This window comes from Paenibacillus herberti (genome assembly GCF_002233675.1).
GTDB lineage: Bacteria > Bacillota > Bacilli > Paenibacillales > Paenibacillaceae > Paenibacillus_O > Paenibacillus_O herberti.
Genome location: NZ_NMUQ01000001.1, coordinates 1,129,212 through 1,244,554, shown reverse-complemented (window position 1 = coordinate 1,244,554; position 115,343 = coordinate 1,129,212). Strand labels below are relative to the sequence as shown.

The following is a 115,343-nucleotide window of genomic DNA, read 5'->3' as shown; positions in this document are numbered from 1 at the left end:
TATAATTACCATCAAGTTGATGGTCAAACCGCATCTAGAAGCAACTTTTCGTCCTATTCGCCATTATAATCTTAAGAGCGTCGCAACTCCGATTCCCGGGAGTTACGACGCTTTTTTCATCCTCACAAAAAAGCAGCGGTTTCGATTCAGACTAATGATCAAGTCCGAATCGAAAGCGCTGTTTATCGTCAATCAATGTTTGAATGATCTTCCGATGCATTCCTGCAAAAATCATTCGTCTTCGCTTGCCCCTTCGTCCCTGAATGCGCCAATCGAGCCTTCCAGCTCCAGTTGCGCCTCCACCATCAGCTTCGCTTCAAAGCGGCCGCCAAGGCCCGGCTCTACGCCTTCCGCAGCTAACAAAGCAAGCTGCAGCTCTCCAAGCTCACCTGGCAAGCTGATGCGCCGCTCGCTGTTAATAACACGATGCCAGGGAAGTCCTTGCGATTCGCCCATGCTATGCAGCACGCGAACGACTTGGCGGGCCGCCCGCCGATTGCCGGCCATCTCCGCAACAGAGCCGTAGGTCATCAAGCGACCTTCCGGTATGGAACGCACAGCATCAACAATTCGCGCCGTAAATGGCTGCACGCAGCTTCCTCCTTTTGCTTACGAAGAGGGATTAAAAGGATTCGGGTTCAACTAACTAAGGAATGCCTTACTTCTTGTCCGATTCCGCAACATGTGCACTGCAGAACGCCGCGAACTCGGCCAACTCTTCCTCTTCCAGCTCAAAATCAAGTACCTTATCTGTGCCACGCTCGCGGATTTCATGCGTAACGATGCGGCTATCGCTGCCTTCTGCTGCCGCAGCGTATACAACGCGGACATACAGTCCACTCGGTGTGAACAGCTCGTCCTCCTCGTCGACCTCAACATTCAGTAAAAACTCGTAACGCTGACCGCTCAAAATGCCAAACGGATCCTTAATTTTGTCTACCTTAAATTCTTTAATTTCCATGTTTAATTCGTCCCCTTCAACGTTCCTTCTGGTATGACTGCCAGTACAGCTTCCTTAACAGCCGACTCTCCCAAACGATCGGACAGGAGTACAATTTCTCCCCGATCCTCCCGTGTGCGGATAAGCCGGCCTATTCCTTGACGCAGCCGTAATTGCATGAACGGCTTCTCAACTTCCTCGAACGGGGCCGCCGATTCCAAGCGGCGCGCGTTGTAGACGGGATCAAACGGCGGCCAAGGCAGCTCCCAGACGATGACGAGCGATAGAGATGGCCCCGGAATATCAAGCCCTTCCCACAAAGTCGTCGCACACAAGATGCTCTCTTCGTCGTTCTGAAAAGCGCTGATTAGATGGCTGATCTCCGCCTCTCCCTCGTAGCGCGTTCGATAGCCGTCCAGACTGCCGCTGCCAACGGCCCAGCTGCGAAACTGTTGGAGCTGAACCCTGTCAGGGAACAACAACAGTGCTCTTCCACCACTGCGGCGAAGCGCCTCCAGTGCAGCAGCCTGCTTGTCCTCGATGGCAGTAGTTTCCAGCATTATAACCTGCATTTGCTCCGCATAATCATACGGACTTGGCGTGCTGAAGCTCAAAAAATTCTGAATGCCCAGCGTATCGGCCATATATTCGAAAGTGCCTCCTGCTGAAAGCGTAGCGGAAGAGAAGATAATCGGCATTTGCCGCGAGAATACCCGCTCCTTCAGCACTTCCTTAACAAGCCTTGGCATAATAACAAGCGCCAGGCTGCCATTTTCGGGAGCTAACCAAGTAATTAGACCTTCAGGGCGCTCGAACAGAGCAAGCGCAACCCCAATCATATCCAATTGTTCCTCAACGATTGTCAGGTAATAGGCATCCAGTGTAAATAGCCCGCTCTCGAACACGAGTTGTTCCTCAATTTCTTCTAACAGCAAGCGGAAAGCTCGAAGCTCCCTGAGCAGCTCCGGAGTTAAACTGATTTCCAGCCGTTCCGAGCCGATTGCCGGACGACTGCTCCCCCGCAGATGACGGAATAACTCCTCACTGCGCGTAATGGCATCTTCGATCGCATAGGCCAGCTTCTCGCGGATATCGTTTTGCAGCAGACGGCTAATAATTGACTCAAACATATTATGCTCAAGCTTGTAGGTGAGCGCATTCTGTGCAGCTGTCTCCAGTAGATGCCCTTCGTCGAAAACGACCGAGCTATGCTCTGGTAACAGCGGCAGCTGACCTTCCCGTTTCCGTGCCTCTGCAGTCCAGACATGTTCCATATAGAAATCATGGGAGCAGATGAGCAGATCAGGAGCTTTACGGTAGTGATCTCGGGAAAGCGTCATGCCGCAGCGGTGGCGTTGCGGGCAGATCAGACAATCCTGGAACACATCCCAGCCGATGCGAGACCACTCTGCATCGCTGAGCTCCGAGTAATCTTTGCGGCTGCCATAGGGATGAAAGGATTGCATCGTGCCATGCTGATGAACAAAACCAGGCAGTCCTTCATGAATTGCATCGTAAACCTCACCACTATCAACATCAGAGCGCACCGCATCCAGCTTGTTCAAACAAAGATACTGGCTTTGCGACTTAGCGACGCGAGCATCGATGGTAAGCTCAAGGTAACGCGCGATTTTGGCCAAATCGCCCTCCGGCTTAGTCAACTGCTCGATCAGTGACTCGTCGGCGCAGGCGATAATCGCCGGTTTCTGGGTATAACGTGCATAAGCAGCGGCGTATAGCAAATACACCAGTGTTTTGCCCGTTCCGACGCCGGCTTCGGCGAACAGCGTTCTTTTGTCCTGGAAAGCACGCTCCAGTTGAAATGCCATATAAATCTGCTCATCCCGTACCTCGAAACCAGCCTCGGGAAGAATCTCATAAAACACATCGGCGATCCAGTCGCTAGCCTGACTGATGAACGGCAAGGAGGGATCATACGTAAAGGGAAAGCGGGTCTGAGTCAAACTATGTGCAGCCTCCGATAATTAGAGAATCTTAGTATCTATGTTGTTCATCGTTCATGTCATGCCCGAACCTTCATCATAATCCGCTGAATAACGCTTGTAAAGGCTTAACTGCTTCATCACGGCTCACTTGATCGGCTTCAGTCCCGCTGCTTCTACCGGAATTTGCTCCGATTCCAGTACGATCCCACCCCTTGACGCGCTCCGAGATGCGCCAAGCATAGCTGCGGCAACCGTAGCCGCCTGTATGGGGCGATAACGCGCTAGCGGTCCGACCATCAGTGCTTGCAGCGGCTTCATCAACCGGGCAGCCCATACTTCGCCAGGGCGGTTTTCCGCGCGGTTGCCGAGCAGCTGTGCCGGCCGGAGGATGACGAGATGACGCAAGCCGAGCTCTGTTAACCTCTGCTCTAGTTCGCCTTTAACCTTCAAATAAAAGTAACGAGAAGACGTCGAGGCACCTATGGACGACACAATCGCCAGAGAATCGGCTCCTTGCGTTGCCGCGCTGCGGGCGAGTCTCAGTGGCAGCTCGTAATCCACCTCGCGAAACTTTTGCTGTGAGCCTGCCCTTTTGATCGTCGTGCCCGTCGCTATGAACAAATCCGCTCCGCCCAAGCGTCCCTCAAGCACCGCTTCAGGCTGGGAATCATCCCAAATCAGCTCTTCCAGCTTGGGATGCGATACTCCCGTACTTCTGCGGCCGACGGCGATTACCACCCCATATTCCTGCTGCTGAAGCAGCAGCTGCAATAGCTCTCCGCCTACAAGTCCGGTCGCACCGGCGATAACCGCTGTTTTTTCCACTTCGTATAACTCCTTCCGCCTCATACAGCCCATTCTCTGCCAGAGTGTGCTTGCTTTCTTCATTATTTCATGATGGGACAAAAGAAGCTAGCACTACACGCCGCCTAGCAGTCGTAATCTACCCCCTATCATGCTGTAAATAGAAAATACCGGATCCGAGCGCTCGGATCCGGTTCAACAATAGCTATCCAATTATAAAAAATTGGGCCTGACGCGCTCCGCTAGTCTCCCAGAATTCGAAACGTTCCGCTTCCGAAGGCGCAAAGCTCTCCCTGCTCGTTTTTGGCGTACGCCTGAGTGCTGATCATTTTGCGGGATTGATGGACGATCTCAGCGCTGACAATCAGGCGTCCCTCCTTGATGGGAGACACATAGTTCAGGTTGAGATTGGTCGTCACAGCGGCATTTTCGGGCCGGGCGGCCATCGCCACCATTCCCATTGCGGAATCGATGAGCGTCGCGTAAACGCCGCCATGCAATATCCCGATTAAGTTCATATGATGTGGTTTTATGTCCAAATACACCTCGGTATAACCATCACGCAGCGTTTTGATCTCAGCTCCCAGGAAACCCCAAAAGGATTGATCTGCAGCCGCTGCCCATTTCTCAATCATTTCTTTGGCTTGCTCGGATGAATCCGCTCCCAAATTAATGTTCAATCCAACAACCTCCTTCCACGAAACATATCGAACCTGCTAGGCTAATCGGAACTGCCGGAACCTGTTACAACGCAGCGAAAGCTATTCCTAACCATTTTCCCCTGTTCCACCGTCGAATACTACTCCTTAGTCGCTTCCTCCGGCTTCGCTGGAGTCTGCTCCTTCTCCAGCTCTTCCTCCAGAAGCTTGCGGCGAAGCACCTTGCCAACTAACGTCTTAGGTAAGCTATCCCGGTACTCAAAAATTTTCGGCACCTTGTAGGCAGCCAGACGCTCCTTGCACCACTGCTTGAGAGCGAGCGGATCCTCCTGCGCACCGCTGCGCAGTACGATATACGCCTTCACCGTCTCGCCCCGGTACCGGTCGTTGATGCCCGCTACAATCGCTTCCTCAACGTCAGGATGCTCGAACAGTACTTCCTCGACTTCCCGAGGATAAATGTTGTAACCTCCCGCGATGATGAGATCCTTACGGCGGTCCAAAATATAAAAGAAGCCGTCGCTGTCCATACGTCCCAAGTCGCCGGTATACAACCAGCCATTTTTCATTGTCTGAGCGGTTTCATCTGGACGCTTCCAGTATCCCGCCATAACTTGCGGACCACGGACGACCACCTCGCCGATCTCGCCTATTGGCATCTCTTCACCTGAATCGGGGTGTACGATGCACGCTTCCGTATCCGGTAACGGAATTCCGACAGAGCCGCTCTTTCGCAATTCCCAGATATTGTTACCATGAACAATCGGGGAAGTCTCGGTTAGGCCATAACCCTCAATCAGTTTGCCGCCGGTTATTTTCTCGAACCTTTCCTGCACTTCAAGCGGTAGCGCGGCAGCTCCGCTGAAACATACCTCGATGGAGGAAAGATCGTATTTGCCGACATCAGGATGATTGATTATGGCGATATACATGGTCGGCGCTCCCGGGAATACCGTCGGTTTATGCTTATGAATCGCCTTCAGCACGGAATTAATCTCGAAACGAGGCATCAGATACAGCGTAGCCCCGAGCCGAATTCCCTGATTGAGCAACACCGTCATGCCGAATACGTGGAAAAAGGGCAAAGCTGCAAGATATTTTTCCTTGCTTCCTTTATTACGGTAGTTCCATAGCTGGCTCTGAACCGTATTGGCAACCAGATTGCGATGCGTCAGCATGACGCCTTTGGCAAAACCGGTCGTGCCGCCGGTATACTGGATTAGCGCGAGGTCGGTATGCGATTCAACAGGCATGCGGCAAGGATCGGACTGCGCCTCGCGAATCAGCTCCGAGAAGCGCATCATCCTCGCTTCGCTGTAATCCAACTTTGGCAGCGGAGTGCCATCCTTTTTCGCCTTCATTGGGTAAAGAAAATTTTTGGGAAAAGGCAAATAATCAGCGATCGACGTCACAATAATCTGCTCTAGAGGATTGTTCACCGTCGCTTGCTTGACGCGCGCCACGAGCAGATCAAGCACCACGATGAAGCGCGCTCCAGCATCGTTCATCTGATGTTCAAGCTCTCGCGGCATATACAGCGGGTTCGTCATGACCACAACGCCGCCGGCCAGCAACGTCCCATAATAAGAAATGACAGCCTGCGGACAGTTGGGAAGCATGACTGCAACCCGGTCTCCCTTACGGAGACCGAGGCCCAGCATAGCGTTAGCAAAACGATAAACGGAATCTAGCAGTGTTCTGTAGGAAATACGAGCACCCATGAATTCAAGCGCCGTATGATTCGGGTATTTTTCAGCTGTTTGCACCAGGAATTCCGCCAGGTTCTGGTCTGGGTAATCGTAAGTTGGCGGGACTTCGGCCGGGTAATGTCTGAGCCATGGTCTGTTCGACATACCGTCCACCCCATTCTGTTCTTATGGCACGTAACGTTCGGCCTCGATGACGCGGGAAGCGATGCGGCGCTTTAATTTGACCGTATCATTGATGCTGGACTTGGTCAGCTTCTTGAGCACGGACAGCTGCGTCTTGAGCGTGTCGCCCGTCTCCATCGCGGCCAGCGTTTCCTTCGCCAGCTCGGCGATGCGGCTGAACTCCTCCTGCACGAACACAACCGTCATGTCGACACCAAGCTGCGCCTTTGCTCCGCCTTGCAGCGTAATCCGCTTCTGCGTACGGAGAATTGCGCTTTCCATTGCGAATATCCCAATCATGATGTCGGCCATATTGCTCAGAACTTCCTGCTCCTGCTCCAGCTTCGCCCCGTATTTCTGTACTGCAGATGCGCCGGCCATCAGGAAAATCTTCTTGGCGTTGCCAAGCAGATGCAGCTCTTGCTCGAGCGGGTGCTCAAATTGCAGGTTGACCGAGCGCAGCTCCATCAACTCAGCTTGCAGTTTCATTGCCTTTTGCAGCAGCGGCAACTCCCCTTTCATAGCGCGCTTAACGAGCGTCCCCGGAATAAGCAGCCGGTTAATCTCATTTGTACCCTCGAAAATGCGATTAATGCGCGAGTCACGATAAATACGCTCGATACGGTACTCCTGAGTAAAGCCGTAACCGCCGTGGATTTGCACGCCTTCATCAGCGATAAAGTCCAACGCCTCCGATGCAAACACTTTATTGATCGAGCATTCCAGCTGATACTCGGCAATCGCTTTGGCCGACTGGTAACCGACATCTTCGGCGGAGTAGTCAACATCGGCAAGGCCGACATCGAACAACCCGGCAGTGCGGTACACCATGCTTTCCATGACGTAAGTGCGAATGTTCATCTCCGCCAGTTTTTTGCCAACGAGCGGGAAGCTGCTGATGGTGCGGCCGAATTGCGTACGCTCATTGGCGTACTTGGACGAGTACTCGATCGCATCTTTGGCGGAGCCGAGACAGCCAACAGCGAGTTTGTAGCGGCCGATGTTCAAAATATTGAAGGCTATAAGATGGCCTTTGCCGACTTCCCACAATAGATTTTCCACCGGAACCTTCACATCTTCCAGAATGAGCGGACAAGTGGATGAGCCCTTGATACCCATCTTTTTCTCTTCTGGACCGATGCTGACGCCTTCCATCGTGCGCTCGACGATGAAGGTGCTGAAGTCAGTTCCGTTCACCTTGGCATAAACGATGAAAATATCCGCGAAACCGGCGTTCGTAATGAACTGTTTCGTTCCGTTCAGCACATAATGGCTCTCATCCCCGCTAAGCACAGCTGTTGCTTTGGCGCCGAGTGCATCCGAGCCGGAGGATGGCTCCGTCAGGCAATAAGCAGCGATCAGCTCAGCGGTTGACAGTTTCGGCAAATATTTCTGCTTCTGCTGCTCATTGCCGAAATAAACGATCGGCAGCGTGCCGATACCGACATGCGCGCCGGCAGAAAGGGCAAATGCACTTGCTTTGGTCATTTTTTCGCTAATTAGCGATGAACTGACCTTATCTAAACCAAGACCACCGTAAGCTTCTGGAACATCCGCTCCCAGCAGGCCAAGCTCACCCGCCTTGCGCAGCTTCTCAACTGTCAGCTCGTAATTCAGCTTCTCTAGTGCCTCATCTACCGGTGCGATCTCGCCTTCAACGAAATCTGCCGTCGTTTGGGCAATCATGCGCTGCTCCTCAGTAATCTCCTCTGGGATGACAATGCTGTCCGCGTCAATATCCTCAATGATGAAGCTGCCGCCTAGAATTTTGTTTTTTGTTGTCATCGTCAGTCGCTCCTTTTGGATAGTCAAAATTAGAACAAGAAGAGTACAAACGGCTCCAGCCCCAGCAGCCGGCCTCGCTTTCCCGCTACCCCCCTCAGCCATCAAGCTTCAGGCCGGATGAACCTCGAACACGCCTGCTGCTCCCATCCCCCCGCCAATGCACATGCTGACGACACCATAACCGCCGCCGCGACGGCGAAGCTCATTGATCAGCGATACGCTGATTTTTGTCCCGGTACAGCCGAGCGGATGGCCGAGCGCAATCGCTCCGCCGTTTACATTCACCTTCTCCTCGTCTATGCCGAGTTCGCGGATAATATGGAGGCATTGGGAAGCGAATGCTTCATTGATTTCAAACAGGTCGACCTGCTCCTGCGTAATACCGGCGCGTTGCAACGCTTTTGGAATCGCCTTGACCGGACCAACTCCCATAATCTCCGGCTCCACGCCTGTGAGTGCGAACGAACGGAACGTCGCCAGCGGTTTCAGCCCCAGCTCATCGGCCTTCTCGCGGCTCATGATAACAACCGCCGCCGCACCGTCGCTTACCTGCGAGGAGTTGCCAGCCGTCACTGACCCGTTCAGCTTAAAAGCAGGGCGAAGCTTGCCAAGCGTCTCGACAGTTGTATCCGGCCGCACGCCTTCGTCCATCTTGAACGTGAACTTTTCCGTTTTCACCCGGCCGCTGTCATCCAGCGATTTCAACTCAGCGTCCACCGGCACGATCTCATCGTTGAACTTGCCAGCCGCTATTGCTGCCGCCGCCTTTTCATGTGAGCGAGACGCGAAGCGATCCTGATCCTCGCGCGATACGTCAAACTTCTCCGCGACCCGTTCAGCGGTATGCCCCATACCGATGTACACCTCCGGCATCTCCTCGACTATGCGCGGGTTGGGGGAAATTTTGAAGCCGGTCATCGGCACATGGCTCATACTCTCCACGCCGCCTGCGATCAGCACATCCGCGCCACCAGTCATGATTCGCTCTGCGGCGAAAGCAATCGACTGCAGCCCGGAGGAGCAGAACCGGTTGATCGTCAGCGCTGGCACCGTCACCGGAAAACCCGCATACAGCGACATGATCCTGGCGAAGTTGAGCCCCTGCTCCCCTTCCGGCATCGCGCAGCCGATGATGATATCCTCGACATCCCCCTTTTTCAGCCCCGGCGCGCGCTTGACTACTTCATCCAGCACGACTCGCCCGAGATCGTCGGCGCGGGTTTGCCGCAGGCTGCCCTTTTTGCCCCGGCCAATGGCCGTTCTTGCCATAGATACGATTACCGCTTCTCTCATCTTTGTTCACGCTCCCTCTTCGGTTCCTTGTGCCTTTGAAAAATCGATGAAAAAAATCGCTGTGCCAAAAGCTCGGCTGATTTTCAACAAAGCCCCTAGTTGCGCAGCGCTCTGCCTTTGGTGAGCATATGCTGCATGCGGGCTTGGGTTTTCGGCTCGCCGGTCAGGCTGAGGAACGCCTCGCGCTCCAGATCGAGCATATATTGATGGGTTACAAGCGTACCGGCAGGCAGATCGCCTCCGCTCAGTACATAGGCCAGCTTTTTGGCGATGAGCAGATCATGATCGCTGATGTAGCCGCCTTCGCGCATGCTCATGGCTGCAAGTTGCAACGCCGCTCTGCCCTCGGAGCCCGCGATGCGGATTTTCTCCTCTGCAGGCAGCACATAACCTTCGGCCGCCATTTGCAGCACCGCTTGTTTCGCCTCATAAATCAAATGATCCTGATTCGGCACGATACGGTCGACTCCGCGGAAGTAACCGAGACGCTTCGCGTCATGGCCGCTCGTGGACACCTTGGCCTGACCAACGGTCTCGAACACTTGGCCGAGATACGGCAGCAAGTCGGTATCCGGATGAGGCGCTTGCTGGCTCACGCGCAGCGCGAACTCTTTGCAGCCGCCGCCAGCGGGAATGAGGCCAACTCCAACTTCCACGAGCCCGTAGTACGTTTCTGCCGCAGCGACGATCTGGTCTGCTGGCATACATGCCTCCACCCCACCGCCAAGCGTCATCCGATGCGGCGCCGCGACAACTGGCTTTTCCAAGCGCTTAAGCTTATACATGCTCTGCTGGAACAAGCTGATAATCTCGTCGATTTCATCCCATTCCTCTTCCTGCGCTTCCATTAAGAGGATCATAATATTGGCGCCGACGCAGAAGTTGCGCCCCTGATTCGCTACGACGAGGCCATTCCAGTTGCGGCGAACTTCCTCCGTGCTCTGCTGGATCATAGAGAGGATGTCGTCGCCGATGGCATTGTTTGGAGAGTGGAACTCCAGGCAGGCAACACCGTCGCCAATATCGATCAGGCTCGCACCGCTATTAGACTTGATGACACGGTTTTGTTCTTTGAGAGCTTTCAGGTCGATCTCCGCTCGCGCTTCCTCTATTTGCCGGAATTCGCCGCTGCTTACATAGAAGCGTTTACCGTTTTCTTTGCGATAAAAGCTGGTGTTGCCCTCGGCAATCCATTCCTTGACCCAGTCCGGAACGGCCGTCCCCTCGCTCTCCATGCGCTGCACGGAACGCACAAGTCCTATCGCATCCCATGTTTCGAACGGGCCGAGCTCCCAGTTGAAGCCCCATTTCATCGCTTCGTCGATTTCTTGAATGGAGTCCGCAATCTCGCCGACTTTCTCGGCAGAGTAAACGAGCACCTGCTTCATCACATTCCAGGCTAGCTCGGAATAACGGTCGCCAGCGCCGAGCAGCGCTTTAGTCTTCTCTTTGGCGCCTTTGGCCAGCTTGGCTGCTTCTAGGGAGCCGGAACTCACCTTTTTCTGTGGGGTATATTGGAGCGTCTGGAGATCGATGGACAAAATCTCGCTTTTGCCACTTTCGCCTTTACGCTTTAAGTAGAAACCTTGCCCGCTCTTCTCGCCGAGCCAGCCGCGTTCGACCAACTGAGTCAGCGCTGTCGGCGGCGTGAATACGCGGCGCTCTGCCTCATTGTCAACATTCAACCGCACGTTGTCGGCCACATGGATGAAGGTATCGAGTCCAACAAGATCAAGCGTACGAAATGTAGCGCTCTTCGGACGACCCAATGCCGGGCCTGTCGCTGCGTCAACTTCTTCAACGCTGTAACCGCCGCGCTCCATCTCCTGCAAAGTCACAAGCAGACCGTAGGTGCCGATGCGGTTAGCGATAAAGTTCGGTGTATCCTTGGCAATTACAACTCCTTTGCCAAGCACCGTTTCGCCGAATTGCTTCATGTCTTGAACGAGCTGCGGGTCCGTGCCTTCCGCCGGAATAACTTCCAGTAGCTTCATATACCGAGGCGGATTGAAAAAATGAGTGCCCATAAAGCTGCTGCGGAACGCCTCGCTCCGTCCTTCAGCCATCGCATTGATGGAAATGCCGGAGGTGTTGGAGGTGACAATTATGCTTGGCTTCCACACGGTTTCGATGCGGTCCAGCAAGCTGCGCTTGGCATCCAGGTTTTCGACGATGACCTCGATAACCCAGTCCACACCAGCGATTTTGTCCAGATCATCCTCCAGATTGCCAGGCGTAATTCGGGAAGTGAATGCGTCATCGTACAGTGGAGATGGCTTCGTCTTCTTCAGCTTGGCGATTGCGGACGCCGCGAGCCGGCTGCGCACGGCGGGATGCTCTAGCGTCAGCCCCTTCTTCTCTTCTTCTGCGGACAGCTGCTTCGGAACGATGTCGAGTAGCAGTGTTGGAATGCCAACATTGGCCAGATGGGCGGCGATGCCGGAACCCATGATGCCGGAGCCGATAACGGCTGCTTTGCGGATCGTTATGCTCATCGTAGTGTTGCCTCCTTGAAAAAGGTTGTACCTGCGGCGTTACGACTGACGGTAGAGCGCTTCACGTCCCGCGTAGGATGTGGCAGGTTTGGGATGCTCCAATTCGTGATGCGCTGGAATCTAATATTGTTGGACTCTGGTTGTGTGCTGGATGTGTGCTGGATGTGTGGTGGGATGTATGCTGGATGTACCGGCGACCGGGAGCGCTAAGGCGCCCGGGCCATCCGGGTGGTTCGGCTTGCTGAGCTCATGCTAAACGGCCACCTCTTCCTTGTTCTGCGGCGGCGTTCCAGCCGGTCCGAATACAGCTAACTCAAGAATTTCCGCGATGTCACGCGCCTTCACGAGATCGTCCACTTCTTTAAGCTTTGTGCCATCCTCCAGCATCGTCAGACAGTACGGACAAGCGCTGCTGATGAGAGTCGGATTAACTTCAAGCGCCTGCTCGGTTCTAGCCAAATTGACTCGCTTACCGGATGTTTCCTCCATCCACATGAGACCGCCGCCCGCGCCACAGCACATGCCGTTTTCACGGGTACGGGCCATTTCCACCAGCTCGACGCCGGGAATCGCCTTCAAGACGTTGCGCGGCTCGTCGTACACATTGTTGTAACGACCCAGATAACAGGAGTCGTGGTAGGTGATGCGCTCTTCCACCCGATGAGTCGGCTTCAAGCGGCCTTTGGCAATCAATTCATCAAACAGCTGTGTATGATGCAGCACTTCCACGCCTTCCAGACCGAAGTCAGGGTATTCATTTTTGAGCGTATTAAATGTATGCGGGCAAGCAGTAACGATTTTTTTTACTCCATACTTCTGAAAAGTTTCGATGTTCTCCATGCACAACTGCTGGAATAACATTTCATTGCCGAGGCGGCGCGGCGTGTCGCCGGAGTTTTTCTCCTCATTGCCGAGAATCGCGAAGCTGACGCCGGACTCATTCATCAGCCGCGCCACGGCGCGGGTAATTTTGCGGCTGCGCAGATCGTAGGAGCCCATCGAGCCGACAAAAAACAGAATGTCGAAGTCCGGATTTTCTTTAACCGTTGGCACCGAGATGCCCTCAACATCGCCGGTCCATTTAACCCGGTCGCTGCGGCTGATACCCCAAGGATTGCCTTGACGCTCAATATTTTGCATGGCGCGCTGGCCTTCATGCGGCATGCTGCCCTGCATCAACACCAGATGGCGGCGCAAGTCGATAATTTTGTCCACATGCTCATTAGCAACCGGACATTGGTCCTCACAGTTGCGGCAAGTTGTGCAGGCCCAAATTTCGTCCTCGGTCATAACTTCGCCAATGAGCTCAACCTCTTGGGGCTTGCGCTCCTGCACGGTCCAGGAAGTCTTTTGCCAGTTCAGCGTTGGCCGGATGTCGGTAATCGCCAGCCCTGGATCGCTCCAAAACACTCCGACGCCGCCCTCTGCGGCTGCAGCAACTTCTTCCTTGCTTGCACCGCCGGCAAGATCAAGCAGGGATGGGCCGTGATCCAGACTACGCGGCTCGAACAGATGGGCTTTAGTAGGATCAGCCCCGCCAAAGGCAAACTCCGGAACCCATGGCGAGCGGCCCGTAACAGCCGTGCCCTTATCGATCAGATGGTCGCGCAGCTTCGTAATAAGATGCATTGGCGAGAGTGCCTTGCCGGTGCTCGAGGCCGGACATACATTCGTGCAGCGTCCACATTCAACGCAGGCGTAGAAATCGAGCATTTGCTTTTGCGAAAATTCCTCGATTTTGCCAACTCCGAACGATTCCGCCTCTTCATCCTCCAGATCCAGCTTGGATAAGCGACCAACCGGCGTCTGCCGGCGCAAATAGATATTGATAGGTGCAGTAATGATGTGAAAATGTTTGGATTGAGGCACATAAACGAGAAATGCGAGCAGGATGATCAGATGCGCCCACCAGGAGATGAGGAACAGTACATAGGACGGCGTCTCGGACAGGCCGGAGAAGGCTTCTGCCATTAATGAGGAAATCGGTGCATACCAGGAGAATTCCATGCCGAGCCATACCCTTTCGAACGCCAGGGAGAACAGCACGGAGAACATGAGCCCGAAGATGAAAAACACAACGATACTCGGTTTAAGGCCGCGCTTGAGCCGGACCAGCTTCTCGCCATAACGGCGATAGGCAGCGTAACCCATGGCGATCAGGATGAGCACAACCGTTATTTCTTGCATCAGACTGAATAGATTGTAACCGGGAACCGGTAGATGCCCACCGCCCGTCAGCCCTTTAATAATGAGATCAAGCGCACCAAGCTGGAGAATGACGAACCCGTAAAAAATGACGATATGCATGATTCCACTCTTCGGGTCCTTCAGTAGCTTCGTCTGACCGAACACTTGAGCTAGAAATTCTGGCCAGCGGTCCTTGCCATTGCTCGGCAGCTCGGCGGGTCGCCCTAGCTTCAAATATAAGTAGCGATGATAGACCGCCCGGTAGAACAAGTAGATTCCATAACCGGTTACAGCGAGAAACAGCAGGAATTGAATCAGCTGACCAATCATATAGATGTTCATCCCTTCCGCTTATGTCCTAGAAGTTATCATCTCTTCCATATTCCCTCATATTAAGCGCTTACATATGGAGAACAAAAAAATCTTAGTGGAATTGCCGCTTGTTCGGCGCACATCCTGACTGCTGTCGAATTCTGACGAAAATCCCTGCTTGGAGCCGGTTTTCTTTTCAGATAAAACGTTGACAATCGGTGTCATATCCCCTAAGATGTAGAAAATGAATGAGCATTCATTCACTATACGTAAATACTACCACCGAGGTGCAACCATGACAAGTAGGAAGCAGGAAAAATATTTTTTAATCCTCGACGCCGCACTGAAAGTTATTGCCGAAAACGGCTTCCACGGCTCCCAGGTGTCGAAGATTGCGAAAGAAGCAGGCGTCGCTGACGGTACGATTTATTTATATTTCAAGAAGAAGGAAGATATCCTCATCTCGCTGTTTCAGGAAAAACTCGGAGATCTTGTCGAGCGCTTCAACACTCGCATTCGTGAAACCGCTACCGCCGAGGAGGCGCTGCGAGCGGTTTGTGAGATCCACTTTTCCGCGCTGGAGAACGATGTCAATCTCGCTTATGTGACCCAGATCGAGCTGCGCCAAAGCTCGCTGGAGCTGCGCAAAGCAATTGGTCTGTCGGTGAAGCCTTATATTGAACTGATCGAGCATATTCTGGAAAAAGGGGTGAGAGAAGGTTCCTTCCGGCAGGATCTGGACATCAAACTTACGCGTCTGCTGATTTTTGGAGGAATGGATGAAGCCGTCACATCATGGCTGATTTCCGGTATGAAGTATTCGCTGACTGCTCAGGTTGACAAGAGCGTAGATTTCTTTCTTCGTGGCCTCAAATAAAATCGATCGTTTCATTCCAAAGGAGGAGCCCACTCATGAATATCTTTGTCCTGCTCAAGCAAACGTTTGATACCGAGGAAAAAATCGTCATTCAAAACGGGTCCGTATCGGATGACGGCGTGAAATACGTGATCAATCCTTACGATGAATATGCCGTAGAGGAGGCACTCCAACAGCGCGACAAACATGGCGGCAACGTAACCGTCGTTTCCGTTGGACCCGGCCGCGCGGCCGAAGCTCTTCGCCAAGCTCTGGCCATGGGTGCAGATGACGCGGTACTCATTTCCGATGTTCGGATCGGCTCTGATGAAGGTGCAGCAGCGGTCGTTCTGGAAAAATACTTATCCGGCCAATCATTCGATCTGCTGCTTGGCGGCAACTTCTCCGTAGACAGCGGCGGCGGCCAGGTGGCGATCCGGCTTGCTAACAAGCTCGGCATCCCTCATACCGCTTCCATCACCTCCCTTGAGATAAGCGGCTCGCAAGCGGTCGTTAAGCGGGACGCTGAAGGCGACACCGAAACGCTGGAGCTCTCACTCCCTGCCTTGTTCACCGCCCAGCAAGGGCTGAACGAGCCTCGTTACCCTTCCTTGCCGAATATCATGAAGGCAAAAAAGAAACCTTTTCAAACGCTGACGCTGGATGATCTCGGGCTTGGAGAAGCTGCTGCCCTTACCGAACGTGTATCAATTGCACTGCCGCCCGAACGCGGAACCGGCCAGCTGATCAAAGGTACTCCTGCCGAGCAGGCCGCCAAGCTCGTGGAATTGCTGCGCACGGAAGCCAAAGCCATCTGAATACAGTCCAATCCCAGTTCTCTATAGCCTAAGGAGGAATCAAGATGAGCCAACCGGTTCTCGTTATCGCTGAAGTACGTGCGGGGAAGATTCGTCAGGTTACATTGGAAGCGCTTCAGGGAGCTCGTCTCGCCGCAGGAGACAGTGCCGAGATCTCGGCCGTCATTATCGGCAGTGGCATTACGGGGCTCGCCGGTGAGCTTGCTTCTTATACGAGCGGCAAGGTGTACGCGGTTGATCATCCCGAGCTCGTCAGCTACAACGCTCCCGCTTATCTGCATGCAGTTAAAGGTATCGTAGAGGAACTTCAGCCATCGCGTGTATTCCTTGGCCATACGGCTGAGGGGCGCGACCTCGCTCCAGGGATCGCCGCCCTGATCGGCGCCGGACAGATTTCCGACGTCATCTCCATCGAGTCCGGTGAGCTCTACAAACGACCGATCTACGCTGGCAAAGCATTCGAGGAAAAACGCTTCCTCTCCAGCTCAGGCGTTGTTACCGTTCGTCCCAACAATATCCCCCCTGCTACCCTTGCGGAAACCGCTGGTGAAGTCGTTGATCGGAGCTATACCGCTCCTGTTGATCTGCGCTCCATCGTGCGTGATGTTGTGCGCAAAGCTGGCGGCAAAGTTGATTTGGCCGAAGCCAAAATCGTCATCTCCGGCGGGCGCGGCGTAAAAAGTGCCGATGGCTTCAAGCCGCTCGACGAGCTGGCGGATGTGCTCGGCGCCGCTGTAGGCGCTTCGCGTGGCGCCTGCGACGCTGGCTATTGCGACTATGCCCTGCAAATCGGCCAGACCGGCAAGGTCGTCACGCCAGAGGTTTACATCGCCTGCGGCATCAGCGGAGCGATCCAGCATCTGGCTGGGATGAGCCAATCGCGCGTCATTATCGCCATCAATAAGGATGCCGAGGCGCCGATTTTCAAGGTGGCGGATTACGGTATCGTCGGCGACTTGTTCGAGGTTGTGCCGCTTCTGACGGAGGAATTCCGCAAGGTATTAGCCTAAAGGAGGCGACTTTAGCATGACTACGCCAATGGGACCTTTCCGTGCTGACCTATTAAAGGACAAAACAGTGCTTGTCACCGGCGGAGCGACCGGACTTGGACGCGCGATGGCAGAAGGCTTTGCGGAGCTTGGCGCGCGCATCGCGCTCGCCGGTCGCCGCGAGGAGAAGCTGCGCGAGGCTGAAGCTGCACTGTCCGCCGCCGGCTGTGACGTTTACGTCCATAGCTGCGACGTCCGCGATCCAGATGCAATTTTCGCGCTGGCGGATGCGCTGGATAGTCGCTTCGGCGGCATTGACGTGCTCGTCAATAACGCCGCCGGCAACTTCATCAGCCCGACCGAGCGGCTCTCGCATCGGGCGGTTGACGCCGTGCTGAACATCGTCCTGCACGGTACCTTTTATACAACGCTTGAATTCGGCAAGCGTTGGATCGAAGCCGGCCGTTCCGGCACGATGCTGAACATCGTGACCACTTACGCCGAGAGCGGCTCAGCGTTCGTAGTGCCATCCGCCGCCGCCAAAGCCGGCGTGCTGGCGATGACACGCTCGCTTGCCGTGGAGTGGGCGCGCCATGGCATTCGCCAGGTCGCCATCGCTCCTGGCCCTTTCCCGACCGAGGGAGCCTGGTCGCGCATCGTCCCCACAGAGGAGCTCGCCCAAGGAATAATCGACCGCATTCCGCTAAAGCGGGTCGGGAACAAAGAAGAGCTGGCTCATCTGGCCGCTTTCCTCATCTCCGACTACGCTGGTTACTTGAACGGCGAGTGTGTCACCATCGATGGCGGCGAATGGCTGCAAGGCGCTGGGCAATTCAATAACCTGCTCGACGTTACTCAGGATCAATGGGATATGCTAGCGATGCTTACTAAACAATCGAAGAAGTAAAACTAGTGCTTTAATAGTTCCATCCAAACAGACAAACAGGCAAAAAGACAAACTGGACCTACGTCAATAAAATGGACAGTCGCTAACAGACAGAAACACATCTTTTACTCAAATTGAGCTGCAAAACGAGCAGGTGAAAGATAACCGAGCGATCCGTGGATTCGCTTCCGGTTGTAAAAAAATTCAATATAGCGGTAGATTTCCTGGTGAGCCTGTTTACGGGTAAGGAAGCGAGTACAGTAGATGAGTTCTTTCTTCAAGATGCTGTGAAAGGATTCCATGCTGGCGTTGTCATAACAGTTGCCTCTGCGACTCATGCTTCCTTCCATGTTGTACTGGAGGAGTTGATTCTGGTATTCGTGGGAAGCGTACTGCGTCCCACGATCGGAGTGGTGTAAGAGGCCAATTGGTGGTTGTTTGGCTTGATAAGCCATCGTTAGTGCTTGGCGAACGAGACTTGTCTTCATGTGAACATCCAGGCTCCAGCCTACAATTTCACGTGTACAGAGATCCATGACACTAGCCAGGTAAAGACGGCCTTCACGGCAAAGGAATATACGTAATGTCGGCCACCCATACTTGATTCGGTTTTTCGATATGAAAGTGCTGGTTCAACGTGTTAGGAGCGATGGGATCGTCATGATTGGAGTCAGTTGTTTTCACCTTGAACGTGCGGGAAACACAGGATTGAAGCCCGAGCTCAACCATATAGAGGCCTACCGTTCGCTTTGAAACCCTGTAGCCTTCCTCTTGAAGTAGAAACGCGATTTTCGGCGCTCCATACCGCTTGTTAACGTCGTGAAAGTGAAACAAAATCCGTTCCTGCAACTCGGCTTTGCGTTTAGCTTGAGGACTAATCACTGCGTTTTTCCAGTTGTAATAACCGCTCCGTGAAACCTCTAGAACGTCGCACATCTTCCGCACACAGAACACGGAGCAATTGTCGTAAATGAACTGAAATTTCAGTTCCGTGGTTTGCTGAAGATGTGCACCGCCTTTTTTACAATGGCTATTTCCTCCTCGAGGTCGGCCACTCGGCGGTCGCTTTCCTTGAGCTGTCGTTCCAATTCTCGGATCCGTTCCGAACTGTTTACCGGTTCGCTTTCGAATTCACGGTATAGGGACAGCCACTGATGAAGGGTACTTTTGGGGATGTTAAGGTCCTGAGCGATATCCGCAACCGATTTCGCCTGTTCTTGAATGAATTTTACGGTCTGTTTTTTGAAATCTTCATTGTAATGCTGCCGCTGCTCACCCATGTGAACACCTCCATATACGGTTATTATTAGCCGTCTGTTAACGGATGTCCACTTTTTATACTAGCATCATGAGTTCCGTTAGCATAACTTCGTTCCCTCTTGCGCTCGAAATCCAGTTAGTTGTAGTACATGGCCCAAAAGTTCCAAATTGAGTACTAGCCTAAACGCTCGGTTGGCCATGTTGAAGGCATGCTCAGGATGATTTCAGTCATCTTCTGAGCTCTCTTGGGTTCAACTGTAGTGGAATAGGAAGCTTTAATGTGCGACTTAAATAGGATTGTTTGTATCCAAGCCACTACCTACAATAATGAGTTTATATTGTTCCCAGTGTCACATAATCAGTGGTTTTTGCGTCATAAGAAATAGTCGATTAAGCGACTACTCCATGGTTATAGGTTGATGCTTCTAAAATCTAGATAAAGGAGCCAAACGATATGACTATAATAACCATATTGGGGATTGTATCTCTTGCTATATCCGGAATTTTAGTAGGAGCTTTTACTAGCGGTGACAGACAAAGAGCAAATTATCACTCTGAAGATGCAGATGAGAGAATATCAAAGAGGAAATGGGCTTGGTGGTTTTTACTTTTTGGTATCGGTATGCTGGCTATATCAGCAGCGATTCATCAATTATTTTAAGCAGCAACAAAATTTGAAAAAAGCTCCAGGTAAAACAGAGCCGCGAGTGAAGCCTCCCTGCGGCGCTCTTCATTTTCCCAGGCGCTTGGTATTATAAACTAGAACCATCTAGTCGTTTTATAATTTTACCCAAATGAAATGAGCTAAAGTTGAAAAGGATAATCATGTTCTGGTTCTCTTTAACTCTTCAATTTCCCTTTCGAGACGATCCATTTTACGGTATATCCGATATATTATCGGTGCATATAGAATGGCAATAACGATTAATATCCCCATAGCAAATCCCCCTTTACACTAAGCTCTTGTCACCTAAGTATAAACTGAAATTGGAAAATCTTATATCATAATCTCTCCGCTTAATAAACTTTGTCGGTGAATCATTCTACTCGTTAAAAATAGCTCGATAACGAAAAAGGCATCGTCTCCTCAAATTTTTTGAGGAACGATACCTTCTTATTTGTTGCCTATCCAGCGTGCTCGGATGGAAGCAGGGCAGCTTGTTGTTTCAGGCCTAAGCCTGCTTAGGATGCGCCTTCAGCCAATTCAGCATCTCATCCAGCGTGCGTACGGGAACGATGTTAAGCTCTTTTGATCCTTTACGAGCATCCGTCTCTTGCCCCGCTGGGACAAAAAACACATCCGCACCAGCGCGCGCAACTGTAAAAGCCTTCTGCTCAATACCGCCGATCGGACCGACCTTCCCTGCCGCATCAATCGTTCCGGTCCCAGCAACCCGATTGCCAAAGGCTACACCGCCTGGCGTCAGCTGATCCAGCACCGTGAGAGCAAGCATCGCTCCATGGGACGGGCCGCCTTGATAGACCAGATAGGATTTAAAATCCATCTGACGGGTCAAATCAGCCACTGTACGATCCTGTACTTGAATGCCTAGCACAGCTCGCTTGGGATCATCTGGACTCGGTTTCGTCTTGATTACCGAAACAGCTTTCCCACCGTCACGCTCGTAACCGACTTTGACATCGCTTCCCGGTGCAGCTTCACCCATCAGCTTCGCCAGCTCCGAGGTATCGCGGGCCGGCTGGCCGCCGATCGATAATAGCACATCTCCCGGCTTAAGCACGTCCTGGGACGGGCTGTCCTTCAGCAACGCGAGCACCTGAATGCCGAGTGGCACAACACCTTTGCCGAGACCGAGCTTTTGCAGTGCAACTGCTGTGCCAATCTCGTTGGCTCCCGCTCGCTGAATGAATACTTGCCGCTGAATTTCCGAGATCGGAATGCTCGTATCACGCTTTTCCATTACCATATGCGGGAGTAACGCAGCGTACAGCCAGTCGATTGGGAAGGCTGGACGTTCGATGACGAGCACGCCTTCTATTGAGCCGCCACTCTCCTTGCCACCCTCTACCTGCGCGTAGCGGTTCATATTCAGCGTGAACCCGGGCGTCGTAACGGCATAAGCCGTCGGGTAAAAAAGCAGGAGACCAAGTAATACCGCCGCTATTGAAAAAGCAGCTGTGCCCAGCGGGAAGCGCCGCTTGCGCCGCTCCTCCCGCGCCGCGTCCAGCAGCACAAGCAGCACCGAAACGCCGCCCGCTATTGCGAGCGCGGACACCCCATCAGGCTGCAGCGCCATCAGCGCAGCAGTCAGCAATCCTCCCGCAGCAACGAGCAGCTTCAACAGCGGCAGCTTGCGGCTCTTACTGTTGCTCCAGGAGCGGTACGCTCCAATCGTCCAGCAGAGCGGAATGACCGCACATGCTCGAGCCAAAATCTCGATCATGTCCATCCAAAAAAACGTGCCCGCTCGCAACGGGTCCGCCAGCCAAATCAGCTGGCCTGCGACCGAGGCAACAGCGGCAGCGACGATTGAAGCGATATACCAGCGGATTCCTCTATTCATAGATCGCGCTCCCCGGAAGGCGCAGATGCTTGAGGGCACCTCGCACAAGTCATTTTCCTAAACTTTCCTTTTAGCATACATGAGTTGGAGCGTTCATTTCAACGCGACACCGTCCGCATGCTACAATGAAGTTCAGTGGGATAAACTTGATTTCTTCTACAGAAAGGTTGAGCTCCATGAATGAATCCAATTGGTCTTCCCTAAGCGCTGGACTCCCGCAGTGGCTGGAGCATGCCCGCAGCGAAACTTCGCTTGGCAAAGTCGCTTCCTACATACCGGAGCTTTCCAAAGCTGATCCATCCTCGCTCGGCCTCCATATTCGAACCGTTGACGGCAGATCTCTTTCAGCCGGAACATGCGGGGATCGTTTTACGATGCAGAGTATCTCGAAAGTGTTCACGCTTATTCTTGCCCTTATGGACAATGGCGAGGACGTCGTATTCAGCAAGGTTGGCATGGAGCCTACTGGAGACAGCTTCAACAGCATGCTTAAGCTTGAGCTTGTTCAACCGGGAATTCCTTTTAATCCCCTTATTAACGCCGGCGCAATTGTCATCAGCTCGCTCATAGGCGGCAGCTCCAATGAGGAGAAAGTTACCCGCATCCAGAGTTTCATTGGCAAGCTGGCCGGACGCGAACCGCTTCAAATCGACGAACAAACCTATCGTTCCGAGTGCCAAACGGGACATCTAAACCGCTCAATGGCCTACTTCCTCACCGATAATGGTGTGCTAAAGGGCAAGGTAGAGGATGTGCTGGAAGTGTACTTCAAGCACTGCTCACTGTTGGTCGATTGCGCTGATCTGGCGCGAATGGCTCTTGTACTATCCCTCGACGGACTGGATCCTGACACGGGAGAAAGGTTGATTCCGCGCCGCTTCGTCCAAATCGCCAAAACGTTCATGGTCACTTGCGGCATGTACAACGGCTCCGGTGAGTTTGCAATCGACGTCGGCCTTCCAGCCAAATCCGGCGTATCCGGTGGTATTATGGCACTGTTGCCAGGCCAGGCGGGCATCGGCATTATCGGCCCTTCCCTCAATCGACATGGAAACAGCGTAGCTGGTGTCCACTTGCTGAAACACCTCTCCAAAGAGTTCGACTGGAGCTTGTTCTAATTTAATGAAACCTTTTTCGACTAGATCGGAATCTTTTCTAATGGAGCTTACTGACTCACAGCCTTCACCTGGAACGTCAACTGGAGACTCCAGCCGGTAGAATGGGGCTCCTGCCATAGCTCGCCACCGTTATTTTCCACCATCTCTCTGGCTTGCTCCAAAAACTCGGCGATTCGGACGTTAGGAGCGGCTGCTTCCTCTAGAATGAGCTGAACCAGCAGATCCATCAGCCCGTCTCCCGTATTTCTGGAGTTCATATGGATATTTAGGCGGATAGATCCTCCAGGACCACCCGATTCGGCAAGCTTTAACAGCAAGTTGAGCAGTTGGACAAGCTCCTCTTTGCTTCCGAGCACCGCTTCGGGCACATCCTCGGAAATCCAACAGACGAGCCTGCCGCTCATTTCGGCCGCAGCATGCTCCTGGAGCAAACGATTTGATAGCTGTACAACCGAGAACGGGTAACCCGAAAATCGCTCCCAGCTCCCATCAAGGAGAACGGAATGTTTGACGAGCGTTTGGACGAGCGAAGCCAAGTGGCTATTGTTCTGTCTTAGCTCCTCCAACATATCCAGCTGATAAACTTCTAATGGTGAATCCGCGAGCAGCTCTGCCATTCCATCGATATTGGTCAAAGCATTCATCATCTCCAGGCCGAGCAGTCGCAGTTGCTCACCGCGCAGCTGCTCCGCTCGCTGCGGCTTTAATCCGGTGGAAAAGCCTGTGGCAGCCTGTTCCTGAACCGACAAGTCTGCTGATGAGGACGAGCTGTCGCTTAAATTCCAGCTCGCTGCGGCGGATGCCAACCTACTCTTTTCTTCCTCGCTGAACGAGGTTTCCTTGCGCAGTATGCCTAATATCGCCGTGGTGCCATCCTTCTCTTTGGACATGGGCACCTGATAATTAAAGTACTGAAGAAGCTTACCATTCTCCTCCTCAGTCGAACGGGGCAGCATCATGCCGCAATGCAGGATAGGCTCGCCGCGATGGTGGAGCAGATCAATCTGATCTCCCTCCTCAACGCGGATGGCTATGTAGTACGCATCCGCCTCAACTTTTTCACTCAGCTGACTGAGTGCAGGATGCAGCTCTGCCGGCTTCTGGGAATCAGGTAAGCTCGGGGTTAGAATTTGATCATCAATATTCATGGACCGTGTTGCAGCTCCTTTCTAAAATCAAAAAAAGCCAAGAAAGCACCCTCATAAACAGGGCTGCTCTCTCGGCTCATGGTCAGCTTAGCCGCTTAGAGGCCATCTGTTCATAAAGTCGATTATTCCGTTGGAAATGTATAAACGATTATGCTCTGGTCCTGGTCAAACTTCCAATCGAGGTACAAGCCGTCTGGAGTTCTGTCCATCGCTTGGGTCATATCCACCTCGGTAAGTAGAAGCGATTTTTCCAGCGCTCGCTTGGCCACACGCAATGCCGGCTCGTAGCCTGCACGCAGCAGCTCCTTCTCCAGCTTGATAAGAATACCTGATCGGACAATTACGAGCGTCCTCGCGTTCGTCCAGAAGGAATGCATGCCATCTGGCATCTTCTCCGCCTCGGCGGAAATCTTCTCGACTTGCCGATGAATATAATTTTTGCCACGATAAGATTCCTGGTACCGGTCGAAGAGCGAGCTGTCCACCAGTCCAATCATAATACCGGAGTGGTTGTCCAGGTTCCAGTCGTAATAAATATGTTGCAATTGTAGCCCTAAAGTATCGGAGATCAGATGTTTGAACTCCGGCACCAGTAAATCCATTACCAGCTGCCTCATGTCTCTCACGGCTTCGTCCTTGTTCTGCTGGAGCATTATTTTCTCCACGACGCTGACGAACTGGCGGAAATGCATACTAACGCAAACTTCATTCGCTGAAACATAAATCGATTCCGGTCCCTTGCCGAAACGGTCCCGGAGCAGCTTGCCCATCTTGCTCGTAAGCTGAGACAAAGCTTTGTGGTTCTCCAAGACTGAACTCATCCTTTTTCCCGACTCTCCTAATCACGCTATACCCCTGAATTTCAATCCGATTTAATCGGAACGAACGTAATTATAGCACACCGAAAAACCTCTCGCCAAGAGAGTAGTATTATTCCATTAGAAGTCGACCTAGACAACATTTATTGTTCGTTTTTTTACAATTATTAATAATTATTTGCCGACACTTGTTGATGCAGCAACGACATGATACGATACGAACTATGATGAACTTGCCGCTGAAATGGATTTTTTTCGATGTTGGAGAAACACTGGTGGATGAATCGGAACCTATCGAGGACATTACCCGCCAGCTCATTGCCGCTGCAGGACGCAGGGGAATTGTCGTCGCCCGGGACCATGTCCGTGAGCTATGGATGGAAGCCCACAAGCGCTACTCCCCTTTCCCTATGGCGGATATTTTACAATCGCTCTTCCCGGATTCAGCACTGCGCCAAGCGATTTGGTCCGAAATGAAGTACCGTAAGGAACTTGACCGTCCGTTCCCTGAGTCCCGTGGCATTTTGCAACGACTGAGCGCTAGCTACCGAATTGGCATTATCGCCAATCAGAGTGCCGGAACGGCCGATCGACTCCGCAGCTACGGACTTTTGGAGCATATCGACAAGGTATTTGCTTCCGCAGAGCTTGGCTTGGCCAAGCCGGACCCGCGACTTTACGAATACGCCCTTGAGGCGACGGGTTGTCCTCCCTCGGAAACGCTTATGGTCGGAGACCGAATCGACAACGATATCGTACCCGCCAAACATCTTGGCATGCGTGGGTTATGGGTGCGCCAGGGATTGGCTCTCCGTCAGGTTAGCCCCTCCAGCATGAGCCGCCCAGATGGAGTTATCGACACTATAGGCGAGATTGAAAGTTGGCTTGCAGCTTGGCGTCCTGAAGAAGCCGAGTAGTCGGCACAAATACTCATACAACGTCAAAAGACCGCTCCTAGGGGCGGTCTTTGTGCTCAGTCCCAGCAAGATCAGCCTTGCTGTGGTTGGAACTCTCTTGCACTGGTACTGCTGCTTGAGGTGCTGCTGCGGCAGATCCGGCAGCTTCTCGCACTCGAGGATGGGGCTCGTCCATTTCGGATTTCATTAGCTTCTTGAACCCGTACAAACAGAAAATCAGTATAATAAGCATAATTATCCCAAATAAGGCCAAATAAGACCAATCTGTAAGGGAAGATGCTTTTCCCATTCTAAGCCACCCCTTCCTCCACTTAGTTTACCCCATCCCGCAGTGACAAAGATGACTAACTTGAGCTATAAATGTGACAATTCAAGAACCCTTGAACTTCCTGCAGAACGGAATTACAATTATTCATATGAACTCGACATCCTTGTCCAAAACATCTCTAGTCGTCCCGTTGCTGGTGAGCATGATTGCCATTTCCTTTGCTCCGATTCTGGTCCGTTACTCCGACGCTCCAGTGTCAGTTCAAGGGCAGTACCGCATGCTGTTCACCTTTCTACTCATGCTTCCGTTCGGCTGGCGCCAGCTGCCTGCCATTCGCAAGCTCTCCCTTAAAGACTGGGCACTGCTGGCTAGCGCCGGCTTTTTTCTTGCGCTGCATTTTTTACTCTGGATGGCTTCACTTTCCTATACATCCATCGCCAGTTCAACGATCATGCTCACACTTGAGCCGGTTTTTGTAGCCATTCTAGCCTACTTCTTCCTACGCGACAAGCTAGGAAAAGCAGCCCTAATCGGTATGGCTGTGTCCATAGGCGGAGCGATTCTCATTAGCTCAGGTGACTTCGGACTATCGAAAACCGCTTTTTTTGGCGACTCTCTCTCGCTGCTCGGGACGGCTGCTATCGCATTCAATATTATTCTCGCCAAGCGTTTGCTTACCCGAATGCCTTCCTATGTATATAGCCTGATCGTGTTCGGCTTTACGGCATTGTTTTTTACAGGCTACAATATTGCAGCTGGATATTCAATGACCGACTACCCATCCACAGAGTGGGGCATTTTCTTGTTGCTCGCGATCGTGCCGACCGTGTTCGGACATATGGTGTTCAATTGGCTTTTACAATATTTGCGCGCGACAACCGTGTCTATGACCGTGTTGGCGGAACCGGTTGGCGCGAGCTTACTCGCAATGATGCTGTTCGGGGAAGCGATCAGTTCCTTCCAATTGTTTGGCGGCGGTTTGATGATCGCAGGTTTTGTCCTGTATTTGCGGTCGGAGAGCCGCGGTGAGCAGGAGCATAACAGCCCGCTTGCTACAGCGACGAAGAGTGTTCCTGAATGAGGGTTCGGCTGAGAAGCCGTACAAAAAGGGAAGTTAGGACGATTCCCTTTTTGCACAGCGTTAAGGCGTGAATCCAACTCATAAGCCCTCCTGATCCCGCTGAGCTGCAACTGGGCTTGGATTATTTGGCCAGTTCCTCAAGCATGTAGGAAAATGCCGCCCCCTCATCCTTGCCCTCGACGCGAAGCATCACCGGGGTTCCCATACGGATCGGCAGCAAGAGCATGCCTAGCAGGCTTTTAACATCAACGATATTGCAATTATCACCGCTGCAAAATTCAAGCTTGATGTCGGATTGAAAACGTGCCGCCTCCCCTGACAGCCGAGTGAGATCCTCCCGATGGAAGTCCCTTTGAATAACGAATTCATGCGCTCTCATGGTCCACTGACCTTCCCTGCCGGTAATGGAAAACATCTTTATCCGTATTCATATTCCAAAGGGACAAAAATGTTCCGCAGCTTAATAGGGCTTAAAATGTCCCATCATGGGTAAAAAATATAAAGAGATACAGGAGGCGATTTCACATGATAACACCGTTTGAGGACAGGCTATATGCGATTGCGTTTTATGTTATGGCTGCGATCGCTGTAGCGGGAGTAGGCATATGGATTTTATGGTTAAGTCGTAAGGCCAAAAAGAACAAAGGACGCAATCGTTGATATCGTGAAGTAGAAAAAAACCTCCATCTGCCGATTGTTTCGGCTCGCGGAGGTTTTTCGTTATGCAGTACGTTTATGACCCCTAGCTCTTCGATCCGGCAAAAGCAGCCTTGTAACATTTGCGGCAAACCGGCTTGTAATCGTCGTTGCCTCCGATTTGGATCTGTGCCCCTTCGTTGACAGGAATTCCCCCCTGAAAGCGGATGACCATCGTTGCCTTGCGGTCGCAAAACCAGCAGATCGTCTTAATCTCCTCAATCTTGTCCGCTTGAGCCAGCAGATAATAGCTGCCTTCGAACAGTTCGTTGCGGAAATCGTTTTTCAAGCCGAACGCCATAACCGGTACATCTAGCTCGTCAACGACGCGTGTTAGTTGGTCGATATGACCCCGATTGAGAAACTGAGCCTCATCGATCAAGACGCAATAGATCTGCTTCGGGCCGTCTGCCGGCTGATGCGTCAGCACCTCGCTGTAAAGGTCGGTATCCGCCGCAACAGGAATTGCTTTACGAGTAAAACCGACTCGCGAACCAACCTCATCCTTACCGCTGCGAGTGTCCATTGCCGGAGAAAAGATCAGCACGGCTTTGCCCTGCTCCTCATAATTATGAGCCACTTTGATAATCTCAAAGGACTTACCACTGTTCATCGTTCCGTACTTATAGTAAAGCTGCGCCAAGACTTGCTCCCTCCTGATCCTGTTGCCGGACCGCTCCATAGGGGGAGCAGCCCAGCTTTATTCCATGATGTATGCCAGCAATAACGCCGCCGTTCCCACTATTGCGTCAGCATGCGTGCGTTCCATGCCATGGGAGGCATGGACTCCCGGCCCAATGAGCGCAGCACGAATGTTTGCGCCGCCTCTAAGCGCTGCACTGGCGTCAGAGCCGTAGAACGGGTAAATATCGACCTCATGCGGGATCTCCTGGCTTGTGGCCAGCTCAATGAGCCGCGAGGTCATTCCGTAGTCATACGGCCCGGAGGAATCCTTAGCGCAGATGGAAACATCCTTCTCGGTCGCGCTAAGATCATCCCCCATTGCTCCCATGTCGACGGCAATCATCTCTACGATGTCCTCTGGAATCCAGGAGCTGCCATGTCCAACTTCCTCATAGGTTGAAATGAGCAGCTTAACCGGGCGGTTAAGCTTGAGCCCTTCTCTGTGCACGGTCTCAAGAATACCGAGCAGAGCCGCAACGCTGGCTTTGTCATCCAGATGGCGTGATTTCACCCATCCATCCGGCAAAATCCTTACCCGTGGATCCCAAGAGATAAAGTCACCTGGCGCAATGTCCAGAGCGAGCGTATCCGCGCGGCTTATCGTATCAACGTCGAGCCGAACTTCCATAGAAGCGTCGTCGCGCTTCTGTGAACGAGATTCAGGATAGACATGAACAGAAGGCATCGTAGAGAGGACGGTGCCTTCATAGATTTTACCGCCCCGCGTATGTACAAGGCAATATTCTCCCTCAACTGTCGACATATCGTAGCCGCCAATCGGAGTCATCCGAAGTTTGCCATCGGACTTTACAGCGCGAACCATCGCGCCAAGTGTGTCCACATGAGCGGTCAGCAGCAGTGGTTCCCCGCTCTCACTACCTCCCAGATTAATGAGCCCGTTGCCCTTCGGCGTAAGCTTCAGCTCAAAGCCGAGGCGTGAAACCTCGGCAGAGAGCAGCTTCATAATATCGTGGCAATAACCGCTTGGGCTTGGCGTTTCTAACAACTGCTGCAGCCTGTCAAGAATATAGCTGCGATCCAGCTTTTCCTTCCACGCAGCACTCATCTTCATGCCTTGCTTCCCTCCACGCCTGTTACGACTCCACGCACGAGCAGTGGAGTCTCCGCTTGTGCGGAAATCTCGATAGCCGCGTATAGACGTTCCATAACATCAGCTACATCCTCTTGGTTGGCATGGATTGTCACGAGAGACTCGCCCACTTTGACGGAATCCCCCACTTTTTTGTTCAACATCAGCCCTACCGACAGATCGATAACCGATTCCTTAGTCGCGCGTCCGGCTCCAAGTACCATCGCTGCCGTTCCGATTTCATCTGCGATCATCTGAGATACAAAGCCATTCTGGCGTGCAGGCAGCTCGATCCGGTACGGTGCTTGCGGCAGCAAGCTTGGATCGTCGACAACAGCTGGATTGCCGCCTTGATTGCGGATGAATTCTTTGAATTTTTCCAGTGCTTTACCGTTTGTCAAAAGCTCCTTCAACAGCTCCTCCGCTTCTTCAAGAGAAGCAGCTCCTCCACCGAGGAAGACCATCTGGCTGCCAAGCGCCAGGCAAAGCTCCAGCAGATCCGCTGGGCCTTCGCCGCGCAGCGTATCGATCGCTTCCTGCACTTCAAGAGAGTTGCCGATTGCGTAACCGAGCGGCTGGCTCATATCGGAAATGACCGCCATCGTATTACGTCCAACCTGGTTGCCAATCGCAACCATCGCGGAAGCCAAGCGACGAGCATCCTCCTCGTCCTTCATGAAAGCGCCTGCGCCTGTTTTGACATCAAGCACAATAGCATCCGCGCCAGAAGCAATCTTCTTGCTCATAATGGAGCTTGCGATGAGCGGAATCGACTCAACTGTGGCGGTAACATCACGCAAAGCATACAGCTTTTTGTCGGCTGGAGTCAGATTGCCGGATTGTCCAATTACCGCGATAAGCGATTCATTGACGAGGCTAGCGAACTCTTCACGGCTCAACTCGATATGGAAGCCTGGAATAGCTTCTAGCTTGTCGAGCGTTCCACCCGTATGGCCAAGCCCACGTCCGGACATTTTGGCAACCGGAATTCCAGCCGCAGCAACGAGCGGAGCCAGCACAAGAGTAGTCGTATCGCCCACGCCGCCGGTCGAGTGTTTATCGACTTTAACGCCGCGAATATCCGAAAGATCAATTGTCTCACCGGATTCTACCATCGCTAACGTCAAATCTGCGCGCTCCCGATCGTTCATATCACGGAAGAAAATAGCCATCGCCAAAGCACTTACCTGGTAATCAGGAATCTCGTCGTGGGTATAACCTTCGATAACAAAGCGAATCTCTTCCGTCGTAAGCTCATGACCATCTCTTTTTTTCTCAATCAGATCTACCATTCTCATTATGGATACCCTCCGTTAGTTAAGCTCATGAATGATTTATGTCATTAATTTTATAAAAGTGGCGTGGTTGCAGGAATCGCGACAATTAACAACGTTAATTGACAGCGGATTACGCATTTGTCGGAACATGGTTATTCACGTCATTAATTATATTACCTCTTTGTATTTGAATAGCTGGCGCAATCCCCTCCACCTATTTGGACAGAGGAATATCCGCGGCTGTATCAAGCGCGATTACCATCATTTCGTTGAAGGATGACTGGCGCTCAGCCGCGGTCGTCTCCTCACCCGTTAGCAGATGATCACTGGCGGCCAACACCGTCAGCGCTTGTATTCCATGCCGTGCTGCAATCGTATAGAGAGCTGTTGTTTCCATTTCGACACCGAGCACTCCGTGGTCCATCAACCGTTGAACAGCTGTTGTATCTTCCTTGTAGAACACATCGGTGCTGTAAATATTGCCGACATGAACGTTTACTCCTGCGCTCACGGCATGTTCATAAGCAGACTTAAGCAGCGTAAAGCTGGCAATTGGCGCGAAGTCGTATCCCAGAAACTGATTGCGGTTCATGCTGGAATCCGTACAGCTGGCCTGAGCTAATATGACGTCGCGCACATTCACCTCATGCTGCATCGCTCCACAAGTACCAACGCGAATCAGATTGCGGACGCCGTAGTTGCGGATCAACTCATTCGCATAAATACTGATCGAAGGCAGCCCCATACCTGAGCCTTGCACGGAAATGCGTTTTCCTTTGTAGTTGCCCGTAAAACCGAGCATTCCCCTAACTTCATTGTAAAGCTCAATATCAGTCAGGTAGGTCTCAGCGATATATTTAGCTCTCAGCGGATCTCCAGGAAGCAGTACTGTTTCAGCGATCTGCCCCTCTTTAGCTCCAATATGCACGCTCATATCCATTCTCCTCTCAAGGACATCTCGGGGTTTACCCGAAGCGGTATCTGGTCTAACCCGTCCATTGGAATGTTAGTTGCTCGACAGCTCGTCAAGGAAACTCTTGCCATGCTGGGGCAGCGTTACGCCGAAGTTGTCTGCAACTGTCGCGCCCACATCTGCAAATGTAAGCCGCAGCGGCAGCTCGCGACCGCCCTCGAAACGAGGGGAATACACAATTAGCGGTACATATTCGCGAGTATGATCGGTTCCTGTATAGGTTGGATCGTTGCCATGGTCAGCAGTGATGATGAGCAGATCGTCCTCTGTTAGGCGCTCCAGCACAGCCGGCAGCCCCGCATCGTACTCTTCCAACGCTTTGCCATAACCTGCCGGATCGCGGCGATGGCCGTAGAGCGCATCAAAGTCCACCAAATTCAGGAAGCTGATCCCGTTAAACGATTCCCCGCATACTTCGACCAAGCGCTCCATGCCCTCTTGGTTGGAAGCAGTACGGATGCTGCGCGTCACGCCTTCTCCGTCGAAAATATCGGAGATTTTACCGATTGCGACAACGTCGAGACCGGCATCCTTGAGCGTATTCATTACCGTAGGCTGGAAAGGCTTCAGCGCGTAATCATGACGTCCTGCCGTGCGCTTGAAGGACCCTGACTCGCCAATGAACGGCCGGGCGATGATGCGCCCTAACATATAGGGATCTTCAAGCGTAATCTCACGGCAGAATTCGCAAATGGAATACAGCTCTTGCAGCGGCACGATATCTTCATGCGCAGCAATCTGGAGCACCGAGTCGGCCGAAGTATACACGATTAGAGCGCCCGTGCGTACATGCTCTTCTCCGAGCTCGTCGATAATTTCCGTGCCGCTGGCTGGCTTGTTGCCAATTACTTTACGGCCAGTGTGCTCCTCAATCCGGGAAATAAGCTCTTGCGGGAAACCATTCTCGAATACGCGGAATGGCGTATCGATCCGCAGTCCCATCATCTCCCAGTGACCCGTCATCGTATCTTTGCCGCTGGAAGCCTCCTGCATTCGTCCATAAAAGCCGAGAGGCTTATCGGCCGGTTCAATTCCCTTGAAAGGCTTAATGTTTGCAAGTCCAAGACTGCCCATACTAGGCATATATAAACCGTCTGTCGCTTCGGCAATATGACCGAGCGTATCAACATCGAAGTCCCCGAAAGCAGCCCCATCGGGAGCTGTTCCAATGCCGACAGAATCCATAACGACAAGATGAATGCGTTTGAACATCATCATCAATTCCCTTCCTCAATCTAAATACTGTGCCATCATAACGGAAACGCTCTCATTGGATCAAGCAAGCGGATTCTGATTTTCCCTCCGCCTGATGACTGATACGGGATGGACTCAGAGTCCATCCATACAATGTCAAACAGCCGGAAAACCTTGCGGTTTATCCGGCTGTAATAAAAGCCTTCATTCAGCCCGGACAATCCCGATTGGGGATAATCCGCATCCGCCGGAAATTAATAGGAGGTTTCGGAACGTCCGCCTTCCATAATCTTCACGCCGGAGCTGGCGCCGATTCTCGTGGCACCGGCAGCAATCATGCGCTGCATGTCTTCCAGGCTGCGCACGCCGCCGGAAGCTTTTACGCCGATGTCAGGACCAACCGTGCGGCGCATGAGCGCGATGTCCTCAACTGTAGCGCCTCCGGTGGAGAACCCAGTCGACGTTTTCACAAAGTCTGCTCCCGCACGTACCGCGCGCTCGCATGCCCGAACCTTCTCGTCATCACTCAGCAGACAAGACTCGATAATGACTTTCACGATAGCTTTGCCAGCAGCAGCCTCTACAACAGCGCGAATATCAGATTCTACTTCGTCATCGCGACCGTCCTTGAGCGCACCGATGTTAATAACCATATCAATCTCCGTTGCTCCTCCAGCAATTGCATCGGATGTTTCAAATGCCTTCGTACGGCTGGTGGAAGCTCCTAGAGGAAAACCGATGACCGTGCATACTTTGACCTTCGAGCCGTTCAGCTCGGCTGCCGCGTAAGGCACCCAAGTCGGATTGACGCATACAGAAGCGAATTCGTAGGTTTTCGCCTCTTCTACGAGCCGCGCCATCTCAGTGATAGTTGCGTCCGCGCGAAGCAAAGTATGATCGATCATTGCTGCCAATTGTGCCTGTTGCATTCCATATCCACCCCAATTCATAAACTGACATCATCATATCATCCGATTGAACAAATGTAAAACACACTTTAATCATATGTTCAATCAAACTCAAGGAAAGCATGCTACCTTATAATGTCAAAAAAGGACTGCTAATTATACTAACCACTGGGCAGGTTGTCTACTTTCATCGGCCGCTGCCAGTCCCCACTTTGCTCCTTATGGAACCAGCTGTCCGAAGAAAGCCTGAACATCAGATAGTTCTGTTGTTTTTAACACGATTTTTTCGTCATTCATTACAATGAAACAAGGGAAGTTTTCAATACCTATCGCATCCGCTTTGTCCTTGTTGCTTTCCACTTCTATATCGTAAAGCTGAATGCCCTGTATGATTTTCAAATAATACTCTTTTTTTGAATTTCAAAATACATTTAATTCATCATCAAGTTGACCTGGTGATCCTTCATAAAATAAGTGAATTAGATATCGATTGTTGGAGTCCGAGCTTAAGTAATCCAATACCTCCTGTTTAGATGGAGTGGAGCAACCCGCTGTTAGTGAAACTATTAGCAACAGTAGGACTTTAAACAACTTCATGGGCTTCATCCCTTTTAGGTCATTTAGGTAGGTTTAAAAGTTAATAGTGGATTTCGACCGTCGAAACTCCTCATAAAAGCTAAAAAAGCTGACCCGATATAATAATCGACGTCAGCTTAAAGCTGAATGTTACTCCATATGATAGAGTCTAATCCTTTTACAGCATAATAATGACCGTCTGAAAGCTTACAACTCCTGTGGAACTGCTTGCTGTCTTATTAATAGCACCGCTACATGTTTGCGAGCATCTGCGGTGCTCAGCCTCAGGCTGATCGATCCTGCGGCCTCCCGGACCGAACCTTCCGGGGGCGCCGAGAATAGCACAACCGCGCCGTCCAAATCCTCTTTTATCTCAACAATCCGACGTCCCTCTTCGACCAGCCCATCCAGCAATTGCTTCTCCTCCGCATATTCCTCATAACTACTCATCCTCTAATTCCTCCTGTCGAAGCAGAAGCAGATGAATGCGGCGATAGGATGTTAGAGCTTTGGCCAAAGCGCTCCCGCTTCAAGTATTTGCCGCTGCCAACCGTGCCAACAAATTCTCGATCGCGAATGACAAACTCGCCGCGTACTAGCACAGATACCGGTTCACCTTGAAGGGGCAAACCTTCAAAAGCACTGTAGTCCACGCGCAAATGATGATCCTTCACGGACAATTTGCGGCTGACCGCTGGATCGAATAACACCAGATCCGCATCGCTGCCTACGGCAATTGTTCCTTTGCGCGGAAAAAGGCCGAACAGCTTAGCGCTTGCCGTGGAAACGATATTGACGAATTGATGCAGATCTATTCTACCTTTGGCTACGCCCTCCGAATAGAGAATGCTGAATCGATCCTCGATTGTCGGACCGCCGTTCGGAATTTTGGAGAAGTCGCCGAGGCCAAGCTCCTTCTGTCCCTTATAGTTGAACGAGCATTGATCGGAGCCGAGCGTCTGCAGCGTGCCTGAAGCCAGCGCGTCCCACAGGGCTTTCTGATGCCAAGCTTCTCGCAGTGGAGGCGACCAAACATACTTGGCGCCCTCGAAGCCTGGTCCTTCCAGCGCAGTCACATCCAACGTTAAATATTGTGGACAGGTTTCACCGTAAATGCGCAGCCCGCGTGAGCGGGCTGAAGCGATTCTTTCAACCGCCTGCGCGCAGGTGACATGGACAACATAGAGCGGAGCATCCGCTAATCCAGCGAGCTCGGCAGCGCGGCCGGTTGCTTCACCTTCAAGCTGAGGAGGACGAGTAAGAGCATGATAAATGGGTTCGGTTTGCCCATTTTCCAGCGCCTCCTCGATGAGCCTATCGATGACGTCGCCGTTTTCGGCATGCACCATCACAAGCGCTCCCTCTTCACGCGCCAGCTGCAGCGTACGGAACAGAGTGCCGTCATCGGCTTGGAACACATTTTTGTAAGCCATGAACACCTTCAGCGAGGTTATGCCCTCTTGTTCGATGATCGTTGGCAGCTCGGCCAATACAGCCTCTCCGGCCTCGGCGACCATGAGATGGAAGCCGTAGTCGATGACGGCTTTGCCGTCAGCCTTGGCATGCCAGGTGCTGATTGCGTCCGTGAGTGGCTTGCCGCGCTCAGTCAAGCAAAAGTCGATGACCGTCGTCGTGCCGCCAAACGCCGCGGCGATCGTACCGCTTTCAAAGTCATCCGCTGTAACCGTGCCGCCAAAAGGCATGTCCAGATGAGTGTGTGGATCGATGCCGCCTGGGAACACGTACAATCCAGCCGCATCAACCGTTTCGGCTCCCGTTGTGTCCAGTTGACTCCCTATCGCCGTGATGACGCCATCCTCAATCCGGATATCGGCAACGGTGATCGACCCGGATGTGACAACCGTGCCTCCTTGAATGACTTTGGAGCTCTTCATCCCTCAACCGCCTCCGCTTCAATGGAATCTGCTCCAAGCTTAGCCAGCACCCGCTGCCGTTCATTCCATGTAAGCATCGGCGCCGCTGCCGGCAGCTCGACCATCTCGATTGCGCCATCAACTGGACAAACGATCGAGCAAAGATTACAGCCTACGCAATCATCCTCCCGCACCTGCAAATAAGGACGGCCGCTGCTGCCGGTAAGCATATCGATACATTGATGCGAGGTGTCCTCGCAAGCAATATGGCATTTGTTGCAGTTGATGCAGGTATCCTGATGGATACGCGCGACGACTCGGTAATTCAAATCCAGCTCGCCCCAGTCCGAGTAACGGGATACGCTTTTTCCAGTCAGCTCGGTGACGGAGGCCAGTCCTTTGCGATCCAGATAGCGGTTCAGACCGTCCACCATTTCCTCCACAATGCGGAAGCCGTGATGCATCGCCGCTGTACACACTTGAACGCCGGTCGCGCCCATAAGCATGAACTCCACGGCGTCCTCCCAGGTAGAAATGCCACCAATGCCGGACATCGGCACGTTTACTCGGGGATCGCGAGCACATTCGGCCAACATGTTCAGTGCAATTGGCTTCACAGCAGGCCCACAATAGCCGCCATGTGCACCTTTGCCGCCGACATGAGGGATTGTGTTCCATGATTCCAGATCGACGCCAGCGAGGCTGTTGATCGTATTAATGAGGCTGACGGCGTCAGCTCCTCCAAGCACGGCATGCCGCGCGGTGACGGTAATATCCGTAATATTAGGCGTGAGCTTAACGATGACCGGCGTGCGGGCGGCTTCTTTGGCCCACATCGTTTGCTTTTCGACCAAATCCGGTTGTTGACCAGAGGCTGCTCCCATGCCCCGCTCCGCCATGCCATGCGGACAGCCGAAGTTCAGCTCTAACCCGTCGACGCCTGCATCCTCAACCCGCTTGACGATTTCATGCCATTTCTGGCGAGTTGGCTCCACCATGAGCGATGCGACCAGCGCATGATTTGGAAAACGCTTCTTTGTTTCGCGAATCTCTTTAAGATTGACTTCAAGCGGTCGATCGGAGATAAGTTCGATATTATTGAAGCCGGCTACCCTTCTTCCCCCATAATGCACAGCTGCGAAGCGTGAGGAAGTGTTGATAATCGGCTCACCGAGCGTTTTCCAGACCGCTCCGCCCCAGCCCGCCTCAAAGGCACGCTGCACCTGGTAACCGGTATTGGTCGGCGGCGCGGAGGCCAGCCAGAACGGATTAGGCGAGCGAATTCCCGCCAGGGATATGGACAAATCTGCCATACGACTCTACCTCCATTCCTTCAAATTATCGTAAACGGGCTTGCACGCTTCCTGCTGCTTTCGCAGAGGAGGGCTCCCTCTTGAAGTCGGGATAGGATTCTCCCAAAAAGGCGAGTGCGATGGCGGCGGCAGCCCGTTTACCCTGTTCGGCCGCAGATACAACGGTAGCCTCACCCGCTCCCGTGCCTTGCAAAATGTCGCCAGCCGCATAAATACGGGGATTGGAAGTCAAACCTGTCAGCGGATTGACTTCTGGAATCCCATTCTCATGTTGGATTCCCAATTGCTCGGCAAGCGGAATGAGCCGTTGTTGGCCGGTCGCGAATACAACCGCATCCACCTCCATAAGGAAAGTGGAATCAGGTACGGGAGCGGTAAGGCGACGTCCGTCAGCCCCGATGCGGCCATCCGGCTCCAAGCGGATGCATTCCAGCCCGGCGACTTTGCCAGCCTCATCTCCGACGATGCGCATTGGCTGTGTCAACCAAGCGAACTCGATTCCTTCTTGCTTGGCAAATTCGAATTCAAACGGATAAGCGGTCATTTCCGCCGCCGTGCGCCTGTAAACGATTTTGACACCGCTTGCTCCAAGCCGCATGCTGCAAGTTGCCGCATCAATTGCCGTATTGCCTGCCCCGATGACCGCTACTCTTGCTCCAGCCAGAGAAGTTGGCATCCGACCGGACTTCGTCGCTTCCACAAGTCGTATTGCATCATGAACACCGTCCAGCTCCTCGCCTTCCATGCCGAGCGGTGGCACATAACCCATGCCTGCGGCCAGTACAACCGTGTCATGCCGATCCAGCAGTTGCTGCACGCTGATCGTGCTGCCAATTCGCGTACCCGTGTGGACTTTTACGCCGAGCGCTTCAACCTGCTCAACTTCCCAGGCTGGGACATGCTGCGGCAACCTGAAGCTGACAATGCCAGTGCTGTCCAGGCCGCCGGCAACCGGCTTCGCTTCGTAGATCTCCACATTGAAGCCGTACCGGGCAAGCTCGCGAGCGGCAGATAAACCGGCCGGACCGCTACCGATAACTCCAGCTGACAAGCCAGTAGACGCTCCCGGAGCAAAAAGCTGCAGCCCCTCGCTTGCCGCATAATCGGTCGCGTAGCGCTGCAATCGGCCAATCGTAATCGGCGTAGAGGTGTCGTGCAGCACACAAGCTCCCTCGCAGAGCAGCTCGGTCGGACATACTCTGGCGCAGCTGGCGCCGACCGGATTTGCATCCATAATGGCATAAGCCGCCCCCTCGGTGTTCCCGGTGGCGATTCTTTTGATGAAGGAGGGGATGTTAATGCTCGTAGGACAAGCCTTAATACACGGCGCATCATAACAGTACAGGCAGCGGTTCGATTCTTCGGCGGCTGCTGCTCGCGATAATGGCGGTACCATCTCTCTAAAAGCAGCCGGTACTGTCGGATCGTCACTTATGCTGTGGTGGATTCCCATTTGCCTCCGCTCCTCTCTCCCTGGATCGACAGGGCCAGTGATCTCATCGTACGATAGAGCAGCTCCACGCCCTCTGCAATGTCATCAGCACTGGAGTATTCCTGCGGATTGTGACTGATTCCGTCCTTGGACCTTACAAAAATCATCGCATAGGGACAGGCGTAGGATAGCGCAAGCGCGTCATGGAATGGGCCGCTCATCAGCTCTGGCAGCTGGAGTCCCATGCCGTTAGCCTCCAAGCGAATAACATCCATTAATTCAGGATCGCAGTAGCGAGGCGGACTGTTCGTATCTTCGCGAATCGAGTAGGTGAGGCCGTTGTCCGCGGCAACTTCGTCAATTAGCTCACGGAGCTTGGCCTCCAGGCGATTTCGCCGTTCCATGTCCATGTCGCGCAGATCAATCGTGAACTGAACTCTTTCGGGGATGATGTTACGCGAGCCGGGAAAAAGCTGCAGCGTACCTGCTGTGCCGACAGCAGGCGTTCCGGCTTCTGCTCGCACAAGATCCTGGAGACCAGCGATGATGCGGGCGGCTCCTGCGAGCGCATCTCGCCGCATACTCATCGGCACAGAGCCGGCATGACCGGCAAAGCCATGCAGTTCCACCGTCAACCAGAGCGGACCGCTGATGCCGGTGACAAGACCACATGCTGCGTCCAGTGATTCCAGCACCGGACCTTGTTCGATATGAAGCTCAAGGTAAGCAGCGATGCTTCCTTTCGCATACTTAGCCTCGTCCAACCGCGCGGAATCGCCGCCAAAAATGGAAAGCGCCTCACTTCTTGTGATCCCATCCCCATCGACGCGTTCCAGTTCCCCTTCCTCTAAACGGCCGACCATCGCCCTGGAGCCGAAAATCCCTTTATTGAAGCGACATCCCTCTTCATCAGAGAAAGCGACAACCTCAATCGGCCGCTGCGGCACCAGCCCTTCGGAGACAAAAGCATGTACAGCTTCGATTGCCCCAAGCACACCAATGATGCCATCGAACCGCCCTGCATAGGGCTGCGTATCGAGATGGGAGCCCAGCATGAGCACAGGAGCATCGGGAGCGACCGGGCTTTCAAGCCGTCCGATCAGGTTGCCGGCGGCGTCAAGCCGCACGCTCATTCCCGCTTCTTTCATCCATTGACGCGCTAGCTCGACCGCCTGACGGTCAAGCGGCGTCATCGCCAGCCGGCTTACACCTGTATCACTGATTTTCCCGATCTCAGCCAATTTCCTAATTCGGGTCAACACTTGTTCCCTGCTTGTTGTACGGTCCCATGCAGACATAAATCCCCCTCCTCATCCTGGAATTTCCATGGAGCGACAGCTTATGTCAGGTTACATGGCGTATCATACCTAATTTTCGGAATTATTTGAATACTTATTTTTCATAAGAGCTTTTATGATGTAAGATAAAGTCACTTCATCATGACGAGGTAGGTCTGATTGCGTAATCATTCAATTTTAAAATTAAAGGATCTTATCATGGAACGGGGGCATAGGTGTGGAAGAGAGATCAAACCTCTTGGACCCGATGATACAGCGTAATCTGACGGTGCGTGAAACACTGACAACAGCCCTCTTCGCAGGGGCCAGGGTGGAAGCTGGACATGCCGGACTGGACCGTGAGATTCGCTGGGTGCATGTACTTGAAATAACCGGCGTAAGCGAGCTGCTGCATGGCGGAGAAATGGTGCTCACCACTGGAGCCGGATTCGGTTCAGATGAGAAAAAGCAGGAGCGCTTCATGGCGAGCTTGCTGCAGCGCGGAGTTTCCTGCCTGTGTTTGGAGCTTGGCCCGGAACTCCCCAGCTTGCCGCTGCATTGGCGAAAGCTGGCCGAGGAGCAAGCGTTACCGCTTATCGTGTTTCCTCACACTGTGCGCTATGTGGATATTACTCATGAGCTGCACTCGCTCATTCTCGATCGCCGCAGAGCGAATCAAGAGGCGCAAGCTATGGAGACGGTGCGCCGGGAATCGGATTCGCGGTTACTCCGTTATTTGTTGGAAAGCGGTTATGGTGCTGGCGCCAGATCGCCCCAGGAGCTTATAGCCCAACAGTCCGCCGAGCCGCTGCTAGGCTTTCTCGACGGGATGAGCTGGAGAATTCTCATTGCCGAATGGCCGGCCGTTTCCGGCAATCGCTTGGCAGCAGCCGCAGCCGAGCAAGCGGCAAGCGAGCTCGGACGCAGACTTCGCCGCGAAAGCTGTCTCTGCCTTGCGGAGGCAGCCGGCGAGCGGCTGACGGCACTCGTCGCACAGTCAGAGCGGGTAGCCGCCGGCAGCGGAATCACTCGGCTCGATGAAACTGTCGAGAGTGTACTGGCCATGTTTCCCGGCTGCTCCAGCGGCGCAAGCTCGCGCTTCACTAGTCGCAGCCGCGCTGCCGAAGCAAGGCGGCAAGCCGCTGAGGCGCTCAAGCTGAGCCGGACTTCCGGGCCATCTGCAAATGATAGCGCTTCCTCCGTGCGCCCCCTGCTCTATTATGACGAGTTAGGCGTGCTGCAGTTGCTGCCCGCGCTGCTTGATAGCTATCGGCTCGAAAGTTTTGTCGAGGATCATCTTGGTCCGTTGTTATTGGCAGACCGCCTGAAAGGCGGCGACTTGCTACTAACGCTTAAGGTATTCCTAGATGCTGACTGCTCCAAACAAGAAGCGGCGCGAAGGCTGTTCGTCGTCAGGCAATCGCTCTATTACCGGTTAGATAGAATTCAGGAATTGATCGGGCCGGTTTGGCTTGATCCCGAGAAACGGCTGGCCGTTCAGGTAGCGCTGCGCGCCTACATGCTGCTTGAGCCAGGGGCGCTGCGGGTGATTCCGTCGCGGCGTCCAACAGACGCGTCTTCCTTGGACAGTCATAATTGCGAGAGTCGAGCTCCAGGATGACGCTTAAGCACACCACATTCTGTCAATTCTGCCGAAGCGACTGAACAGATTCCACCAGCACTGTCAGCAGAAACGCCATATCCTCGTCCGTCGAGGACAGGGGCGGTGCTGTGGTCAGCACATTGTTCATACCAGCGACCGTATCGCCGTTTTTACTAATAATTAACCCGGCAGCGCGACAGCGGTCGATGACCGATTGCACGATGGCGGCTGCCGCTGGTTTGCGGCTGTCGCGGTCCTCGACCAGCTCGATGCCGATCAGCAGGCCAAAGCCGCGAATGTCGCCAACATAAGGATGATCCGCGAGCTCGCGCTTCAGCCCGTTAAGCAGCTCTTCACCAAGGCGGGCGGCGCGCTGTGGCAGCTGTTCTTTTTCCATCACTTCCAGATTAGCCATTGCCAGCGCACAAGCAGCCGGATTACCGCCGAAGGTGTTCACATGTCGCAAATGATCGTATTCGCCCGTTCGTTGGAAAGCTTCATAAATTTCGCGTTTGACGGCGGTAGACGCTAGTGGCAGATAACCGCTTGTAAGTCCTTTGGCCATCGTCACAATATCAGGAGCGATACCATAATTGTGATGCCCGAACTTTCGCCCCGAACGACCAAAACCGCAAATAACCTCGTCAATAATCAACAGAACACCGTATTCGGTGCAGATGCGTCGCACTTCATCGACATACAGCTGATCCGGTACGATAATACCGCCACCAGTAATGACCGGTTCCATGATGACGCCAGCTACTGTGTCCTCGCCTTCCCAAATGATACGTTCTTCAATCTCCCTCGCGCACAACAGCTGAAAAGCTTCGGCAGTCATGCCCTCCGGGCGGCGGTAACTGTCAGGCGGACGAACATGCAGGAAACCTGCTGCCAGCGGCTCGTAGCCTTGTTTGCGAATTGCCTGACCGGTTGCCGCAAGCGCTCCGAGCGAGCTGCCGTGATAACCTCTGTAGCGTGCAATGAACTTCGACCGCAGCGGTTTTCCGATATGCTGCTGGTATTGGCGGGCAATTTTGAACGCTGTTTCATTGGCCTCAGAACCACTATTGGCAAAAAAGACGACATAGTCCCCTTCCAGCCATTCCCCTAGCTTTTCCGCCAGCTCAATAGCCGGCAAATGTGACTGGGTAAGCGGGTAATAGGGCATCCGCTGGAGCTGACGCGCGGCTGCATCGGCTAGTTCCTTGCGTCCGTAACCGACATTGACGCACCATAACCCCGACATCCCGTCCAGATAACGGTTGCCCTCATGATCCGTCACCCAGGAGCCCATCGCTTCCACGATGACAAGCGGACGGTCGTTGGCCCGATAGGGACGCATATTATGCCATAGATGGCGCCGATCCTTCTCCAGCAGCCCATCAGACTTCAGTACTCCAGATTCCGCTCCACCAGGCTCCACTCCGGAAGCCTCCGTACCCTGTTGCACCATTGAGCCATCGCTCCTTTTTTAACAGTCATCCGCTTCAATAGCGAGCAGTGACCATTTTTTTACGAGTGTAGAACTCCACACCATCCTTGCCATTCGCATGCAGATCTCCGTAGAACGAGTTTTTGTAGCCGCTAAAAGGGAAAAAAGCCATTGGAGCCGGCACGCCGATGTTAATGCCTAACATGCCCGCGTCGATTCCCTCGCGGAATCGGCGCACCGCTTTGGCGCTGTCCGTGTACAGGCAAGCACCATTGGCAAAAGGAGAGCGGTTAGCGAGCGCGATGCCTTCGTCCAAGCTTGCGATGGACGCCACGCATAACACCGGCGCGAACAGCTCCTCTCGCCAGGCATCCATCTCTTCCGTTACGCCAGTCAAAATTGTCGGCCCCAGAAAAGAGTCACAGCCGGTCGGAGCTGGATCGAGCCGCCCGTCCCGGAAGAGTTCTGCGCCTTGGAGCAGCGCCCCCTCAACCAGCCCAAGCGAACGATCCCGGCTCTCGCAGCGGATCATCGGCGTCGCTACACCGGCAGGCCCTCCCCCTCCGTCAGGCCGCATGGCTTCTGCCTGCTCTAACAACAACCGGAGGAAAGGCTCCAACACCTCCTGTTGTACGCTGACGACAGAGCAAGCCATGCAGCGCTGGCCCGCTGAACCGAAAGCGGCTGCCGCAACCTGGCGTGCTGCCGCCGGCAAATCCGCATCTGGCAGCACGATGCTGTGATTTTTGGCGCCGGAAAGCGCTTGCACTCGTTTGCCGGCCGCCGTACCGCGCCGATACACCGCCTCCGCAGCAGGCTGCGAGCCCACAAAGCTTACTGCAGCGATGCCCGGATGATCAAGCAGCGCATCCACCGCTTCCCGCGAGCCATGAACAAGACTAAGCACGCCTGGAGGAATACCCGCCTCTTGAAAAAGCTCTGCAAGTCGGCAAGCAAGTAGAGGCGTCCGCTCTGAAGGCTTGAGTACAAAAGCATTGCCGCAAGCGACTGCCAATGGGAACATCCAGCACGGCACCATCATCGGGAAGTTGAACGGGGAGACACCGCAGACGACGCCGAGTGGATAACGGAACATACCAGACTCCAGGCCATTCGCAATGTCCGGGAGTTGGCTGCCCATCATTAAGGTTGGTGCTCCGGCAGCGAACTCGACGCATTCCACACCGCGCTGTACTTCGCCTTGTGCTTCCTCCAGGCTTTTGCCATTCTCGGAGGCCAGCAGCTCGGCCAACTCATCGCGATGCTCTACCAACAGGCTCTGATAGCGGAAAAACAACCGGGCCCGAGCGGGTACAGGCACCTTATGCCACGCTTGAAAAGCCTTCGCAGCTGCCGCTACAGCGAGATCCACCTCTGCCCTGCCGGATAGCGGGACTTCTGCAAGCATCTTGCCTGTTGCTGGGTTCAACACCGGCGCATAGTTAGTTTCCGCTGATGCTTCCTCCCAGCGGCCGCCGATCCAATTGGCTAGCCTGCGCGGCGTAGCTGTCGTCTCGCTTACTTGCGCTGTCTCTGCCATTATCCCGTCTCCTTTCATACTCCTCACGGTTCAATGCAGTTGTACATGCTTTCCTTAGCTTATGCGGCGTCAAACACTGGATAGCCCACATAAATCCCGGTTGAACCCACTTTATTCCTTGAACTTGAGCAGGAACGATTCAACTAGTAAGGGGACTCTTTTTTTGCCGCAGCCTCTGTCCTTCGATTAAATACGAGACTACTTCATATCTACCTTGTATTCACTTGGCATTTAGCTTGAATTTTCTTGGCATCTCCATGCCGCTTTGAACGTTGATGATTCAATCGTAATGTCGTGATGCTTTCATTTCATTAGACAGATGGGCTAAAAAAGATTGGACACAGTGTCCAAAACGGAGCTGATTTAAAGTTCGTCTGATACGAAACTTTGATAAAGATGTGTTCGCTTTCTTTTTCCAGAGGCTTCCGTTATAATGCAAGAAAGGAACGTTTGTTCGTAAAAATGGTCCGTCAGTCTTGGAATTGAGAAAGGAGCAACTGAACATGGCCCTTAAGACGATAAAGCTGTCCAATCGGGATGCCCGTCGCTTCCTTCTGGATCATCATGGGTTAGGCCCGGATCAGCCCTTCAAAGGGAAAGAAGGCATCATGGACTATATCCGAAGGGTCGGCTGCATTCAGTTCGACCCTCTTGATGCGGCAGGACGCAACGCCGAGCTCGTGTTGCAGTCACGCTTGCCAGACTTCCGGCCGATTATGTTGGACGAGTTGTTATATAAGGATCGGCTACTGGTGGATGGGCTGGATAAAGTGATGAGCATTTATGCTACTTCCGACTGGCCGATGTTTCGCAGAACACGTGATAACGCCAAAGAAAATTATGGCAACCTGCCAGAAATTGCGGCTTTCACGTCCACAGTCAGACAAGCGCTGAAGGAGCGTGGGCCGCTGCTCTCTCGCGAGCTGGACAGCAACATCAAGCTAGACTGGGCTTGGGCGCCGGCCAGACTGTCCAAGGCCGCGATGGAAAGTATGTATTTATGGGGAGAGCTCGTGATTGCCCGCAAACAGCGCAATCAACGTGTATATGATCTGGCGGAGAACCACCTTGCTCCGGAGCTTCTTGCCGCTCCAGATCCTTATACGGATGATTGGAGTCATGCACGCTGGAGAGTGCTGCGGCGAATCGGCGGAGTTGGCTTATTGCATCCTCGCGCCTCCGATGCCTGGGTTGGCTCTCGCTTTATGAATGCTTCCCAGCGCAGCGATATATTTCGCGGGTTAGCGGAAGAAGGGCTTTTGATTGTAGTCGACGCCGATGGACTGACCGCTCCCCACTATGCCCGCAGTGAGGATTTGGAGCGCTGGTTCGCGTCGGATCCGGAGAAAAGATGGGAGTCCGTTCCATGTCGCACCTCCTTTTTGGCTCCTTTAGACAACTTGTTATGGGATCGCAGACTTGTTCGTGAGCTTTTCGGCTTCAACTATACATGGGAAGTTTATAAGCCAGCTGTCCAACGTCAATACGGCTATTATGTACTGCCAGTCCTCCATGGGGATCAACTTGTCGCTCGTTTCGAGCCGGGACGTACGAAGGGAGCGAACGGCAGCAGAATCATTGTTGGCTGGTGGCCGGAGCCTGATCTCGTCTGGACCGAATCTCTGGAGACCAGCATTCGGCTCGCTTTCCGACAATTCCGAGCCTATCTGGACTGTGAACGAATTGAGCCGACTGAAGGCGCTCTAGCTGCTGAGCCACGACTGGAACAGTTGGTGAATAGCTGATTTCTTGGTTTTTGCTTCCATTGAACATCGATTAAATACCTGCCTCCGAATCACAAAAAAGCTCCGGTCGAACAGCTTCATGCTGTCCGCCGGAGCGCCATACGCTACCTATTATTGAAAAGAACGAGTCGCCGCCCATGTACCTTGAAGCTTGCGCAGCAAAACAATTTGTCCAATATGATAAGCATCATGGTTGGCAAGGCTGGATACCCATTGTCCGGCCGTGTAGTTTTCGGTAAGCTCCCTGTCATAATCCTCATCGCTGCTCCACTCACGGATGATCGAAGCAATTCCGGCATGAGCTGCAGCCAAACGATCTCTTGTTTCGTCCCAACTCGCATTTTCGGCGCGGATTGCGGCAGCCTGGAACGTATCCGTATTCGTTATGCCATCCGGCTTATGGCCTGACTTCTGCAAAAACTTTTCTTTGTAGTAAATCAGGTGATGGACCGTTTCTCGAATTGTGTTGCTTGCCGCACCTTGCGGCCGCCAGTCCGCCTGTTCTTCCGTTACGTCCTGCAACGCCATTTTGAGTGGAGGCGACCAATCCTCTGTTTCGTAGGCATATTCCCATGCCTTCTCCAGTAGCTTCGTTTTTTCTCTGCTCATCCTTCATTCCTCCTTGTACGCGATTGCTGGTAACGATATAATTGCCTTTAGCTAGTTACATTGATTCCGTTGTATTATACCCCTTCATTTCTATTTTGTAACTATTATTTTCCATTTAGATTGTTACCTTGCAGTCGAAATCATTACTATCAAGAGGAAGGACCGCCTATGATCTGGAAAGATTTTTTAAACAGCCTTTGGCATGATTGGAGAGGCAGCGGTGCGAGTGAGGATCGTCTGGAGTCTCCTTCATGGAGGAGTCACTTTTTGTCCTCCCATGGTTACAGCGACGATCTGACAGCCTCACCAATAGCCAATGATCCAGCAATGGACATGCAGGCATCGGACAATACTACGGCAAGTAATTCGACTGTTGACAAAAAAGCAACGGACATTGCTACGACAAGTAATCCGACTGTGGACGAGTTGAATGAACTGAAACATTTTCGCGATGGACTACGTGAGCTTACACACCGGATCAACGAGTCCGTAAGAGGAACTCCCCCTGTCCCGCTTGTACAGAATGATTTTGCAATTCTGAATAAGTATCTTGCTGTTCCTTCTTTTACGAGAAGGATAGTCTGGGACGCTGGAACACTGCAGATGCTGGAATCATCTCAAGCCGTAGGCTGGGGCAACGTAATGGCCCGCATCGCCACCGCTTACGCTGCGACTCTTGCACATGGAGAGCTGGAACGTTTTCGAATCTGTGACAATCCAGACTGCAAATGGATGTACTATGACGGAACTCGCAACCGATCGAAGCGTTACTGCGATGACAAATGCTGCGGCAACCTAATGAAAGTTCGCCGATTTCGTGAGCGCGCTAAGGGCAAGAGCGAGGATAGAAGTAAGGATTAGCAAGAATAACAGCAATAATCATAGCAAGGCTATGGCCATGCCAATATAGGATGCATCGCTTTCGATATAATAAAGAGAAGAGGATCAATATGTACAAAATGGAACCTTTGCTTATAACCGATTCCGCGGTATCAAATGAGCTGCGCGCGTTGCAGACGGCCGCCTATCTTGTAGAAGCGCGTCTCATTGGCTTTGATGGAATTCCACAAATTAATGAAACCCATGAAGCTTTGCTTACCTCAAATGGAATATTTTATGGTTGCCGTTTAGACGGCAGACTGGCCGGGGCAATTGCATTGGAAGAAGAATCTCCCGGTGAGCTTACAATTGACCGTTTAGTCGTTCATCCAGACTTTTTCCGCAACGGAATCGGCCGATTTTTGCTCCGCCAAACGCTGGAGCTATACCCGAATGTGGACTGGCTCGTCTCAACGGGAGCGCTCAATGCTCCTGCGATACAGCTATATCTCTCCATGGGATTCATAGAGACTGGGCGCAAAGAAGTTGCTCCGGGCTTAGAGATAGCAAACTTTAGGCGCACTTCTGGTCCGCTAACCGATACATAAATCTATTTGCAATTTCCCTGATAGTCCATTTTATAAAAGGGAGGGGACTCTTCTACCCATGGAATTATCGATATCTCAGCAATTAGCTCAAGAATATATAACAAATTACGCAAGAAGCCACAAAAATGAGGGGGATCAAACAATTAGGGAGATTCTTCGAATGTCCAACATCGAGCGGAAGACATTTGAAAATGCTATCACTAAATTAAAATCTCACGCAAGTATTGCGCTACACTTTCACCCAGATAGATTAAATCCGTCCATGAAAAGCGTTGCTGAAGCACTGCTTGAGCAGGGAATTTATAAAAGCCAGTTTGAAACTTTCCTATCGAATGGAAGTGTATCAGCATTTTCAGGTGGTGAACGTGACGTTTGGGAGAATAAAATGTTTGGTGGAGCGTACCAAATAAATGGCTCAACCAATAGTGAACGGCCCAAGTATGGGGCACTCAATCTCATGTTACATCCGGATGGACCTGCTCCACGTTTTGGATCATGCTATTTCCTTTTATCCCCTGAGGTCTCTCATCGCTCCACTTACACTTATTTGGATTCTCACCAAGACCCCAAGGAAAAGGGGACGTATGAGGAATTTGATCTTGTTTTGGCTGCTGTCATTAGGGATGCGTTCTATAGTGATTTTGCCATTGGTGAAAGAAATCTAACCGTTCCAAAGTTAATCGACCATATGCTCATCAATCTTGAGAAGCCATTCCAAAATCCATCAAACAAAGAGCCAAACCGAAATCTTAACCACTATATCGAAGCTCAGGTTCATGGTGATATTGTTCTTAATGAAGACGTAAAAATACTTGTTGCCGATCCATCATTTAAGGGCACCCATACAGGACGGATCTTAGAACAGATATGTTTAAAGTATTCGATTGATCTTTACTGGCACATGGGCTTTAAACTTCTGGTTGATGAGATTCCTTTGAATTTTAGAGGTCCTTCTATGCCTTCACTAGCCAAAAGAATTTCGCAAAGTGATTTTATTGATGTAATTATGATTGGCTCTGCAGCTATGGACTTGAGACGAAATCCAAGTAATTGGAGCGAAAGAGGAACCTACAAAGAAGTTCTGCAAGAATTGAAATTACTGTGGCATGTTTTAGTGAGATATGGAAAGCCAATGGACAAGTGAACAATTTCTAGATTCGTTTTTTCGATCATTCCATATCATGTTACTAAATTATCCTGCCCCTAAGGTGAGAAAACGGCAGCCATCAGCTGGCTACCGTTTCTTCGTGTTTATTCAACTTTCGTGTCCCGTCGCAAGTAAAGAGAAATCGCCTCAGCCATTTCTGCTGCACAACCTATTTCGTTTCTCATATTCAAATGGTTGTTCACATGAATAAATTTCGTGGAAAAATCCCCTATACGGAATATCGTCTTCCAAGCACTTTATGCGATACGACAGCTCCTCATCACACTCCGGTTCTTCGCCGTTGTTTCGCTTACCTCGAATGTATCTATAATACCTTCCATGAGCGTTACTCTTAAAAATAAAGGCAATTTATCCAACATCGAATTTTCGATCCTAGTCTCGGATCTGTATCCTTCGAGGACAGTTTCAAAATAATCATCCATAAACTTTTTACGTTTATCGGCGTCTGGTTCAAATTGTATCCAGCCCACTCCATGTGACCAGAGGTCTGCCAGGTCATACATATACCAACCGAAACATGAATTATCGAAATCATATACAGTTATTTGCCCGTTATCAAAATCAATCGAATAATTTCCATCGTTGTAATCAAAATGGATCATACCGAAAGACTCATGGTTTTTGTCCAATTTTTCTAAAGTTTCCAGGAGATCTAACAGCTTCTCCTTAAGCAGAGAAAATGAGTCTGGTATAAGTTTTTCGATATACTCGGCATTATATTTATCAAAAAAACTAAACCGTCGATGAACAGGAGTGTACTCTTTCGACAATTGGTGTAGTTTCCCCAGGACTTTACCGCAATTATAAAAATATTCGGTAATAGGTACTCCTTGCCGATACTGATAATGATTTTCCACAAGCATTTTTCCTTTGGCCTTTTTAAATAGGCAGATAAAAAAGGTATGATTATTATGGGCTATCTCTTCCAACAGATTACCCTTTAGAGAATTGACTACATCCGAGACACTTCCGCCATGCTCAAATAAATACCTGATATATTCAACTTCAGCTTGAAAATCTTCCCGGCTCCTGTCAGGTAAAAAAGAGATTCTGAGTATTTTTGCTTCTTTGCCTTTTTTCTCACAGGTATAAACGACATTCCGCCCTCCTTCATGTGCCGGAATCAGCTTGATTTCATAGCCTTCTAATCCATACAACTCTGATACTAATGGAAGTAAATATGCATCACTGATTTTAACAACCTCGTTATGATTTATAAAATCTCCTCCAGTCAAACTGTCCTCCGAGCAATTTTACCTACAAACTCCATTCAGATTCTAGGGAAACTTTCTATATAATAAAACTCGGCTATTTGAAGAGTTGTTTGCCTGGGCTACGTAGCTTTCTTTGTATTCGTTAGTCTTAAACCGCTAATCTCTTCTCCTCACAAATCGAACATCATCCAGAAGAAGCACTCAAAAAGCAGAAAAACCGCCACCCCGTTTTTAAACGGAACGACGGTTTTTCTGCACACGCCTTGACCACGTTACAACAACGATTCAGCCCCATCGATATAAATATCCGTGCCTGTCACATGGGAGGACAGGTCCGAAGCGAGATAAGTGACCAGGTCTGCGACTTGAGACGCTTTGCCGGGGTTGCCGCGCAGCGGATGCGAGCCTTCCGGATATTCAACCGGTATAGCCGCCTCCTCCGCTTCCTTGGTGCGGACGGTGTTTTCATCGATGTTGGTTTCGATTGCGCCCGGGCATACAGCGTTAACCCGAATTTTATACTGAGCTAGCTCAAGAGCCGCCATTTTCATGAAGGCAACCTGCCCCGCCTTGGAGGAGCTATAGGCGCTGGCTCCGGTGTTGTTGAAGATGCGATTACCGTTGATGGAGCTCGTAATAATCACGCTGCCGCCCTGTTTTTTCAGGTAAGGAATCGCATATTTGACGGTCAAGAATGTTCCGCGTAAATTGATGCCAAGCGTCTGATCCCAATCATCTACATCCAGATCTTCAATGGTCGTCCAAACACCATTGATGCCGGCATTGGCAAACACAATATCGACGCGGCCAAATTTCTCCGCTATGGTACGGATGCCAGCTTCCACAGCTTTGGCATCACTCACATCTGTCGATGTGACCCAGGCCTCGCCGCCGTCGCGCTCGATCGCCGCCTTAACTTTTTCTGCATCATCCGGAGTCCGGTCCAAAAAGCCAACCTTAGCGCCGTGACGAGCAAATTCCAGCGCCGTCGCTCTGCCGATTCCAGAGCCTCCGCCCGTAACTATCGCTACTTTGCCTTCCAGCAGCTTGCTTGTATCCTTCTGCTTCATCTGGATCATCCCCTCGTCATGAATTCCTGGACAGGAGCAGGATTGCCCGCAAGTTCCTAAATGATACTTAATCGCAGGAATTCAATCTGAATCGGAATCGGGATAATCCGGTAGGATTTAATCCGCAACTTCGGCCTTTTTATTGCAAGCAGCTATAGATCAAACTTGAAAGGGCTGTATGCAAACCGGCTGAGAAACAGTTAGGTTATTTCCGGTGAAGCTCAGCTTGCCGCTCTCTTTATCCACTTTAAATACGGCGATATTATTCGTATCTTTGTTAGCAGCCAGCAGGATTCCCCCTCCAGGCAGCAGAGCAAAATGCCGAGGATGTTTGCCTTCCGTGGAAATATGCTGAATTGTGCTCAGCTTGCGCCCTTCCTCCGACACCTCGTACACGACAAGACTGTCATGCCCGCGATTGGAGCCATACACAAAGCGCCCGTCCGTAGACACGGCGATTTCGGCGCATGTATTTTCACCTATAAATCCTTCTGGCAACGTCGGCCAATGCTCCAGCTCTTGAAGTGTGCCAGCGGCCGCATCATAAGCCAATACACTGACCGAGGAGTCAACTTCGTTGATGACGTAAGCATATTGACCTCCTGGATGGAAGGCTAAATGGCGCGGGCCCGCCCCCGGATGGATGGAATTGTCCGCCACTGGAACCATGCGGTCATCTTCCAACTTGTACGTGCGAATGAGATCCAGGCCCAGATCCTGCACAAAAACATACTTACCGTCCGGGCTGAACATCGCGGAATGTGGATGCGGGCGGTCCTGCCGCTCGGGATTGACGCTATGGCCTTCATGCTGCGGCTGGTCCAGCCGATTGCCGATACGGCCATCCTTTTGCAGTTCCATCAAGCCGGCCATGCCGTTATGATAGCTTACGACGATAAGTCGGCTGCCATCCGGGCTACGTACGATATGACAGGTCGGTCCGTCCGTTGTCGGAGCCTCGTTGATCTTTTCCAGTTCACCTTCTGCAGCATTGAAGCGGTAAGATACGGCGAAGCCCGTTTTGCCTCCGGAGTTATTTTGGCCCTCGGATATAGCGTAAACCTTTCCTCCGGACGCATCGATGTTCAGGAAGGTAGGATTTTTGAGTCCGTCCGTGTCGGTCAGAAGCTCAAGCGTAAGTTCTTGCTCGTTCCAGCGATACAAATACAGACCAGGACCATTCGGCTCAGCATAGGATCCTACAAATGCATAAGTCGTTGATGAGTTCATGTTGATATCCTCCTCTTAATTGGCTCTAGCGCTTAGGCAGTAGCTTCACATATTGATCCGATAGCCCCATCAGCTCGAGTATATAGTCGTAATCTTCCCGATACTTCGCGAAGTCCTCAACTGGCTCTAATGTATCCAGCGAGTAGGCTTCTCCGTCCTCAAAACCCTTGCCCGGCTGGAATACAATCTCGTCATTAATAAAAGAACCTGTAGGCATGTAATAACGCATACCGATGACGTTCCGATCCGTATTCAGCAGATCCCGACCAAAAGCGGTAAAACCTTCATCCTTCAGCGATATGCCAAGCAAATTAGCCACTGTTGGCAATAAATCGAGCTGTCCGCCTGTTCCCTGCAAGGTCATGGGCTGCTGGCCCGGAAAACGGATAATGAGCGGAATATTGTAGCGGCTGATGCGATTGCTATAGTTGATTCCGAGCTCTTTTTTCATAAACTCAGGATCGGCTTCCTGCGGCGGTAGACCAAAGTGGTCGCCATATAGCACTAGCGCGGTATTATCCCACATGCCTTCTTGCTTCAGGCGCTCAATCAGCTTGCCAACCGCAGCGTCTGCGTAATGAACCGACTGCAAATAGTCTCCAACCATCGTGCCCTGAAGCGTATCCGGAAGCTCCAAAGTGATCTTATCTTGCGGAATGCGGAAAGGAGAGTGGTTGGAAGTCGTAATCAGGTTACCATAAAAAGGCGTGCCTTCCTTGGCAAGTACGGACAGCTTGTCCACCGTCGTTTTATACAGCTCTTCATCCGAAGCACCGAAGCTGTTGAAGTTATCATTTTTGAAGTAAGGCTTATCATAATAACGATTGAAATTAAGCGCTGGATACAGCTTGTTGCGATCCCAAAAGCCCACATTGTTGATGTGGAAGGTGAGCGCCTGGTATCCCTCCGCCTGCAACAGTCGCGGCAAGCTAGGCAACTCGCGGTTACCAAAGCCCGTACTCATCGCAATCGCGCCAGTTGGATAGATCGAAGTGTTAGCAATAAACTCCGCATCCGATGTATTACCCTGTCCAATCTGTTGAAAGAATTGCGGGGCATAGTACCCTTCCTTCACCAGTTGGTTAAGCACAGGCGTTACTTCCTTACCTCCAACTTTGAGCCCGATCGGAAAGTTCTGGAACGCCTCCAACTGAATCATGAGCAGATTCATTCCCTTGATTACGCCAAAGCCATTGGGTCGCGCTTCCGAACCGGAAGTGTCATAAGGATAGGACGCTTGCAGCGCCACCATCTCTGCGATCGTTTCGTTAATGTTGCCGGAAGCGATCTCCTTGTTCTCCTCGTACGTCTGTATCGCGTTAACGATCTGAAAGTTGAAAAAACCTACGCTTTCCGCCTGCGCAAGCTCACTCTTGGTCGCGCCGGTATCCAAGATGAACCATAATGAACCAGCCGCTCCCACAACGAATAATGCCGCTGCTACTGGCTTGTACAAGCTCTTGCGCCCTGCTGGCGTCCTGCCCCTGTAGCGCCCCACCGACCACATCAGCGCAATCGATACCACATCTACAAAGTAGATATAATCCAGCGGACGGATCGTAGAGTCGATGCTCTCGCGGACGCCGAACACCTGGTTCAGGTCGCCAAGCGCGGTATATGTAGCGATAGTACCGAAGTTTCTAAAATACAGCGTCACCGCGAAAAACAGCAGCGAGAGGATTAGATTGAACGTCCAATAGGCTGGACCCTTGCCTCTGCGCGGGGTCAGAAGCTCCACTAATCCGAGCAATGCCAGCAGCGACAACGCATCTGCAATTATGGGTAGCGGCATCAATCCGCCAAATAGCTCGATTCGCATCCATTCCATTTTGAATAACATGAGTAGGTAAAAGCCGATAAACAAGCTACGCCCCTCCCGCAGCTTACCAAAAGTCAAGGGACGAGTCATCTCGAATTCCTTCTTTCTCTAAGTCGCCTTTGCAAAATCTTCAATTAGTATATCATAACTAACAAGAAGCCCGCATGCTGGGAGCATGGGGCTTCTAATAAGCGCCTAATATCGGCCTTATGGATCAGCTATGAAGCTTATTATTTAGCTATGAAGCTAAATAATAAGGCTGCTGACCACAAAGCCTGTGCCTACATACACCGCTGCCAGTAGAATTCCGACGGCGATATTTCCTTGCTGCAACTCTTTGGAAATGGTAAGTCCCGGAGTCGCGAACTCAAACACCCAGTAAGCCAAGAGCAAGCAGGCATAACCTACAGCGAACCAGAGCATGAGGTACCAGATGGAATGATTCGTGTAGGAGGCAATGCCAAGCAGGATGGCCGTTCCAAGGAACTTACCGCCCATCGCCAGGCCGACGGCAGCGTTGCCTTTCTTGAGCTCCTCCAGATCCTTAAACGGTGTCATCCAGCTAAAGATGAACATGCCGGCAAGCTGAAGAACAACGATGACACCAATACTAACGAGCAAATTTACGACAACTATGATGCCCACCCCCGGAATTTGCTATATGCAAGATCAAACTGACTGTGATCGTGAATCTCTTCCATAATGATGTCCGCCTCTTTGGCGGACTTCAGCGTTGAATAACGCTTCTCGTCAATCGGTTGTTTGACCTGCTGACCTGTAGGCAGTCTGAGCACGGCGAACTGACGCGTTTTGTCATCCAGCTTCGTCTTGTACACACCTACGAGCTTCACCTTCGTCTTGAGCTTCACTTTGAGTCGGTCAAGGTCGGCTGTGGCAGCTGCCTTTGTTTTGTAGGACTTGATTGGATTCCAGGTTGAAAGAGTTACCGCCGCTTTTCCCTGGTCGTTTTCTTTGAGATTTGCAGTCATATATTGCAGCGTCCATACTTTGTCACCGGTGCCGTACTGATCATCGTTGGCCATTAACTGATTGTCCGGCAAAATCGTCATATCGCCGCCCACCAGGTCGCCGACCTCGCCTTCCGTAACACGGTAATCCCATGGGACGACGGTTGCATCCGCTGTCGTTCCTTGCCCCCCAGTCGAATTACTCGATGAGTTATAGCTAGAGTTATAGCTAGTGTCAAACATGCTCACGTTGTTCGAAGAAGCGTTCGAGCACTGGGATACAACGATAAGCAAAATGATAATACCAAAAACAACGGCCATAATATGACTCGCGCTGTTACTTCGCTGTGATCGATTGTTCATGTTTCCTTCACCCCTATCGGCACAAAATGGCTCGTATTACCTGTAATCAACCCACCGGCCCGCCCAAGCAGACCGCATGGAACACCGTTTAGAACAAATAGACCTGTCAGAATGCGATAACTTTGCCCCCGCAGCTCTAGCTCCGGAAGATCGGCCCGCTTTTGATACACAGTCGGGAAAAATACACTCGTATCAAACCCGTCCCGATCTTCAAGCTCCAATCCTCCGCCTGCTCCAAACAGCTTAACCGAGCCGCCCTCGCGGCCGAACATCGACTTGGAGACGTAGCTGCCGTCGAACAGCGGTTTCGTGTAGGTTGGCAGCATATAAGCCTTAATTGCTTCATGCTCCCTTGGTGTATAGAGTAGATTCAGCTCATGCAAACCCCAGACCAGCGCTTGCAACCCCTTCGACTGCAGCAAAATCGCATGAGGAGAATTGAACAGCTGGAGGCGCCCCCTCTCGATAGAGTAGGCGAGCGCTTCACCGCCCTCATCAAGAGCCATCCATTCCTTCGGATACAAGGCGAACATCCGGGTCACTGGAGAGCCGTCCCCATCCTTAACCACTCCCTCGTCTACGGATAGATCGAGCAGATTGATCATCTTTATCGGCAATCCGCTATGCTTCGCCAGCAGATCAATAGTGCCGCTGTCCTCGGTATGTGAGCCGTACGCAGCGCAAGCTGCGGCTTCCGGATGTTCCACGCCCCAAGCTGCAGCAAGCAGGTGGGGCATCGCTTCATTGGGCGAGTGCAAACCCGCTTGACGGCATAACCACGGCGTCGCCGCTGCCGCCTCGGCATAACCTGTCGGCGTATCCGCATTTAGCTCCAGTAGACGAATTTCTCCGTCCAGCCCGATCGCAAAGTCGAAGCGAGCATATCGGCTGATATTGCCCTCAGGCGGAAGCTCCAAGCCGTCCAGCATATTCCACAAAATCGAGGGGATTCCAGTCAGCGCATAAAGATCTCGGCGCCCATGCATATATCGAACCGTTCGGTCGAATATTTTCCATAACATCGATGATGCCTCCACCAGCTCGGCATACACTGAAGCATCCATCGCAATCATTTCGTCCAGCCAATACTCTTCGCCTTCCAGATCGGCCCAGCTGAAACCAAGTTCGCTTAGCTGCACTACGGCTTCCCTGCGATTGAGGCGTGGACGCTGCAGGGCCTCCAGAGCAGGCTTGATCATCCTCCGAACCCTGAGGAACTGCTGGATGACGACGATCCCGACGATAAACCGCTTGAAGTTCCACCGATGCTTCCCTTCGAGGAAGAAGTCGAGCGACGGGTAATGCTGCCGCTGCCGGAAGAGGTTTTTGGCCGTACCGTCGAGCCGACCGTAGGTCGGTTCTGGAAGCGGGCGCTGTCATACTTCGTTCTTTTGTATGGGGCGCCAGTCGAGGCATTATAAGCTGGGTTCGAGGCTCCCCAGTTGCTGGAAGAGTATCCGCCACCCCTGTTGAAAATAAGATGGTACAGCAGCATATCGTCCCAGCCGAAACCGCCGCCATTATTGACGATCGTCGTTCCGCCGCCGGAAGTACCCCCACCGCCGCCATTATCTGTTCCCGGCTCTTCTTCCTCTTCGGGATTCAAGGCCGGCAAATTCCAATCCAGCTCGGGATCATAAAAAGATTTGACCTCGTCGCTAGACCATTCTACGAGAGAAGGCCCGCTTGCGGCCGGAGAAGGAGATGGCGATGTTCCTGCGGCGAACGCCCCTGAGGTGCCAGCGCTGCCGGCCAGAAGCACCAGTCCAAGCGTCGTGGACATGACTTTTGGCGGATTGCCTGTCATTTTCCAAGTGCTGGAGGTAGCTCTAGCCTCTTCCTTGCCTTTCTTGGAGCTGTTCATTTCATGATCCTTCATAGGTTAAAATCTCTCCTTTCTATGCTGTATTCATGAGCCGCTGCCAATCGAGAGCAGTAGCAGCTCCATAACACCTTCGTCCATATTAAGCCTTCCTTCTACCGTTTCATACTCTTCTCCGCCGATCGTCAGATAATTAATATGATGCAGGGCTGCAATCATTTCCGCTGACCAGGAACGTTCGTCAATTTTGCGCAAGCTGCCCCCAGGCAGCTTTTGATAAAGAACAACTTTCATATCATTTGCCAACTCCCCATCACCTTTTCCAAAAAATATGAGTTCAAAATAACCATTCAGTACATACGTTGTTCAGCTCCAAAAGTTTTACTTTTAAACAAAAAAAAGCAACTCTGCCCGGTTTCAGGCATGAGCTGCTCCAAAAAAAGTGCTTCGGAGGAACGTTTTTCATCCTATGGTGATCACCCAACGAGACTACCAGCCGGGATCAGTCGCCTTTTTTGGTTGAGGATTTTTTGGGCGTGCCGTACAGTCCGACAGCTTCGTCATAAGCATCAAAGATTTGACGCGCGACAGGCGCGGCGCCGTATCCGCCGAAGCCGCCTTCCGGAATGACAATCGCAACCGCAAGCTTCGGCTTGTCGGCTGGAGCGAAGGCGATGAAAACAGCATTCTCCACCATTCTGCCTTTTGCAACTTGCTGCTGCGACGTTCCGGTTTTACGCAAGAAGCTGTAGTCGACGCCTTCAAAACCTTGAACCCTAACTTGGCTCATGCCGTCATAGATCGTATTCCAATAAGAATCAGGGAAGGAAACTTTATTAAGCACTTCCGGCTGAATCTTCTCGACCACCTTGCCTTTAGGATCAAGAATTTCGCTAACGAACAGCGGCTTCAAACGCTTGCCTTTGTTCGCGAGCATGGTCGTATATTGCGCCAGCTGCAGCGTTGTATACTTGCCCATCTGGCCGAAGGAGGCACGGGCCATAGCAGAAATATTACTTGCATTCTTTGCCTCATGGAAGTAATCCTCTACTCCCGCTTGCTCGTAAGGCAGGTCGCTCCCGGTTTTTACTCCAAGTCCAAACTGCTTCATATAGTTATCCCAGACTTGAATGGCTTCTTCGCCATTGTACTTATTAAGCAGCCGTTCCCCGACCATCTCCATCATATAAGCGTTAGATGATTTGGCCAGCGATTGTCTTGCATCGATATAACCGTTCGCTTTTCTGCTGGCATTGTCAATTTCAACTTCTTTGCCTTTGGCACCGAATTCGTAATAACCGATGTCCCGGTATTGCTCGTTCGCGGTAAACAGCCCTTCATTCAGGCCGATTAAAACAGACAGAGGCTTTTGTACCGAGCCAAGATAAACGAGCGAAGGGGTATGCTTGGCAAGCTCCTTCTTGTCATCAAAATCCGGATAAACGGTGCGGACCGTGCCGTTCGTAATAAAGTTCTTCACCGGATCCAGCTTCTCGGTAGTTGCCGAACCGCCTTTCCAAATGTTCGTATCGTAATCCGGCATACTGGCCATAGAGATCACTTTGCCGGTATCAACCTCCATCGCCACGGCAAATCCCATCGTAGCTTCATTGCCGGCATTCAGCGGCTTGCTGGTCGCGTTTTGGAGAATGTCCAGCTGTTTCATAATGGCTTCCTGCGTCTTAACTTGCACGGAACGATTGATGCTGAGCACCAGGTCATTACCCCGCTGCGGAGGCTCTACAACAGGCGGTCCCGTCACTTTGTTGGTGCGATCAACCGGATAAGTTTTGAGTCCGTTGGTGCCGCGCAGCTGCTCCTGGTACATGTACTCCAGCCCGTCGAAGCCAACCGTTTCCTCCTGGAGGTACTTGGTCGCGGGATCGTTTTTCTCCTTGATCTCCTTGTACTTGGTCAAGTCGCCAGCGGACTTGTACTTCTTCAAGTAGCCGACAAGTTGAGACGCCACGCGGTCCTCACTATAGTTGCGAACGCTCTCCTCGACGATGTCCACACCGATGAATTGATCCTTGTTTTCCGAAATAAAAGCGATCTCAGCATTGGACAGATCGGAACGGATACGCCGCGGAACGGAGATCGTATTGGTCCGGAAGCCCAAGTCCATCTGTTTCTGAATTTCTTCTGGCGTCATCTGTGCTTCGGGATCATCATTGTACTTCTTGAATAATTTGGATAACTTGACGCTCATGTCGATAGCGATCTGCTTGTTGTTCTCTGCTTGAAGCGTATAGGTCAGCGTCTGGGTAGAGGTCGAATAAGCGATCGGCTTTTTGTCGGAATCGAGTATATTGCCACGGAACGGCGGGATTGACACATCTCTCGTCCCCTGATCTTCCCGCATCAGCTTCAGCTCAGGACCATCGATAAATTGCAGGACGGCTAATCTTACGATAAGAATACCGAACATGACAAAAGCTGCGAAAAAGAAAATATTCAGCCGGAACATGAACTGCCGACGCACGATGTAGTCCTTTTCCTCGTCGCGAGCAATAATTTGAGGCGGCTTGCCATTGCCTTTTTTCATGCGGACACCTCGCTTTCCCCGACCATACGTACATCTGGAATCGCCTCTACCCCAACATTGCCAGCCAAAGCTCGAGTAATCATACAGGACTGCTCTGCCTTAAGCGCAATACGCTCTGCTCTCTCCCTCTGTGAGGCATCCGCCTCCGCAGGCAGCTCGATAAACGGCCGATGGGTAATGGAGCGATAGGTGAACACGCCGTCCGCTGTCTCGACTACACCAGTGGAGCGAAGAGAGAGACGGCTTATTGTTAAGCCGGAGCGCTCAAGCATGGCTGCTAACGAGATTAGGTAGCAGGTGGCCGCTGCACCAAGCAGCATTTCGTCGGGATTAGTGCCCTTGCCTGGGCCGTCCATAACGGATGGAATGGACACCTCGGACTCCATGGCTCCGCAGCGAATACGTCCTTGGCCATTTCGTCCTCCCTCCCAGACGGCTTCAAGTTCAAACTTATGTTCCATTGCCGCACTCCTTTTAAGTAAATACCTGTCTGGCTGCTAGACGAATGACAGCGATGCAAAGTTTTGCCTATTTCTCAACGAATGAGCTTGTTCATCGTGACCATAAGCTCGTCAATGATGGTGGAATCTCCTTCTTGCAGTCGCTCCACCACACAAGACTTGAGATGCTGCTCTAACAGCAGCTTGCCCACGCCGTTCAAAGCGGATTGAATCGAGCTGATCTGATTGAGCACATCGTCGCAGTAGGTGTCCCTTTCAATCAGCCCTTTAATGCCACGCACTTGGCCTTCAATGCGGTTGAGGCGGCTGATCAGATTCGTTTTTGTCTTCTCGGAATGATGGCTGCGCCGTTCGTTCGAGCAGCCTTCTGCTGCATGTTCCAACTGCGCAGCGGCTGGCTGCGATTCGACGCCCCGTTGGATCTCCATGCCGTTGCATCCCCCTTCTGGCGGGTTGGTAACTATACTGCGTTCTATTGTAGCACATGCGGCTGTCGAGGGCATGCTCTGCGGACATAGCAAAAGCCGCCCCACGCGATAGTCGCGGGAGCGGCTGGACGGCTTATCGCCGCACCCGGATGGGGGCGACTAGAGGCCGTATTCGTTTTTTGGCTTTGGCTTGCGCTTGATTTTGTTTTGGACAGCCGGCAGATGGCGAATGCTGCGCAGCATCGGCCCTTTGCACATCGGGCATAGCTGGGACTCAGCGGCGAACTCGTCGCGCACCCATGCTTTGCAATCGGCATTGCGGCATTTCCAAATTTTTGTTGCGATTAACTGAGGCTTCGTTTCTTCTGTTGTACTCAAGGGGAAGCATTCCTTTCTGATGTCGACTCGGTCATCCCTCGAAAGAGACAGCCTGAATACTATATCACCCTCGATTCCGACAAGTAAAGGTTTTTACTCCTCAGCCCCGCTGCACCCGATACCAATACGGATAAGCCTCTGTGAATCCCAGCCCTGCATATAGCTTCTCCGCCGCCCCATTACCACTTACGACTTGTAAATAAGCCTGAGTCGCCCCCTGCTCCGCTCCCCAATGGAGCAAATGCCGGATGAGCCGCTTGGCGTGGCCCTTTCCGCGGCTGTCAGGAGCGGTCAGAATGTCATAGAATCCCATCTGCTCCCCATCCAAAACCGCCAATCCAAGCGATACCGGACGACCATGTGCATGCAGCAGCGCAAACTGACGAGGCAACTGAGCTGCTTCGAACATCATTGACGTGATGCGAAGCGCTTCCTCGCCGCAGCCTCCCCACTCATGCAGCAGTTGTAGCCAAGCGGCTGAAGGTTGCTCCGAGACAAGAACCCCATCGCCTGCATGCTGCGGAGCGAGTTGGTTCAGCGGAGCGACCATAACGAGTGAAGGATCAGCAATCACATAACCACGCCGCGCTAGAGCGGCGTCCAACTCCTCCGGCTCGGTGAAAGGTGTAATCTTGAAAATCGCCGGCTGACCGCTACGTTTATAAATCGCCTCGCAACGACTGATCTTGAGTTCAAGCTGCTCTATGTCTTTGCCGTTATGGGCAAGCGGCTGTACGGAATTGGCCCGCTTCGTATACCCGCGATTCGATTTCACCAGCCAGCCGCCGCAACTGCTCGTTTGAAGGGCCGGCCAGCTGTTCAACGCCGCCTCTTCAACCTCGTAATAAGCTCTCACGATTGCTTTCCCTCCTGCTACCGCAATTAATAAAGTATAAATATACTATTATGTCTATAATTATTCAATATATGGGGCAAATAAAACACACTAAAAAAGAGCTGTGCCGAAAGCCATCTAAAGATGACTTGTAGGTACAGCCCCTAATTATTTTGACCGGCCAATAATTCCTGGGAAGTCTTCAACAACTTTGGACAGCGCGTATATGTTCCATTCTCGAGCTGGGACATCTGATTCGCACTCTGAGACGCTTCGAGTTTACAGGGTCGCCGAGTTCTCCGTGCTTTTCAGCACATTAATCTCGACCTCGATATTGCCACGAGTTGCCTTGGAATATGGGCATAGCTGATGCGCTTGCTCCGTGAGCTTACGGGTTTGATCCAGCTCCGCTCCAGGGATAGAAACATCCAATCGGACACCAAGCTTGAAGCTCGGATCATCTTTGTAAATCGATACATGGCCCGTAACAGACGCTCCATCGACCTTTACCCCAGCCTTCTTGGCCGCAAGTTGCAACGCACTTTCGAAGCAGGCTGCATATCCAGCTGCGAAAAGCTGCTCCGGATTAGTCGCCGCTACACCGCTGCCTCCAAGCGCCTTCGGCATAGAGAGAGGAAGATCCAGCACCCCGTCCGAAGATTTCACCGTTCCTTCGCGGCCGCCTTTGGCGGTCACTTCTGCCGTATATAGTGCACTCATCGCTATCTCCTCGCTTTCGCTTCTTAGTCATATGCTACAGGATATATTACCCCAAGCTTGACCAAGCCAAGCGGAGAATGTGGTTGACTGCCAACATATGTGACCCCAATGCCCGCTGAGAGCGCTGTTCCCTACTAGCAAAAAACGCATGCGGCTTGTGATACACAAGTTCATGGATTGATACGGTCAGGCCAATTTTTTGATCGATAAGAGCAAATGGCCTTCCAGCTCGCGCACCGGTAAAAAGTCAGCATTCATGTGCCCAGGCCTCCCTTCGCTTCTCATCCAGCATAGCATCAAACCGCCTCAGCTGCCCTCACGGCGAGTCAAAACCAGCTAATGCTTAAATAGATTTGATAGCCTGGCCTCGCAATGAAAAAGCCCCAGAAAACGCAGGAATCAGCGTTATCCGAGGCTTCTTGAAAATCTGTGTTCCACCCAGTTGGAGCTGTTACAGTTAATGCACAGTCGGTGGAGAAATACTGCCGCGAACTTCTGCCTCTATCGCAGTTGCCCGATCCTTGAGCTTGCGAATTTGGCGTAGCTGCGCGTCAGCTTGGACTTGAATCTGGTTCTCGGTCATGCTCAGCTCTTGCACAAGCTCCTGCATCGTATTGACGAGCGCACGCACCTTCTCAGCGCTATTATCCGCCCCCGCACGCTGCAGAGCGATGCGGCCCTGGGCTTGCTCTTGCTCACGGCGCTGTCTCACTTGGTCCTGAAATTGCTCATAACTAAGGTTCAAGCTGTTGATCTCGCCTTCATCCTGCGGCTGCTGTCCGGGGTTCATATTCATATGGGATTCCTCCTGGCTGGTTGTTGAACCGGCCTGCCTATTGCAGGCTCCACAGGTAGCATTCCCCAAAAAGTGTTCGCTTATGAATCCATCAGAGCAGGCAGAATAAATTCCTCCATCACACGGCGCGATAAAATGGCCTTGTTGCGGCCTTCCAGGCTTTTCCGAACAACGACGGTCAGATCAAGCGAAGGAACGGCGAATAGGTACTGCCCGCCATAACCGAACGCAAAATAATAATCCGGTCCAGGCTGCTTGTCAGCGGGGGAAACCCACCAGTGATAGCCATAACAGCCATATACAGCAGGCTCGTAATGGAGTAGTCCCTTATGATGGGCTTGCACCGATTGCTGCACCCAATCCGCTGAAACGATTTGCCTGCCCTCCCAACTGCCTTCTTGCACATATAATCTTCCGAGCTTGGCTAGATCCCGCATACCGACTGACAACCCAGCGCCGCCTTCCTGCCCACCTTGGAGTCGGTTCCAACGAACCGGTCCGATGCCAAGCGGTCGGAACAAGTGGCGTCGTGCAAAACGAGACAAGCTTTCGCCTGCGGCACGCTCCAGTGCAATCGCAAGGAGTTGCGATCCACCGGAATTATAAGTGAAGACATCGCCGGGCTCATGGGCTAGAGGCCGTCCAAGTACAAAAGCCGCCGAATTTTTGGCTTCCTTGAGCTCCCAATAAGGCTTGTCGAAGTCAGGCCAGTCAAGGCCGCTTGTCATCGTAAGTAAATGCTCTAGTGTGATGGACCTTTTGCGTGGATCATCGCGCAGCGCGCCAGCCAACTCCTCATCGTCTCCATCCAAATACGGCACAATGGAATCGTGAACGCTGCCGATTATTCCCTGGTCAATCGCAATGCCGATCAGCGCTGACAGTACACTCTTCGTACAGGAGAGAATGGCCGCTGGCCGATCCTCCCCGGAAGAATTCCAATGAAGCAGCTCCCGGCCAGCTTGCTCGGCATGTACGCCTTTTATCTTCCAATTGTCCAACTGCTCCATCATTCTCGGGTTGATCTGCAATTTCTCGGGCTCCTGCGCCGTCATGCGACCTGCTGCCACCGGCTTCCCTCCTGATTCCGAATGTTGTCGGTAGCATGCCGCCTAGCAGACGACTCTATCCTTAACCTCTACCTTACACGGAATCCACAAAATAAAAATCCCCGGATTCGGAAAAAATGTCCGATTCCGGGGAAAACCTTGTTTACGAACCAGTCGGACGCAGTCCGCCTTGATTGCTCAGACGCTGCAACAGCAGCGTGCTCAGCTCCTCAGGTGTGCTCCAGCGCAAAGGCGCTGCGCCAGCCCAATCCGGAGCGGATTCACTGCCCTCGCGCGCGGTCCACAGCAGCTGGATGCCAGCAGCCAGTGCATAACCGCCGGCCAAATAAGCTTCAGCAGAAGCGCCAGACAGCTCAGCAAGCACAAGATCTGCACTCGCCAGCATATCAAGCGCAAGTTCCGAATCGGATTCTCCGTCGCGTCCCAGCAGACGAGCTGTGTAACCGCATTGCTGCAGCAGTGGCAGCACATGACCAATCCAGTCCATATCCTGCGCTTCGCCGCTGTCCCCGGCGATAACGCATATTTTTTGCAACTCACCAGATACAGAAAGCTCCGCCTGATTCCAGCCCTTGTTCGTTAATGTGAACACAGAGCCCGTCCGCTCCAACAGCTCTTCATCGCGCAGCTTTTCAATGACGTAGACCATCTCCTGCAAGTTTTGGGAGTAGGTCAGATTGAAGCTGCGGGCAAGCCGGTGCACAATAACAGACTCCCCTGGCGCGCTGCTTTGGCGGCGCAAATAGGCAAGCAGCTTAGCACTCTTCGCCTCGACGGTGAGCGGCACATGAGGGGATGCCGGAAGCGACTCCACTTCATCAGCGGTAAGCTTAACCTCCCGGCCAAGCCCCGTCATTTCCCGGATAAAGGCCGAAGCTAGCGGGAAAAGCTCTCTCTGGCGGGGATAGGAGATCGCTCCTAACGCCTCATAATGTTCACGGCTAAGCGAATACTCCGCTCCAGGAGCGCAGTCGCAGCTCACAAAGCGCTCTATCGTGCTCGCCCCGGTCTTCACGGGAACGGATATATCGCAAAAAAGGCATCTTTTGGTGATCAAAGTGCATTCCTCCTGTTCATTCATCGTTTCAGTGTAGCGGATAAGCTCTTGGCAGGGCAGTTAAGCTTCTCTCATCTTCTTTCTAACGATTCTCATCTAAGAGTCGCGCTAAAATCGTATGAAACTCGCAAAAATAATAAAAAAACCGGATTGCCCAAAGGGAATCCGGCTCGATTCGGTTCATGATCCGCGAGTATGTCACGAGTGCCTATCGAAGCTTTTCCAGCTCATTTGCAGCATCGGCTTCCGACTGGGAATTAACCGTATCAGAGGCGTTGCCGTAATCCTCAAGCGCCTGCCAAGCGCCAGCATCGTCGAATTTTCCTGCTGCTGCCTGACGACCTTCGCCAGCTCCCTTCGGCGGTAGCGTCATGACTTGCTCTTCAACGGGACGCTCTGGAGCGGACTCCTCATTCGGCACGTTCTCGACATTGTAACGGGTAGATGGAATGGCCTCAAGCCGCTCATAGGCAATGGGCTGGCCAGTTTCAGCGTCAAGGCCGTATGTTCCTTCTTCCATCAAAGTTAGCGCCCGATTAACTTGAGCCAACTTTGTGCCGAGCTTCTCATCCAGCGCCATATCGCGTTCCCGCTCGAACGTCTCTGTACCCGAATCCGCTGGATGATTGTCATAGCTGGACAGCTCTCCGTCTGAATCCTGCATGGAAATCGGTCGTCCATCCTCGGTTGTCTCTGCATTTATTTTAAAATGAGCCTGGAGCTCTGTTTTTTCCTGGAGCAGCGCTGACTTGAGCTTCTCGATTTCAGATGGCTTCAAATGGTTCATAATAATTCTCCTCCTATGCAATGCTGTGTCTAAGCTACTTATACCCGAAGGATACATCAAATGAAGCAGAATTAAGGAAACATTCAGTCCGCTCCCTGCACGAATATATGCATTGCGGCAGCAGAAGCTCTTTTGCTACAATACGAGTCTACGATGCCAAAAAGGCTGTCCTTATAGAAAGGAATGAATGCTTTGCTGCAAGCCGTTGAAGTAACAACTCAAGAACAGCTGGACCAATGCTTGGCTATTCGCCGAGAAGTTTTTGTCGGGGAGCAAGGGGTGTCTCCCGATGAGGAATGGGATCATTACGACGAGTCACCGCAGTCCTGCACACATATTCTGTTGCTGGATGAGGGCATTCCCGTCGGCACCGGTCGGCTGAAGCCGTTCGGCGACGGCAATGCGAAGCTGCAGCGCATCGCTGTTCTGGCTTCATGCCGGGGCAAAGGTGCCGGCTCCCACATCGTTCGAGCGATGGAGGAAGCAGCACGCAAAGCCGGTTTCAAGGGCTCTATTTTAGACGCTCAGTGCCAGGCAGAGCCTTTTTATGCCAAGCTCGGTTATGAGCCGGTATCCCCGGATATTTTCCTCGATGCCGGAATTCCCCATATCCGCATGGGCCGCAGCTGGGCGTAAACAGGCGGTCTGCATTACCCGCAACGAGCTTCACTGCATAGCAAAAAAGCCGCCAGTGCTGGAGCACTGGCGGCCATAAAACCGCGGCGTCAAACCGCTGTATGGAAAGCCCTTCTTAGCCGAATAAGCTAGGGAAGAGCTTCTTTTTGCTACCTACTCCGTTTCCTCCGACTCGCTACCTTTACTCTCAGGCTGATCGCGAACCACAACCGCACGTGCTGCCTCGATAAGCTCATCGTACAGCTCATCGTTCTCCTCAAGCTCCACCTCTACGAGCTCAATCTCATTTTCTGGCCCTGCTTCGTTTTTGAAAAACAGTCCGTAAGCCCAATCCCGACCCCGCTTGCTATGTAGAGCTACTTCGTAGGGCTGTTTATGCCCTTCAACCTTGAACTCAACCTTGCCAACGTAACCGTCTTCCTTGTTATAAGTCATCTCTGCTCCAATTATTTCCCACTTCATTAAATTATCCTCCCTAAGCTCAATATGCCTATCATACTTGATTCAACCTGCTTGTTTCCAGAGGTCAGTCTCTTTCGAGGCATGAATTGTTGCAACGACAAAAAAGCCCCGGTCACCCAGGACTCGAAAATAGCTAATATGACGGGGCTACTCTGCAGCCGTGTAGGCTAGCTTAATCTGCTTGCTCAGCTCGCAACAGTTCTCCTCGTCCATGCAGACGAAGCTGACCCGCTTGATCGTTGTATCGGTATTTTTCTTCAAATAACCTGCCACGGCGCTAAAGGCAATGACTGCCGCCTCGGCTTTGGGATAGCCGTATAGGCCCGTGCTGATCGCGGGAAAAGCGATGCTAGACGCATTTTTCCCCTCCGCAAGCTCAAGAGAGCGGCGATAACTCGAAGCCAGCAGCTCTGATTCTCCCATCTGGCCGCCCTGCCAAACTGGCCCAACGGCATGAATGACATATGCAGCCGGCAGTTTTCCAGCCGTCGTAACGACAGCGTCACCGGTGTCACAACCCCCACGCTTTTGGCGGATTAGCGATAACTCGTCATATATAGCGATGCCACCGGCATGGTGAATCGCTCCATCTACTCCATCCCCGCCCAGCAAGCTGGAATTGGCGGCATTTACGATAATATCGGCCTGCAAACGAGTAATATCGCCCTGGATCGTTTCCAGTAGCGTTGAATTGATCTGAATGGTCATCTTCCCTGCCTCCCTGGAAGTCATATACCAACTATTGGACGTTAAGGAGCCGTCTGAATCGCCGAACCCCCCGTCAGGGCAACCGATCAATTTTGGTGGCAAGCCATTCATATAACAGAGGACCCGTGCTGGAAGCTGCTAACACAAATGCCACGCTCGTAATACGACTTGTCAACAGCGCCCATTGTCCCCATGTAGGCAGGGGATTATCGGCAATCGGTTTGATCGGACTGAGATACAAATCGGAATAGAACGCCCGGAATTCCAGCGTACGGTTCAAGCCATAAAATTGAAACACCGCAACCCTAGAAAATGTCGGGTTGAGCGGTGTGAACGCAAGCTCCTTATTCCCCATCGTCAAAGCGCCGAATGCTTCAAATGGAATCGGAACTTTACGCAGCAGCAGCCTCATTTGGGGGAAAGCGGGGTCCCTCCGCCGTTCCGGCAACGAGCATTCGCGCGTGTAGCGCTCCAAAAAACCTGGCCCCGCCAACCACACCGCATTAAATCGAATCATGCTCATACCGCCTCCTCGGAATCAATCAGACTGTCGCCGCGTTCAATCCAGCGGATACTCCGACGATACATCGTATCGACAATTCGGCATGAATATTCTACATAGGCAAGCATTCGTCCTACAGCAGGAATCAGCGTTGTTTCGGTGAAATTATAAAAAACAAAAAAGGCCCGCTTCCGCGGGCCTCCAGAACTTGCTCTATGCTAGGTGAAAGTGATAAACTAGTTTTCGCTTATCCACTTCATAAATACAAATAAAAATGAATTTATATCAATTATATTATACAGGATAACCTACTCGCCGTCAACATACTATTCTGACGGTTTAAGCGAGCGGACATGGAAGGGATGTGCCCAGGTTGATTGATCCAATACAATGGCAAAAAGAACAGGAGCGCGTGAACTCCTTGCGCGAGGAGCTTCAAGCCCGAATAACCCGAGACGAACCCCTTATTTCGGAGCTGAAAACGCAGGTAGTTGGCATTCGGACCGATTTCTGGGAAGATGTCACGGTCAACCTCACCGCAGGCGATGATCGACTGGAAACCGCAATCAGCATGAAGCAGCAAGCGGAGATTTTGTCCGAAAGAGAACGCAGCCATCGTCATCTGAATACCGGTCTGCTGAAGATGCGTCGCCTTCTTCCAGCTCCTTATTTCGGGAGGATAGATTTTAAAGAAGAAGAACAGGACGGCCCGTCTGAGCCGATCTATATCGGCGTTGCTTCCTTTTTGTCCGATGACGGCGAAACTTTTCTCGTCTACGACTGGCGAACGCCTGTCGCCAGCCTTTATTACGATTACGGTCCGGGACCTGCCCGCTATGGAACTCCCGGAGGCGAAATTGCCGGAGAAATGACGCTCAAGCGCCAGTTCTCGATTCGAGACGGTGTGATCCGCTCGATGTTCAATACCGGTATGACGATCGGTGATGAACTGCTGCAGGAGGTGCTCAGTCGCAGCTCCAGCTCCGGGATGCAGTCCATTGTAGGCACGATCCAGCAGGAGCAAAATGCGATCATCCGCAACGACCGCGCCCGCATGTTAATCGTTCAAGGTGCAGCCGGCAGCGGCAAAACTTCCGCTGCGCTGCAGCGTGTCGCCTACTTACTCTACAAACATAGGAATCGTATCACAGCCCAGCAAATGGTGCTTTTCTCCCCCAATCCAATGTTCAGCAGTTATATCTCATCTGTCCTGCCCGAGCTTGGCGAAGAGAATATTCGCCAGACGACATTCCAGGACTACCTGGAGCGGCGGCTCGGCAAACGATATAAACTGGAAGACATGAACGAGCAGCTTGAGGCTGTGCTCGCGGCATCCAGCTCGGACGAAGCCGTCCGTCAACGCATGCTCTCCATCCGTTTCAAAAATTCTATCGGTTTTCTGGAACTCATTCATGCCTATGGAGACCGCCTGTTAAACAGCGGCATACGTTTCAAAGGCTTTCGTTTCCGCGGCAGGCTACTGCTTGCCCGTAAGCAACTTGAAGACCGATTTTACAGCATGGAGGGCCATATTCGTTTGCCGAATCGGATCGAACTGTTGCGCGAGTGGCTGTTGGAAGAGCTGACTCGCTTGGAGCAAGAGGAGCTTGGAGCCGAATGGGTACGTGAAGAAATTGAATTTCTCGACAACGATCAGTACATGCGGGTCCATAAGGCCATGCAGCGAAAGCTCCGCAAAGGTATCGAGGAAGATGAGAGTACATTGGAGGAAAATCTGCTACGAGCCGAGATTGTCCGCAAGGCGTTCAAGCCGCTGCGCCGCTTGGCGGACGGGCTCGCCTGGATCGATGTAGCGAATATGTACCGGGATCTGTTCCAGGAAAATGAACCTTCTTGCGAGGAGCCTAGCGATTGGCAGGCAATCTGCCGGATGACGCATGTTGCCTTCGAAGAGAAGCGGCTTCCTTATGAGGATGCCGCTCCCCTGCTCTATTTGACCGAGCTTGTGCAGGGCTTCCGTATGAATACGTCGATCCGTTATGTGCTCATTGATGAAGCGCAGGACTTCTCGCCTTTCCAGTTCCATTTTCTCCAAAAGCTGTTCCCGATGGCCAAAGTCACTGCTCTCGGAGACTTCAACCAAGCGATCTTCGCTCACTCTACGGAGCTCGCCGCAAGCAATTGGCTGGCCGAGCTGTACGGCCCGGAGCAAACGGATACGATCGTGCTCAAGCGTAGCTACCGCTCCACTCGGCAAATTGTTGAGTTCACAAGATCGATGCTGCCAGATGAGAGCGGAATCGAGCCGTTCGATCGGCCAGGTGAGCTGCCGCTCTTGTACCTTGCCTCGGATGAACGAGAACGTGACACTTTGCTGGCGAAAGACTTGCATGAGTTGATGGCCTCGGGAACCCCCTCCATCGCCGTCATCTGCCAAACCTCCCGCGAAGCACAGGAAGCCTGGGAGAAACTGAGGCGCCATTCTGGTCTGGAAGAGCTGAAGCTGGTGACGAAAGATACCACTAGCTTCCAAAGCGGAGCTGTCGTCATTCCCGCCTACTTGGCCAAAGGTGTAGAGTTCGACGCTGTTCTCATCTATGAAGCTTCCTCGGCTGTTTATGGAGAGGAGCGGCATCGCAAGCTTTTTTACACCGCATGCACACGGGCGATGCACAAGCTGCGTCTCTACTGTACCGGAGAGCCATCTCCGTTTGTTACCGGTGCTGCAGCAGACAGCTGGCAAGAGTTTAATCACGCCCGTACGTGATGATGATCTTACCAAGCACCTTTTTAATCGAAATCTAGCGAAATCATCCTGCCGGGGTTCCTACACATCATGGGATCTCGGCTTGATCTATTGATATCTTAATCTCTCCTAAGGCAGGTAACCTATATATGGATAAAAAGTACACGTTAGAATTTCATCATATCGGCAAACCGATCACACAAGTGAATGATGGCGAACGATTCAGCCCCTTGTTTGGAATGTATACCATTGACGGCGAAAATCGTGATCTCCACATTCAGCATCATCGTTTTGAACCGAATTCACCGCTCAATGAAAACATTCGTAATCAAATTCATATCGCTTTTAAAACCAATAATATTGAAGAGGCTTTAAAGGATAAAGAAATTATTATGCCTCTATACGAACCATTCCATGGATATAAATGTGCGATGATCCTGCTCGATGGCGTCCCTATCGAAATTATTGAAACAACCCTCTCCGAGGAACAACTTTGGGATAAGGGCAACTACAAAGGCGGAAAACTCTATCCCGATGAAAAATAGAGTTTAGCTCGCTCTGATCTGCTTGCTGCTTGTGCGAACGCCCATGTCCGCTCTTGCATAGGATGGCTGTAGCCAGACATCCTGCTCCAGAGAGGACAGATTTCTATGGACCTCACATTAGGTTCCATTCATTGGCTTTATCTGTTTTTTGTTGCGGTTATTATCGTCATGCTCGCGCTGCGCCGCGACACGACAATCGCCTGCCTCGCCGGAATCGGAGCCATCGGCTTCGTTGCATCCGGCACGCTCAGTGGAGCAGTCAGCGGACTGTTCAACAGCTTAATTTTTTCTATAAAAGAACTATCAAGCACGATTCTAATCATCTCGATTATTGTGGCAATGAGCCGGCTGCTTGTGTTCACAGGTATCAATGAGATCATGATTCGCCCCTTCGCTCGGCTGATCCGCTCGCCGGCAATGGCTTTCTGGGGCATCGGCCTCATTATGATGACGGTCAGCTTTTTCTTCTGGCCTTCGCCAGCGGTCGCCTTGATTGGCGCCGTGCTGCTGCCAGTGGCCATTCGCGTCGGCTTACCGGCGCTAGGAGCGGCGATGGCGATGAACCTGTTTGGCCATGGCATCGCGCTTTCAGGCGATTACGTCATACAAGGCGCGCCCAAACTGACAGCAGACGCTGCAGGTCTTGGCGTCGCACAAGTTATGGAAGCGAGTGTACCGCTGCTGCTCGTTATGGCAACGGTTACAACCGTTGCAGCTTACTGGTTTATGAAGCGAGACATTGCCAACGGTACCTGGCGCGATGGGCTGGTACAGCCGGGGAGCGGCTCGCTTTTTGGCGGGACGGACACTACGGTTGATGCCTCTTCTGCGAATACTGAACCTTCGGCCCCTGGTCTTAGTCTAGGCATGAAAAAAATTGTCGCCGCTCTCATTCCGCTTCTTTTTGCGGTGGATGTCGTTGTCATGTTAAGCCTAAAGTTACAAGGAGGAGACGCGACCGCACTCATCGGCGGCACAGCCGCTTTAATCGTTGCCGTCCTCTCCTTGCTGGCGCATCGCAGCCGTGGACTGGAACGCTCCACCTCCTATTTGGTAGATGGTTTTACGTTCGGCTTTAAAGTGTTTGGGCCGGTCATTCCGATTGCCGCCTTTTTTTATCTCGGCGACTCCGCTTTGCCCACCCTGTTCGGCGAGGCAGCTCTGCCCGCGGGCTCGCATGGCATCGTGAACGATCTCGGCGCCGCCCTCGCCCATTCCGTTCCGGTCAGTGGCGCCGTAGCCGCTGTCACCCTTACAACCGTAGGAGCGATTACCGGACTCGATGGCTCCGGCTTCTCCGGTATCTCACTGGCCGGTTCTATAGCCAACCTGTTCGGCACCGCGCTCGGCAACGGCACAGATGTGCTCACTGCGCTCGGCCAGATCGCCGCGATCTGGGTCGGCGGCGGCACGCTCATTCCGTGGGCGCTCATTCCCGCGGCGGCTATTTGCGGCGTCAGTCCGTTCGAGCTGGCCAGGCGCAATTTAAAACCTGTGGTGCTCGGCCTTGTCGCCACAACGGTAGTTGCGATCTTTCTGCTCTGATATAGATTTGGCTAAAATGCAAAACCTCCGCCCCAGCACGGGACGGAGGTTTTGTCATATTTTTAATGTCCACTGGTACCAGCAAATCCTTCAATAATCACTTTTGTTAAGAACCATTATTCTTCTTATTCTTGAATACATCAACGGGCTCTATGGAATTCTTATATGACTCATTTTCAAAGTTAAAGCCGGAGTTGAATTCTAAGGAATTAGAGGTGTCAAGATGTGTCTTCGGTAATGTGTCAATTATTTTATCTAATTCATTTAATCGATTGTTTAGATCTTGAATGAAATTCTTTTCTTTGTTTTTATTTCTCGAGGAATCAATAATATTCTTTGAATTGAGTGGATCATTTGCCTTTCCAATAGAATATTTATCATGGTGGGTCCGTCCACCTGTCTTTTTAATAATCGCCCAGACATCGTACTTTTCGAGCCCTAACTTTTTAAGAAGTTCCTTAACATCAGGACGATTAGGGGAGAATACTCTCTCACTCAACCATTTTCGAATGCCCTGATTACTTCGAGGTTCCCCCTTCATAACGGTCCAAGGATTATGAGATTTATTAAGTTTAAACAACCCTGTCGGATATCCGACCTCCACAGGAAATTTCTCTGCGCCATTGTGATAGGGTAGGTAGGATAGTATAGAATTATCTTCTACAAAAACGCCTATAGTTATGGTGTCATAACGAAGATGATATAAACTTTCGGACATTTCCTAACCTCCTCTCTACAAGTTCCAAAATCTTTTGAGTACGGATATTTCCTAGAATGGGCCTGAACCAGTCTATGACAGATCTGATGCGCAATTCCAAGTCCTCCGTTGCTAAGCTTCTTACAATACTGTCCCGATCTATCCAAAGTAATCCATTGTGGAAAGAAGTATTGTACGGTTTTTGACGATAACAGGTAAATCGTTCACCATCATCATCATTTTCAAGATATCCATCATCAAAGACAGAAAAGAACGACTGACCATGGTCAAAAAAAGGATGTGCGAGTACTTGACCTTGACTATCTAAAAGATATCCGAAATTAGAAGTATGACGATCAATATTGCCGATGATGTAATCGAATACTTTCATTTGGTCTAACCAATCGCGCGGAAATCTCCCCGAGGACAAAATTTCATGATATAGAGTCTCGCCATTCGCATCCGAGAGAATAGAAGACGCGGGTACGAAAACTTCACCTTCTCTTACAAAAGATGGGCTGGCACTTACTAAGATAGTTTTGTTGTTCCTGAGATGGTTCTCAAGTTCCGAAAAAACTTTTCTTGAGGAACTTCCATAATACCTAAGTTCTCCATTACTCAAAAATACATCTGCAGGAACCTCCCAAATTTCATAAGGGAGTACAGGCATAGATAGCTGCTGCCCTACCCGATAGGCCAATCATTCGGTTACAACCTTCAAAATATCATAAGATCCATTGTGATTCTTTTCGCCAAGTTTTAGATAATAGTGAGTCCCCTCAAAGGATACCACTCGTTTTTGTAAAACCCCACTATATAAGTTGAACTCTCTAAATTAATGACTCTCCAATTGGGTAAAGAAAGAGTAACGACTTGGAGAGAGGAAGATTTCGATGAAGGTTGAACAAAAAATCGAGCAGTTGACTGAAGCGATGAAAAACACGACAAGCACCCGGATGTACGAACGCTATCTAGCCGTACGACTTCATTTGGAAGGCCGCACCCTGAGCGAGATCGCGACGATTTTGGGACGCTCCTTTCCTGCCATTAGTGGGTATTGGAACAACTACCGTAAGACGGGTTTACAGGGACTGGAGTTTCATCCGCGTACAATCCGTCCCAAGAAACTGACGGACGAGCAAGAGGAGCAACTCCGTCAGTTGATCGCAGAAAAACGTCCTGTCGATGTTGGTTTTGAAGCTAGGTACACGTGGACGCTTAAGCTCATCCAGACCTGGATTCATCGAGAATTTGGCCCGTCCTATACGCTTCGAGGCGTATCCAAACTGCTTGCCCGACTCGGCTTCAGCTACACCAAAGCTACGTATACCTTGGCTCGGGCCAACCCAGACCAACAAGAGCATTTTCGCAACGTGACCTTGCCGGAGCTGAAGGACCAGTTGGATCAGGGCGAAATCGATCATTTGCTCTTCGAAGACGAGTCCTCGATCCGTGCTTATATGGCGCTGCAGTATAATTGGTTTCCGAAGGGACAGCAACGTAAAATCCCCACTTACGGTCAGCATCAGGGAGCGAAGCTGTTTGCTGCATTGGATTACGAGAGCGGCCACATCCTTCATCGAGAAGAAGAGGTTATGGATGCGACGGCTTTCCAACGATTCCTAGGCGCTATTCTAGAGCACTATTCGGGCAAAATTGTTGTTGTTCTGGATAACGCCCGTATTCACACCGCAGAGCAAATCCGACCTTTTCTTCGTCAGCACCCTAGACTTCGTCTGGTTCCGCTTCCCAAATACAGTCCTGAACTTAATCCTACGGAAGGGTTATGGAAGTGGATGAAGCAGGATGTGGTGAACAACGTCTTTTTTCAGAAGTTCTATGTTATTCGTTCTCACGTAACAGCATTTATCAATCGGGTGAACCACTCGCCGCTGGAAGTCATCGACCGATTACTCGTTCGAGTATAAAGATTTAAAGTTCAACTTATATAGGAGGTATCTGTTCAGTAATTTCGGAATCCATATCATCAAACTTACTAATAACCCGGATCCCCATGCATAATCGAAGATCTTCTAAACTGGTTGTATCGGTCATCTCATATCTCCTCCAACCACAGCAGTTTAGTGGTCTTCGTAATAAGCACCTTTACTTTAATTTCGAGATTTTTACCCAAGTCTGATTATAACATATACGATACGAACACTCCTATGCCCTACAGGCAATGGAATAAAAGATGGAGAATGCGTCAATCGAGTACTTTTGCAACCATAGTAATCTTCCGTTATAAAAGAGTTTTACGCACCAGCTTGTTACATAATCATTTATGATTGAACTGAGGTGATTGAATATGAAAATTGATGAAATCGTTAATAAACATAACTGCGAAAGTAAGATCCCGTTTTCTGGCGCCATTTTATTTGGGACTGAGAATGAAAGTAAATTCGAACAAAGTTATGGATTTGCCAATCGTAGTGACAAAATTAAAAACACTACGAATACAAGATTTGGCATGGCATCAGGTTGCAAAATCTATACCGCAGTCGCTATCTGTCAGCTTGTTGATAAAGGACTTTTAGAATTCGACACTTTAATAAGCGATTTAGGAATCAATTTAAGTAAAATGGATCCGAGAATTACCGTGCACCACCTACTCACTCACACTTCAGGTATTTCCGATTACTTCGATGAAGAATTTATGACAGACTATGAAAGTCTTTGGAATATAACTCCAATGTACAATATGACATCAACAGAACACTTTCTCCCCATGTTTCAGAATTTACCGATGAAGTTTGATCCGGGGACCCAGTTCTCATACAGTAATTCAGGTTTCATAACACTCGGATTAATCGTGGAAAAAGTAACTGGATTGAGTTTTATCGATTATGTTCAAAAACATATATTCCGAGTTTGTGAAATGAATGATTCGGGGTATTTTCGAATGGATCAGTTACCTGAACGTACTGCAATCGGTTACGTGGACATTAATGGGCATTGGAAAACTACTATATATTCAATACCAGTTGTAGGCGGACCTGATGGAGGGGCGTATACTACCGTATATGATTTAGCGAAATTCTGGAATGCATTGATGGGAAACCGATTATTATCAAAACAAATCTCCGAAAAAGTGCTTTATCCTCATATAAAGGACAGCGAGTTTATTCACTATGGATATGGAGTGTGGATTGTAATTATGAATAATGAGATTTTCAAATATTTTATTATGGGAAGCGATCCTGGAGTGGTGATGCAATCTTCCTTTTACCCAAAGTTGAAGGCGGAAGTTCATATTCTATCAAATGTCAGTAGCGGTGCAGGCTTAATTGCTTCCAAAATAGATGAAGAAATACTGAAACAGCCATGTTAGATAAATCAATTCCTTATTTTAACGTAATCATGAAACGGCCTGCCGGTGCTTTTTTACCCCAATTCGCATTACCGGTCGGCTACTCCTTCGGCTGGTACACGGAGGGAATGGAACTACAGTGGGCCGCGATTGAAACGTCTGTAGGTGAATTCGACAGCGATGAGGAAAGTCTCTCCTACTTCCAAAAGGAATATTTATTGCACTCAAATGAACTAAAAAAGCGGCTGTTATTTGTGCTAAATCCAGAAGGTGAAGCAGTTGGCACAATAACTGGCTGGTGGAACTTAACTGGAGAACGACGCGACTTAGCGATTCATTGGTTTGCAGTGCACCCGGAATATCAAGGTGCGGGGCTTGGAAAGGCACTCGTTGCTGAATGTATTCGTAATCTAATGAATCTCGAAGGTGATAAGGATATATATTTACATACACAAACCTGGAGTTATAAGGCCATTGCTTTATATTTAAAAACTGGATTTAAAATTGAAGTAAAAGATACGTTCGCTCATTATCAAAATGATTATGAGTCAGCACTTCCTATATTACAGGACTTGTTAAATAGAAAGTTATGATAAGGAGCGGAAAATGTGGATACAATATTACAAAAAATCGCTAATTTGATTAACGATCAGCCTAAAAGAATTACCATCGGAATTTCGGGTCACGGTGCATCCGGAAAAACAACTTTTGCCCATAACCTTATAACGCTTCTGGAACGAGATGATGTGAATTATATAAATACGGACACCTATATTATTGGCAATCATCTTAGAAAAAACACGGTTATTAACTATGAATATAATAATGAACAACGACATGATAAGATGACCGCTTGTCATCCATCTGCTCATAATATATCCGCTTTGGAGAGAGACTTGCATATGCTGAGAGATGGCTTAGATTTTTATACAATAGGCACGAATCATTCAAAGAGTACGCTGATATCTTCACAAAACAAAATAAATATTATTGAGGGTATGAGCGTCGCTTTTACAGCCCCAAGTTGGTATGATTTGAGAATTTATTTGTATACGGATGGAGAAACCGAGTTGTTAAGAAGAAGTCTGCGTGATGTTTCTGAACGAGGAAAGGATATTCATTATTTAAGAGATTCTCATGAAACGCGTAGAATTCAATATGATTTGTTCATGCATCCTTATCACGAAAACTTTGATATTATTTATAAATGAGCAAAAACGGATACAAAAAATCCCAAAATAGGTCAAGCCAACTTGAACTGTTCACGAACTACGTGAAATGGAATGCCGTTCTTGCCGCAATCGTAGACAAACTGAAGTCGGTCCAGTTGGACTTGCTTCCGAACCGTACGCAATCCTTCGCCAAAAGGGCAGGGTTGCCCTAACCCTGTAGTACAGTACAAATGTGTCCAAGCCAGCAACGCCCACAGGCGGGTAAATGCCGTTGCTGAACGAACCTGGTAGGTATCGAAGCCAAGATTGTTTTTGGACTGGCGGAAAAAAATCTCAATGGGCCAACGCTTGCTGTAATACATGGAAATCGTTTCCGTATCCAAGGAAACATCCGTGCACAAAAAAGCGCGTAGCGCTTTAGGCACACCAAACGCTTGCTCCGGCCAGCACAGCAGAACGGCAGCATTTTCAATATCGTTCAAGGCGCCTTCATATCGGTATGTCCAGTATGAAGTTCCGTTCACGGTCACAAGGCGAACGTCTTCTTTGCGGATATGGGCGGAAAAATCCTTTAGGGAGATACGGATCCCTTGCGGGTAGATAATCCGATTGGTTTTAAGACCACCAATAAGATGGTAGCCAGCAGAGGCGTAGCTGTCGATTACGCGAGAGCAAGTGAACCAAGAATCCACAAGCACGTAACCGCCATGAGGCGGAAGAGGCAGCGTAGCGGCTATATCGCACACATGATCTATTTTTGTATACACCGTGCCGTCGGGATTCGTTTTCGTTTTGTCGTACAAGTCAATGGAATGGATCAAAGAAGTGTCGTTACTTTGGACCACCGTCGCTTGAACTTGATGGCCCCAAACCACTTTTCCTTCCAAGTGAGAATGATGAAACCCGGTCTGCTCCATCGGAGATTGCGCCTGTGACGAAGGCTTTGTCTTCTTGGAGATCGTATCATCATGAATAACAAACAGCGGCTCTGCTGTCTGCTTGGCTATTTGAACCACGTACCGAAGTGATTCGACCTTGACTTTGTTTTGCAACACCGCTTCATCCCACTTGCCTTCGGCCAGAAAATGCCCAAGTGTCGTACGGTGGCAGCTACTATACTCGGCTAGATCCACTACCTTGCCACGAAAACCTTTCGCTGCAGCCGCCGCCATGTATGTCTCGATATGCGCCACGACCGGCTTAGAAAAATACAGCGGTAACCGGTGTTGTAACAAGTAATTGCGAAGCGCGGCATGATCGGGTAGGATGGAAGCATGAGACATAGCAATTTCTCCTTGGTGAAAATCAGTTGTGGTGACTACTTTTTACCACAAGGAGAACGCTTTGTCTCTCTTCTTTTTTGTTTTACAGTTTACTGGAAGTGAATTTGCTCATTTATAGATATTATTATAAAAAATTCCAATGAAGAGTACATTCTCGAAAAAGGCTTTTTTAAAGATGGAGAGATACAATGATCGAGATCTATTCACTTAAAGATAAAACCGAAGATTTCGAAAGAGCCGTTCAACTATTTTGGGACCAATGGGGAACCGAGAATAACTTTCCGTTTTACCATGACTGCATCCTTCATTCAATGAAAACAGATAGCGATTTGCCGAGCTTCTTTATTGCTAAAATGGATGAATCGATCATAGGGACGTATGCCTTGTTACGGAATGACTTAATCAGTCGCCAAGATTTGTTTCCGTGGCTTGCCTGTTTATATGTTGCTCCTGAGTATCGGGGTCAAGGAATCGGGTCCAAATTGCTGCAACATGCTCGCCAAGAAACCGGGAAAAAGGGATACAACAACCTTTATCTTAGTACCGATTTGAATGGCTATTACGAAAAATACGGATGGGTCCACTCCTCTAGCGGATACATTTTTACAGGTGATGAAACAAAGATTTATGAGGCATCCTCTATTATCAACTAAAATTCCGCTTGACCTTCACACTAGTGTGAACCTTTATGATTGAAATATGTCACCAAAAGAACTTCGGGACATTAACAATTGGAGGGAATACACAATGACAATATTAGTAACAGGAGCGACAGGAAATGTCGGTCGCCATGTAGTCGAGCATCTGGTTCGGGCCGGGCATGATGTACGTGCGCTGTCACGAAATCCGGCAAATGCCAATCTGCCAAAAGGAGTTGAGGTCGTTTATGGCGACCTTTCTAAACCGGAATCCCTTGCACCAGCAATGCGCGGCGTTACTGGCATGCACTTGATCACTTTTAGTAGTGATGGTTACGGGCCCCCTGCAGACTGGACCCCAGATTGTTGAATTGGCCACGAAGGCCGGGGTGCAACGAGCCACGGTTTTGTGGAGCGGTGTAAAAGGTCCTGTGGAAGAGGCCGTTGAAGCCAGCAATCTGGAATGGACTTATCTCCAGCCTTCCCCTGAGTATATGTCCAATGCTCTTGTGTGGACGGAGTCCATTCGCTCAGAAGGTATAGTGAGGGAGCCATTCGGCGATTCACTGGACGCGATGATTCACGAGGCCGATATCGGAAGCGTGGCGGCAACCGCGTTAACGAGCGTCGGTCATGCCGGAAAAATCTATTCGCTGTCTGGCCCTGAAGTGTTAACCATTTCCGAGAAGGTTCGTATGATCAGTGCAGCGCTTGGGCGGGACATCCAATTCGTTGAACTCTCTGAAGAACAAGCACGCGAACATATGCGAAAAAAGGGAGCTCAAGATGACGTCATCGAATTCGTACTAGGATGGAAAGCTAATCCTCCAGAGTCTGCTTACACAGTCGTTCCGACCGTACAGCAGATTACGGGTCGCCCGCCTCGCACATTCGCTCAATGGGTTTCGGAACATGTTCAACACTTTAGAACTACTTAACACCTAAAGTTTCTTCCCTGCTCAGGAGGGTAAGTAGAGATATAACGAGCGATCAAAAGGGAGGAAACAACAATGAATAAGAAAATTTTAGGTACAGCAATTGGAGCAGGTGTCACCTATCTCATGCGCAACAAAAGCGCTAGGGATAAACTGATCAGCACAGTTCGTAACTTTGTCTCCGACAAAGAGAACCGCTCTAATACTGGAAAATCTACCCTGTCCCAGCATCCTGCCGATAGCTATCGGTCAGGCGACTATACCAGGTAGGCTGTTGCCACATCAGAGCGCAGTAATGGACAGTTTAATTAAAGTTCTGGTCTAAACAGTAAAAAGAAGATGACTTCTGGATATCAGGAGTCATCTTTTTCTATACGTGAAATTGCGGTTTTCTTTAATTGTTTTCTCTCTGGAGGTGATCAAGCGGAAACGTTATGATTAATATAATTCAATTTTTTAAAGAAAGAAGCGAGGAAAATGATGCAAATTACGGTTGATCTGGTACGCCGATTAATTTATAGCCAGTTCCCTCAGTGGAGGGACTTAGAGATCCACCCTGTGGAAAAAAGCGGTCATGATAACCGCACCTATCGGCTGGACTATGAAATGACCGTTCGTCTGCCTAGTCATGAACGTTATGCCTCGGCTGTGGAGAAAGAGTTGGCATGGCTGCCAATTTTTAAGCCTCTTCTGTCTTTACCTATTCCTGCTCCTGTTGCAAAAGGCGAGCCCACAGAGGAGTACCCCCTCCCCTGGTCCGTCAACCGGTGGATTGAAGGCGATACCGTCACACATGCCAACATATCCAATATGAATGAATTTGCCGAAGACCTCGCAGGATTTTTGAAAGAATTGCAAGCGATCGATGCAAGTGACGGCATACCCGCAGGCGTCCAAAACTTTCATCGAGGCGGAAACTTGGCCGTTTACGAACAGGATACAAGATCCGTCATTGAAACTTTAAGCGGCAGCTACGATCACAAGCTTTTAACTGAAATATGGGAGCTAGCGCTTGCGACAACCTATCCATCAGCGCCACTATGGCTGCATGGTGACGTTGCCGTGGGTAACTTGCTTGTGAAAGATGGAAGATTATCCGGCGTCATCGACTTTGGAACGATGGGAGTTGGCGATCCTTCAAGCGATCTTGTAATGGCATGGAACTTTTTTGATGATACAAGCCGTAAAATTTTCTTGAATTGCATGGGTTTTGATGTAGATACCGTTAATCGCGCACGCGGCTGGGCGTTGTGGAAAGCACTCATCACCTACAGCTGGAATGAATCCGGCTCGGAAGCTTCGAATTGGGGACAGAACGTAATAGATGTTATTGTTCGGGATTACAAATAGGTACAAAAGTTTTTAAGAACCATCCTTTATCGGATGGCCCTTTGTTCAGAGTTGCTAACCTATAGTTTTAATTTCCTGCCGAATTCCCTACGCATATTTCAAGGATAGATAATTCATCCATTTCCCCTCGAATTCAGTCTGCGAGCACCCAAATATGTCGACGTATGCATTTGGACTTCGAATAAGCGCTCTTAACTGAACATATCCATATGTCGCTACAATATATTCTACAAGTGAATAGGAATACATATGTCCCTTACGATCTGTAAAGTCACCCCAATCTCCATCAAGTTCTGTTAATCTTGGAATAGTGCCCTGTTCTATGTCTGATTTCACTTCTTTCCTGTGGTCGCCCCAAAATTGATTGGCTTCATAATGACCGATGCCTGATTTAAGCCATTGTGGGATTTTTTTATTCCTATCAAGTGCAACTGCTGTAGCAAAAAGGCTCAATGCCGCTTTTATTACGGATACATGGGAATGTCGCGGTCCTGGGTTAAGGGGCGACACCATTTTTATCGTTGATCCATCATTCCCCAGCATCGCAATATACCAATCGGGTCCATTAGGCTTTCCTGTCTGAGCGTGAAATTTTTCTAGGTCCGGATATATTTCAATACTTATTTTTTGGGATAATGGCCCAAAATGGTCCGTGATTCTGTCTAAATTACCCTTCAATTCATTAAAGATCTCATCGGTTACAGCCCGATTCCAATCAACATTATTTTCATCTTCCAAAATATTCACTAGACTGATCCACTCACCAATTGACATAGGCATAGATCCTCCCCAATTGAGTAGTTCGGTACGCAATTTTCCTAAGGCTCGATATAATCTGTTCTTGACAGCACTTTTGCGCATTCCAACAATCGATGCGATCTCTTCAAAAGAACAATCAACAAAAAATCTAAGTGTAATGATCTCCCTATCCAATTCATTAAATCGTTTGAGCGCACTTGATAAATCAATTCTCATTTCTACATTACTTGTAAAGTCCATCGATATAAGTGAAGATTCAAGTTTAAACTTCTCGTGTCGTTTATGAATTTGCACCCTTCGGAGTTCATCGATAATTGTGTTCATCGTAATTCGATACAACCAAGTGAACGAGCTTGACTGATTACGAAACCTATCACCGTGCTCTAAAGCCTTAACAAAAACTTTCTGAGCCAAATCCTCCGCATCCTCAGGACCTTTTTTAATGCAGATGATTCGATGAATTCGATTGAAATATTGGGAACTATAAATGAGCAAATTCACTTCCAGTAAACTGTAAAACAAAAAAGAAGAGAGACAAAGCATTCTCCTTGTGGTAAAAAGTAGTCACCACAACTGATTTTCACCAAGGAGAAATTGCTATGTCTCATACTGCCATCCTACCCGATCATGCCGCGCTTCGCAATTACTTGTTACAACACCGGTTACCGCTGTATTTTTCTAAGCCGGTCGTGGCACATATCGAGACATACATGGCGGCGGCTGCAGCGAAAGGTTTTCGTGGCAAGGTAGTGGATCTAGCCGAGTATAGTAGCTGCCACCGTACGACACTTGGGCATTTTCTGGCCGAAGGCAAGTGGGATGAAGCGGTGTTGCAAAACAAAGTCAAGGTCGAATCACTTCGGTACGTGGTTCAAATAGCCAAGCAGACAGCAGAGCCGCTGTTTGTTATTCATGATGATACGATCTCCAAGAAGACAAAGCCTTCGTCACAGGCGCAATCTCCGATGGAGCAGACCGGGTTTCATCATTCTCACTTGGAAGGAAAAGTGGTTTGGGGCCATCAAGTTCAAGCGACGGTGGTCCAAAGTAACGACACTTCTTTGATCCATTCCATTGACTTGTACGACAAAACGAAAACGAATCCCGACGGCACGGTGTATACAAAAATAGATCATGTGTGCGATATAGCCGCTACGCTGCCTCTTCCGCCTCATGGCGGTTACGTGCTTGTGGATTCTTGGTTCACTTGCTCTCGCGTAATCGACAGCTACGCCTCTGCTGGCTACCATCTTATTGGTGGTCTTAAAACCAATCGGATTATCTACCCGCAAGGGATCCGTATCTCCCTAAAGGATTTTTCCGCCCATATCCGCAAAGAAGACGTTCGCCTTGTGACCGTGAACGGAACTTCATACTGGACATACCGATATGAAGGCGCCTTGAACGATATTGAAAATGCTGCCGTTCTGCTGTGCTGGCCGGAGCAAGCGTTTGGTGTGCCTAAAGCGCTACGCGCTTTTTTGTGCACGGATGTTTCCTTGGATACGGAAACGATTTCCATGTATTACAGCAAGCGTTGGCCCATTGAGATTTTTTTCCGCCAGTCCAAAAACAATCTTGGCTTCGATACCTACCAGGTTCGTTCAGCAACGGCATTTACCCGCCTGTGGGCGTTGCTGGCTTGGACACATTTGTACTGTACTACAGGGTTAGGGCAACCCTGCCCTTTTGGCGAAGGATTGCGTACGGTTCGGAAGCAAGTCCAACTGGACCGACTTCAGTTTGTCTACGATTGCGGCAAGAACGGCATTCCATTTCACGTAGTTCGTGAACAGTTCAAGTTGGCTTGACCTATTTTGGGATTTTTTGTATCCGTTTTTGCTCATTTATAGTTGGGAATATAAAGATTCGATTAGTGAATGTATTCGGATGTGCCTCCTTTCTGTTTTCTATTCTGTTAGACGTATATGTCAGGGCAAAAGCCACATCTATGGCTCTAAGTTTACATGATCCGCTTGAAATCAAGCCGCCGCACGGAAAAACCGATTCGCAGCAGGCCGGAACATCAAGAATAATCCGATACACACAGCCAAAATGTGAACAATACGATTAATTGCTAACAAACTGGAGTAAACCGTCATGTCGCCAAAAATATTGTTCAATGCATTTCCTGCCAAGATCCACTGAATCGGATCGATAATTAGAGTTAACTTTCCGATGATTCCAAGTACTACTAACAGCATAATGCGGGCCCAGTTTTTTCCTTCATACATCTTCATAATGACATAAACTATTCCGGCAATAATGCCGGTTCTCACGTTGGCTTCAATAATAACACCGATTTGTGAATAGGATTCATTTGAAATCAGTTCCATAATCCTAATCTCCATTTCAATTATTCCGGCCGCAATGGCAATGAACAAACACAGAACCGACATTTTAACACCCAGCGGCGCTGGTTTTAACTGTTCCATATGATTTTCCTTCTCTCACTCGCTGATATGGTCCATTGTAATACGAGGACAGTCATTGCATAACCGACCATGGACCAATAGTTGACTCAGTCTCTAGACGTATAACAAGTTCATCTAGCCACCATTGTCGAAAACGCAACAAGCCGACCTTCGCATCGAAATGCGTGGGCCGGCTTGCTGTGTTTGACTATAGGCTTACATCAGGAACAAAAAGAAGATAGCGGCAAGGCCGAACCGGTAGTACGCGAACCAGCTCAGCTTGAGCTTTTTGATCAGATTGATAAAAGTAACAACTGCGATCAAACCAACTACAAACGAAACGACGAGGCCGAGAAGAAACAGTCCATAATCCTCTGGCACAAGCAGATCGCGGCTCTTGTACAGATCCACTCCTGTCGCCCCAAGCATCATCGGCACGGACAGGATAAACGTGAAGTCCGCCGCTGCCTTCTGGCTCGTACCCATGAAGATACCGCCGGAAATCGTCGAGCCTGAACGGGAGAAGCCCGACCAGAGCGCAAGAATTTGGAAGATGCCGATGCCAAAAGCTTGTTTGTACGTAATATCATCCACCGTTTCGGCGGAAGGAACATGCCGCTTCTGGTACTGCTCCGCTGCGATCATCAACACACCGCCGGCAATGAGCGCGATCAGCACGGTAGTCGTGCCAAACAAATACTGCTTGATGAGGCCATGCAGCAACACGCCCATCACACCGGCAGGAATCATGCCCAGAGCGATATGAATCGCGTTCAGGCCAGCGCCTTTGGAAAAATCAAATTTAAGAAACCCAATAAACCGCTTGAAATACAATACGAATACGGCCAATACCGCTCCGAGCTGAACGACAACCTCAAACGTCTTGGCGCGCTCACCGGTAAAGTTCAACAGATCGGCAACGAGAATCATATGGCCAGTTGATGACACCGGCAGGAATTCCGTCAGTCCTTCGACAATGCCTAGGATAATTGCCTTGATATAATCCACTCACTACACTCCCTACTCCATCGTAGTCCCTCTAGTAACCCGCCTCAACGGAGGCAAGCACGACATAGATCAGATCATTGCGATCTTCCTTGTCCTCTAAAATAATACCACTAGACGTCAACATTCCGCCGGGCATAATCTCAACCTCGACCTGGCCGTAAGGCAGCTCTGCCTTAACCGCCTCTATATCGAGCTTATCCTCATCGCAAGGCACAGCCAGCTTGACTCTGACCTTCATGTTGTCCAGGCTGCCACCCGGCAGCACCGTCCGTAAACCTGGCATCGAATTGCGATGGATCGCGTCCTGAACGGCTCTAACCGCCGCTTTGGTCACGTTCTGTCCATGCAAATCCGTACCCATGCCAAGCTCGATGAACATCACTTGCTGCATTGTCGTTTCCCCTCCTCTGCGCCGCTCCCTTTACCAAGGAACATCATCATCTTCGTTGTTAACCGCCGAATTCTCGTGACCTGATCCTGCGGCAACGCTATCGTTGCTTCCATCTCCTGGTGAATCGAGGCCAGTTGGCTCATCTTGGGGGCTAGCCTGTCCGATAACTTCCATCACCTGAACAAGCTCGGGCGGATGAAGGAGTTCTACCGGCGAGATTCCACGCTCGAATTGAAAGAAATCCCCTTCGATTACGGCGACATAACGGCCATTGTGGCGAGCAAAATGCAGCGACTGACCGAAGTCAGTCAGTAGCCCTTTGACCTGGACGCCTCCCAGCTTGAAGCTGAGGCCAAGATCCTCCTTCTGCTCTACGAGCACGGCAGACGCGGCGTATACTTGCTCCGGGGTCCAGCGCTCTAACAGCTCCCTTTTATCAGAAGCCGCCCAAATCTCGACCGCCTCCTCCTCTTCCTTGCGGAGAGGACTTACGTCGTCCTGCCACTTGTCCGTCATATACTGCTGCACCATGTCCAGCACCTGCTCGCCCATAACCTCGGGCAACGGCCGCTCATAACTGACAAATTTGAGGAAATCCTCAAAGTAACGGGCATGGGAAGCCTGGTGGATCTTGACTTCCCAAGGCTCAAGCATGCCTTCCTCCGGCATATGCGGGTACTGGATGGACTTGATGCTGCGAGCGCTGATGGCCATTTCTACCGTGGAGATCAGGCTGCGTTCATCGGCGATCCGCGCGATTTTGGACTCAAAATCGCATTTCAACAAAAATAGGAACGGGGTGTCGAACAGCTTGGACAGCGTCGCCTGCACAGCAATAAATGCACCGCCGCGCACAGCGGAGGTGTCCATGTAGATGTGCACTAGCTCATCGGCAATACTATGGAATCGCTCCGCCGTATCTGCGCTGCGCAGCCGCTGCAGCAGATTGTAATCCGGGTTGCTGTCGGGCTCGTAGCCAGGCTCCACCCGGAATCGGCCGATCTTCGTCGGCACCGACTCCGAGACGGGATGCCGCTCGGCCTTGCGCTTCACGATCCGTGCGAACTCACCGCTCAAGAACTCTTTTAGCGGGCTGTCTTCGTAATCCTCGCCATCCATCGTCTGAAAATGTCGGAACCGCTTGCCGGAGTCCGTGCCCTCTCCATCCGTCTGAATGACGAAGAAGCTTATGTACTGCACATCAAATTCCATTTCTGCGAGACAGCTCCTCTATTTCTATTCTTCCAATCTGTCTAATATCAACATCTAGAATATCACAATCGCCGCCCTCGCGACATGACTTTCAATAGACGCGCCCGATTGTAGCGTTGAACGAGAATACAAGGAATGTTCGCGATAAAACAATAAATCACCATCAAAAGCATGCCTAACGCGTTATTCCATCCTATGAAAATGGGTAACGGAAGGAATAAAATCCAGTGTGTAAGCTCGCCTCGCCGCGTCTCCGCCACAAATCTTTGCAGATAGTCACGGTTTCTAGCCTGCAGCTTTCGCTTCGCAAACCCTGCCTTTACCCAGCTCCCTCCATCTGGAAGAAAGTCTTTCCAGATGTGGATTTTCAGCCAGCGTTCGTACCAGCGGCCATCCTGTTCAAAAGGACGAATACGAGTCAGCGGGCCGTCTTTGTTCAATCTCTGCCACGGGATGCGCATCGCGAAGGTGACGGCTAGCGCATGCAGCAGCAGCCAGACCACCGCATCAAGAATAATAACTGCTGTAGTCCCAAGCTCAGGCCACATCGAGGTCCCTACCCTTCCAACTCACGCTGCGGCGAATATAGGAGCGATAAAGAGAGTAGATGAACACCACGATAAAATAAACCAGTGGCAGCGGATAAAGGAATGCGGCTGTCCGACTGAATGAACCTGCATGCCGCCAAACTCGCCATGCCGTTAGCGCGGCGAGGATGTAGAGCAGGGCGGACGCTCCGAGTGATGTGAGCATGCTCAATAGTGCAGGTGCATCGAGCGCTGTGGGCATGCTCGGCAGCTCGTGGGACCCGAGCGTTGTGTGCATGTTAAGCAGTGCAGGTGGCCCAGGCGTTGTGAACATGTTCGGTAGCTCGGGTGACCCGAGCATTGTGGGCATGCTCGGCAGCTTAGGTGGCCCGAGCGTTGTGAACATGGTCGGCAGCGCTGGCGCTCCGAGAGCTGCTCCGTCCGCCGTCCAACCTTGTGCTAGCTCGCGGACGAGCTGAACAAGCTCCGTTCCAATTCCGACTGCGGCTCCCGCAAGTCCGCTGATCCATAAAATCATGAGCAGCAGCGCAGGGAGCGGCGATCCGCCTGCGCCGAGCGCGATGCTTTTGGCCCAGCCGTCCGTCATCTCCCGCCAGCCACTGCTGTACATGCGGAACTTTAACAGTTGTCCACCAAGCATGGCACGGCTCATCATGCCTTGCTCAGAGAACCTTCTCGCCAAGCGGTCGTGATCCAACACCTCGCCCCGTATGGAAGCATGTCCACCAACCGTCACATAGTCCATTCGGTCACAAGCCAAGCAAGGCCCGAACGCTCCGGGCAAACGCTGGGCGCGGGCGCTCCCCAGCTTCTGTAGCCCCCATCTGCTGCGCCACTCCTCCCGTTCCTTAATTGACGCTGGAGCGGATGACTCCCCCTGCACTTGTCCCAAGTGACGGGATGTTTTTTCGACCACCTTACTCCCGCCTAGCCTGCTTCCGGCTATGAATCTACCCGAGCCAGCCAGAACGGCCGTGTTCAAAAAGGCGGAAAGCTGCTCCCGCAGGCTACCTGTCAGATGCCAAGGCTGGATCGTCAGGCAAATGCCTGGGCCACAGGCACTCCATGCCGCAGTCAAAAATTCCGGAGCCGGACGCGTATCTGCGTCAAGAAAAAGCAACCTGCTCCCACGGGCCGTCTCTGCACCTCGGCTGCAGGCCCAGTTTTTGCCGCGCCAGCGGGGCGGCAGCTCGCCCGCCGTTATAACGGTTACGCCGGGATAGGCGGCGGCCGCCTCGGCTGTGCCGTCTTTTGAACCGTCATCAACGACGATAATCTCGATGGGAGGAACAGTCTGCTTGGCTAGCAGCGGCAGCAGATCAGCCAAATTATCCGCCTCATCTCGTGCCGGAATAATGACGCTCCACCTCTGTTCTGCCGCTTCCTTTTCCGCTGACGAACGAGCCACGCCAAAAGATTCACCTACTTGCTGCCTAGCGTCCAGACGGGCTGCCTTCAGTCTTCTCTCAGATAACAGCAGGCTCCCGCAGGCCAGCAGACCCAAGCTCACGAACCATTCGACGTTCATCGCTTTCCTCCCTATCCGCGCTATCCTCAAAAACTTTTAACTATAACGAGGTATCACCTACTGAAATCCCGCCCACAATGGTTAAAAGAGGAAAACGGGAGATTTCGTGATTCTACCTAGTATAGACGATCCTGAACCTTTTAACCTTTCAACACGGAGGAGGAACTTGAGTTGAGTAAAAAAATTATCGTCGTTGGAGGAGGACTCGCTGGCCTATCAGCGGCAATCCGGCTGCGGTCGGACGGTCATGAGGTGACCGTTCTCGAAAAAAACGAACGGGCAGGCGGCAAACTTAACATCCGTTCAGGTCTCGGTTATCAGTTTGATACCGGTCCTTCCATTCTTACGATGCCATGGACGCTGGAAAAGCTTTTTGAGTCGGCAGGCCGAAATCTGCATAATTACTTGACGGTTCAGAGAGTCGAGCCGCAGTGGAGAGGACTCTATGAGGATGGAACTGTACTGGATCTAGTGGGAGATTTGCCCGCAATGCTGGATGCTATCGGTGAATTATCCCCTGAGGATCGCGAGCGGTTCCTCGGCTATCTGGACTACTGTCGCAAGCAATATGATCTAAGCATGAAAAGCGTCTACAGCCGTTCCCTATCGGGATTGCCTGATTTGCGCCATCAGCATACGCTCAAAGAGCTGTTCGCCATGGATCCGTTGAAAACCGTCTCTCAGTTGACGGAGCAGCATTTGCTGCATCCCCATCTGCGCCAAATCTTCCAGTTTTTCACGATGTACATAGGATCCTCCCCCTACGCCGCGCCGGCCGTACTCTCACAGCTGGTTTATGTGCAAATGGGGCTTGGCATCTACTTCGTAAAAGGCGGTATGTACGAGATTGCTCGCGCGGAGCTCAAGCTGCTCCAGGAGCTCGGTGTTCCTGTGCGGACGGGAGCCGAGGTGACGCGCATTATCGAGACAGGCGGCCGCGCCTCCGGAGTGCGTTTGTCCAGCGGAGAAGAGCTGTATGCGGATATCGTCGTTTGTAATATGGAGGCAATTCCGGCGCATCGCTCTTTACTGGAGGAAGTTTCCGGCAATGAACGCCAGGTGGCTAAGCTTGGCAAATTTGAGCCATCCGTATCCGGCCATGTGCTGCTGCTCGGCGTGAACCGCAGCTACGACAAATTCAAGCATCACAATTTCTTTTTCTCCCGCAATCCGGAACGGGAGTTCCACGATATGTTCGTGGATCGGGTTCCAACCGTCGATCCCACTGTCTACGTCGGCATCTCCTCCAAAAGTGATTCCAGCCAGGCTCCAGACGGCTGCGAGAACTGGTTCGTACTAACCCATGTTCCGCCGCTCCAGCAAGGCAAGAGCTGGGAGGAGAACCGCAGAGCGTACCGGGATCTCGTTTTGGACAAATTGGAGCGCATGGGAGCCGAGGATCTTCGCTCCCATATTGTATACGAGGAGCAGTTCATCCCGGATGATCTGCAGTCGCTCTACGGAGCGAACGGCGGATCGATCTACGGCGTCGTCACCGACCGCAAGCTGAACGGCGGCTTCAAAATTCCGAGCCGCAGCCCTCTGCTGGAAGGACTCTACTTTGTCGGCGGCTCGACCCATCCGGGCGGCGGTGTGCCGATGGTCACGCTGAGCGGCCAGCTGACAGCGGATCTGATCCGCGAGGACCTGTCTCGCTCGCAGGCGATCTGAGCCTGAGCCTCGGTTAGCGGGCACCCTCAAGTAGCTTCGACTACTTGAGCGTGCTCGTTATCGGCGATTTGGCCGAACCAAGTAGCTTGGACTACTTGTTTGACGCTCGTTTGCCGCACTATGGCCGAATCAAGTAGCTTCGACTACTTGCTCGCGCTCGTTCGCGGCCATTTGGCCGAATCAAGTAGCTTTGTCTACTTGAATTCGTTCGTTCGCGGCCATTTGGCCGAATCAAGTAGCTTCGACTACTTGCTCGCGCTCGTTCGCGGCCATTTGGCCGAATCAAGTAGCTTCGACTACTTGAGCGAGCTCGTTATCGGCGATTTGGCCGAATCAAGTAGCTTCGACTACTTGAGCGAGCTCGTTATCGGCGATTTAGCCGAATCAAGTAGCTTCGACTACTTGAGCGAGCTCGTTATCGGCGATTTGGCCGAATCAAGTAGCTTCGACTACTTGAGCGAGCTCGTTATCGGCGATTTGGCCGAATCAAGTAGCTTCGACTACTTGCTTGCGCTCGTTTGCGGCCATTTGGCCGAACCAAGTAGCTTCGACTACTTGAGCGAGCTCGTTATCGGCGATTTGGCCGAATCAAGTAGCTTCGACTACTTGAGCGAGCTCGTTATCGGCGATTTGGCCGAATCAAGTAGCTTCGACTACTTGAGCGTGCTCCTTATCGGCGATTTAGCCGAATCAAGTAGCTTTGACTACTTGAGCGTGCTCCTTATCGGCGATTTAGCCGAATCAAGTAGCTTTGACTACTTGCTTGCGCTCGTTTGCGGCCATTTGGCCGAACCAAGTAGCTTCGACTACTTGAGCGAGCTCGTTATCGGCGATTTGGCCGAATCAAGTAGCTTCGACTACTTGAGCGTGCTCCTTATCGGCGATTTAGCCGAATCAAGTAGCTTTGACTACTTGAGCGTGCTCCTTATCGGCGATTTAGCCGAATCAAGTAGCTTTGACTACTTGAGCGTGCTCGTTATCGGCGATTTGGCCGAATCAAGTAGCTTTGACTACTTGCTTGTGCTCGTTCGCGGCCATTTGGCCGATTCAAGTAGCTTTGGCTACTTGCTCGTGCTCATTCGCGGCCATGCGGCCGAACCAAGTAACTTTGACTACTTGCTTGCGCTCGTTTGCGGCCATGCGGCCGAAGCAAGTAGCTTCGACTACTTGCTTGCGCTCGTTCACGGCAATACGGCCGAACCAAGTAGCTTTGGCTACTTGAATTCGTTCGTTCGCGGCCATTTGGCCGAATCAAGTAGCTTTTACTACTTGCTTGTGCTCGTTCGCGGCCATTTGGCCGAAGCAAGTAGCTCCAGCTACTTGAGTGCGTTGCTTGCGTTCCTCTAGCACAATCCCCCCAGAATAAATGCAGCCCACTTTTCGAAGGTTCGAAAGTGGGCTACATTGGTTCACTCACACTCACACTCACACTCACACTCACACTTACTCACACTTACTCACACTTACTTTCAGTTACCCTCACTTACTCCCACTAACCTCGTAATCGTTCATACAGCTGGCCCGGCTCCATACTGACTCGTTAGCATTTATAACCCTCTCCGCCTTTTATTACGATAGCGGCTCCAACCACGCTGATCCCATCCAGGGTTCTCCTCTAACAGAGTTAGTGAGATGCGGGCAAAGAAAAGAAACACTACCATACCAACAGAGTAGACGCCGAATGGACCGAGAAAAAATAGAAAATAGATCAGCAGCAAAATTCCTACGCGGCCCAACAGTGCAAGCATGCTTGGTCAGCTTCCCCATTTCGAGTGAAAATCTCCAGAATTACCAGTTCATTAGGCATATATTACCACAACTTCAATTTACGTACTACCAAAATTATCCTTAAACCATTTTAAACCAGTTTTAAATAAAAAACGGACCTGTTCCGCTTGGATAGCGACAACAGATCCGTTTGAATATAACCTACCTGAGAGTAAACAATGTTTCAAAACGCTAATGCGTAGGAGAAACAACCATTATTTCCCCGTACTCCGTTGCTGAACAAGATACCTCAGCTCGGCTACGAGCTCGTTCAGCTTCTCATAACCGCTGGCAATGCCTACAATCTGGCTATGCTGCTCCGCCATGCTTGCATTGATCTCTTCCATTGACGCCTGATTCTGCTCGGTTACAGAAGCCATGGAAGCCGTATCACCGGCGATTTGATGATATTCTTGTTCCAGCTGCGCTGATGCCTGCACGGAAGCACCGGCATGCTCAAGCACTTTGTCGCTATTGCTTTTGATCCGTCCGACAGAATGTCCAACTTCCTCCGTCAGCCCGGAGCTCGCTCGTACGGCCTGTTGGCCTTCAGCCACCACAGCACTGACCGCATCCATACGCTGCCGGGTGCTCTCCAGAATCTCAGCGATGTCGCCAGCCGCGATGCTGGAGCTATCGGCCAGCTTGCCTACCGCATCGGCTACGACCGCGAAGCCGCGCCCCTGCTCGCCTGCGTGGGCAGCCTCGATCGAGGCGTTGAGCGAGAGCAGCTGGGTCTGGCTGGCAATATCGCTAATGCTGCGGTTGATGTCGCCCACCTTTGCATTCTGGCGCTCCATATCCTCCATCAGTTCCACCAAGCCCGCCATAATGCGCTCCACCTGGTTCATAGATCCCATCAATTGGGACATACCTTCGCTGCCGCTGCGAGCAAGCTCCGTCGTCTCTTCCGAAAGTTCTGCCAAAGACGAAGTTTTACCGGCCAAGCTGCCGACCGCTGTCTCGACGGAATCAATCGATGCAGAAACACGTTGCATGGCGCTTGACTGATGCTCGGAGGCTGCACTCATTTCGCCGAATGCGGCCGTCACCTCGCGCGAGACTTGTCCCGCTGCGGCTACCTCTCCACTGTAGCGAGAGCTGAAGTCGTCCAAGGTCATAACGGTATCCTTCATCTTCTCCAAAAGCAAGTCAGACTCTCGGTTTGCCTCAGCAGCAGCTTTGCCTTCCTCTGCGACCTGCCGCTGCAATCGCTCACTGAAGCGCATGGAGAAAACCAGACTCACCGTAAAGAGGATCAGGTAAAGATACAGGTAAGTTAGACTTTCACCAGGAAACAGCTTTTCTTTATACTCTGGAGTTAAATACAGATAAGTGCTGACACCCATTCCGAGCACGCCAGAGAAAATAATCGGCTTATAGTTCGCGTAAAGAGTCATCAAACCAATGTTCACATAAACCATGAAATAAGTACTGACGATCGGATTAGGGTCCGAAACGATAAGCAGAACGATGATCAGTGTTAAAATACTGGCGACCAAATACATGATGGAAGATCTGAATACCCGCATATAAGTCAAAAGCGTTGCGAATCCACAAGTCAAACTTCCAATAATCACTAACATCCAGATCATAGAGCTCGGTAAACCTGCCCCATAATCCGCCGCGACTCCTAACGCCAGCAGACCCCAGATCAATTTAACAAACAGTCGGTTACGCTTGTCCAATACCGTCAATGATACATCCATTCCATCCGCCACTTTCTCAACACGAAGTATAATGCATCAGGAATCAACAGCTTCATGCAAATGCGGGCTGATTCTCCTCAAAACAATGGCTATAGGACAGCCAAGGATGCCGCGCCGGATCTTTAATAATTTCCCCAACAGGAATGAGCACCGGCACAACGTAATCTCCCTTGTACGGCTGCTTCTCTCCCATTACGATCATGGGTACTTTGAATGTGATCCGCAGCGCCCGGCTAAGCACCGGCTCCAATAGTGCTGCGCACCAAAGCGCGCCTTGTTTGTCCGACATGTGAACGAGGCAGGATAACATTTCATTCATATATTTGCCCCGATGCTCCCGAAGCAGTGCAATTTTATCAGCGACCACGACGCGGTCGGGATTCATCGCTATCTCCGGCAAGGATGAAAAGGGAGCGATCTGTTCCAGCTCAGCTGCCTCGGTCGCATAAGACCTGATTTCAGCCGTGCCGCAGTAGTCACCTTGGGGTGACAGAATTAGTCTGCGATCAAGCACGCGTTCCGCGAATTCAAACTCAAACCCCTTTTCTCTCCACACGGTCATCCAAATAAAGTGAAACTGCGCTAGCTCCTTTTCCTGGCTGATTATTTTAAACATATAAATCCCCCTAGTTCGTTCTTTAACATACCCATCCTTTCTTCCCTTGTTTTTACAAAAATTCCTGCTTGAAATTCGGCTTTAACACAATCTATGTCTTTTTCGGCTATAAAAGAGGGAAATTTTAGGTTATATGTCGATATCGCCTTAAACTATTGAAGTTTGTGTGATTTTTCGGCATTCTTTTTGGCCTCGGCGCGCTCCTGTTGTAACGCTTCCTTCAAGTCATCCTGCGTGCTTTGTTCCCAAAGATGAACACCGGTCCGGTAGGCAGCTCTTGCATTCAGATGCCCCGCTACGGGGCCAGTCAGGAACACGAACACAATACCGAGCACCAGCTTGAAACTGACGAGATCTTCCACTAACCAGTAGTACAGGAAAGCTCCTGATAAGATGAACAATACACCCAGTGTGGCACTCTTGGTCGCAGCATGCGAGCGCAAGTAAACATCGGGCAGACGGATCAGCCCTAAGGCGCTGAACAGGCTGAGTAGAGCTCCGAACAGCACAAACAAAGCCGCCAGAATTCCATACGCACTATTCATCCTCCATCACCAACCCACGTTCAATATAACGGGCGAAAGCCGTCGTTCCGATAAAGCTGACCACGCCAATGACAAGAATAATATCTAAATAAGCGGTTGTCCGCATCAGCATGCCAAGAATCGCGATTATCGACAACATCAGGATGCCGATCGTATCAAGGGCGGCTATCCGGTCGGATACGGATGGTCCTTTGAGCAGACGGTACATACAGCCTGTAATAGAAAGCACGAGCAGTACGAGCGATGTTTGCAGCAGCGCCTCCGCCATCAGCGAGTCACCTCCATGATTGCCTTCTCGAATGAATTGCGGATTTGCAGCTTGAGCTGTTCGGCATCGCCGATATCCATCGCATGAATATAAAGAGTTCGGTTATCATCCGACACATCCAGTGTAAGCGTGCCAGGGGTCAGACATATCAGACATGACAGTAGCGTTAATTCTCCGTCCGATTTTAGCTCTGTCTGGAGGGCTACGATGCCTGGGCGGATCGTCAGCTTTGGCTTCAAAATCTGAAAGATGACCGTGAAGCTGGACAAAAAAAGCTCTCGAATAAAGATGCCAAGCAAATTCAGCACAGCTACTACTTTGCGCAGGTAGAAGTCCCTTTTGAGAAAACGGTTGAGCAAGCCTATGAAGACCATGCCGAGCAGAAAGCCGACGATAAAGCGCGGAAAAGAGGGATCATCATAAAGAAACATCCACAGAAACGCGATGAGCAGATTGATCAGAAACTGGGAGGCCACTTTGGCATCTACTCCTTTAGTACAGCTTCGATATAAACAGACGGATCAACGAGCGTGCGCGCCGCTTCAGCGGCGGCTTGTGCCATCCACTCCGAGCCGACACCCATCAACACAACGATCAGGCATAACACGCCAGCTACAACAAGATGTCCGCGTGACGTGTTTCGGGGCTGGGTGGCTGAGCCATGCGAGGCTTTTGCGGCAGTTGCAAATGCAACTGCATTTGCAGCTACATCTGGTTTTGTTTGTGCATCTGCATCTGTTCGTGCATCTGTCTTTGCAGCGGCATTTGAAACCCTATCTGCTTCCGCCACTACAGCTGTTGCCGGCCCAGCCGGCTGTTCGCCCCAGAACGCTTTAATAAACAGGCGAACCAGCGTGTACAGCACAATAAGACTGGAAAATAGAGAAATCGCGGTCAGCACGTAGGACTGCGCCTGCAGCCCTCCTTGCAGCAACAAAAGCTTACCGCCGAAACCGCTTAGCGGAGGAATTCCAGCAGCCGCAAGCGCAGCGACCAGGAACATCCAGCCGAGCCATGGCGCTCGGGAAATCAGTCCTCCCATGGCGCTCAGCTGATCAGCACCGGCTTCACGGATCATCATACCCCCTAGCAAAAACAGCAGCGCTTTGGCAGCCATATCGTGAAGGAGATAAAAGACCACTCCCTGCAGCGAGGCTTCATTGGCGACCGCCAAGCCGAAAGCAACAAAACCGACGCTGATTACGATGTTGAAATTAAGGATGCGCATGACATCTTTGCTCGCAAGAGCGCCCACAGCTCCCAAAATCATCGTCGCACCAGCCATCCATGCGATCCAGACATGTGTCACACCGGGATCACCCGGGAACAACAGCGTGAACGTTCGAACAAGTGCATAAATGCCAACCTTGGTCAGCAGAGCTGCGAATAAAGCTGACACTGCAGGCGGCGGAGCCTGGTAGGCGCTAGGCAACCAGAAGAAAAGGAACAGGCCTGCTTTTAGAGAGAATACGATAAGGAACAAAACGGCGATGACATTCAAAATGCCCCCCTGCCCTGCTTCGGCTATGCGCACTGAAAGATGCGCCATGTTGAGCGTACCTGTGACACCGTACAAATAAGCAACTGCCGCTACAAACAGTGTGGACGACAAAATATTAATGAGCATATAGCTCAAGGTCGCTCGCAGCTGCCCCTTAGTGCCGCCGAGCACAAGCAGCGCATAAGAGGAAATGAGCAGAACCTCAAAACAAACGAATAGATTGAACAAATCCCCGGTCAGGAAAGAACCATTTACTCCAGCCATCAGAAATTGAAAGAAAGGATAAAAGTAAAATTTTTCCCGCTCAGATCCTACTGTGCCGAACGAAAAGGCGAGGCAAAAGCCTGCCGTAATCGTTGCCGCTGTAACGAGCAGTGCCGCGAAAAAGTCCGCTGTGAAAACGATGCCGTAAGGAGCCGCCCAGCCGCCCATCGCTAACAGCTGTATGCCGCTTGATCCGGTTTGGACGAGCAAGAGCACACAAGCGATTGCTGTTGCGCTTTGCCCGGCAGCGCTAATGATTCGCTGCAGTTGTATCCGCTCTTTGAAAAACAGCAGCAGCACAGCCGTGCAGAGGGGTAGCAGAAGGGGCAGTACCACAAGATTATTCATCCGCTTCTCTCCTCATCTGCTCTGTGTCGTCGGTGCCAAGCTTTTGATAGGACTTGTAGGCCAGTACAAAATACAGGGAAGTAACGCCAAAGCTGATGACGATCGAAGTAAGAATGAGCGCCTGCGGTAACGGATCGACATAGCTGTCGGCCTTTTCTCCGAGCAGCGGCGGCGCCCCCGCCTTGAGGCCGGACATCGTCAGCAACAACAAATGAACGCTGTGCGTGAGCAGCGATAATCCGAGAATGACGCGCAGCAAGCTGCGCGCAAGAATCATATAAACGCCTACGGCAAACAAGATGCCGATGGTGAGCGCGAGCAGAAGCTCCATTTACTTGTCCCTCCCGATGGCCAGAATAATCGTCATTGTAATGCCGACAACGGTCAGATAAACGCCCAGATCGAACAGGACGGCGGTTGCGAGTTCATTTTTGCCGAAAATAGGCAGATACACATAACCGAATGCATGGCTGAGGAACGGCATGTTGAAAGCAAACGAGCCGATGCCGGTAAGCAACGCTACGGCGATGCCACAGGCCGTGACGATGCGGAAATTGAGCGGCAGTGCCGATCGAACCGTTTTTGCACCGAAGGCAATGCTTAACAGCACGAGTGCTGATGATGTCATTAAGGCACCGATGAAGCCGCCCCCCGGCTCATGATGTCCAGCAAATAGGATATAAAAGGAGAAAGTCAGGATTAGAAACAGAATAACCTTGGATAGTGTTTGCAAAATAACGTCATTGCTGCGTGCATCCTCGTAGATCAGTCTGAACTCGCGCTCTCGCAGCCCGTTCCTTTCAACAACTTTCTCTTCCGGCCATTTCAAACCAATGACGCCATAGATGGCGTAGGAAGCAATGCCGAGCACGACGATTTCGAGCATCGTATCAAAGCCGCGGAAGTCCACGAGAATGACATTAACGACGTTTTTGCCTCCGGCCAGCTCATAGCTGTTTTTCAAGTAATAGTCTGAAATGGAAGGGAAAGCCCGACCGCTGAACGCCCCGAGCGCAACTACCGTCATCACAATTCCGGAAGCTGCAGCGATCAATCCGTTGATCAGTTTTGTGCGCAGGGCAATCTTTTCGCGCTTGAGCGCCGGCAAATGATAAAAGCAGAGCAGGAACAACGTGACCGACACTGTTTCCACGATCATCTGGGTCAGTGCCAGGTCTGGCGCCCGGAAGAGGACGAAAAACAGCACGACCAAGTAGCCGATGGTTCCGGTCAAAATAATCGCCATCATGCGGGATTGGGCAAATGGCACGGCCAACGCTGCCGCAATAAGTGCCGCAACCGCAATGCCTTCATAGACGGTGACTGGCGCCATCCCGCTGAAGCTGATACGGAACCCGCCTGTCATGAAGGTCGTGACAGCAACAGCAACTATGAGAAACAGAAATACATAACTGGCGTAATGCCTCATCGAGCCGGTCAGATACAGGGAGGTTAGCCGTTCCGAAGCGCGATCGGCATTCCGAAGCCCGCCCTTGAATACACCATTCCAACTGAACAGTACGCGCAACGGCCGATTCAGCAGTGGAACTCGCGGAGCAATTAGGAATAACGCGCCGCCTACGATGAACACACCCAGCGTCATGAGCAGCTCTGGCGTCCAGCCATGCCATAAAGAGAGTTCAGTGAATGCTTCAGCTGCCCCAGGCTGCAGCGAGTCAAGCGCCGGCTGCAACACATTGGGGCCGATGGAGCCTGGGAACAGGCCAAAGATGAGCGCTGCTGCAGCGAGCAGCATCGGCGAGAGCAGCATGCTGAGCGGCGCTTCATGCGGAGTTTCTTGCAGAGTCTCATACCGTGCATCTTGTGGAGTCTCTTGCACTGGCGCACGCATCGTTGCATGCCGTGCATCATTCGGCTGCTTATGCGGTGCCTCTTGCACTGCCGCATGCGATGCATCCGCCTGCTCCCCCCTTCTGCTGCCGCCGAATGTGCGCCAGACAAAAATAGCGCTGTACACGAAGGTAAACGCACTCGCTGTCCAAGCGATAACAGGAATGAGAAATGCAGCCGTGCCCCAGCTGCCCGAGCGCATGGCATCCAGCGCGGAGCCGAAAAACAGCTCCTTGCTCATAAATCCGCCGAACGGCGGAACGCCAGCCATCGACAATGATGCCGCAAGCGCGACGGTGAAGGTTAACGGCATGAAGCGTAACAAGCCGCCCAGCTGCCGCAAATCGCGCGTTCCTGTTTCATGATCGACGATGCCTGCCGTCATGAACAAAGCGCCTTTGAAGGCAGCGTGATTGACAAGATGGAACAGAGCCGCTGCCGCCGCTGCCGTGCTATACACGGCATATTCATGAGTAGAGCCAGTCGGATAAACCGAACCCAGTCCAAGCAGCGTTAACACGAGACCAAGCTGGCTGATCGTAGAATAGGCAAGCAGCGCCTTGAGGTCGGTTTGTTTGATCGCCCGGAACGCCCCGTATAACAACGTGATAAGTCCGCTTGTAGTGAGCAAAATATACCAGGGCGCTTGCCCGGCAAAAATCGGCATTAGCCTGGCCGCCAAGTATAGACCGGCCTTTACCATAGTCGCGGAGTGAAGGTAGGCGCTGACTGGCGTCGGCGCCTCCATCGCATCGGGAAGCCAGATGTGAAACGGAAATTGCGCCGATTTGGTCAATACGCCCAGCGCGATAAGCAGCATAGCTGGCAAGAGAAGCGGACTCGCCGCGAGCACGGCTGAAGAGTCGATCAGTTCCGACACGCGCAGGCTGCCGCCAGCCAAACCAAGCAGCAGGAAACCGGCCAACATCGCCAACCCGCCAAAGCTGGTAATTAGCAGCGATTTAAGCGCTCCTGCCAGGGAAACCTCCCTTTTATGCCAGAAAGCGATCAGTAAAAAAGAAGTAATGCTTGTCAGCTCCCAAAAGCCGTACAGTACGATGAGATGATCAGACAGCACCACGCCGAGCATCGCTCCCATGAACAGGAGCAGGCAAACGTAAAATCGCGTCACCGCTTCCTTCCGTGGATGAAGGTAAGAGATCGAATACAGGACAACGAGTGCGCCGATGCCGCTAATTAACAGCGCAAAAAGCAGGCCAAGCCCGTCCAGATTGGAGTCCAGATTGATTCCGAGACTCGGTATCCAGGGAACAGACGCCGTTAAGCTGCGACCTTTTGAAACTTCAGGGATGCGAGAAAGGAAGTAAAAGAGCATAAAAGCAGGTGCTGCCATCGCCAGCCAGCCGGGATGCAGCTCCTTGGTTAGCTTGTTTAATAAGGGCAGCATCGCTGCGAGAAGAAACGGCAGTAAAAGGAAAAAGTGAAGCAATGACAAACCTCCTCAACAGTTGAAATGATTCAATATTTCCAGTATCTCCTATCCTGACTTAACTTAATTAAAGCGCTATATGTTCTATACCCATTAAAGGGGTCCTGTAAAGGAGTCGCTGCGGCTTCTCTCTTCTTTGGAAGGGTAATAATCGCAGACAAGTGGGTATATCCGCGCAAATTGGCCGCTAACGTAACTCAGAGAGCCTATTCCTCCTCAAATACAGAGTTCAAATCAGCTGACGAAACCGAGATCAGCCGCCTTGATCTGGGGCTCGGGCTGATCGAGAACCCATGGCGATTTCGTTGAGATCCAAAAAAAGACAAAAGGAGCCCGCTGTTGGCAGGCTCCTCCATGTGAATCGGTATTAAATTAGTTTAATCTTATCGGGGCTGTTCAATGCTGTCAAGCTTTACCGGATGGCTTGGCCGTCCACATTGTATCGATCTGCTCCAGCGAGAGCCCTTTTGTTTCGGGCAAAAGCCGCAGAGTGAACAGGAACGCAACCGCCGTCATGACGCCGAACATCCCGAACACAAATGCCGGTCCTGTCGTTTGCAGCAACGGTGGGAACGACTGCGATACGGCGTAATCAAACATCCAATGGATCATCGTACCGATTGCTACCGCTTTGCCGCGGATCTCGCTCGGGAAAATTTCCGATAAAACTACCCACAGCACGGCGCCAAGTGATACGGCAAAAGCAGCAACGTAAACCAAGATGGCGATCAAAATAATGGGGCCGGATGTCATGTCCGTCTGGAAGGCATACGCAATAATACCTAAAGCCACCGTCATCACAGATGTGCCAACGAGCAGCAATATTTTGCGGCCAACCTTGTCGATTAGCCAAAGCGCGAGAATCGTAAAGGCGAAGTTGACCGCTCCGACCAGAATCGTTTGTACGAGGGAAGCATCTGCTCCAAGGCCGGTTTGCTTAAAAATTTCCGGAGCATAATACATGACTGCATTGATGCCGCTAAGCTGCTGCAGGGCCGAAAGTCCGACACCGACCAGCAGCGCCATACGCAGGCCGGGCTTGAACAGCATTTTATACGACCCGGTCCCCTCGTTTTTAAACGATTCTTTCATGTCCAGCACCTCTTGCCGAGCTGCCTCTTCCCCATGAACTTTTACCAGAATAGGCAGCGCCTCTGCTGCACGATCCCTTTTAGCGAGCCAGCGCGGGCTTTCAGGAACAAAGAACAGCAGAACAAGGAAGACAATCCCAGGAACTGCTCCCGCCCCGAACATCCACCTCCAGGAATCGGATACATCCCAAGCATCGTTGCCGAAGCCGATAATCCAGAGGTTTACAAAATAAGTAAGAAAAATCCCGGTGACAATTGCAAGCTGGTACAGCGCTACAAGACGGCCGCGGTACTTAGCTGGAGCAATCTCTGCATTGTAAAGTGGTGCAAGCGCCGACGTAATGCCGATCGCGATACCGCCAATGATTCTTGACACGATATAAATGTCAAAGTTTCCGGCCAATGCCGTGCCAACCGTACCGATCATGAAGATGAACGCGGCGACAATTAGCGTTTTTTTGCGGCCAAAGCGGTCGCCAAGCATACCTGATACAGATGCGCCGCCGATACAGCCGATAATAAAGCTGGAAACGGCCCAGCCTTGCTGGAAGCCGGTCAGCGTAAACCGTTCGGTCAAAAAGCCGAGAGCACCGGATACAACCGCAGTATCAAAGCCGAACAACAGCCCCCCAAGCGCCGCAATGAGAGAAACGAGCGTGACATAAACCATATTAGGCTTTGAATCAGAGCCATTGGTTCCAACTACAGATGTCATTATTTCAACCCCTTCAGGAAACGTTTTCAGCGCGGTTTAACCGCTTACGCCTGCAGTATAGCATTATGATCGTACCCATAACGGAATATTCATCTGCATCTTTTTGCCCGTGAGCAGCACGATTTTGCGATTGGAAGCCGCTCTCGCCCAAGCGATTGACGGCTAGCATTTTTTTGTGGCGAACAACACAAAAAAGTCCATGCGGTCAGCATGGACGTAGAGTTCCAGTCAATTGGAACGGGTGCGATATTGGGTCGGAGTCATTCCGGTCACTTTTTTGAACACACGGCTAAAATAGTTCGGGTCCTTGTAACCAACGTCGAAGCAAAGTTCCTTAAGACTGACTTCCTTGTGGGAATCCAGTCGTCGTTTCGCTTCGCTAATCCGCAAGCGGGTCAGCATATCGATAAAAGATTCTCCGAACTGCTGTTTCAGAATCTTGCTTAAATAATAGGAATTGAGATGTACATGCTCCGCGACATCCTCCAGAGACAGATCCTCGGTGTATCTTTCCTCGATGCAGGCTTTGGCCCGGTCAAGCACGCTATAAGTTTGCTGCTCCCGCTCTTCGCGACTGCGCTGCAGCGCAGCCTGCACGTAGGAATGCCGCTCTCGCTCTAACGAGTCCGTATCGTTGGCATGAGAGAGACTAACGCGGTTCAGCTCCTTCAATTCATCGAAATGGCAGGCTTTGCCCCACTCCGTCTCACAAGCAGAGGCGAATACAGCCTCGAAATACGAGCGATGCAAACCATCCGCTCCGCTTCGCAGCGAGCCGATTCCGGCACGCAACGTCGCTCCGACCTGGCGCTGCGCACCCGCACAAAGCCCGTCTGCAAAATCCTGACAGGCAGCGCGCCACTTGTCCGTTCCAAGCTCTGGAGGCCCATGCAGGAAAATGGCCGCATGGCCGTCAATGAGTGAGCTGCATGCCGCCTTTAGCCCGCTCGTCGACACATAATGCCGCAGCCAATCGTAGGCACGGCGCAACTCCTGCTCGCCAAAATCGTTAGGCAATGCCGCTACGACCGCGCTTCCCCCTTCTAGCGGAAACCCGATCCAATCGGCCAGACGTTCCGCCTCCTCTACCGAAGTATGTTGCACCATAAGCAGCAGCGCCAACTCCGTTTCTGCAAGTGGCAGCAGCCGTGACACCTGATGGCGCAGCTCCAGCTCAGCGGCGCGTTTGCGCTTTTCCTCCTCAAGCTCGGCTAGCAGACGTTCCACGAGCTCTCCGAGTTCCTGCCTTCTCGCCGGTTTGACAAGGTATTCGTTGACCCCGAGCGAAACCGCCTCCCGGGCATAACCGAAATAATCATATGCGGTTAACAGGACGATTTTGGCCTCGGGCAGCGACGGCTTGATCTCCTTAATTGCTTCAAGCCCTTTGATGCCCGGCATATTGATATCCATAAAAATAAGCTGTGGATGATGTTCCTCGGCCAGCTCGATGGCACTCCTTCCGCTCGCAGCATGATAGTAGCGGAATTGCCCCGGGAAACGATCCCGCAGCAGCCATTCCAGTCCTTCCCGCTCCAGCGGCTCATCATCTGCGATCAGAATCCGGATCATGTTTCTCCTCCTTTGCCGATAAGGGTAACTTCAGTGTTATGACCGTGCCCTTGCCGGGTGAACTAGATAGAGACAGCAGATGGGAGCGCCCGAAAAATAATTCAAGCCGACGAAACACGTTGGCCGCACCGATACCAGAATGAGCTTCACTAGCTGGCGCGGGCTCCATTTTTCTCAGCCTCTCCAACGTCTCCTCACTCATGCCGGCACCATTGTCCCATACGATGATCGTGGCAACATTCTTGTTATAGAGCGCCTTAACGCCGATCTCAGCATCGCCTTCCAAATCAGCAATTCCATGCTGGAACGCATTCTCTACGAGCGGCTGCAGCGTCAGGGCGGGCAGCCTGAGATGGAGCAGAGATGCATCCTCCACCTCAATGGTCAGCTTAACCCGATCGCGGAAACGCGCCTGCTGAATAGCAAAGTAGTCTCTGATTTGCGTCAGTTCATCTTTAAGCGTGACTGGTTCGTCAAGCTTGCGCAAATTATAGCGCAGCAGGCTGGACACCGACACGATCAGATCGCTGGACTTGCCAGCGCCTTCAAGCATAGCCATCCGGGAAACGACATTGAGCGTGTTGAATAGAAAATGGGGATTGATCTGGCTTTGCAGTGACTTCAGCTCAAGCTCCTTGACGAGCCGATCCTTTTCGAGCAGCTGCCTTTCCCGCTCAACATGCTCCCGCACTCCAACCGACATATCCTCAAATACCCGCGTCAGCTGTCCTAACTCGTCGGTTGAGGAAGGCAGAGGGCGCGGCGGATTTAGGTTGCCCGACTGCAGCTCACGCGCCAAACCCGCCAGCCTCGAAACAGGAATCGTAATGCTGCGCGATATCCATAGAGCGATAATAACGCCGAGAATCGTTATAACTACAAGCAAGGCACTACCGAGCGCGCCCATTCTCTCCGTTTGCGCTTCCAGCTGCGGACGACGTTCTTGATAAAATTCCATATTTCCCTCAAGCAATAATTGAACCTCTTCGCGGATATAGCTGGAGACAGCCTCTGCCTGCTCGTAGCCCCTCAAAGCTTCCACCTCGCTGCCTGACTCGGCGCTGATGCGGGCTTCCCCCGAAAAACGCTGGAGTGACAACAGCTGCTCCGCTAGCGGCAATGCCGAAACATTAAGTAGCGACGCTCCGCTTTCTTTCAGCAATGTGGTATGACGGGTCAGCAAGGCTGAGTTCTGTTCCAACTCCTGGCGGGATTTCGGCTTCAGATCAGCCAAATAGCGATATAGCGACGCGAGCTGCGCCTCTGCCAGATCCTCGGCTCTTTGGTAAAGGAGCATCCGCTCCAGCATCTGCTCATACCGGCTGCGGACAAGCAAGTCGCTCTGAACCAGCAATGCGGCAACTCCGCTTACGAGCAGGAGAAGAAGGGGGATGAACACGAGCAACTTTTTGCGGATTGTCACGGACAACCCCTCCCCTCGCGGGCCTCGGCAGAAGTCCGTACACGGACTGGCGTAAAGGCGAGTTCACGTCGATCCTCAGCTTTTCCGTATTGTGCAGCGAGCCGCACTGCTTCGCGCCCCATCTTCTCCGGCTCCTGTACCATCGTTGCTGTTATGCGGCATTGCTCCAGAGCCAGTTCCGTTTCTGCCAGTAAATCAAAGGCATACACCAGAACCTGCTTCCTTGTCTCTTCCTCGGCAGAAATAGCCAGACCTGGGCCGTCCAATGCGCTTAGCCCGGCGAGAACACGGACATTTCCGCCGGAGCGGAGCAGCTCTCTTCCTTGCTGCGCTGCTTTCAGAACCGAGTTGCCCGATTCACGGACTTCCGTGATTCGCAGCCCCGGGTACCGGGCCAAAGCCTGCTTCAGCCCTTCTAGGCGCAGCTGCTGGCTGTAGGAAAAGGCGTTGGCGACCAGCACGCCAACCTCGGCGGTTGCGTCAGGTTTTGAGGGGTTTGATGTGGGTTGATTTATTGCTGGTGGTTCGGCTGATCCGGCTTGCACAGCTGGCCCAGCTGATTTGCCGCTTGTTGCGCCAATGGCCTTGGCGATCAGTTCGCCGAGGGCTCGGCCTGCGGCGAGATTATCTGTTCCGACGTAGGCTAGCCTGCGGCTGCCGGGCTCGTCTGCATCAACAGCGAGCACAGCAATGCCTTGATCTGCGGCTTTTTCAATTAATCGACCTTGCTCAGGACGATTTAATCCTTGCACCAGTATGGCATGCGGCGCGGTGCTGATCGCATAATCGAGCAGCCGAATCTGCTCCTCGGGATTAATCCGCGCTGGAGCCATATAGCGGAGCTGGATTCCTCGCGAATTGGCCTCCCTTTCGGCGCCTTGCAGAATGCTTTCCCAATAAGGGTTGCCCTGCTCCTGGCCGATCAGCACGATGCGCTTCTTGGCCTGCGCCGCATGCACCGTCGACTCCTCTGCAGTAAGCAGCGCCCCAATGTTGCGACCTGTTTTCAGGAATGCGCCCATTAATCCGGCGAAAAGCAGGAGCAAAGCGGCGATTGCCCAGAGCCATCCCCGTGAATTCATGGTTGATCCCCCCTTAATAGCGAATCTATCTAAGAAAATCCCCTTCCTGGGCGCCATCAGGCGTGCCCAGGAAGGGGATGATGTTAAACATCAGTAGAATTCATTAACGGCTATCACGAATGAAACGGACAAGTCGGCCGCGTAACTCCAGCCGCTCCCTGCACAGGGCAACCGCCTGCGGCATCCTTACCCGCGATTGAATCCGGCTCCGCATCCGTTCCAGGCTCCAGCCCCTGCAATTGCTCACGCTCCGCATCCGTTCCGGGGTCCAGCCCCTGCATCCGCACCGACTCCGTGTCCACCACAGGCTCCAGCCCCCGTAGCCGCTCCGGCTTGTCCAGCTGAAGCAGCCGCGGGCGTAGATCAAGCTCACGCATTCCGCTGTCATGCCAGACCGGCGTCAACGACGGCGACATCGGCGGGATGATCCAGGACCAGCGGGCACTAACCTCTCGCCCTTGATCCGCCTCTTGCCGCTGGAAGCGCATAAACTGATCCGCCGCAGTATGATGATCCACGATGCTGACTCCTGCCTGGCGGAACGAATGGAGGACCGCCTGGTTGAGCTCCAGCAGCGCCCGGTCCTTCCACAGCGTCGTGTTACTGCTGCGATCGAGGCCCAGCGCATCCGCGACAGGTCCGATCCTATTGTAGCGCGCCGCGTCCCCGAAGTTGCGGGTTCCAATCTCTGTTTCCATATACCAGCCGTTAAACGGAGCAGCATAAACGATACCGCCGATTTCCAGCGCCATATCCGAAATGACTGGAACCCCATACCAGCGCAGGCCGAGCTCACCGATCGCAGGAAAAACGGGATGCTCGATTTTCACCTCGGGAGCCAGCCGTTCCGGAATCGGGAACCATATCGGCTCCCCGTCGCCGATGCTAATGACGAGAGGCAGCAGATCAAAGTCCCCGCCCTCGCCCCTCCAGCCCAGTTGCAAACAAAGCGCGGTAAAAGCGTCCGAAGCCGGGTCGCCGCGGCGCGGCGTTGTCCCGTCTAAGGATGGATAGCCAGCATAACGCAGCAGCTGATGGTTCCAGATGTGAACCGGCTTGTCGGCAGCCGTACTAGCAAAAACAGTCATAATGGAGCGGATACGCCCGCCGTTCCAAGCCATATCCAGATGACGAAGCAGCGCTTCAGCGGCATCGGCTTCGGTCTGCGCACCTCGAGCATCAACCACATCGAGCGTATGCCAGAAAAGCCTGCCAATGCAGCGGCTGTTGTTGCGCCATGCAGCACGAGCCCCCCAGGCCAGCTCCTCCGCCGAATGGGAATAAATACCATCCGTTTCGATCTGCTCGGTCACGGCGGCGATGCGCCGATCCCTCCATTCTACTGTTTTGCCACATTCTGCGCCGAATTGGCGCAGGAATCCCTCTGCCTCTGCCGCCAAGTCCCGGCCGCTGCTGCTATCCATGCTGCTACTCCCCGCTTTCTGCTAACCTCTCCATAATTCTTCTTTTGCGATAAAGCATGATGGAAGCCTCTGTTACATTTTTCAACATGCCCCGATTCAAGTAAGCTCCGAAAAAAAGTCCTGCTATCGGCACGGACTGAAGCAGCTTCTTCCAGCCCCAGTTATCTCGATAAACGGTGATGACTTCCCGCCAGCCTTGAATACGCGAAACAGCGGCATTTGCCGCATCATCGCCCGTCGCGTCAGCCGAACGGGTCATTTCCTCTAGAATAGCACGTTTTCCGACAATATCCGAGGATGCGAACTGCATTACCTTCACTGTAAAAATCCGCTCCTCCTTCAGCGTCGGATCATAACCGTAGCAGAGCCCGATCTCCTGAATCGACTTGAGCGAAAGACCGAGCACCGCCGGAATATCAATCGCCAGCGTAAACACACCGCCAAAACCAGTCGTCGCGCCTTGAGCTGTCGCGAACAAAGTCCGCTCGCTGGCTAGTTGCGCCGACGCCGCATTCATGACAGCAAGCGGATACGGTCCGCTGCCGTCTCCGCCGGCCGCCTCATCCGCTTCTTTGAGCATTGAGCCTACCTTACGGCCAGCAACGAGGTACTTGCCGCCATTTTGGATATAACCGCCGAGCTCGTCCAGCGCCAAGCCAAGCTTTTCATGAATGATTTTCGGAGTAATCTTATCCAGCATTTTAAAGGGCAGCCGTGACAGCCGATCCCATATCATCAGGTTTTTCTGTTCTTTTTCCCATTTTTCCACCTCAACCAGTGCCAGCCGCAGTTGCTCTTGCGACTCCAGGCGAGTTCCGGTCCCCATCTGATCCGTGATCCCGTCCATCTTTCTCCTCCTTAAGTGAAACGCACGACATCCCAATATGGATGAATGGTGCTCTATACGCCGCAGCAAGGGCTGCGGTTGCGAGCATAGGGTTAATTACCCTGTATTCCCATTATTCATGCCCACATTTAGAGAAATAATAGAGCGTTCATTAAACCAATCAAATCCGATGAAAAAGAGAAATGACCTCATCTCCCATCATTAAACCTGGGAGGAGGTCATTTTGTGTGGTTTCTCAATCAGCCACAGGGGCTGGATGAAAGCGACGCGATAGGAGCTTTCGCAGATAGCTGCTTTAAGCTTCGCCCACCAACGAAGTCGGCTCGCCTCGATGCAGCAACCGCAACCGATGCAGCGCCCTTGTGCAGCCGACATAAAGCAGCTTGGCGTCCATCGGCCCATAGGCCGACTGTCCGGCGTCGGCGATTAACACCGCATCAAACTCCAGACCTTTTGACAAATACACAGGCACGACGGTTAAACCTCCACCATACGCCGGTTGACGAACGTTCACGAGCGCAGCTTGCAGTCCAGCATGGGTTAGCGCTTGATGGATTTCCTCGCATTCCCGCTCTGTACGCCCGATGACAGCAATGGTTTGGAAAACCTCTTCTTCCTGCCAGCTGCGCACAACTTCCGCGAGACGTCCGCCCCAGCCGCTATCCGTGCATGGTTCCATAACTACGGTATCGCCGCTACGGAATACAGGCACAGCTGGCTTAACCGTACCAGACATGCCGGACAACACTCGGTTAGCAAAGTCGATGATTTCCGTCGTAGAGCGATAGCTGCGATCCAGCTCGTAATAACCCGTGCTTCCTTCGGGAAGGCGTCCGCTCAGCTCGTTCCAGTCGCTGATACCGGCGTAAGAGTGAATGCCTTGCTGCAAGTCGCCAAGCACCGTCATCGACGGCTGCTGTTGGCAGAGACGCAACGCTTCTAGCTGGAACGGCGAATAGTCTTGCGCTTCATCGATGACGATATGGTCAAAATAAGACCGACCAAGTCCATGCAGCTTAATATGCAGGTAAACAAGCGGCGCCAGGTCCTCGACCTCCGCCTCACCTTGTTTGAAGCGCGTTGCTGTCGACTTGGCAAGTGATGCCGGCAAAAGCGACGCCCCCTGTTTACCCTCGAGCAGCTTGCGGTACAGCTCAGGAGCCGTGTACGAAGGAATCCGCTTTGTGAAGGAGTTTAGCTTGGCGACCGCTTTTGCGCGGATTTTTTTGTCCGTGACGTTCCTCGCCTTCAGCTCGGACTCCAACCAGCGCTTGATCCGACTGACCATCCGCTCTCGACGGCGCATGATCGATTCTTCACCGTAATCCGTCTCATGCCATTCCTTCATCCGCTCAGGCGACAGCCGCCAGCCCGGTAGAGGCTCAAATGGCTCCGTCGGCAGCAGCGATGCTTCAAGCTCGCTCAGCTTGAGATCCAATGCTTCCTTAAAATCAGCGCTGCCCTTCAGGCGGCCGGATGCATTTGTATATTCGTCGATGTCATGCGGCTGCTCGAACCAATATTCCAGCGTGTCCGCAGGAGGGCGCAGTGTGACTTCTTTTTGCAACAGTTCAATCGCCCAGTCAGCAAACGTCGTCTGTACGATATCACCAACGCCAAGCTCCGGCAACACACCGCTAATATAATCGAGAAACATCCGGTTAGGTGCGAAAATAATCATTCGCTCGGAGCGAATTCGCCCCGCATACTGGTAGAGCAGGAAAGCGAGACGATGCAGAGCTACCGTCGTTTTTCCCGAACCGGCTACCCCTTGAATAAACAGGGCCAGGTTTTTATCGGCACGGATAATTTTATCCTGCTCTTGCTGAATCGTTGAAACGATGTCGCGAAGTTTGTTGTCTTTGCTTTCACCGAGGCGGAACAGGAGGAAATCATCCGTGACAGCGTCCTCTTCCTGCCCGCTCACGAAGCTGTCAACCAGGCGTAGCAGCTCTTGTTTGCGCACCATCAGGTTGCGCTTCAGATGCACCGTACCGCCGATTTCACCGTCAGGCGACTCATAGCTGACCGGCGCTTCCCCACCGCTGAAAGAGTAGAACAAGCTGGAGACCGGCGCTCTCCAGTCGATGACTAACAGATCATTGGAGGCGGACCGGGCTACGCCGGCTTTGCCGATGTAGAGCGGCTTGGGCTCTGCTTTGCCCTCTTCTTGAAAGTCAATCCGTCCAAAATAAGCTTCTTTGCGCGCAAGTTCAAGCCGCTGGCGACGCTCTTCTTGTTGCAGATCGAGCATCTGCTCCGTGAAGTCGTCACCGGTATAGCGGGGGCCGATGCTGCCGAGTTGAGTCCTAATGTCTTTCACAACATCCTCGAGCCGCGCTTCTTCCGCTTGATAGGCACTTTGAGCATTCATTGTCAGTTACCTCCTAAGGGTTCCATTAGAAAAGAGAAAGAAAACTATACCACAACCATTTCGCGATAAGCAACGGATTGTTGAGTAGTGGTGTTGGGCGGGGGAGGGGGGCTGCAGGGGGGCTGCGCCTCGCGTTAGCTCGGCCGGGCTTTTTAGGCGAAGCTGACGCGAGGTGCTGCTTCACACAAGTTCGATGGCCCCGCGCTGCGGTAGGGGCAGGTAAGTGGCTGGCTTCAAGTAGCTATGGCTACTTGGTTGGCGGTGCGGAGATGATTTCAAGTAGCAATTGCTACTTGCTTCGCTTCGCTGAGCCTGCGGCGATGATTTCAAGTAGCAATTGCTACTTGGTTTGCTTCGCGGGGCCTACGGCGATGATTTCAAGTAGCAATTGTTACTTGGTTCGCTTCGCGGAGCCGTCGGCGATGATTTCAAGTAACAATTGTTACTTGCTTCGCTTCGCGGAGCCTGCGGCGATGATTTCAAGTAACAATTGTTACTTGGTTCGCTCATGCGAAGCCTGCGGCGATGATTTCAAGTAGCAATTGTTACTTGGTTTGCTTCGCGGAGCCTGCGGCGATGATTTCAAGTAACAATTGTTACTTGGTTCGCTTCGCGGAGCCTGCGGCGATGATTTCAAGTAGCAATGGCTACTTGGTTCGCTTCGCGGAGCCTACGGAGATGATTTCAAGTAACAATTGTTACTTGCTTCGCTTCGCGGAGCCGTCGGCGATGATTTCAAGTAACAATTGTTACTTGGTTCGCTTCGCGGAGCCTGCGGAGATGATTTCAAGTAGCAATGGCTACTTGGTTTGCTTCGCGGAGCCTGCGGCGATGATTTCAAGTAGCAATTGCTACTTGGTTCGCTTCGCGGAGCCTACGGCGATGATTTCAAGTAGCAATTGCTACTTGGTTTGCTTCGCGGGGCCTGCGGCGATGGGTTCAAGTAGCAATTGTTACTTGCTTCGCTTCGCGGAGCCGTCGGCGATGGTTTCAAGTAACAATTGTTACTTGGTTCGCTTCGCGGAGCCTGCGGCGATGATTTCAAGTAACAATTGTTACTTGGTTTGCTTCGCGGAGCCTGCGGCGATGGTTTCAAGTAACAATTGTTACTTGGTTGG

The 115,343-nt window shown here is 51.5% G+C and carries 110 protein-coding genes; 31 read left to right on the top strand and 79 right to left on the bottom strand.

The window, feature by feature from the left end:
* Nucleotides 1-231 precede the first annotated feature (231 nt).
* From CGZ75_RS05735 to CGZ75_RS05690, 10 genes are all read right to left on the bottom strand, one after another.
* The gene (locus tag CGZ75_RS05735; RefSeq protein WP_089523280.1) at nucleotides 232-591 is read right to left on the bottom strand and encodes an MGMT family protein; all 360 of its coding nucleotides are present in this window, start codon (nucleotides 589-591) and stop codon (nucleotides 232-234) included.
* A gap of 67 nt (nucleotides 592-658) precedes the next feature.
* Nucleotides 659-961 (bottom strand): DUF6509 family protein, encoded by a 303-nt coding sequence (locus tag CGZ75_RS05730; protein ID WP_089523279.1) that lies wholly within the window; start codon nucleotides 959-961, stop codon nucleotides 659-661.
* Between the two features lie 2 nt (nucleotides 962-963).
* Nucleotides 964-2,904 carry an ATP-dependent DNA helicase gene (locus CGZ75_RS05725; protein WP_245850714.1) on the bottom strand — a complete coding sequence of 647 codons (1,941 nt, stop codon included), beginning with the start codon at nucleotides 2,902-2,904 and terminating at the stop codon, nucleotides 964-966.
* A 126-nt stretch (nucleotides 2,905-3,030) separates the two neighbouring features.
* Nucleotides 3,031-3,711: an NAD(P)H-binding protein gene (locus tag CGZ75_RS05720; RefSeq protein WP_176444691.1), complete on the bottom strand. Its 681-nt coding sequence runs from the start codon at nucleotides 3,709-3,711 to the stop codon at nucleotides 3,031-3,033.
* A gap of 221 nt (nucleotides 3,712-3,932) precedes the next feature.
* On the bottom strand, nucleotides 3,933-4,370 hold the full coding sequence (locus CGZ75_RS05715) for a PaaI family thioesterase (protein WP_245850713.1): 438 nt from the start codon (nucleotides 4,368-4,370) through the stop codon (nucleotides 3,933-3,935).
* A 119-nt stretch (nucleotides 4,371-4,489) separates the two neighbouring features.
* Nucleotides 4,490-6,202: a long-chain-fatty-acid--CoA ligase gene (locus CGZ75_RS05710; RefSeq protein ID WP_176444690.1), complete on the bottom strand. Its 1,713-nt coding sequence runs from the start codon at nucleotides 6,200-6,202 to the stop codon at nucleotides 4,490-4,492.
* A 21-nt stretch (nucleotides 6,203-6,223) separates the two neighbouring features.
* The gene (locus CGZ75_RS05705; protein WP_089523276.1) at nucleotides 6,224-8,005 is read right to left on the bottom strand and encodes an acyl-CoA dehydrogenase family protein; all 1,782 of its coding nucleotides are present in this window, start codon (nucleotides 8,003-8,005) and stop codon (nucleotides 6,224-6,226) included.
* A gap of 108 nt (nucleotides 8,006-8,113) precedes the next feature.
* Nucleotides 8,114-9,298, bottom strand: coding sequence for an acetyl-CoA C-acetyltransferase (locus CGZ75_RS05700; RefSeq protein WP_089523275.1), 1,185 nt, complete (start codon nucleotides 9,296-9,298; stop codon nucleotides 8,114-8,116).
* Between the two features lie 95 nt (nucleotides 9,299-9,393).
* Nucleotides 9,394-11,793, bottom strand: coding sequence for a 3-hydroxyacyl-CoA dehydrogenase/enoyl-CoA hydratase family protein (locus CGZ75_RS05695; protein ID WP_089523274.1), 2,400 nt, complete (start codon nucleotides 11,791-11,793; stop codon nucleotides 9,394-9,396).
* A gap of 252 nt (nucleotides 11,794-12,045) precedes the next feature.
* Nucleotides 12,046-14,310, bottom strand: a complete 2,265-nt coding sequence (locus tag CGZ75_RS05690) for a (Fe-S)-binding protein (protein WP_176444689.1) — start codon at nucleotides 14,308-14,310, stop codon at nucleotides 12,046-12,048.
* A 277-nt stretch (nucleotides 14,311-14,587) separates the two neighbouring features.
* Between CGZ75_RS05690 and CGZ75_RS05685 the strand changes: the two genes are divergently transcribed.
* From CGZ75_RS05685 to CGZ75_RS05670, 4 genes are read left to right on the top strand one after another with little or no spacing between them, the layout of a single operon-like run.
* Entirely contained in the window at nucleotides 14,588-15,169 is a 582-nt protein-coding gene (locus CGZ75_RS05685) for a fatty acid metabolism transcriptional regulator FadR (protein WP_089523273.1), read from the top strand.
* Nucleotides 15,170-15,204: 35 nt separating this feature from the next.
* Nucleotides 15,205-15,966: an electron transfer flavoprotein subunit beta/FixA family protein gene (locus CGZ75_RS05680; RefSeq protein ID WP_089523272.1), complete on the top strand. Its 762-nt coding sequence runs from the start codon at nucleotides 15,205-15,207 to the stop codon at nucleotides 15,964-15,966.
* Between the two features lie 44 nt (nucleotides 15,967-16,010).
* Complete coding sequence (locus CGZ75_RS05675; protein WP_089523271.1) at nucleotides 16,011-16,976, top strand: electron transfer flavoprotein subunit alpha/FixB family protein; 966 nt, start codon at nucleotides 16,011-16,013, stop codon at nucleotides 16,974-16,976.
* 16 nt (nucleotides 16,977-16,992) lie between these two features.
* A complete protein-coding gene (locus tag CGZ75_RS05670; protein ID WP_342745650.1) occupies nucleotides 16,993-17,862 on the top strand; it encodes an SDR family oxidoreductase in 870 nt (289 codons plus the stop codon).
* Nucleotides 17,863-17,966: 104 nt separating this feature from the next.
* Here the strand turns inward: CGZ75_RS05670 and CGZ75_RS05665 are convergent, their stop codons facing one another.
* The 3 genes from CGZ75_RS05665 to CGZ75_RS05655 form a co-directional block, all read right to left on the bottom strand.
* The gene (locus CGZ75_RS05665; protein ID WP_281255108.1) at nucleotides 17,967-18,419 is read right to left on the bottom strand and encodes an IS3 family transposase; all 453 of its coding nucleotides are present in this window, start codon (nucleotides 18,417-18,419) and stop codon (nucleotides 17,967-17,969) included.
* Entirely contained in the window at nucleotides 18,403-18,723 is a 321-nt protein-coding gene (locus tag CGZ75_RS05660) for an IS3 family transposase (protein ID WP_176444688.1), read from the bottom strand. The genes CGZ75_RS05665 and CGZ75_RS05660 overlap by 17 nt, the downstream gene beginning before the upstream one ends.
* A 101-nt stretch (nucleotides 18,724-18,824) precedes the next feature.
* Nucleotides 18,825-19,121, bottom strand: a complete 297-nt coding sequence (locus CGZ75_RS05655) for a transposase (RefSeq protein WP_089523268.1) — start codon at nucleotides 19,119-19,121, stop codon at nucleotides 18,825-18,827.
* Between the two features lie 434 nt (nucleotides 19,122-19,555).
* Between CGZ75_RS05655 and CGZ75_RS24420 the strand changes: the two genes are divergently transcribed.
* A complete protein-coding gene (locus CGZ75_RS24420) occupies nucleotides 19,556-19,762 on the top strand; it encodes a DUF5316 domain-containing protein (RefSeq protein WP_141136675.1) in 207 nt (68 codons plus the stop codon).
* Nucleotides 19,763-20,273: 511 nt separating this feature from the next.
* Here the strand turns inward: CGZ75_RS24420 and CGZ75_RS05645 are convergent.
* Entirely contained in the window at nucleotides 20,274-21,626 is a 1,353-nt protein-coding gene (locus CGZ75_RS05645) for a PDZ domain-containing protein (RefSeq protein WP_089523266.1), read from the bottom strand.
* A gap of 176 nt (nucleotides 21,627-21,802) precedes the next feature.
* Here CGZ75_RS05645 and glsA point away from each other — a divergent pair, with 176 nt between their 5' ends.
* Nucleotides 21,803-22,744 carry a glutaminase A gene (gene glsA, locus CGZ75_RS05640; RefSeq protein WP_089523265.1) on the top strand — a complete coding sequence of 314 codons (942 nt, stop codon included), beginning with the start codon at nucleotides 21,803-21,805 and terminating at the stop codon, nucleotides 22,742-22,744.
* A gap of 47 nt (nucleotides 22,745-22,791) precedes the next feature.
* On the opposite strand, the gene CGZ75_RS05635 is transcribed toward glsA, so the two are convergent.
* Together CGZ75_RS05635 and CGZ75_RS05630 are read right to left on the bottom strand one after the other, a co-directional pair.
* The gene (locus CGZ75_RS05635) at nucleotides 22,792-23,892 is read right to left on the bottom strand and encodes a histidine kinase (protein ID WP_089523264.1); all 1,101 of its coding nucleotides are present in this window, start codon (nucleotides 23,890-23,892) and stop codon (nucleotides 22,792-22,794) included.
* A 122-nt stretch (nucleotides 23,893-24,014) separates the two neighbouring features.
* Nucleotides 24,015-24,713, bottom strand: a complete 699-nt coding sequence (locus tag CGZ75_RS05630) for a Na-translocating system protein MpsC family protein (RefSeq protein WP_245850712.1) — start codon at nucleotides 24,711-24,713, stop codon at nucleotides 24,015-24,017.
* A gap of 191 nt (nucleotides 24,714-24,904) precedes the next feature.
* Between CGZ75_RS05630 and CGZ75_RS05625 the strand changes: the two genes are divergently transcribed.
* Both CGZ75_RS05625 and CGZ75_RS05615 read left to right on the top strand, forming a co-directional pair.
* Nucleotides 24,905-25,627: an HAD family hydrolase gene (locus tag CGZ75_RS05625; RefSeq protein WP_089523263.1), complete on the top strand. Its 723-nt coding sequence runs from the start codon at nucleotides 24,905-24,907 to the stop codon at nucleotides 25,625-25,627.
* A 362-nt stretch (nucleotides 25,628-25,989) separates the two neighbouring features.
* Nucleotides 25,990-26,976: a DMT family transporter gene (locus CGZ75_RS05615; RefSeq protein WP_245850711.1), complete on the top strand. Its 987-nt coding sequence runs from the start codon at nucleotides 25,990-25,992 to the stop codon at nucleotides 26,974-26,976.
* A gap of 121 nt (nucleotides 26,977-27,097) precedes the next feature.
* Here CGZ75_RS05615 and CGZ75_RS05610 read toward each other — a convergent pair whose 3' ends face one another.
* Nucleotides 27,098-27,355 carry an HPr family phosphocarrier protein gene (locus CGZ75_RS05610; protein ID WP_089523261.1) on the bottom strand — a complete coding sequence of 86 codons (258 nt, stop codon included), beginning with the start codon at nucleotides 27,353-27,355 and terminating at the stop codon, nucleotides 27,098-27,100.
* 146 nt (nucleotides 27,356-27,501) lie between these two features.
* Between CGZ75_RS05610 and CGZ75_RS26150 the strand changes: the two genes are divergently transcribed.
* A complete protein-coding gene (locus CGZ75_RS26150; protein ID WP_281255097.1) occupies nucleotides 27,502-27,636 on the top strand; it encodes a hypothetical protein in 135 nt (44 codons plus the stop codon).
* An 82-nt stretch (nucleotides 27,637-27,718) separates the two neighbouring features.
* Here the strand turns inward: CGZ75_RS26150 and CGZ75_RS05605 are convergent, their stop codons facing one another.
* From CGZ75_RS05605 to CGZ75_RS05550, 12 genes are all read right to left on the bottom strand, one after another.
* Complete coding sequence (locus tag CGZ75_RS05605) at nucleotides 27,719-28,315, bottom strand: thymidine kinase (RefSeq protein ID WP_089523260.1); 597 nt, start codon at nucleotides 28,313-28,315, stop codon at nucleotides 27,719-27,721.
* Between the two features lie 57 nt (nucleotides 28,316-28,372).
* Nucleotides 28,373-29,428: a M42 family metallopeptidase gene (locus CGZ75_RS05600; protein WP_245850710.1), complete on the bottom strand. Its 1,056-nt coding sequence runs from the start codon at nucleotides 29,426-29,428 to the stop codon at nucleotides 28,373-28,375.
* Nucleotides 29,425-30,744, bottom strand: a complete 1,320-nt coding sequence (locus tag CGZ75_RS05595; protein WP_089523259.1) for a pyrimidine-nucleoside phosphorylase — start codon at nucleotides 30,742-30,744, stop codon at nucleotides 29,425-29,427. The genes CGZ75_RS05600 and CGZ75_RS05595 overlap by 4 nt, the downstream gene beginning before the upstream one ends.
* A gap of 193 nt (nucleotides 30,745-30,937) precedes the next feature.
* Nucleotides 30,938-31,657: a purine-nucleoside phosphorylase gene (deoD, locus tag CGZ75_RS05590; RefSeq protein WP_089523258.1), complete on the bottom strand. Its 720-nt coding sequence runs from the start codon at nucleotides 31,655-31,657 to the stop codon at nucleotides 30,938-30,940.
* Between the two features lie 72 nt (nucleotides 31,658-31,729).
* Nucleotides 31,730-32,914 carry a phosphopentomutase gene (gene deoB, locus CGZ75_RS05585; RefSeq protein WP_089523257.1) on the bottom strand — a complete coding sequence of 395 codons (1,185 nt, stop codon included), beginning with the start codon at nucleotides 32,912-32,914 and terminating at the stop codon, nucleotides 31,730-31,732.
* Nucleotides 32,915-33,144: 230 nt separating this feature from the next.
* Complete coding sequence (deoC, locus tag CGZ75_RS05580; protein WP_089523256.1) at nucleotides 33,145-33,819, bottom strand: deoxyribose-phosphate aldolase; 675 nt, start codon at nucleotides 33,817-33,819, stop codon at nucleotides 33,145-33,147.
* 198 nt (nucleotides 33,820-34,017) lie between these two features.
* Nucleotides 34,018-34,197 (bottom strand): hypothetical protein, encoded by a 180-nt coding sequence (locus CGZ75_RS25085; RefSeq protein ID WP_089523255.1) that lies wholly within the window; start codon nucleotides 34,195-34,197, stop codon nucleotides 34,018-34,020.
* A 384-nt stretch (nucleotides 34,198-34,581) separates the two neighbouring features.
* Entirely contained in the window at nucleotides 34,582-34,824 is a 243-nt protein-coding gene (locus tag CGZ75_RS05570; RefSeq protein ID WP_089523254.1) for a hypothetical protein, read from the bottom strand.
* The gene (gene hydA / locus CGZ75_RS05565; RefSeq protein WP_089523253.1) at nucleotides 34,821-36,269 is read right to left on the bottom strand and encodes a dihydropyrimidinase; all 1,449 of its coding nucleotides are present in this window, start codon (nucleotides 36,267-36,269) and stop codon (nucleotides 34,821-34,823) included. Before hydA ends, CGZ75_RS05570 begins: the two co-directional genes overlap by 4 nt.
* On the bottom strand, nucleotides 36,266-37,561 hold the full coding sequence (preA, locus tag CGZ75_RS05560; protein ID WP_089523252.1) for an NAD-dependent dihydropyrimidine dehydrogenase subunit PreA: 1,296 nt from the start codon (nucleotides 37,559-37,561) through the stop codon (nucleotides 36,266-36,268). Before preA ends, hydA begins: the two co-directional genes overlap by 4 nt.
* Before the next feature lie 25 nt (nucleotides 37,562-37,586).
* A complete protein-coding gene (locus tag CGZ75_RS05555; protein ID WP_089523251.1) occupies nucleotides 37,587-39,014 on the bottom strand; it encodes an NAD(P)-dependent oxidoreductase in 1,428 nt (475 codons plus the stop codon).
* Nucleotides 38,993-40,291, bottom strand: coding sequence for a M20 family metallo-hydrolase (locus CGZ75_RS05550; protein ID WP_089523250.1), 1,299 nt, complete (start codon nucleotides 40,289-40,291; stop codon nucleotides 38,993-38,995). Before CGZ75_RS05550 ends, CGZ75_RS05555 begins: the two co-directional genes overlap by 22 nt.
* Before the next feature lie 247 nt (nucleotides 40,292-40,538).
* Here CGZ75_RS05550 and CGZ75_RS05545 point away from each other — a divergent pair, with 247 nt between their 5' ends.
* Complete coding sequence (locus CGZ75_RS05545) at nucleotides 40,539-41,891, top strand: PucR family transcriptional regulator (RefSeq protein WP_141136674.1); 1,353 nt, start codon at nucleotides 40,539-40,541, stop codon at nucleotides 41,889-41,891.
* 22 nt (nucleotides 41,892-41,913) lie between these two features.
* Here the strand turns inward: CGZ75_RS05545 and CGZ75_RS05540 are convergent, their stop codons facing one another.
* Nucleotides 41,914-43,326 carry an aspartate aminotransferase family protein gene (locus tag CGZ75_RS05540; protein WP_089523248.1) on the bottom strand — a complete coding sequence of 471 codons (1,413 nt, stop codon included), beginning with the start codon at nucleotides 43,324-43,326 and terminating at the stop codon, nucleotides 41,914-41,916.
* 34 nt (nucleotides 43,327-43,360) lie between these two features.
* Nucleotides 43,361-44,845 carry a CoA-acylating methylmalonate-semialdehyde dehydrogenase gene (gene mmsA / locus CGZ75_RS05535; protein WP_089523247.1) on the bottom strand — a complete coding sequence of 495 codons (1,485 nt, stop codon included), beginning with the start codon at nucleotides 44,843-44,845 and terminating at the stop codon, nucleotides 43,361-43,363.
* A gap of 503 nt (nucleotides 44,846-45,348) precedes the next feature.
* Here mmsA and CGZ75_RS05530 point away from each other — a divergent pair.
* Nucleotides 45,349-46,590: a DNA glycosylase AlkZ-like family protein gene (locus CGZ75_RS05530; RefSeq protein ID WP_089523246.1), complete on the top strand. Its 1,242-nt coding sequence runs from the start codon at nucleotides 45,349-45,351 to the stop codon at nucleotides 46,588-46,590.
* Between the two features lie 111 nt (nucleotides 46,591-46,701).
* On the opposite strand, the gene CGZ75_RS05525 is transcribed toward CGZ75_RS05530, so the two are convergent.
* Nucleotides 46,702-47,199 (bottom strand): DinB family protein, encoded by a 498-nt coding sequence (locus CGZ75_RS05525; RefSeq protein WP_089523245.1) that lies wholly within the window; start codon nucleotides 47,197-47,199, stop codon nucleotides 46,702-46,704.
* 168 nt (nucleotides 47,200-47,367) lie between these two features.
* Between CGZ75_RS05525 and CGZ75_RS05520 the strand changes: the two genes are divergently transcribed.
* From CGZ75_RS05520 to CGZ75_RS05510, 3 genes are all read left to right on the top strand, one after another.
* The gene (locus tag CGZ75_RS05520) at nucleotides 47,368-48,060 is read left to right on the top strand and encodes a CGNR zinc finger domain-containing protein (protein ID WP_089523244.1); all 693 of its coding nucleotides are present in this window, start codon (nucleotides 47,368-47,370) and stop codon (nucleotides 48,058-48,060) included.
* 89 nt (nucleotides 48,061-48,149) lie between these two features.
* Nucleotides 48,150-48,626, top strand: coding sequence for a GNAT family N-acetyltransferase (locus CGZ75_RS05515; protein ID WP_245850709.1), 477 nt, complete (start codon nucleotides 48,150-48,152; stop codon nucleotides 48,624-48,626).
* Between the two features lie 58 nt (nucleotides 48,627-48,684).
* Complete coding sequence (locus tag CGZ75_RS05510; RefSeq protein ID WP_089523243.1) at nucleotides 48,685-49,770, top strand: DUF3626 domain-containing protein; 1,086 nt, start codon at nucleotides 48,685-48,687, stop codon at nucleotides 49,768-49,770.
* 260 nt (nucleotides 49,771-50,030) lie between these two features.
* Here the strand turns inward: CGZ75_RS05510 and CGZ75_RS05505 are convergent, their stop codons facing one another.
* From CGZ75_RS05505 to CGZ75_RS05415, 19 genes are all read right to left on the bottom strand, one after another.
* Nucleotides 50,031-51,029, bottom strand: a complete 999-nt coding sequence (locus CGZ75_RS05505; RefSeq protein WP_245850708.1) for a phosphotransferase enzyme family protein — start codon at nucleotides 51,027-51,029, stop codon at nucleotides 50,031-50,033.
* Between the two features lie 251 nt (nucleotides 51,030-51,280).
* Nucleotides 51,281-52,078, bottom strand: a complete 798-nt coding sequence (locus CGZ75_RS05500) for an SDR family oxidoreductase (RefSeq protein WP_089523242.1) — start codon at nucleotides 52,076-52,078, stop codon at nucleotides 51,281-51,283.
* A 159-nt stretch (nucleotides 52,079-52,237) separates the two neighbouring features.
* The gene (locus CGZ75_RS05495) at nucleotides 52,238-53,308 is read right to left on the bottom strand and encodes a lactonase family protein (protein ID WP_089523241.1); all 1,071 of its coding nucleotides are present in this window, start codon (nucleotides 53,306-53,308) and stop codon (nucleotides 52,238-52,240) included.
* Nucleotides 53,309-53,333: 25 nt separating this feature from the next.
* A complete protein-coding gene (locus tag CGZ75_RS05490; RefSeq protein WP_089523240.1) occupies nucleotides 53,334-55,217 on the bottom strand; it encodes an LTA synthase family protein in 1,884 nt (627 codons plus the stop codon).
* A gap of 156 nt (nucleotides 55,218-55,373) precedes the next feature.
* On the bottom strand, nucleotides 55,374-55,766 hold the full coding sequence (locus tag CGZ75_RS05485; protein ID WP_089524567.1) for a DUF350 domain-containing protein: 393 nt from the start codon (nucleotides 55,764-55,766) through the stop codon (nucleotides 55,374-55,376).
* On the bottom strand, nucleotides 55,760-56,458 hold the full coding sequence (locus CGZ75_RS05480; protein WP_089523239.1) for a hypothetical protein: 699 nt from the start codon (nucleotides 56,456-56,458) through the stop codon (nucleotides 55,760-55,762). Before CGZ75_RS05480 ends, CGZ75_RS05485 begins: the two co-directional genes overlap by 7 nt.
* A complete protein-coding gene (locus CGZ75_RS05475) occupies nucleotides 56,455-57,657 on the bottom strand; it encodes a glutathionylspermidine synthase family protein (protein WP_089523238.1) in 1,203 nt (400 codons plus the stop codon). The genes CGZ75_RS05480 and CGZ75_RS05475 overlap by 4 nt, the downstream gene beginning before the upstream one ends.
* Nucleotides 57,654-58,337 (bottom strand): hypothetical protein, encoded by a 684-nt coding sequence (locus CGZ75_RS05470; protein ID WP_245850707.1) that lies wholly within the window; start codon nucleotides 58,335-58,337, stop codon nucleotides 57,654-57,656. Before CGZ75_RS05470 ends, CGZ75_RS05475 begins: the two co-directional genes overlap by 4 nt.
* A 30-nt stretch (nucleotides 58,338-58,367) precedes the next feature.
* The gene (locus CGZ75_RS05465) at nucleotides 58,368-58,574 is read right to left on the bottom strand and encodes a hypothetical protein (protein WP_245850706.1); all 207 of its coding nucleotides are present in this window, start codon (nucleotides 58,572-58,574) and stop codon (nucleotides 58,368-58,370) included.
* 208 nt (nucleotides 58,575-58,782) lie between these two features.
* Nucleotides 58,783-60,825 (bottom strand): peptidoglycan D,D-transpeptidase FtsI family protein, encoded by a 2,043-nt coding sequence (locus CGZ75_RS05460; RefSeq protein WP_089523236.1) that lies wholly within the window; start codon nucleotides 60,823-60,825, stop codon nucleotides 58,783-58,785.
* A complete protein-coding gene (locus CGZ75_RS05455; protein ID WP_089523235.1) occupies nucleotides 60,822-61,286 on the bottom strand; it encodes an SACOL1771 family peroxiredoxin in 465 nt (154 codons plus the stop codon). Before CGZ75_RS05455 ends, CGZ75_RS05460 begins: the two co-directional genes overlap by 4 nt.
* A gap of 74 nt (nucleotides 61,287-61,360) precedes the next feature.
* On the bottom strand, nucleotides 61,361-61,714 hold the full coding sequence (locus CGZ75_RS05450; RefSeq protein WP_089523234.1) for a metal-sensitive transcriptional regulator: 354 nt from the start codon (nucleotides 61,712-61,714) through the stop codon (nucleotides 61,361-61,363).
* A 159-nt stretch (nucleotides 61,715-61,873) separates the two neighbouring features.
* Nucleotides 61,874-62,092: a cold-inducible protein YdjO-related protein gene (locus CGZ75_RS05445; protein WP_089523233.1), complete on the bottom strand. Its 219-nt coding sequence runs from the start codon at nucleotides 62,090-62,092 to the stop codon at nucleotides 61,874-61,876.
* A gap of 100 nt (nucleotides 62,093-62,192) precedes the next feature.
* Complete coding sequence (locus CGZ75_RS05440) at nucleotides 62,193-62,948, bottom strand: GNAT family N-acetyltransferase (RefSeq protein ID WP_089523232.1); 756 nt, start codon at nucleotides 62,946-62,948, stop codon at nucleotides 62,193-62,195.
* Between the two features lie 258 nt (nucleotides 62,949-63,206).
* A complete protein-coding gene (locus CGZ75_RS05435) occupies nucleotides 63,207-63,647 on the bottom strand; it encodes an organic hydroperoxide resistance protein (protein ID WP_089523231.1) in 441 nt (146 codons plus the stop codon).
* Between the two features lie 457 nt (nucleotides 63,648-64,104).
* Nucleotides 64,105-64,443: a hypothetical protein gene (locus CGZ75_RS05430; protein ID WP_089523230.1), complete on the bottom strand. Its 339-nt coding sequence runs from the start codon at nucleotides 64,441-64,443 to the stop codon at nucleotides 64,105-64,107.
* 80 nt (nucleotides 64,444-64,523) lie between these two features.
* Entirely contained in the window at nucleotides 64,524-65,513 is a 990-nt protein-coding gene (locus CGZ75_RS05425) for a serine hydrolase domain-containing protein (protein WP_089523229.1), read from the bottom strand.
* A 142-nt stretch (nucleotides 65,514-65,655) separates the two neighbouring features.
* Complete coding sequence (locus CGZ75_RS05420; protein WP_089523228.1) at nucleotides 65,656-66,570, bottom strand: hypothetical protein; 915 nt, start codon at nucleotides 66,568-66,570, stop codon at nucleotides 65,656-65,658.
* A 208-nt stretch (nucleotides 66,571-66,778) separates the two neighbouring features.
* Nucleotides 66,779-67,357: a TraR/DksA C4-type zinc finger protein gene (locus CGZ75_RS05415; RefSeq protein WP_089523227.1), complete on the bottom strand. Its 579-nt coding sequence runs from the start codon at nucleotides 67,355-67,357 to the stop codon at nucleotides 66,779-66,781.
* A 240-nt stretch (nucleotides 67,358-67,597) separates the two neighbouring features.
* Between CGZ75_RS05415 and CGZ75_RS05410 the strand changes: the two genes are divergently transcribed.
* A complete protein-coding gene (locus tag CGZ75_RS05410; RefSeq protein ID WP_342745649.1) occupies nucleotides 67,598-67,993 on the top strand; it encodes a GNAT family N-acetyltransferase in 396 nt (131 codons plus the stop codon).
* A 153-nt stretch (nucleotides 67,994-68,146) separates the two neighbouring features.
* Here the strand turns inward: CGZ75_RS05410 and CGZ75_RS05405 are convergent, their stop codons facing one another.
* The 3 genes from CGZ75_RS05405 to CGZ75_RS05395 form a co-directional block, all read right to left on the bottom strand.
* Complete coding sequence (locus CGZ75_RS05405) at nucleotides 68,147-68,455, bottom strand: hypothetical protein (protein ID WP_089523225.1); 309 nt, start codon at nucleotides 68,453-68,455, stop codon at nucleotides 68,147-68,149.
* A gap of 147 nt (nucleotides 68,456-68,602) precedes the next feature.
* The gene (locus tag CGZ75_RS05400) at nucleotides 68,603-69,163 is read right to left on the bottom strand and encodes a macro domain-containing protein (RefSeq protein ID WP_089523224.1); all 561 of its coding nucleotides are present in this window, start codon (nucleotides 69,161-69,163) and stop codon (nucleotides 68,603-68,605) included.
* Between the two features lie 73 nt (nucleotides 69,164-69,236).
* Nucleotides 69,237-69,680: a hypothetical protein gene (locus CGZ75_RS05395; RefSeq protein ID WP_089523223.1), complete on the bottom strand. Its 444-nt coding sequence runs from the start codon at nucleotides 69,678-69,680 to the stop codon at nucleotides 69,237-69,239.
* 358 nt (nucleotides 69,681-70,038) lie between these two features.
* Here CGZ75_RS05395 and helD point away from each other — a divergent pair, with 358 nt between their 5' ends.
* From helD to CGZ75_RS05380, 3 genes are all read left to right on the top strand, one after another.
* On the top strand, nucleotides 70,039-72,393 hold the full coding sequence (gene helD, locus CGZ75_RS05390) for an RNA polymerase recycling motor HelD (protein ID WP_342745648.1): 2,355 nt from the start codon (nucleotides 70,039-70,041) through the stop codon (nucleotides 72,391-72,393).
* A 128-nt stretch (nucleotides 72,394-72,521) separates the two neighbouring features.
* A complete protein-coding gene (locus tag CGZ75_RS05385; RefSeq protein ID WP_089523222.1) occupies nucleotides 72,522-72,917 on the top strand; it encodes a VOC family protein in 396 nt (131 codons plus the stop codon).
* 105 nt (nucleotides 72,918-73,022) lie between these two features.
* Nucleotides 73,023-74,462: a hypothetical protein gene (locus tag CGZ75_RS05380; RefSeq protein WP_089523221.1), complete on the top strand. Its 1,440-nt coding sequence runs from the start codon at nucleotides 73,023-73,025 to the stop codon at nucleotides 74,460-74,462.
* A 106-nt stretch (nucleotides 74,463-74,568) separates the two neighbouring features.
* On the opposite strand, the gene CGZ75_RS05375 is transcribed toward CGZ75_RS05380, so the two are convergent.
* Both CGZ75_RS05375 and CGZ75_RS05370 read right to left on the bottom strand, forming a co-directional pair.
* Nucleotides 74,569-75,180 carry a hypothetical protein gene (locus CGZ75_RS05375; RefSeq protein ID WP_089523220.1) on the bottom strand — a complete coding sequence of 204 codons (612 nt, stop codon included), beginning with the start codon at nucleotides 75,178-75,180 and terminating at the stop codon, nucleotides 74,569-74,571.
* A complete protein-coding gene (locus tag CGZ75_RS05370; RefSeq protein ID WP_141136673.1) occupies nucleotides 75,149-75,859 on the bottom strand; it encodes a HipA domain-containing protein in 711 nt (236 codons plus the stop codon). Before CGZ75_RS05370 ends, CGZ75_RS05375 begins: the two co-directional genes overlap by 32 nt.
* A gap of 193 nt (nucleotides 75,860-76,052) precedes the next feature.
* Here CGZ75_RS05370 and CGZ75_RS05365 point away from each other — a divergent pair, with 193 nt between their 5' ends.
* The 4 genes from CGZ75_RS05365 to CGZ75_RS05350 all read left to right on the top strand — a co-directional run bounded on the left by CGZ75_RS05365 (nucleotide 76,053) and on the right by CGZ75_RS05350 (nucleotide 79,680).
* A complete protein-coding gene (locus tag CGZ75_RS05365) occupies nucleotides 76,053-77,087 on the top strand; it encodes an IS630 family transposase (RefSeq protein WP_089522815.1) in 1,035 nt (344 codons plus the stop codon).
* Nucleotides 77,088-77,467: 380 nt separating this feature from the next.
* Nucleotides 77,468-78,490, top strand: a complete 1,023-nt coding sequence (locus CGZ75_RS05360; protein ID WP_089523218.1) for a serine hydrolase domain-containing protein — start codon at nucleotides 77,468-77,470, stop codon at nucleotides 78,488-78,490.
* Nucleotides 78,484-79,062 carry a GNAT family N-acetyltransferase gene (locus CGZ75_RS05355; RefSeq protein WP_089523217.1) on the top strand — a complete coding sequence of 193 codons (579 nt, stop codon included), beginning with the start codon at nucleotides 78,484-78,486 and terminating at the stop codon, nucleotides 79,060-79,062. The genes CGZ75_RS05360 and CGZ75_RS05355 overlap by 7 nt, the downstream gene beginning before the upstream one ends.
* Before the next feature lie 15 nt (nucleotides 79,063-79,077).
* Complete coding sequence (locus CGZ75_RS05350; RefSeq protein ID WP_089523216.1) at nucleotides 79,078-79,680, top strand: uridine kinase family protein; 603 nt, start codon at nucleotides 79,078-79,080, stop codon at nucleotides 79,678-79,680.
* Nucleotides 79,681-79,712: 32 nt separating this feature from the next.
* On the opposite strand, the gene CGZ75_RS05345 is transcribed toward CGZ75_RS05350, so the two are convergent.
* Nucleotides 79,713-80,924 carry an IS701 family transposase gene (locus CGZ75_RS05345; RefSeq protein WP_089523215.1) on the bottom strand — a complete coding sequence of 404 codons (1,212 nt, stop codon included), beginning with the start codon at nucleotides 80,922-80,924 and terminating at the stop codon, nucleotides 79,713-79,715.
* A gap of 188 nt (nucleotides 80,925-81,112) precedes the next feature.
* Between CGZ75_RS05345 and CGZ75_RS05340 the strand changes: the two genes are divergently transcribed.
* The 5 genes from CGZ75_RS05340 (at nucleotide 81,113) to CGZ75_RS05325 (ending at nucleotide 83,847) form a co-directional block, all read left to right on the top strand.
* A complete protein-coding gene (locus CGZ75_RS05340; protein WP_089523214.1) occupies nucleotides 81,113-81,577 on the top strand; it encodes a GNAT family N-acetyltransferase in 465 nt (154 codons plus the stop codon).
* 94 nt (nucleotides 81,578-81,671) lie between these two features.
* Complete coding sequence (locus tag CGZ75_RS26325) at nucleotides 81,672-81,932, top strand: NAD(P)H-binding protein (protein ID WP_176444686.1); 261 nt, start codon at nucleotides 81,672-81,674, stop codon at nucleotides 81,930-81,932.
* A gap of 19 nt (nucleotides 81,933-81,951) precedes the next feature.
* Nucleotides 81,952-82,500, top strand: coding sequence for a Rossmann-fold NAD(P)-binding domain-containing protein (locus CGZ75_RS05335; RefSeq protein WP_176444685.1), 549 nt, complete (start codon nucleotides 81,952-81,954; stop codon nucleotides 82,498-82,500).
* Nucleotides 82,501-82,572: 72 nt separating this feature from the next.
* Nucleotides 82,573-82,767 (top strand): hypothetical protein, encoded by a 195-nt coding sequence (locus CGZ75_RS05330; protein ID WP_089523213.1) that lies wholly within the window; start codon nucleotides 82,573-82,575, stop codon nucleotides 82,765-82,767.
* Nucleotides 82,768-82,974: 207 nt separating this feature from the next.
* On the top strand, nucleotides 82,975-83,847 hold the full coding sequence (locus CGZ75_RS05325; RefSeq protein WP_089523212.1) for an aminoglycoside phosphotransferase family protein: 873 nt from the start codon (nucleotides 82,975-82,977) through the stop codon (nucleotides 83,845-83,847).
* Between the two features lie 87 nt (nucleotides 83,848-83,934).
* On the opposite strand, the gene CGZ75_RS05320 is transcribed toward CGZ75_RS05325, so the two are convergent.
* Entirely contained in the window at nucleotides 83,935-85,149 is a 1,215-nt protein-coding gene (locus tag CGZ75_RS05320; RefSeq protein ID WP_089523211.1) for an RNA polymerase sigma factor, read from the bottom strand.
* Nucleotides 85,150-85,205: 56 nt separating this feature from the next.
* On the opposite strand from CGZ75_RS05320, the gene CGZ75_RS05315 reads away from it, so the two are divergent.
* Nucleotides 85,206-86,417 (top strand): IS701 family transposase, encoded by a 1,212-nt coding sequence (locus tag CGZ75_RS05315; protein WP_089522685.1) that lies wholly within the window; start codon nucleotides 85,206-85,208, stop codon nucleotides 86,415-86,417.
* 171 nt (nucleotides 86,418-86,588) lie between these two features.
* Here CGZ75_RS05315 and CGZ75_RS05310 read toward each other — a convergent pair whose 3' ends face one another.
* The 6 genes from CGZ75_RS05310 to CGZ75_RS05285 all read right to left on the bottom strand — a co-directional run bounded on the left by CGZ75_RS05310 (nucleotide 86,589) and on the right by CGZ75_RS05285 (nucleotide 91,707).
* Nucleotides 86,589-87,041, bottom strand: coding sequence for a hypothetical protein (locus tag CGZ75_RS05310; RefSeq protein ID WP_089523210.1), 453 nt, complete (start codon nucleotides 87,039-87,041; stop codon nucleotides 86,589-86,591).
* A gap of 195 nt (nucleotides 87,042-87,236) precedes the next feature.
* Nucleotides 87,237-88,028: an undecaprenyl-diphosphate phosphatase gene (locus CGZ75_RS05305; protein ID WP_089523209.1), complete on the bottom strand. Its 792-nt coding sequence runs from the start codon at nucleotides 88,026-88,028 to the stop codon at nucleotides 87,237-87,239.
* 31 nt (nucleotides 88,029-88,059) lie between these two features.
* Entirely contained in the window at nucleotides 88,060-88,419 is a 360-nt protein-coding gene (locus CGZ75_RS05300) for a Lin0512 family protein (RefSeq protein WP_089523208.1), read from the bottom strand.
* A 30-nt stretch (nucleotides 88,420-88,449) separates the two neighbouring features.
* Nucleotides 88,450-89,631 (bottom strand): DUF3900 domain-containing protein, encoded by a 1,182-nt coding sequence (locus tag CGZ75_RS05295; protein ID WP_089523207.1) that lies wholly within the window; start codon nucleotides 89,629-89,631, stop codon nucleotides 88,450-88,452.
* 62 nt (nucleotides 89,632-89,693) lie between these two features.
* Nucleotides 89,694-90,179 (bottom strand): glycosyl-4,4'-diaponeurosporenoate acyltransferase CrtO family protein, encoded by a 486-nt coding sequence (locus CGZ75_RS05290; RefSeq protein ID WP_089523206.1) that lies wholly within the window; start codon nucleotides 90,177-90,179, stop codon nucleotides 89,694-89,696.
* Nucleotides 90,169-91,707 carry a glycosyltransferase family 2 protein gene (locus CGZ75_RS05285; RefSeq protein ID WP_089523205.1) on the bottom strand — a complete coding sequence of 513 codons (1,539 nt, stop codon included), beginning with the start codon at nucleotides 91,705-91,707 and terminating at the stop codon, nucleotides 90,169-90,171. Before CGZ75_RS05285 ends, CGZ75_RS05290 begins: the two co-directional genes overlap by 11 nt.
* 171 nt (nucleotides 91,708-91,878) lie before the next feature.
* On the opposite strand from CGZ75_RS05285, the gene CGZ75_RS05280 reads away from it, so the two are divergent.
* A complete protein-coding gene (locus CGZ75_RS05280; RefSeq protein WP_089523204.1) occupies nucleotides 91,879-93,378 on the top strand; it encodes a phytoene desaturase family protein in 1,500 nt (499 codons plus the stop codon).
* 99 nt (nucleotides 93,379-93,477) lie between these two features.
* Entirely contained in the window at nucleotides 93,478-94,725 is a 1,248-nt protein-coding gene (locus tag CGZ75_RS05275; protein WP_176444683.1) for a hypothetical protein, read from the top strand.
* Nucleotides 94,726-95,360: 635 nt separating this feature from the next.
* Here CGZ75_RS05275 and CGZ75_RS05265 read toward each other — a convergent pair.
* The 15 genes from CGZ75_RS05265 to CGZ75_RS05195 all read right to left on the bottom strand — a co-directional run bounded on the left by CGZ75_RS05265 (nucleotide 95,361) and on the right by CGZ75_RS05195 (nucleotide 114,225).
* Nucleotides 95,361-96,854: a methyl-accepting chemotaxis protein gene (locus CGZ75_RS05265; protein ID WP_089523201.1), complete on the bottom strand. Its 1,494-nt coding sequence runs from the start codon at nucleotides 96,852-96,854 to the stop codon at nucleotides 95,361-95,363.
* 52 nt (nucleotides 96,855-96,906) lie between these two features.
* On the bottom strand, nucleotides 96,907-97,470 hold the full coding sequence (locus CGZ75_RS05260) for a hypothetical protein (protein WP_089523200.1): 564 nt from the start codon (nucleotides 97,468-97,470) through the stop codon (nucleotides 96,907-96,909).
* Between the two features lie 152 nt (nucleotides 97,471-97,622).
* Nucleotides 97,623-98,015 (bottom strand): monovalent cation/H(+) antiporter subunit G, encoded by a 393-nt coding sequence (gene mnhG, locus CGZ75_RS05255; RefSeq protein ID WP_089523199.1) that lies wholly within the window; start codon nucleotides 98,013-98,015, stop codon nucleotides 97,623-97,625.
* A complete protein-coding gene (locus CGZ75_RS05250; RefSeq protein ID WP_089523198.1) occupies nucleotides 98,008-98,283 on the bottom strand; it encodes a Na(+)/H(+) antiporter subunit F1 in 276 nt (91 codons plus the stop codon). The genes mnhG and CGZ75_RS05250 overlap by 8 nt, the downstream gene beginning before the upstream one ends.
* Complete coding sequence (locus CGZ75_RS05245; RefSeq protein WP_089523197.1) at nucleotides 98,283-98,759, bottom strand: Na+/H+ antiporter subunit E; 477 nt, start codon at nucleotides 98,757-98,759, stop codon at nucleotides 98,283-98,285. The genes CGZ75_RS05250 and CGZ75_RS05245 overlap by 1 nt, the downstream gene beginning before the upstream one ends.
* A gap of 8 nt (nucleotides 98,760-98,767) precedes the next feature.
* Nucleotides 98,768-100,396 carry a proton-conducting transporter transmembrane domain-containing protein gene (locus CGZ75_RS05240; RefSeq protein WP_089523196.1) on the bottom strand — a complete coding sequence of 543 codons (1,629 nt, stop codon included), beginning with the start codon at nucleotides 100,394-100,396 and terminating at the stop codon, nucleotides 98,768-98,770.
* A complete protein-coding gene (locus tag CGZ75_RS05235; protein WP_089523195.1) occupies nucleotides 100,389-100,727 on the bottom strand; it encodes a Na(+)/H(+) antiporter subunit C in 339 nt (112 codons plus the stop codon). Before CGZ75_RS05235 ends, CGZ75_RS05240 begins: the two co-directional genes overlap by 8 nt.
* Nucleotides 100,728-103,703 carry a hydrogen gas-evolving membrane-bound hydrogenase subunit E gene (gene mbhE, locus CGZ75_RS05230; RefSeq protein WP_089523194.1) on the bottom strand — a complete coding sequence of 992 codons (2,976 nt, stop codon included), beginning with the start codon at nucleotides 103,701-103,703 and terminating at the stop codon, nucleotides 100,728-100,730.
* A 399-nt stretch (nucleotides 103,704-104,102) separates the two neighbouring features.
* Nucleotides 104,103-105,503, bottom strand: coding sequence for a sugar porter family MFS transporter (locus CGZ75_RS05225; protein WP_089523193.1), 1,401 nt, complete (start codon nucleotides 105,501-105,503; stop codon nucleotides 104,103-104,105).
* Nucleotides 105,504-105,731: 228 nt separating this feature from the next.
* On the bottom strand, nucleotides 105,732-107,075 hold the full coding sequence (locus CGZ75_RS05220; RefSeq protein ID WP_089523192.1) for an AraC family transcriptional regulator: 1,344 nt from the start codon (nucleotides 107,073-107,075) through the stop codon (nucleotides 105,732-105,734).
* Nucleotides 107,050-108,498, bottom strand: coding sequence for a sensor histidine kinase (locus CGZ75_RS05215; protein ID WP_089523191.1), 1,449 nt, complete (start codon nucleotides 108,496-108,498; stop codon nucleotides 107,050-107,052). Before CGZ75_RS05215 ends, CGZ75_RS05220 begins: the two co-directional genes overlap by 26 nt.
* A complete protein-coding gene (locus CGZ75_RS05210; RefSeq protein ID WP_176444682.1) occupies nucleotides 108,495-109,580 on the bottom strand; it encodes a substrate-binding domain-containing protein in 1,086 nt (361 codons plus the stop codon). Before CGZ75_RS05210 ends, CGZ75_RS05215 begins: the two co-directional genes overlap by 4 nt.
* 113 nt (nucleotides 109,581-109,693) lie before the next feature.
* Complete coding sequence (locus CGZ75_RS05205; protein ID WP_089523189.1) at nucleotides 109,694-111,004, bottom strand: nitric oxide synthase oxygenase; 1,311 nt, start codon at nucleotides 111,002-111,004, stop codon at nucleotides 109,694-109,696.
* A gap of 4 nt (nucleotides 111,005-111,008) precedes the next feature.
* Nucleotides 111,009-111,851, bottom strand: coding sequence for an EcsC family protein (locus CGZ75_RS05200; RefSeq protein ID WP_089523188.1), 843 nt, complete (start codon nucleotides 111,849-111,851; stop codon nucleotides 111,009-111,011).
* A gap of 295 nt (nucleotides 111,852-112,146) precedes the next feature.
* A complete protein-coding gene (locus tag CGZ75_RS05195; protein ID WP_089523187.1) occupies nucleotides 112,147-114,225 on the bottom strand; it encodes a HelD family protein in 2,079 nt (692 codons plus the stop codon).
* A gap of 80 nt (nucleotides 114,226-114,305) precedes the next feature.
* Here CGZ75_RS05195 and CGZ75_RS25075 point away from each other — a divergent pair, with 80 nt between their 5' ends.
* Entirely contained in the window at nucleotides 114,306-114,764 is a 459-nt protein-coding gene (locus CGZ75_RS25075; protein ID WP_176444681.1) for a hypothetical protein, read from the top strand.
* The last annotated feature ends 579 nt before the right edge of the window (nucleotides 114,765-115,343 follow it).

Coding starts and splice junctions, on each gene's coding strand:
- CGZ75_RS05730 (WP_089523279.1), bottom strand. CDS start 961: ATGGAAATTAAAGAATTTAAGGTAGACAAAATTAAGGATCCGTTTGGC.
- CGZ75_RS05710 (WP_176444690.1), bottom strand. CDS start 6,202: ATGTCGAACAGACCATGGCTCAGACATTACCCGGCCGAAGTCCCGCCA.
- CGZ75_RS05705 (WP_089523276.1), bottom strand. CDS start 8,005: ATGACAACAAAAAACAAAATTCTAGGCGGCAGCTTCATCATTGAGGAT.
- CGZ75_RS05700 (WP_089523275.1), bottom strand. CDS start 9,298: ATGAGAGAAGCGGTAATCGTATCTATGGCAAGAACGGCCATTGGCCGG.
- CGZ75_RS05695 (WP_089523274.1), bottom strand. CDS start 11,793: ATGAGCATAACGATCCGCAAAGCAGCCGTTATCGGCTCCGGCATCATG.
- CGZ75_RS05690 (WP_176444689.1), bottom strand. CDS start 14,310: ATGATTGGTCAGCTGATTCAATTCCTGCTGTTTCTCGCTGTAACCGGT.
- CGZ75_RS05685 (WP_089523273.1), top strand. CDS start 14,588: ATGACAAGTAGGAAGCAGGAAAAATATTTTTTAATCCTCGACGCCGCA.
- CGZ75_RS05680 (WP_089523272.1), top strand. CDS start 15,205: ATGAATATCTTTGTCCTGCTCAAGCAAACGTTTGATACCGAGGAAAAA.
- CGZ75_RS05675 (WP_089523271.1), top strand. CDS start 16,011: ATGAGCCAACCGGTTCTCGTTATCGCTGAAGTACGTGCGGGGAAGATT.
- CGZ75_RS05670 (WP_342745650.1), top strand. CDS start 16,993: ATGACTACGCCAATGGGACCTTTCCGTGCTGACCTATTAAAGGACAAA.
- CGZ75_RS05655 (WP_089523268.1), bottom strand. CDS start 19,121: ATGGGTGAGCAGCGGCAGCATTACAATGAAGATTTCAAAAAACAGACC.
- CGZ75_RS24420 (WP_141136675.1), top strand. CDS start 19,556: ATGACTATAATAACCATATTGGGGATTGTATCTCTTGCTATATCCGGA.
- CGZ75_RS05645 (WP_089523266.1), bottom strand. CDS start 21,626: ATGAATAGAGGAATCCGCTGGTATATCGCTTCAATCGTCGCTGCCGCT.
- glsA (WP_089523265.1), top strand. CDS start 21,803: ATGAATGAATCCAATTGGTCTTCCCTAAGCGCTGGACTCCCGCAGTGG.
- CGZ75_RS05635 (WP_089523264.1), bottom strand. CDS start 23,892: ATGAATATTGATGATCAAATTCTAACCCCGAGCTTACCTGATTCCCAG.
- CGZ75_RS05630 (WP_245850712.1), bottom strand. CDS start 24,713: ATGAGTTCAGTCTTGGAGAACCACAAAGCTTTGTCTCAGCTTACGAGC.
- CGZ75_RS05625 (WP_089523263.1), top strand. CDS start 24,905: ATGCAGCAACGACATGATACGATACGAACTATGATGAACTTGCCGCTG.
- CGZ75_RS05610 (WP_089523261.1), bottom strand. CDS start 27,355: ATGAGAGCGCATGAATTCGTTATTCAAAGGGACTTCCATCGGGAGGAT.
- CGZ75_RS26150 (WP_281255097.1), top strand. CDS start 27,502: ATGATAACACCGTTTGAGGACAGGCTATATGCGATTGCGTTTTATGTT.
- CGZ75_RS05600 (WP_245850710.1), bottom strand. CDS start 29,428: ATGAAGATGAGTGCTGCGTGGAAGGAAAAGCTGGATCGCAGCTATATT.
- CGZ75_RS05595 (WP_089523259.1), bottom strand. CDS start 30,744: ATGAGAATGGTAGATCTGATTGAGAAAAAAAGAGATGGTCATGAGCTT.
- deoD (WP_089523258.1), bottom strand. CDS start 31,657: ATGAGCGTGCATATTGGAGCTAAAGAGGGGCAGATCGCTGAAACAGTA.
- deoB (WP_089523257.1), bottom strand. CDS start 32,914: ATGATGATGTTCAAACGCATTCATCTTGTCGTTATGGATTCTGTCGGC.
- deoC (WP_089523256.1), bottom strand. CDS start 33,819: ATGCAACAGGCACAATTGGCAGCAATGATCGATCATACTTTGCTTCGC.
- CGZ75_RS05570 (WP_089523254.1), bottom strand. CDS start 34,824: ATGAGTAGTTATGAGGAATATGCGGAGGAGAAGCAATTGCTGGATGGG.
- hydA (WP_089523253.1), bottom strand. CDS start 36,269: ATGAAGAGCTCCAAAGTCATTCAAGGAGGCACGGTTGTCACATCCGGG.
- preA (WP_089523252.1), bottom strand. CDS start 37,561: ATGGCAGATTTGTCCATATCCCTGGCGGGAATTCGCTCGCCTAATCCG.
- CGZ75_RS05555 (WP_089523251.1), bottom strand. CDS start 39,014: ATGGGAATCCACCACAGCATAAGTGACGATCCGACAGTACCGGCTGCT.
- CGZ75_RS05550 (WP_089523250.1), bottom strand. CDS start 40,291: ATGTCTGCATGGGACCGTACAACAAGCAGGGAACAAGTGTTGACCCGA.
- CGZ75_RS05545 (WP_141136674.1), top strand. CDS start 40,539: ATGATACAGCGTAATCTGACGGTGCGTGAAACACTGACAACAGCCCTC.
- CGZ75_RS05540 (WP_089523248.1), bottom strand. CDS start 43,326: ATGGTGCAACAGGGTACGGAGGCTTCCGGAGTGGAGCCTGGTGGAGCG.
- mmsA (WP_089523247.1), bottom strand. CDS start 44,845: ATGGCAGAGACAGCGCAAGTAAGCGAGACGACAGCTACGCCGCGCAGG.
- CGZ75_RS05530 (WP_089523246.1), top strand. CDS start 45,349: ATGGCCCTTAAGACGATAAAGCTGTCCAATCGGGATGCCCGTCGCTTC.
- CGZ75_RS05525 (WP_089523245.1), bottom strand. CDS start 47,199: ATGAGCAGAGAAAAAACGAAGCTACTGGAGAAGGCATGGGAATATGCC.
- CGZ75_RS05520 (WP_089523244.1), top strand. CDS start 47,368: ATGATCTGGAAAGATTTTTTAAACAGCCTTTGGCATGATTGGAGAGGC.
- CGZ75_RS05515 (WP_245850709.1), top strand. CDS start 48,150: ATGTACAAAATGGAACCTTTGCTTATAACCGATTCCGCGGTATCAAAT.
- CGZ75_RS05510 (WP_089523243.1), top strand. CDS start 48,685: ATGGAATTATCGATATCTCAGCAATTAGCTCAAGAATATATAACAAAT.
- CGZ75_RS05500 (WP_089523242.1), bottom strand. CDS start 52,078: ATGAAGCAGAAGGATACAAGCAAGCTGCTGGAAGGCAAAGTAGCGATA.
- CGZ75_RS05495 (WP_089523241.1), bottom strand. CDS start 53,308: ATGAACTCATCAACGACTTATGCATTTGTAGGATCCTATGCTGAGCCG.
- CGZ75_RS05490 (WP_089523240.1), bottom strand. CDS start 55,217: ATGACTCGTCCCTTGACTTTTGGTAAGCTGCGGGAGGGGCGTAGCTTG.
- CGZ75_RS05480 (WP_089523239.1), bottom strand. CDS start 56,458: ATGAACAATCGATCACAGCGAAGTAACAGCGCGAGTCATATTATGGCC.
- CGZ75_RS05475 (WP_089523238.1), bottom strand. CDS start 57,657: ATGATCAAGCCTGCTCTGGAGGCCCTGCAGCGTCCACGCCTCAATCGC.
- CGZ75_RS05470 (WP_245850707.1), bottom strand. CDS start 58,337: ATGAAGGATCATGAAATGAACAGCTCCAAGAAAGGCAAGGAAGAGGCT.
- CGZ75_RS05465 (WP_245850706.1), bottom strand. CDS start 58,574: ATGAAAGTTGTTCTTTATCAAAAGCTGCCTGGGGGCAGCTTGCGCAAA.
- CGZ75_RS05460 (WP_089523236.1), bottom strand. CDS start 60,825: ATGAAAAAAGGCAATGGCAAGCCGCCTCAAATTATTGCTCGCGACGAG.
- CGZ75_RS05455 (WP_089523235.1), bottom strand. CDS start 61,286: ATGGAACATAAGTTTGAACTTGAAGCCGTCTGGGAGGGAGGACGAAAT.
- CGZ75_RS05450 (WP_089523234.1), bottom strand. CDS start 61,714: ATGGAGATCCAACGGGGCGTCGAATCGCAGCCAGCCGCTGCGCAGTTG.
- CGZ75_RS05435 (WP_089523231.1), bottom strand. CDS start 63,647: ATGAGTGCACTATATACGGCAGAAGTGACCGCCAAAGGCGGCCGCGAA.
- CGZ75_RS05430 (WP_089523230.1), bottom strand. CDS start 64,443: ATGAATATGAACCCCGGACAGCAGCCGCAGGATGAAGGCGAGATCAAC.
- CGZ75_RS05415 (WP_089523227.1), bottom strand. CDS start 67,357: ATGAACCATTTGAAGCCATCTGAAATCGAGAAGCTCAAGTCAGCGCTG.
- CGZ75_RS05405 (WP_089523225.1), bottom strand. CDS start 68,455: ATGAAGTGGGAAATAATTGGAGCAGAGATGACTTATAACAAGGAAGAC.
- CGZ75_RS05400 (WP_089523224.1), bottom strand. CDS start 69,163: ATGACCATTCAGATCAATTCAACGCTACTGGAAACGATCCAGGGCGAT.
- CGZ75_RS05395 (WP_089523223.1), bottom strand. CDS start 69,680: ATGATTCGATTTAATGCGGTGTGGTTGGCGGGGCCAGGTTTTTTGGAG.
- CGZ75_RS05385 (WP_089523222.1), top strand. CDS start 72,522: ATGGATAAAAAGTACACGTTAGAATTTCATCATATCGGCAAACCGATC.
- CGZ75_RS05380 (WP_089523221.1), top strand. CDS start 73,023: ATGGACCTCACATTAGGTTCCATTCATTGGCTTTATCTGTTTTTTGTT.
- CGZ75_RS05375 (WP_089523220.1), bottom strand. CDS start 75,180: ATGTCCGAAAGTTTATATCATCTTCGTTATGACACCATAACTATAGGC.
- CGZ75_RS05365 (WP_089522815.1), top strand. CDS start 76,053: ATGAAGGTTGAACAAAAAATCGAGCAGTTGACTGAAGCGATGAAAAAC.
- CGZ75_RS05360 (WP_089523218.1), top strand. CDS start 77,468: ATGAAAATTGATGAAATCGTTAATAAACATAACTGCGAAAGTAAGATC.
- CGZ75_RS05355 (WP_089523217.1), top strand. CDS start 78,484: ATGTTAGATAAATCAATTCCTTATTTTAACGTAATCATGAAACGGCCT.
- CGZ75_RS05345 (WP_089523215.1), bottom strand. CDS start 80,924: ATGTCTCATGCTTCCATCCTACCCGATCATGCCGCGCTTCGCAATTAC.
- CGZ75_RS05340 (WP_089523214.1), top strand. CDS start 81,113: ATGATCGAGATCTATTCACTTAAAGATAAAACCGAAGATTTCGAAAGA.
- CGZ75_RS26325 (WP_176444686.1), top strand. CDS start 81,672: ATGACAATATTAGTAACAGGAGCGACAGGAAATGTCGGTCGCCATGTA.
- CGZ75_RS05330 (WP_089523213.1), top strand. CDS start 82,573: ATGAATAAGAAAATTTTAGGTACAGCAATTGGAGCAGGTGTCACCTAT.
- CGZ75_RS05325 (WP_089523212.1), top strand. CDS start 82,975: ATGATGCAAATTACGGTTGATCTGGTACGCCGATTAATTTATAGCCAG.
- CGZ75_RS05320 (WP_089523211.1), bottom strand. CDS start 85,149: ATGCTTTGTCTCTCTTCTTTTTTGTTTTACAGTTTACTGGAAGTGAAT.
- CGZ75_RS05315 (WP_089522685.1), top strand. CDS start 85,206: ATGTCTCATACTGCCATCCTACCCGATCATGCCGCGCTTCGCAATTAC.
- CGZ75_RS05310 (WP_089523210.1), bottom strand. CDS start 87,041: ATGGAACAGTTAAAACCAGCGCCGCTGGGTGTTAAAATGTCGGTTCTG.
- CGZ75_RS05300 (WP_089523208.1), bottom strand. CDS start 88,419: ATGCAGCAAGTGATGTTCATCGAGCTTGGCATGGGTACGGATTTGCAT.
- CGZ75_RS05295 (WP_089523207.1), bottom strand. CDS start 89,631: ATGGAATTTGATGTGCAGTACATAAGCTTCTTCGTCATTCAGACGGAT.
- CGZ75_RS05290 (WP_089523206.1), bottom strand. CDS start 90,179: ATGTGGCCTGAGCTTGGGACTACAGCAGTTATTATTCTTGATGCGGTG.
- CGZ75_RS05285 (WP_089523205.1), bottom strand. CDS start 91,707: ATGAACGTCGAATGGTTCGTGAGCTTGGGTCTGCTGGCCTGCGGGAGC.
- CGZ75_RS05265 (WP_089523201.1), bottom strand. CDS start 96,854: ATGGATGTATCATTGACGGTATTGGACAAGCGTAACCGACTGTTTGTT.
- CGZ75_RS05260 (WP_089523200.1), bottom strand. CDS start 97,470: ATGTTTAAAATAATCAGCCAGGAAAAGGAGCTAGCGCAGTTTCACTTT.
- mnhG (WP_089523199.1), bottom strand. CDS start 98,015: ATGAATAGTGCGTATGGAATTCTGGCGGCTTTGTTTGTGCTGTTCGGA.
- CGZ75_RS05250 (WP_089523198.1), bottom strand. CDS start 98,283: ATGGCGGAGGCGCTGCTGCAAACATCGCTCGTACTGCTCGTGCTTTCT.
- CGZ75_RS05240 (WP_089523196.1), bottom strand. CDS start 100,396: ATGAATAATCTTGTGGTACTGCCCCTTCTGCTACCCCTCTGCACGGCT.
- CGZ75_RS05235 (WP_089523195.1), bottom strand. CDS start 100,727: ATGGAGCTTCTGCTCGCGCTCACCATCGGCATCTTGTTTGCCGTAGGC.
- CGZ75_RS05225 (WP_089523193.1), bottom strand. CDS start 105,503: ATGACATCTGTAGTTGGAACCAATGGCTCTGATTCAAAGCCTAATATG.
- CGZ75_RS05220 (WP_089523192.1), bottom strand. CDS start 107,075: ATGATCCGGATTCTGATCGCAGATGATGAGCCGCTGGAGCGGGAAGGA.
- CGZ75_RS05210 (WP_176444682.1), bottom strand. CDS start 109,580: ATGAATTCACGGGGATGGCTCTGGGCAATCGCCGCTTTGCTCCTGCTT.
- CGZ75_RS05205 (WP_089523189.1), bottom strand. CDS start 111,004: ATGGATAGCAGCAGCGGCCGGGACTTGGCGGCAGAGGCAGAGGGATTC.
- CGZ75_RS05200 (WP_089523188.1), bottom strand. CDS start 111,851: ATGGACGGGATCACGGATCAGATGGGGACCGGAACTCGCCTGGAGTCG.
- CGZ75_RS05195 (WP_089523187.1), bottom strand. CDS start 114,225: ATGAATGCTCAAAGTGCCTATCAAGCGGAAGAAGCGCGGCTCGAGGAT.